The sequence below is a fragment of the Pantoea sp. Sc1 genome (assembly GCF_000255315.1).
Classification (GTDB): Bacteria; Pseudomonadota; Gammaproteobacteria; order Enterobacterales; family Enterobacteriaceae; genus Pantoea; species Pantoea anthophila.
Genome location: NZ_AJFP01000001.1, coordinates 632,032 through 747,374 on the forward strand (window position 1 = coordinate 632,032; position 115,343 = coordinate 747,374).

103 protein-coding genes, 2 tRNA genes, 1 rRNA gene and 2 riboswitches (2 of these 108 only partly in view) are annotated in these 115,343 nt (G+C 57.6%); of the genes, 46 read left to right on the forward strand and 60 right to left on the reverse strand.

Going from position 1 to position 115,343, the window contains the following annotated elements:
• Positions 1–471: the start of an alpha/beta fold hydrolase gene (locus S7A_RS03055; RefSeq protein ID WP_009087848.1), read on the reverse strand. Its footprint begins 552 nt before the window's first position; 471 of the gene's 1,023 nt are visible here — the first part of the coding sequence; the start codon lies at positions 469–471; the stop codon falls past the left edge of the window.
• Between the two features lie 212 nt (positions 472–683).
• Here S7A_RS03055 and S7A_RS03060 point away from each other — a divergent pair, with 212 nt between their 5' ends.
• Positions 684–1,187, forward strand: coding sequence for a helix-turn-helix domain-containing protein (locus tag S7A_RS03060; RefSeq protein ID WP_009087850.1), 504 nt, complete (start codon positions 684–686; stop codon positions 1,185–1,187).
• Here S7A_RS03060 and S7A_RS03065 read toward each other — a convergent pair whose 3' ends face one another.
• A complete protein-coding gene (locus S7A_RS03065; RefSeq protein ID WP_009087852.1) occupies positions 1,188–1,844 on the reverse strand; it encodes an epoxyqueuosine reductase QueH in 657 nt (218 codons plus the stop codon).
• Positions 1,845–2,105: 261 nt separating this feature from the next.
• Here S7A_RS03065 and S7A_RS03070 point away from each other — a divergent pair, with 261 nt between their 5' ends.
• Positions 2,106–3,494 (forward strand): sugar porter family MFS transporter, encoded by a 1,389-nt coding sequence (locus S7A_RS03070; RefSeq protein WP_009087854.1) that lies wholly within the window; start codon positions 2,106–2,108, stop codon positions 3,492–3,494.
• 15 nt (positions 3,495–3,509) lie between these two features.
• On the opposite strand, the gene S7A_RS03075 is transcribed toward S7A_RS03070, so the two are convergent.
• The 3 genes from S7A_RS03075 to S7A_RS03085 all read right to left on the reverse strand — a co-directional run bounded on the left by S7A_RS03075 (position 3,510) and on the right by S7A_RS03085 (position 5,397).
• A complete protein-coding gene (locus S7A_RS03075) occupies positions 3,510–4,187 on the reverse strand; it encodes an SDR family oxidoreductase (protein ID WP_009087856.1) in 678 nt (225 codons plus the stop codon).
• Between the two features lie 183 nt (positions 4,188–4,370).
• Positions 4,371–5,198: a hypothetical protein gene (locus S7A_RS03080; RefSeq protein ID WP_033736088.1), complete on the reverse strand. Its 828-nt coding sequence runs from the start codon at positions 5,196–5,198 to the stop codon at positions 4,371–4,373.
• Between the two features lies 1 nt (position 5,199).
• On the reverse strand, positions 5,200–5,397 hold the full coding sequence (locus tag S7A_RS03085; protein WP_033736089.1) for a hypothetical protein: 198 nt from the start codon (positions 5,395–5,397) through the stop codon (positions 5,200–5,202).
• A gap of 293 nt (positions 5,398–5,690) precedes the next feature.
• On the opposite strand from S7A_RS03085, the gene S7A_RS03090 reads away from it, so the two are divergent.
• Positions 5,691–6,677: an aldo/keto reductase gene (locus S7A_RS03090; protein WP_009087859.1), complete on the forward strand. Its 987-nt coding sequence runs from the start codon at positions 5,691–5,693 to the stop codon at positions 6,675–6,677.
• Positions 6,678–6,684: 7 nt separating this feature from the next.
• On the opposite strand, the gene S7A_RS03095 is transcribed toward S7A_RS03090, so the two are convergent.
• Positions 6,685–7,869 (reverse strand): NAD(P)/FAD-dependent oxidoreductase, encoded by a 1,185-nt coding sequence (locus tag S7A_RS03095; protein ID WP_009087861.1) that lies wholly within the window; start codon positions 7,867–7,869, stop codon positions 6,685–6,687.
• Positions 7,870–8,112: 243 nt separating this feature from the next.
• Here S7A_RS03095 and pitA point away from each other — a divergent pair, with 243 nt between their 5' ends.
• The gene (gene pitA / locus S7A_RS03100; protein WP_009087862.1) at positions 8,113–9,615 is read left to right on the forward strand and encodes an inorganic phosphate transporter PitA; all 1,503 of its coding nucleotides are present in this window, start codon (positions 8,113–8,115) and stop codon (positions 9,613–9,615) included.
• A gap of 49 nt (positions 9,616–9,664) precedes the next feature.
• Here pitA and uspB read toward each other — a convergent pair whose 3' ends face one another.
• Positions 9,665–10,000: a universal stress protein UspB gene (gene uspB, locus S7A_RS03105; RefSeq protein ID WP_009087864.1), complete on the reverse strand. Its 336-nt coding sequence runs from the start codon at positions 9,998–10,000 to the stop codon at positions 9,665–9,667.
• A gap of 413 nt (positions 10,001–10,413) precedes the next feature.
• Between uspB and uspA the strand changes: the two genes are divergently transcribed.
• Together uspA and S7A_RS03115 are read left to right on the forward strand one after the other, a co-directional pair.
• Complete coding sequence (uspA, locus tag S7A_RS03110) at positions 10,414–10,851, forward strand: universal stress protein UspA (protein ID WP_009087866.1); 438 nt, start codon at positions 10,414–10,416, stop codon at positions 10,849–10,851.
• Between the two features lie 304 nt (positions 10,852–11,155).
• Entirely contained in the window at positions 11,156–11,398 is a 243-nt protein-coding gene (locus tag S7A_RS03115) for a hypothetical protein (protein WP_009087867.1), read from the forward strand.
• Between the two features lie 120 nt (positions 11,399–11,518).
• Here the strand turns inward: S7A_RS03115 and rsmJ are convergent, their stop codons facing one another.
• Together rsmJ and prlC are read right to left on the reverse strand one after the other, a co-directional pair.
• The gene (gene rsmJ, locus S7A_RS03120) at positions 11,519–12,271 is read right to left on the reverse strand and encodes a 16S rRNA (guanine(1516)-N(2))-methyltransferase RsmJ (RefSeq protein WP_009087869.1); all 753 of its coding nucleotides are present in this window, start codon (positions 12,269–12,271) and stop codon (positions 11,519–11,521) included.
• Positions 12,272–12,279: 8 nt separating this feature from the next.
• Positions 12,280–14,322 (reverse strand): oligopeptidase A, encoded by a 2,043-nt coding sequence (gene prlC / locus S7A_RS03125; RefSeq protein WP_009087870.1) that lies wholly within the window; start codon positions 14,320–14,322, stop codon positions 12,280–12,282.
• A gap of 306 nt (positions 14,323–14,628) precedes the next feature.
• On the opposite strand from prlC, the gene S7A_RS03135 reads away from it, so the two are divergent.
• A complete protein-coding gene (locus S7A_RS03135) occupies positions 14,629–15,471 on the forward strand; it encodes a 23S rRNA (adenine(2030)-N(6))-methyltransferase RlmJ (protein WP_009087873.1) in 843 nt (280 codons plus the stop codon).
• Between the two features lie 14 nt (positions 15,472–15,485).
• The gene (locus S7A_RS03140) at positions 15,486–16,304 is read left to right on the forward strand and encodes a CPBP family intramembrane glutamic endopeptidase (RefSeq protein WP_009087875.1); all 819 of its coding nucleotides are present in this window, start codon (positions 15,486–15,488) and stop codon (positions 16,302–16,304) included.
• Here S7A_RS03140 and rnz read toward each other — a convergent pair.
• Complete coding sequence (gene rnz, locus S7A_RS03145) at positions 16,301–17,212, reverse strand: ribonuclease Z (RefSeq protein ID WP_009087877.1); 912 nt, start codon at positions 17,210–17,212, stop codon at positions 16,301–16,303. The two genes, S7A_RS03140 and rnz, sit on opposite strands and share 4 nt — an antisense overlap.
• A 127-nt stretch (positions 17,213–17,339) precedes the next feature.
• On the opposite strand from rnz, the gene gorA reads away from it, so the two are divergent.
• Positions 17,340–18,692, forward strand: coding sequence for a glutathione-disulfide reductase (gene gorA, locus S7A_RS03150; RefSeq protein WP_009087879.1), 1,353 nt, complete (start codon positions 17,340–17,342; stop codon positions 18,690–18,692).
• Positions 18,693–18,754: 62 nt separating this feature from the next.
• Here gorA and S7A_RS03155 read toward each other — a convergent pair whose 3' ends face one another.
• Positions 18,755–19,885 carry an ROK family transcriptional regulator gene (locus S7A_RS03155; RefSeq protein ID WP_033736475.1) on the reverse strand — a complete coding sequence of 377 codons (1,131 nt, stop codon included), beginning with the start codon at positions 19,883–19,885 and terminating at the stop codon, positions 18,755–18,757.
• Between the two features lie 299 nt (positions 19,886–20,184).
• On the opposite strand from S7A_RS03155, the gene S7A_RS03160 reads away from it, so the two are divergent.
• From S7A_RS03160 to S7A_RS03190, 7 genes are all read left to right on the forward strand, one after another.
• Entirely contained in the window at positions 20,185–20,958 is a 774-nt protein-coding gene (locus S7A_RS03160) for an inositol monophosphatase family protein (RefSeq protein ID WP_009087884.1), read from the forward strand.
• A gap of 282 nt (positions 20,959–21,240) precedes the next feature.
• Positions 21,241–22,341 (forward strand): ABC transporter ATP-binding protein, encoded by a 1,101-nt coding sequence (locus S7A_RS03165; RefSeq protein WP_009087886.1) that lies wholly within the window; start codon positions 21,241–21,243, stop codon positions 22,339–22,341.
• Positions 22,338–23,204, forward strand: a complete 867-nt coding sequence (locus S7A_RS03170) for an ABC transporter permease (protein WP_009087888.1) — start codon at positions 22,338–22,340, stop codon at positions 23,202–23,204. The genes S7A_RS03165 and S7A_RS03170 overlap by 4 nt, the downstream gene beginning before the upstream one ends.
• Positions 23,204–24,040 carry an ABC transporter permease gene (locus S7A_RS03175; RefSeq protein ID WP_009087891.1) on the forward strand — a complete coding sequence of 279 codons (837 nt, stop codon included), beginning with the start codon at positions 23,204–23,206 and terminating at the stop codon, positions 24,038–24,040. Before S7A_RS03170 ends, S7A_RS03175 begins: the two co-directional genes overlap by 1 nt.
• Positions 24,041–24,071: 31 nt before the next feature.
• Positions 24,072–25,175 (forward strand): extracellular solute-binding protein, encoded by a 1,104-nt coding sequence (locus S7A_RS03180; protein ID WP_033736093.1) that lies wholly within the window; start codon positions 24,072–24,074, stop codon positions 25,173–25,175.
• Positions 25,176–25,212: 37 nt separating this feature from the next.
• Complete coding sequence (locus S7A_RS03185) at positions 25,213–25,959, forward strand: glycerophosphodiester phosphodiesterase family protein (protein ID WP_009087895.1); 747 nt, start codon at positions 25,213–25,215, stop codon at positions 25,957–25,959.
• A 198-nt stretch (positions 25,960–26,157) separates the two neighbouring features.
• Complete coding sequence (locus S7A_RS03190; RefSeq protein WP_009087896.1) at positions 26,158–27,237, forward strand: porin; 1,080 nt, start codon at positions 26,158–26,160, stop codon at positions 27,235–27,237.
• 104 nt (positions 27,238–27,341) lie between these two features.
• Here S7A_RS03190 and S7A_RS03195 read toward each other — a convergent pair whose 3' ends face one another.
• The 4 genes from S7A_RS03195 to S7A_RS03210 form a co-directional block, all read right to left on the reverse strand.
• Positions 27,342–28,259, reverse strand: a complete 918-nt coding sequence (locus tag S7A_RS03195; protein WP_033736095.1) for an alpha/beta hydrolase — start codon at positions 28,257–28,259, stop codon at positions 27,342–27,344.
• A gap of 167 nt (positions 28,260–28,426) precedes the next feature.
• Positions 28,427–28,771, reverse strand: coding sequence for a hypothetical protein (locus tag S7A_RS03200; protein WP_009087900.1), 345 nt, complete (start codon positions 28,769–28,771; stop codon positions 28,427–28,429).
• A gap of 22 nt (positions 28,772–28,793) precedes the next feature.
• Complete coding sequence (locus S7A_RS03205; protein ID WP_009087902.1) at positions 28,794–30,140, reverse strand: sodium:proton antiporter; 1,347 nt, start codon at positions 30,138–30,140, stop codon at positions 28,794–28,796.
• A gap of 62 nt (positions 30,141–30,202) precedes the next feature.
• On the reverse strand, positions 30,203–31,405 hold the full coding sequence (locus S7A_RS03210; RefSeq protein ID WP_009087904.1) for an MFS transporter: 1,203 nt from the start codon (positions 31,403–31,405) through the stop codon (positions 30,203–30,205).
• A 93-nt stretch (positions 31,406–31,498) separates the two neighbouring features.
• Between S7A_RS03210 and S7A_RS03215 the strand changes: the two genes are divergently transcribed.
• Positions 31,499–32,455 carry a LysR family transcriptional regulator gene (locus S7A_RS03215; protein ID WP_009087906.1) on the forward strand — a complete coding sequence of 319 codons (957 nt, stop codon included), beginning with the start codon at positions 31,499–31,501 and terminating at the stop codon, positions 32,453–32,455.
• Between the two features lie 93 nt (positions 32,456–32,548).
• Here the strand turns inward: S7A_RS03215 and S7A_RS03220 are convergent, their stop codons facing one another.
• From S7A_RS03220 to S7A_RS03250, 7 genes are all read right to left on the reverse strand, one after another.
• Entirely contained in the window at positions 32,549–33,046 is a 498-nt protein-coding gene (locus S7A_RS03220; RefSeq protein WP_009087908.1) for a TIGR00645 family protein, read from the reverse strand.
• Between the two features lie 54 nt (positions 33,047–33,100).
• Positions 33,101–35,776, reverse strand: a complete 2,676-nt coding sequence (gene kdpD / locus S7A_RS03225; protein WP_009087910.1) for a two-component system sensor histidine kinase KdpD — start codon at positions 35,774–35,776, stop codon at positions 33,101–33,103.
• A 30-nt stretch (positions 35,777–35,806) separates the two neighbouring features.
• Positions 35,807–36,373 carry a potassium-transporting ATPase subunit KdpC gene (gene kdpC, locus S7A_RS03230; RefSeq protein ID WP_009087913.1) on the reverse strand — a complete coding sequence of 189 codons (567 nt, stop codon included), beginning with the start codon at positions 36,371–36,373 and terminating at the stop codon, positions 35,807–35,809.
• A gap of 10 nt (positions 36,374–36,383) precedes the next feature.
• Positions 36,384–38,432: a potassium-transporting ATPase subunit KdpB gene (gene kdpB, locus S7A_RS03235; protein ID WP_009087915.1), complete on the reverse strand. Its 2,049-nt coding sequence runs from the start codon at positions 38,430–38,432 to the stop codon at positions 36,384–36,386.
• Entirely contained in the window at positions 38,429–40,117 is a 1,689-nt protein-coding gene (gene kdpA / locus S7A_RS03240) for a potassium-transporting ATPase subunit KdpA (RefSeq protein ID WP_009087916.1), read from the reverse strand. The genes kdpB and kdpA overlap by 4 nt, the downstream gene beginning before the upstream one ends.
• Positions 40,117–40,206 carry a K(+)-transporting ATPase subunit F gene (gene kdpF / locus S7A_RS03245; protein ID WP_009087918.1) on the reverse strand — a complete coding sequence of 30 codons (90 nt, stop codon included), beginning with the start codon at positions 40,204–40,206 and terminating at the stop codon, positions 40,117–40,119. Before kdpF ends, kdpA begins: the two co-directional genes overlap by 1 nt.
• 108 nt (positions 40,207–40,314) lie before the next feature.
• Positions 40,315–41,481, reverse strand: coding sequence for an HD-GYP domain-containing protein (locus S7A_RS03250; protein WP_009087920.1), 1,167 nt, complete (start codon positions 41,479–41,481; stop codon positions 40,315–40,317).
• A gap of 221 nt (positions 41,482–41,702) precedes the next feature.
• Here S7A_RS03250 and S7A_RS03255 point away from each other — a divergent pair, with 221 nt between their 5' ends.
• From S7A_RS03255 to S7A_RS03265, 3 genes are all read left to right on the forward strand, one after another.
• Complete coding sequence (locus tag S7A_RS03255; protein WP_009087921.1) at positions 41,703–42,095, forward strand: hypothetical protein; 393 nt, start codon at positions 41,703–41,705, stop codon at positions 42,093–42,095.
• A gap of 93 nt (positions 42,096–42,188) precedes the next feature.
• The gene (locus S7A_RS03260) at positions 42,189–42,575 is read left to right on the forward strand and encodes a hypothetical protein (RefSeq protein WP_237712298.1); all 387 of its coding nucleotides are present in this window, start codon (positions 42,189–42,191) and stop codon (positions 42,573–42,575) included.
• 223 nt (positions 42,576–42,798) lie between these two features.
• On the forward strand, positions 42,799–43,716 hold the full coding sequence (locus S7A_RS03265; RefSeq protein WP_009087923.1) for a sugar ABC transporter substrate-binding protein: 918 nt from the start codon (positions 42,799–42,801) through the stop codon (positions 43,714–43,716).
• 35 nt (positions 43,717–43,751) lie between these two features.
• On the opposite strand, the gene S7A_RS03270 is transcribed toward S7A_RS03265, so the two are convergent.
• Positions 43,752–44,252 (reverse strand): GNAT family N-acetyltransferase, encoded by a 501-nt coding sequence (locus S7A_RS03270; RefSeq protein WP_009087926.1) that lies wholly within the window; start codon positions 44,250–44,252, stop codon positions 43,752–43,754.
• A 72-nt stretch (positions 44,253–44,324) separates the two neighbouring features.
• Between S7A_RS03270 and S7A_RS03275 the strand changes: the two genes are divergently transcribed.
• Positions 44,325–46,157, forward strand: coding sequence for an ABC transporter ATP-binding protein (locus tag S7A_RS03275; protein ID WP_009087928.1), 1,833 nt, complete (start codon positions 44,325–44,327; stop codon positions 46,155–46,157).
• Here S7A_RS03275 and S7A_RS03280 read toward each other — a convergent pair.
• Positions 46,154–47,278 carry a GNAT family N-acetyltransferase gene (locus S7A_RS03280; RefSeq protein ID WP_009087930.1) on the reverse strand — a complete coding sequence of 375 codons (1,125 nt, stop codon included), beginning with the start codon at positions 47,276–47,278 and terminating at the stop codon, positions 46,154–46,156. The two genes, S7A_RS03275 and S7A_RS03280, sit on opposite strands and share 4 nt — an antisense overlap.
• A gap of 140 nt (positions 47,279–47,418) precedes the next feature.
• Between S7A_RS03280 and S7A_RS03285 the strand changes: the two genes are divergently transcribed.
• From S7A_RS03285 to S7A_RS03295, 3 genes are all read left to right on the forward strand, one after another.
• Positions 47,419–48,318: a LysR family transcriptional regulator gene (locus S7A_RS03285; protein ID WP_009087932.1), complete on the forward strand. Its 900-nt coding sequence runs from the start codon at positions 47,419–47,421 to the stop codon at positions 48,316–48,318.
• A 99-nt stretch (positions 48,319–48,417) separates the two neighbouring features.
• Positions 48,418–49,359 (forward strand): glutathione S-transferase family protein, encoded by a 942-nt coding sequence (locus tag S7A_RS03290; RefSeq protein WP_009087934.1) that lies wholly within the window; start codon positions 48,418–48,420, stop codon positions 49,357–49,359.
• Between the two features lie 10 nt (positions 49,360–49,369).
• Positions 49,370–49,975 (forward strand): alpha/beta hydrolase, encoded by a 606-nt coding sequence (locus tag S7A_RS03295; protein WP_009087936.1) that lies wholly within the window; start codon positions 49,370–49,372, stop codon positions 49,973–49,975.
• On the opposite strand, the gene S7A_RS03300 is transcribed toward S7A_RS03295, so the two are convergent.
• Positions 49,972–50,787, reverse strand: a complete 816-nt coding sequence (locus S7A_RS03300) for a sugar phosphate isomerase/epimerase (protein WP_009087938.1) — start codon at positions 50,785–50,787, stop codon at positions 49,972–49,974. The two genes, S7A_RS03295 and S7A_RS03300, sit on opposite strands and share 4 nt — an antisense overlap.
• A 117-nt stretch (positions 50,788–50,904) precedes the next feature.
• On the reverse strand, positions 50,905–51,282 hold the full coding sequence (gene crcB, locus S7A_RS03305; RefSeq protein WP_009087940.1) for a fluoride efflux transporter CrcB: 378 nt from the start codon (positions 51,280–51,282) through the stop codon (positions 50,905–50,907).
• An 87-nt stretch (positions 51,283–51,369) separates the two neighbouring features.
• Positions 51,370–51,445, reverse strand: a riboswitch (Fluoride riboswitch).
• Positions 51,446–51,573: 128 nt separating this feature from the next.
• On the opposite strand from crcB, the gene S7A_RS03310 reads away from it, so the two are divergent.
• Positions 51,574–52,494 carry a nucleoside hydrolase gene (locus S7A_RS03310; RefSeq protein WP_009087941.1) on the forward strand — a complete coding sequence of 307 codons (921 nt, stop codon included), beginning with the start codon at positions 51,574–51,576 and terminating at the stop codon, positions 52,492–52,494.
• A gap of 17 nt (positions 52,495–52,511) precedes the next feature.
• On the opposite strand, the gene S7A_RS03315 is transcribed toward S7A_RS03310, so the two are convergent.
• A complete protein-coding gene (locus tag S7A_RS03315) occupies positions 52,512–53,540 on the reverse strand; it encodes a zinc-binding alcohol dehydrogenase family protein (protein WP_009087943.1) in 1,029 nt (342 codons plus the stop codon).
• A gap of 137 nt (positions 53,541–53,677) precedes the next feature.
• On the opposite strand from S7A_RS03315, the gene S7A_RS03320 reads away from it, so the two are divergent.
• Positions 53,678–54,580 (forward strand): GntR family transcriptional regulator, encoded by a 903-nt coding sequence (locus S7A_RS03320; protein ID WP_009087945.1) that lies wholly within the window; start codon positions 53,678–53,680, stop codon positions 54,578–54,580.
• A 169-nt stretch (positions 54,581–54,749) separates the two neighbouring features.
• Positions 54,750–56,102: an MFS transporter gene (locus tag S7A_RS03325; protein WP_009087947.1), complete on the forward strand. Its 1,353-nt coding sequence runs from the start codon at positions 54,750–54,752 to the stop codon at positions 56,100–56,102.
• 21 nt (positions 56,103–56,123) lie between these two features.
• Here S7A_RS03325 and S7A_RS03330 read toward each other — a convergent pair whose 3' ends face one another.
• The 6 genes from S7A_RS03330 to mntP all read right to left on the reverse strand — a co-directional run bounded on the left by S7A_RS03330 (position 56,124) and on the right by mntP (position 62,317).
• Positions 56,124–57,515, reverse strand: a complete 1,392-nt coding sequence (locus tag S7A_RS03330; RefSeq protein ID WP_009087949.1) for a hypothetical protein — start codon at positions 57,513–57,515, stop codon at positions 56,124–56,126.
• Positions 57,508–58,419, reverse strand: a complete 912-nt coding sequence (locus tag S7A_RS03335) for an alpha/beta fold hydrolase (RefSeq protein ID WP_009087951.1) — start codon at positions 58,417–58,419, stop codon at positions 57,508–57,510. Before S7A_RS03335 ends, S7A_RS03330 begins: the two co-directional genes overlap by 8 nt.
• Before the next feature lie 187 nt (positions 58,420–58,606).
• Positions 58,607–59,962 carry an MFS transporter gene (locus S7A_RS03340; RefSeq protein ID WP_009087953.1) on the reverse strand — a complete coding sequence of 452 codons (1,356 nt, stop codon included), beginning with the start codon at positions 59,960–59,962 and terminating at the stop codon, positions 58,607–58,609.
• 38 nt (positions 59,963–60,000) lie between these two features.
• A complete protein-coding gene (locus S7A_RS03345; protein ID WP_009087954.1) occupies positions 60,001–60,933 on the reverse strand; it encodes an SMP-30/gluconolactonase/LRE family protein in 933 nt (310 codons plus the stop codon).
• A gap of 613 nt (positions 60,934–61,546) precedes the next feature.
• Complete coding sequence (gene azuC, locus S7A_RS21775) at positions 61,547–61,624, reverse strand: stress response protein AzuC (RefSeq protein ID WP_111207900.1); 78 nt, start codon at positions 61,622–61,624, stop codon at positions 61,547–61,549.
• Positions 61,625–61,741: 117 nt separating this feature from the next.
• Positions 61,742–62,317, reverse strand: a complete 576-nt coding sequence (gene mntP / locus S7A_RS03350) for a manganese efflux pump MntP (RefSeq protein WP_009087956.1) — start codon at positions 62,315–62,317, stop codon at positions 61,742–61,744.
• Positions 62,318–62,634: 317 nt separating this feature from the next.
• Between mntP and S7A_RS03355 the strand changes: the two genes are divergently transcribed.
• On the forward strand, positions 62,635–62,877 hold the full coding sequence (locus S7A_RS03355; RefSeq protein ID WP_009087958.1) for a DUF1158 domain-containing protein: 243 nt from the start codon (positions 62,635–62,637) through the stop codon (positions 62,875–62,877).
• Here S7A_RS03355 and S7A_RS03360 read toward each other — a convergent pair.
• Positions 62,867–64,312: a PLP-dependent aminotransferase family protein gene (locus S7A_RS03360; RefSeq protein WP_009087960.1), complete on the reverse strand. Its 1,446-nt coding sequence runs from the start codon at positions 64,310–64,312 to the stop codon at positions 62,867–62,869. The two genes, S7A_RS03355 and S7A_RS03360, sit on opposite strands and share 11 nt — an antisense overlap.
• Positions 64,313–64,369: 57 nt before the next feature.
• On the opposite strand from S7A_RS03360, the gene S7A_RS03365 reads away from it, so the two are divergent.
• The 3 genes from S7A_RS03365 (at position 64,370) to S7A_RS03375 (ending at position 69,460) form a co-directional block, all read left to right on the forward strand.
• Positions 64,370–64,825, forward strand: a complete 456-nt coding sequence (locus tag S7A_RS03365; protein ID WP_009087962.1) for a carboxymuconolactone decarboxylase family protein — start codon at positions 64,370–64,372, stop codon at positions 64,823–64,825.
• A gap of 510 nt (positions 64,826–65,335) precedes the next feature.
• Positions 65,336–66,949 (forward strand): malate dehydrogenase (quinone), encoded by a 1,614-nt coding sequence (gene mqo / locus S7A_RS03370; protein WP_009087963.1) that lies wholly within the window; start codon positions 65,336–65,338, stop codon positions 66,947–66,949.
• Positions 66,950–67,075: 126 nt separating this feature from the next.
• Positions 67,076–69,460, forward strand: a complete 2,385-nt coding sequence (locus S7A_RS03375) for a phosphoketolase (RefSeq protein ID WP_009087965.1) — start codon at positions 67,076–67,078, stop codon at positions 69,458–69,460.
• Here the strand turns inward: S7A_RS03375 and S7A_RS03380 are convergent.
• Positions 69,457–70,044, reverse strand: a complete 588-nt coding sequence (locus tag S7A_RS03380) for a LysE family translocator (protein WP_009087966.1) — start codon at positions 70,042–70,044, stop codon at positions 69,457–69,459. The two genes, S7A_RS03375 and S7A_RS03380, sit on opposite strands and share 4 nt — an antisense overlap.
• A gap of 134 nt (positions 70,045–70,178) precedes the next feature.
• Between S7A_RS03380 and S7A_RS03385 the strand changes: the two genes are divergently transcribed.
• Positions 70,179–71,666: a PLP-dependent aminotransferase family protein gene (locus S7A_RS03385; protein WP_009087968.1), complete on the forward strand. Its 1,488-nt coding sequence runs from the start codon at positions 70,179–70,181 to the stop codon at positions 71,664–71,666.
• Here the strand turns inward: S7A_RS03385 and S7A_RS03390 are convergent.
• Positions 71,633–72,256, reverse strand: coding sequence for a glutathione S-transferase family protein (locus tag S7A_RS03390; RefSeq protein ID WP_009087970.1), 624 nt, complete (start codon positions 72,254–72,256; stop codon positions 71,633–71,635). The genes S7A_RS03385 and S7A_RS03390 overlap by 34 nt on opposite strands.
• 108 nt (positions 72,257–72,364) lie before the next feature.
• On the opposite strand from S7A_RS03390, the gene S7A_RS03395 reads away from it, so the two are divergent.
• Positions 72,365–73,213 (forward strand): PhzF family phenazine biosynthesis protein, encoded by an 849-nt coding sequence (locus S7A_RS03395; protein ID WP_009087971.1) that lies wholly within the window; start codon positions 72,365–72,367, stop codon positions 73,211–73,213.
• A gap of 37 nt (positions 73,214–73,250) precedes the next feature.
• On the opposite strand, the gene S7A_RS03400 is transcribed toward S7A_RS03395, so the two are convergent.
• Positions 73,251–74,009 carry an SDR family NAD(P)-dependent oxidoreductase gene (locus S7A_RS03400; protein ID WP_009087973.1) on the reverse strand — a complete coding sequence of 253 codons (759 nt, stop codon included), beginning with the start codon at positions 74,007–74,009 and terminating at the stop codon, positions 73,251–73,253.
• A 115-nt stretch (positions 74,010–74,124) separates the two neighbouring features.
• On the opposite strand from S7A_RS03400, the gene S7A_RS03405 reads away from it, so the two are divergent.
• The 3 genes from S7A_RS03405 (at position 74,125) to S7A_RS03415 (ending at position 77,693) form a co-directional block, all read left to right on the forward strand.
• Positions 74,125–75,024, forward strand: coding sequence for a LysR family transcriptional regulator (locus S7A_RS03405; protein WP_009087975.1), 900 nt, complete (start codon positions 74,125–74,127; stop codon positions 75,022–75,024).
• A gap of 45 nt (positions 75,025–75,069) precedes the next feature.
• On the forward strand, positions 75,070–76,089 hold the full coding sequence (gene yhjD, locus S7A_RS03410) for an inner membrane protein YhjD (RefSeq protein WP_009087977.1): 1,020 nt from the start codon (positions 75,070–75,072) through the stop codon (positions 76,087–76,089).
• Between the two features lie 272 nt (positions 76,090–76,361).
• Complete coding sequence (locus S7A_RS03415; protein WP_009087978.1) at positions 76,362–77,693, forward strand: MFS transporter; 1,332 nt, start codon at positions 76,362–76,364, stop codon at positions 77,691–77,693.
• Between the two features lie 655 nt (positions 77,694–78,348).
• Here S7A_RS03415 and ilvC read toward each other — a convergent pair.
• Positions 78,349–79,824, reverse strand: coding sequence for a ketol-acid reductoisomerase (gene ilvC / locus S7A_RS03420; protein ID WP_009087980.1), 1,476 nt, complete (start codon positions 79,822–79,824; stop codon positions 78,349–78,351).
• 161 nt (positions 79,825–79,985) lie between these two features.
• Here ilvC and ilvY point away from each other — a divergent pair, with 161 nt between their 5' ends.
• A complete protein-coding gene (gene ilvY, locus S7A_RS03425; protein ID WP_009087982.1) occupies positions 79,986–80,867 on the forward strand; it encodes an HTH-type transcriptional activator IlvY in 882 nt (293 codons plus the stop codon).
• Here the strand turns inward: ilvY and ilvA are convergent, their stop codons facing one another.
• The 6 genes from ilvA to ilvL form a co-directional block, all read right to left on the reverse strand.
• Positions 80,868–82,415: a threonine ammonia-lyase, biosynthetic gene (ilvA, locus tag S7A_RS03430; RefSeq protein WP_009087984.1), complete on the reverse strand. Its 1,548-nt coding sequence runs from the start codon at positions 82,413–82,415 to the stop codon at positions 80,868–80,870.
• A 2-nt stretch (positions 82,416–82,417) separates the two neighbouring features.
• A complete protein-coding gene (gene ilvD, locus S7A_RS03435) occupies positions 82,418–84,268 on the reverse strand; it encodes a dihydroxy-acid dehydratase (protein WP_009087985.1) in 1,851 nt (616 codons plus the stop codon).
• 62 nt (positions 84,269–84,330) lie between these two features.
• Entirely contained in the window at positions 84,331–85,260 is a 930-nt protein-coding gene (locus S7A_RS03440) for a branched-chain amino acid transaminase (protein WP_009087986.1), read from the reverse strand.
• Positions 85,261–85,278: 18 nt separating this feature from the next.
• Entirely contained in the window at positions 85,279–85,536 is a 258-nt protein-coding gene (gene ilvM, locus S7A_RS03445; protein WP_008926359.1) for an acetolactate synthase 2 small subunit, read from the reverse strand.
• Positions 85,533–87,179, reverse strand: a complete 1,647-nt coding sequence (ilvG, locus tag S7A_RS03450; protein WP_009087987.1) for an acetolactate synthase 2 catalytic subunit — start codon at positions 87,177–87,179, stop codon at positions 85,533–85,535. The genes ilvM and ilvG overlap by 4 nt, the downstream gene beginning before the upstream one ends.
• Positions 87,180–87,329: 150 nt before the next feature.
• The gene (gene ilvL / locus S7A_RS21170; RefSeq protein WP_072101316.1) at positions 87,330–87,428 is read right to left on the reverse strand and encodes an ilv operon leader peptide; all 99 of its coding nucleotides are present in this window, start codon (positions 87,426–87,428) and stop codon (positions 87,330–87,332) included.
• 330 nt (positions 87,429–87,758) lie between these two features.
• On the opposite strand from ilvL, the gene S7A_RS03455 reads away from it, so the two are divergent.
• Complete coding sequence (locus tag S7A_RS03455) at positions 87,759–89,279, forward strand: YifB family Mg chelatase-like AAA ATPase (RefSeq protein ID WP_009087988.1); 1,521 nt, start codon at positions 87,759–87,761, stop codon at positions 89,277–89,279.
• Positions 89,280–89,303: 24 nt separating this feature from the next.
• Here S7A_RS03455 and S7A_RS03460 read toward each other — a convergent pair whose 3' ends face one another.
• Positions 89,304–89,642: a DUF413 domain-containing protein gene (locus tag S7A_RS03460; RefSeq protein WP_009087989.1), complete on the reverse strand. Its 339-nt coding sequence runs from the start codon at positions 89,640–89,642 to the stop codon at positions 89,304–89,306.
• Positions 89,643–89,762: 120 nt separating this feature from the next.
• Between S7A_RS03460 and hdfR the strand changes: the two genes are divergently transcribed.
• On the forward strand, positions 89,763–90,596 hold the full coding sequence (gene hdfR / locus S7A_RS03465) for an HTH-type transcriptional regulator HdfR (protein ID WP_009087990.1): 834 nt from the start codon (positions 89,763–89,765) through the stop codon (positions 90,594–90,596).
• Between the two features lie 117 nt (positions 90,597–90,713).
• Here the strand turns inward: hdfR and S7A_RS03470 are convergent.
• The 5 genes from S7A_RS03470 to btuB all read right to left on the reverse strand — a co-directional run bounded on the left by S7A_RS03470 (position 90,714) and on the right by btuB (position 94,038).
• A tRNA-Trp gene (locus S7A_RS03470) sits at positions 90,714–90,789 on the reverse strand.
• A gap of 8 nt (positions 90,790–90,797) precedes the next feature.
• Positions 90,798–90,874, reverse strand: a tRNA-Asp gene (locus tag S7A_RS03475).
• Positions 90,875–90,973: 99 nt separating this feature from the next.
• Positions 90,974–91,089, reverse strand: a 5S ribosomal RNA gene (gene rrf, locus S7A_RS03480).
• Positions 91,090–91,361: 272 nt separating this feature from the next.
• Complete coding sequence (murI, locus tag S7A_RS03485; RefSeq protein ID WP_009087991.1) at positions 91,362–92,213, reverse strand: glutamate racemase; 852 nt, start codon at positions 92,211–92,213, stop codon at positions 91,362–91,364.
• Positions 92,158–94,038: a TonB-dependent vitamin B12 receptor BtuB gene (gene btuB, locus S7A_RS03490; RefSeq protein ID WP_009087992.1), complete on the reverse strand. Its 1,881-nt coding sequence runs from the start codon at positions 94,036–94,038 to the stop codon at positions 92,158–92,160. The genes murI and btuB overlap by 56 nt, the downstream gene beginning before the upstream one ends.
• Positions 94,039–94,107: 69 nt before the next feature.
• Positions 94,108–94,290, reverse strand: a riboswitch (cobalamin riboswitch).
• A 110-nt stretch (positions 94,291–94,400) separates the two neighbouring features.
• Here btuB and trmA point away from each other — a divergent pair.
• On the forward strand, positions 94,401–95,504 hold the full coding sequence (gene trmA, locus S7A_RS03495; protein WP_009087993.1) for a tRNA (uridine(54)-C5)-methyltransferase TrmA: 1,104 nt from the start codon (positions 94,401–94,403) through the stop codon (positions 95,502–95,504).
• A 40-nt stretch (positions 95,505–95,544) separates the two neighbouring features.
• On the opposite strand, the gene S7A_RS03500 is transcribed toward trmA, so the two are convergent.
• Together S7A_RS03500 and fabR are read right to left on the reverse strand one after the other, a co-directional pair.
• A complete protein-coding gene (locus tag S7A_RS03500) occupies positions 95,545–95,898 on the reverse strand; it encodes a YijD family membrane protein (RefSeq protein ID WP_009087994.1) in 354 nt (117 codons plus the stop codon).
• A 17-nt stretch (positions 95,899–95,915) separates the two neighbouring features.
• Positions 95,916–96,560: an HTH-type transcriptional repressor FabR gene (fabR, locus tag S7A_RS03505; RefSeq protein WP_009087996.1), complete on the reverse strand. Its 645-nt coding sequence runs from the start codon at positions 96,558–96,560 to the stop codon at positions 95,916–95,918.
• Between the two features lie 192 nt (positions 96,561–96,752).
• Here fabR and sthA point away from each other — a divergent pair, with 192 nt between their 5' ends.
• Positions 96,753–98,153: a Si-specific NAD(P)(+) transhydrogenase gene (sthA, locus tag S7A_RS03510; protein ID WP_009087998.1), complete on the forward strand. Its 1,401-nt coding sequence runs from the start codon at positions 96,753–96,755 to the stop codon at positions 98,151–98,153.
• Here the strand turns inward: sthA and oxyR are convergent.
• A complete protein-coding gene (oxyR, locus tag S7A_RS03515) occupies positions 98,136–99,053 on the reverse strand; it encodes a DNA-binding transcriptional regulator OxyR (RefSeq protein ID WP_009088000.1) in 918 nt (305 codons plus the stop codon). The genes sthA and oxyR overlap by 18 nt on opposite strands.
• Before the next feature lie 122 nt (positions 99,054–99,175).
• Between oxyR and S7A_RS03520 the strand changes: the two genes are divergently transcribed.
• Positions 99,176–99,910 (forward strand): glutathione peroxidase, encoded by a 735-nt coding sequence (locus S7A_RS03520; protein ID WP_009088002.1) that lies wholly within the window; start codon positions 99,176–99,178, stop codon positions 99,908–99,910.
• 120 nt (positions 99,911–100,030) lie between these two features.
• Here the strand turns inward: S7A_RS03520 and argH are convergent, their stop codons facing one another.
• From argH to argC, 4 genes are all read right to left on the reverse strand, one after another.
• Positions 100,031–101,404 carry an argininosuccinate lyase gene (gene argH, locus S7A_RS03525; RefSeq protein ID WP_009088004.1) on the reverse strand — a complete coding sequence of 458 codons (1,374 nt, stop codon included), beginning with the start codon at positions 101,402–101,404 and terminating at the stop codon, positions 100,031–100,033.
• Positions 101,405–101,495: 91 nt separating this feature from the next.
• On the reverse strand, positions 101,496–102,716 hold the full coding sequence (locus S7A_RS03530; protein ID WP_009088006.1) for an argininosuccinate synthase: 1,221 nt from the start codon (positions 102,714–102,716) through the stop codon (positions 101,496–101,498).
• A 24-nt stretch (positions 102,717–102,740) separates the two neighbouring features.
• Positions 102,741–103,517, reverse strand: coding sequence for an acetylglutamate kinase (argB, locus tag S7A_RS03535; protein WP_009088007.1), 777 nt, complete (start codon positions 103,515–103,517; stop codon positions 102,741–102,743).
• Positions 103,518–103,531: 14 nt separating this feature from the next.
• Positions 103,532–104,536, reverse strand: coding sequence for an N-acetyl-gamma-glutamyl-phosphate reductase (argC, locus tag S7A_RS03540; protein ID WP_009088009.1), 1,005 nt, complete (start codon positions 104,534–104,536; stop codon positions 103,532–103,534).
• Between the two features lie 167 nt (positions 104,537–104,703).
• Here argC and argE point away from each other — a divergent pair, with 167 nt between their 5' ends.
• Positions 104,704–105,852 carry an acetylornithine deacetylase gene (gene argE / locus S7A_RS03545; RefSeq protein WP_009088011.1) on the forward strand — a complete coding sequence of 383 codons (1,149 nt, stop codon included), beginning with the start codon at positions 104,704–104,706 and terminating at the stop codon, positions 105,850–105,852.
• Between the two features lie 353 nt (positions 105,853–106,205).
• Entirely contained in the window at positions 106,206–108,857 is a 2,652-nt protein-coding gene (gene ppc / locus S7A_RS03550; RefSeq protein ID WP_009088012.1) for a phosphoenolpyruvate carboxylase, read from the forward strand.
• Positions 108,858–108,950: 93 nt separating this feature from the next.
• Here ppc and metF read toward each other — a convergent pair whose 3' ends face one another.
• From metF to metB, 3 genes are all read right to left on the reverse strand, one after another.
• On the reverse strand, positions 108,951–109,850 hold the full coding sequence (gene metF, locus S7A_RS03555; protein ID WP_009088014.1) for a methylenetetrahydrofolate reductase: 900 nt from the start codon (positions 109,848–109,850) through the stop codon (positions 108,951–108,953).
• 199 nt (positions 109,851–110,049) lie between these two features.
• Complete coding sequence (locus tag S7A_RS03560; RefSeq protein ID WP_009088015.1) at positions 110,050–112,485, reverse strand: bifunctional aspartate kinase/homoserine dehydrogenase II; 2,436 nt, start codon at positions 112,483–112,485, stop codon at positions 110,050–110,052.
• Between the two features lie 2 nt (positions 112,486–112,487).
• Positions 112,488–113,648, reverse strand: a complete 1,161-nt coding sequence (metB, locus tag S7A_RS03565; protein ID WP_009088017.1) for a cystathionine gamma-synthase — start codon at positions 113,646–113,648, stop codon at positions 112,488–112,490.
• Between the two features lie 273 nt (positions 113,649–113,921).
• Here metB and metJ point away from each other — a divergent pair, with 273 nt between their 5' ends.
• Both metJ and S7A_RS03575 read left to right on the forward strand, forming a co-directional pair.
• Positions 113,922–114,239 (forward strand): met regulon transcriptional regulator MetJ, encoded by a 318-nt coding sequence (metJ, locus tag S7A_RS03570; RefSeq protein ID WP_009088019.1) that lies wholly within the window; start codon positions 113,922–113,924, stop codon positions 114,237–114,239.
• Positions 114,240–114,640: 401 nt separating this feature from the next.
• On the forward strand, positions 114,641–115,343 hold the beginning of the coding sequence (locus tag S7A_RS03575) for a ShlB/FhaC/HecB family hemolysin secretion/activation protein (protein WP_237712300.1). The gene runs 902 nt beyond the window's last position; the window shows 703 of its 1,605 coding nt (coding positions 1–703); its start codon is at positions 114,641–114,643; its stop codon lies off the right edge, out of view.

Genomic DNA, 115,343 nt, shown 5'->3' on the forward strand with positions numbered 1-115,343 from the left:
ATAGCGCGTCGCCAGCATCCCGCCGGTGGAGTGACCCACAATTACCGCCTTCTCCACACCCAGCCGGGCAAGCAGCTGATGCGTATTGTCGGCCAGCTGCTGAAAGCTGTACTGATAGCGGGCGGGTTTGGTGGCGCTGCAGAAGCCAATCTGATCGGGCGCGATAACGCGGTATCCCTGCTGACTGAGGGCGCGGATGGTCTCTTCCCAGGTGGCACCACAGAAGTTTTTACCGTGCATCAGCACCACGGTTTTCCCGTTGGCACGCGCGACGGGTTTCACATCCATATAGCCCATGCTGAGCGACTGCTGCTGCGATAAAAAATCAAAATGGTGCAGAGGATAAGGGTAGTGAAAGCCTTCCAGCTGTTCGCCATAGGTTGTGGCGGCACGAGTGGGGAGAGAGGTCAGCAAGGCCAGCGAGGTCAGCAGCACAGCAAGCGGTTTCTTCAGCAGAAATGTCGGGCCCATCCGGGATTCTCCAGGTTAAAGGTGAGTCGTAAGCCTGGCAGGTCGCGGAAAAAATCAACAGATTAATTACATCTCATCTTATTTATTAATAAGCACCGTTTAAATGAACCTCATGAGAGGTTGCGATTCAAATCCTGAAGAATCTTTACGCAAAGAATAAGCACATTAAGATAAATAATTCAGAATGCCCGCACGTTAAACGGGGGGTGCCTATGAACGACAATAAATATAATGAAAGTGTAATTGTCTCCATCACTGAGTGGATTAATCACAATCTCGATCAGCGTTTAAGTATTGATGATATTTCGGAAAAGGCGGGTTATTCCAAATGGTATCTGCAGAAACTCTTTGCCCGCTATCATAATGAAACGCTGGCGCGCTATATCCGCAGAAAAAAGCTTAACGCCTGTATTCATGATTTAAAAAACAGCCGTACGCCCATTATCAGCCTGGCGCTGAAATACCATTTTGAAAGCCAGCAATCCTTTACCCGCTCATTCAAACAGATGATGGGCTGCACGCCGAGCGCCTGCCGCAGGCGTCCGCTGAGTAATGGGAGCAGCGCAGCGCTGGCAGACGCGCAGAATCCCTGTGCCCTGTGCGGCTACGCGCGGCCCGACGCGGAGATTCAGCCGCGCTGTGCCGTCACGGTGCGCCCTGTTACGCGCCCGGCACGCGGTTATGCGCAGGCCGACACTTTCCGCGATGCCGGTTAATCACTCATCCGGCTGATAATACTGCACACCAATCTGAATCCGCTCACGTCCCTGAGCAACGCGATGACGATTGGTGTCGCGCAGTGAATAGACACAGCCGCAATATTCCTGCTGATAGAAACTTTCGCGCTTGCTGATTTCGATCATGCGCGCCGACCCGCCACCTTTACGCCAGTTAAATTCCCAGTAGAGCAGATCGGGATAAGCAGCCGCTGCACGGACACCGCAGCTGTTAATCTGCTTCATGTCTTTCCAGCGTGAAATCCCCAGACAGCTGGTCATAACGGGAAAGCCGTTTTCATGCGCATAGAGCGCGGTTCGTTCAAAGCGCATATCAAAGCACATGGTGCAGCGTTCACCGCGCTCCGGAGACCACTCCAGACCGCGCGCCCGCTCAAACCAGTTGTCCCGGTCGTAGTCAGCATCCACAAACGGCACGCCAAATTTTTCAGCAAAACGAATATTCTCCTCTTTGCGCAGCTCATACTCTTTGAGCGGATGAATATTCGGGTTGTAGAAATAGATCGTGTAATCAATGCCGGATGCCAGCATCGCTTCCATCACTTCACCCGAACAGGGGGCGCAGCAGGAGTGCAGCAGGACTTTATTATGACCGCCCGGCAGAGGCAGCGGCTGACGCTGGAAAGGTTCAGACATAAACACCTTCAATCAATAGCAGAAAAGCGGCAGTGTAATGCCGCCGGTGACGAGTTGCAAAATCTGCGCGGCTTTGTGTAATCGTGCCCCAGCCCCTGTTTTGCCTCCGTCGCCACCCCATTGATATCTCATGCTTTATTTTGCGTCTCTGTCTGACTGAGCGGTAACAGTGGTCGGAAGTGTGATCGGCAACACACTGGCGTCGACTATGTTTACATAACATTAACAATGTTGACACTGGACTACCGCAAGGAGACTCGCATGGGCGCGGCAAAAAAATCGGGAAGTACGCAGAACCGCTTTACCTGGTTCGTCTGTTTTATGGCTGCGCTGTCCGGCCTGCTGTTTGGCCTGGATATTGGCGTCATCGCCGGTGCCCTGCCGTTTCTGGCGAAGGATTTGCAGATCACCAACCATCAGCAGGAGTGGGTGGTCAGTTCGATGATGTTTGGCGCGGCGCTGGGTGCGCTGGCGGCGGGCTGGATGTCATCAAAGCTGGGACGCAAGAAAAGTATGCTGGCAGGCGCGACGCTGTTTGTGATTGGCTCGCTCTGGTCAGCCTTCTCACCGGATGTGACCTCGCTGGTCTGCGCGCGCGTGATTCTGGGCCTGGCGGTAGGCATCGCCTCCTACACCGCGCCGCTCTATCTGGCCGAGATTGCGCCTGAGCGTATTCGCGGCTCAATGATCTCCATGTATCAGCTGATGCTGACCACCGGCATCGTGGTGGCCTATCTCTCCGACACGGCTTTCAGCTACAGCGGTAACTGGCGCGGCATGCTCGGGGTCATCGCGATTCCGGCGGTGATCCTGTTTATCGGCGTGCTGTTTCTGCCCAACAGCCCGCGCTGGCTGGCGGCGCACGGTCGGTTTAATGAGGCGCAGCGGGTTCTGGACCGGCTGCGTAACAGCAGCGAGCAGGCTCGTGAGGAGCTGGAGGAGATCCGGGAAAGCCTGCAGCTGAAGCAGCGCGGCTGGTCACTGTTCCGCTCGAATGGCAATTTCCGCCGCGCGGTGTGGCTCGGCATGCTGCTGCAGGTGATGCAGCAGTTTACCGGCATGAACGTCGTGATGTATTACGCCCCTAAAATCTTCAACATCGCCGGGTTCTCCAGCACCAGTGAGCAGATGTGGGGCACGGTGATTGTCGGGCTGGTCAACATGCTGGCGACGCTGATTGCCATCTTCTTTGTGGATCGCTGGGGCCGCAAACCCATGCTTACCACCAGCTTTCTGGTGATGGCCGTGGGGATGGGGGTGCTGGGCACGCTGCTGCACATCGGCGTTGAGACGGACTTCCGCAAATATTTTGCGGTGGCGATGCTGCTGATGTTTATCGTGGGCTTTGCGATGGCAGCCGGTCCGGTTGTCTGGCTGCTCTGTTCCGAGATCCAGCCGCTGAAAGGGCGCGACTTCGGGATTACCGCCTCCACAACCACCAACTGGGTCGGCAATATGATTGTAGGGGCAACCTTCCTCACCCTGCTCGATCAGCTGGGGAATGCCAACACCTTCTGGTTCTATGGCGCGCTGAATCTGGTGTTTATCGTGCTGACGATGATGCTGGTGCCGGAGACCAAACATGTGACGCTGGAGCACATCGAACGCAATCTGATGAAGGGCAAAGCGCTGCGTGATATCGGGGCGTAACCGCCCCGACGCGGCTTACCACTGCAATGACTGGCCGGCGTAATCGACGTAGTGATGTCCTCCACGACCGCGCCAGTGGGTCAGCTGCCGGACGATACCTTCTGCGCTCTCTTCTGCCGTCAGGGGCGCGCTTTCGCCACCCATGTCGGTTTTTACCCAGCCGGGATGCAGCGTCAGCAGCGTTCCGCCCTGCGCGTCCACAGCAGCGGTCAGGGTGCGGCTTAACATGTTCAGTGCCGCTTTGCTGGCAGCATAAATCGGCATCTGCGCATCCGGGTTTTCATTCAGGCTGCCGAGCTGGGAGGAGGTCAGCGCCAGCACACCACTCGGCTTCAGCAGTGGCAGTAATATTTCTGCGCTGCGTACCGGCGCGATGGCATTGGTCAGGAAGAGCTGCGCCAGTTCCTGATCGTCACTCTGCGACAGGGTCTGGTGCGACGGCCCGGAAATGCCGGCATTAATCAGAATGGCATCGAACCCCTCACCGGTGAGCTTGCCAGCCAGCTCTTCCACCGCTGACGCCTGGGTTATATCCAGCGCGTGCCAGCGGATTTCGGGCCGGTTGCCCTGCGCCGGGATGCCGCTGCGATGGGTGGCCGTGACCTGCCAGCCCTGCCCGGCGAACGCCTGCGCCACCGCCAGGCCGATACCGCGTGAGGCGCCGATAATCAGTACCTTATTTTGCTGAGCCATATTCACTCCTCGTTAGTGGTCTCATCACAAGCTTAACGGCAAATCGGCGCAGAGCGCGGCCCGCCGTGCTTTTTCGCCGGGCCACCACACGTCAGGTAACTTTTCACTGCTGGCAGAGGGGATGAAGGCAGGTTTCAGGCGCCTGATGAGCGCGCCTGATGAAGGGAAAGGAGCGGGTTTTGATTATCCCTGCGTGTCCCGGCTTTTATCATCCGGACTGTCGCCGTTCTCGTTCCCCTGGCTCTTCTCCACTTCCTGGGGATGGCCCATTGAGAGCGCCGTGGCGCTGGCCGGATCGAACAGTGACAGGCTTTCAATCTGGTCAACCATGATCACCTTACGAAACGACATCGCATCTTTCGGTGTCGAGTCGAGCGTAATGCCATGCTCGGCATACCATTTGCTGTAGTTGTGCTCCACCGCCAGCTTCAGCGTCTTGCTGTCGCGATAGCCGCTCAGCATCGGAATCAGCACAATGTTTTTGGTGCTCTCATATTCGAACGTGGAGGCGTGAACCATGCCGATGTAGATGCGGCGGGACTTCAGCGTGATCCACGCCAGTTCACCCTCTTCCATGCACTGAAACAGCAGTTGCTCCACGCCATTAGAGCGGGAGAGCCGCTGATAGAGATCTTTACGGCCTGAAACGTTCAGCCGTGCGCTGCCCGCCCAGTTAGAGCGGTAGAGACAGAGCAGGATCGCGAAGGCCAGCATAATGACGACCGGAGCCTGGATGCCAAGAAAGCTCCAGTTCATGAACTCCACCTGCCACTTCAGATGGGCGCCCGGTATAACCTGAACAGCATTTGCCAGCGCGGAGATGCCCAGCAGCAGCAGCCAGACAAGGCCGGTGGCAAAGACCCCCTGCAGGACAAAAATACAGCCATACAGCGCGACCAGGAAATAGACGTCCCAGCCTGATGAGCGGCGGATTTTAAAACGGCTGTTGAGATCGCGGCTGGTGTACCAGTAACCACTCACCATCAGGACCATGAATATTGCGGTACCCACCTCAGACTCCCTTTAACGCGTTCACATGGCGGGAAAAATCTTCGTGGACTTCCTCGCTCAGCGTGTTGACCGAGATATTGCCGTTTTCATCAATGATGATGCGTTCACCTTCGGCAATCGAGTCGTTGATATCCTGGCGGGTCATGATCTGCAGAAATTTCTCGGGACTGGCAAAGACCGACTTAATAAACCTGAACATAGCGATCCACTTGTGAGTCAAAAAAAGAAGTATGTGACTGAATCCACACTCTCGCCCAATTAATTTCAGGGGAAATTTCTTAAAATCAGCTAATTAGCGAAGCGGTAAGGCGTTGTTTCCGGCGATTTTTTCCTGAAAACCTCAACGTTACCAGCGGCCTGGCGTCGCAGACGCCTCCTGCTCTGTTGGATTGAGCTGCGGGGACGCGGCGCGCTCTCCCGGCCAGGAAAGACTAAGCTCAAGGGTCATCCGCGTACTCTTACCCTGTCTGAAACGCATCGAGGAAAGTTTGCATGAAACTACGAACACTGGGCCGTACCGGTCAGCGCGTCTCTGAAATTGGCTTTGGCGCCTGGGCTATCGGCGGAACCTGGGGAGAGGTCAGCCTGGAGGATGCCAGAGCCGCACTGCATGCCGCGCTGGATGCGGGGGTCACCTTTATCGATACCGCCGACGTCTATGGCGATGGCCGCTCCGAAAAAATCATTGCCGAGGTGCTGAAACAGCGCGGCGGCGAACGCCCTTTCGTGGCTACCAAACTGGGGCGGCGCCTCTCTCCCCATGTGGCTGAAGGCTACAATGCGAAAAACCTCAACGATTTCATTGACCGCTCGCGGGATAATCTGCAAACCGACACGCTGGATCTGGTCCAGCTGCACTGCCCGCCAACCGAGGTCTATTACAGCCCGGAGGTTTTTGCGGTGATGGATGAGATGGTGGCCGCCGGAAAAATCCGTCACTACGGCGTATCCGTTGAGAAAGTCGAAGAGGGTCTGAAGGCGCTGGAGTTTCCCAACGTCGCCTCCATTCAGCTGATTTACAACATTTTCCGCCAGCGTCCGGCTGAACGGCTTTTGCATGAGGCAAAAAGCCGAGATGTGGCCATCATCGCCCGTGTGCCGCTGGCATCAGGCCTGCTGACCGGCAAAATGCATGCCGACAGCGTATTTGCCGCTGACGATCACCGCACCTTTAACCGTCATGGCGAAGCGTTTGATAAAGGAGAGACCTTTTCCGGCGTGCCTTATGAGGTGGCGCTGAAGGCGGTTGAGGAGATTCGCCGCTTTGTTCCAGGCGACATCACGATGGCCCTGTTCGCGCTGCGCTGGATCCTGATGAACGACGATGTCAGCGTGGTCATTCCCGGTGCGAAAAACCGCGAGCAGGCGGAAGCGAATGCGCGTGCCAGCGGCGTCGACGCGCTCTCTGCGGAAACGATGGCGGCGCTGAAGCAGCTCTATCAGGAGAAGATCGCGCCCCACGTGCATCAGCGCTGGTAAACGGGCGTTATAACGCCTGGGCGCAGGCCCAGGCGGAACTCCAGGCCCACTGGAAGTTATATCCCCCCAGCCAGCCGGTCACGTCCGCCACTTCACCAATAAAGTAGAGTCCCGGCACCGCGCGCGCCTCCATGGTTTTTGAGGAGAGCTGGGTGGTGTCCACGCCGCCCAGCGTCACTTCAGCGGTGCGATACCCCTCGGTACCGTTTGGCTGGATGCGCCAGGCGTGCAGGGTCTGCGCCAGTTCCGTTTGCTGTCGGCTGTTGAGCTGCTTCAGCGTGACATCCGGCACCACGTTCAGCGCCTGCAGCACTTCCACCAGCCGTTTCGGCAGGATTTTAGCCAGACTGTTTTTCAGGCTGAGGTTAGGATGGGCGTCGCGCTGCGCCGTCAGAAACGGTGCCAGCGGGGTGGCGGGCGACAGATCGACCGTCACGAACTCACCCGGCTGCCAGTAGCTGGAGATCTGCAACACCGCCGGGCCGGATAGCCCGCGATGGGTGAAGAGCATCGCCTCTTTAAAGCGAGTACCATCCTCGGCATCGATGGTGGTGTCCAGCGCGACGCCAGAGAGCGTCTGCAACTGCTCCAGCAACGGTTTATGCAGGGTAAAGGGCACCAGTGCGGCCCGCGTCGGGAAGACGCTCAGCCCGAACTGCTCCGCAATTTTGTAGCCAAACGGCGAGGCCCCCAGACCCGGCATCGACAGGCCGCCGCTGGCGATCACCAGCTTTTCAGCCTGCACCGTGCTGCCGTTGAGTTGCAGCGTATAACCGCGCTCATCGCGCGTGACGCTGAGCACTTCACTGCGCAGCCGCAGAGTGACATTGCCCCTGTCACACTCGGCCATCAGCAGATCGACAATCTGCTGCGCAGAGTCGTCGCAGAAGAGCTGGCCCAGGGTTTTCTCGTGCCAGGCGATGCCGTGGCGATTAACCAGATCGATGAAATCCCACTGGGTATATCTGGCCAGCGCCGACTTGCAGAAGTGGGGATTGTGCGACAGATAAGCCGCCGGTTCCGTGTAGAGATTGGTGAAGTTGCAGCGCCCGCCGCCAGACATCAGAATTTTGCGGCCCGGCTTCTTGCCATTATCCAGCAGTAATACGCGGCGTCCCCGCTGTCCGGCCTGGGCGGCACAGAACAGGCCTGCGGCCCCGGCACCAATGATGATAACGTCAAACTGTTCCACTGCAGCTCACTCATATAACAGGAAAGGCGCAGATTGTAGTGATCTGCTCACTGAGACGCCAGCGTCAAAAAATTGCCGTAAATGTGTCATAATGTATCTGCTTAATATCTAACCCTTTTTCGCTGACTTACGCGTCAGGCTTACAACGAAAGGTCAAATTAGGGCTATATTTTCCTTTCCCATACAGCACGTTGTCGCGGATAATGCGCCGCGTTCATGTCCTCCAAAAATGGCGTAACGTTTATGCTACATCTGTTTGCTGGTCTAGACCTCAGTACGAGTCTGTTATTGGTTCTTGCCCTGCTGTTTGTATTGTTTTACGAAGCGATCAACGGTTTCCACGACACGGCCAACGCGGTTGCGACGGTCATCTATACCCGTGCCATGCGTGCCCAGCTTGCTGTGGTCATGGCAGGCGTATTCAACTTCCTTGGCGTGCTGCTCGGTGGATTGAGTGTCGCTTACGCTATTGTTCATATGCTTCCCACCGACCTGCTGTTAAATGTGGGATCGGCACACGGTCTCGCCATGGTGTTTTCTATGCTGCTGGCGGCGATTATCTGGAACCTCGGCACCTGGTATCTCGGTCTGCCGGCCTCCAGCTCCCATACGCTGATCGGCGCCATTATCGGTATCGGTCTGACCAACGCCCTGATGAGCGGCACCTCGGTCGTTGATGCCCTCAACATCCCGAAAGTGCTGAATATCTTCCTCTCTCTGATCCTGTCGCCGATCATCGGCCTGGTGATTGCGGGTGGCTTAATCTTTATTCTGCGCCGCTACTGGAGCAGCACGAAAAAGCGTGCGCGTATTCATATGACGCCTGCTGACCGTGAGAAGATCGACGGCAAGAAGAAGCCGCCGTTCTGGACCCGTATTGCCCTGATTGTATCGGCAATCGGTGTCAGCTACTCGCACGGGGCAAACGACGGCCAGAAAGGCATTGGTCTGATCATGCTGGTCCTGATTGGTGTGGCTCCGGCAGGGTTCGTGGTCAACATGAATGCCTCCGGTTACGACATCACGCGCACCCGCGATGCGGTCAATCACCTGGAGCAATATTATCAGCAGCATAGCGCCTCGCTGACGCATATCATCCAGATGGCACCGCCAAAGCTGCCGACACCGGAAGAAGTGCCGGCCACCAGCCCGCAGGAGTTCCACTGTGACAGCGCCCGCGCGCTGCAGGCGGTTCAGCGTGCTCAGGGACTGCTGAATAACCTGCAGAGCTACGATCAGCTGACGGTTGAACAGCGCGGTCAGATGCGTCGTCTGCTGCTCTGCATCTCCGACACTGCTGACAAGGCGGCGAAACTGCCGGAGACCACGCCCGATGACAAACGCTTCCTCGGTAAGCTGAAAAGCGACCTGCTCGGCACCATCGAGTATGCGCCGATCTGGATCATCATGGCTGTGGCGCTGGCGCTGGGCACCGGCACCATGATTGGCTGGCGTCGTGTCGCCACCACCATTGGTGAAAAAATCGGTAAAAAAGGCATGACCTATGCGCAGGGCATGTCGGCTCAGGTGACGGCCGCGCTGTCGATTGGCGTCGCCAGCTACACCGGTATGCCGGTTTCGACCACGCACATCCTCTCCTCATCCGTTGCCGGTACCATGCTGGTTGACGGTGGCGGATTGCAGAGCCGGACCATCAAGAACATCGCGATGGCGTGGGTCTTCACCCTGCCGGTCTGTATTGTGCTGTCAGGTTCGCTCTACTGGATTGCGCTAAAACTGGTGTAATGCAACTGGTGTAATGCCAGCTAAAAAGGGCGACTCCGGTCGCCCTTTTTTAATGCCAGATCGCCAGCGCCACCAGGCTGATAATGACCAGTCCGCACAGCGCGCTGGTCAGAATAAACTGCCCCCGCACCCGCTCGCAGCGCCGGATAAACTCATCATCATGATGGTCGAGATAGCGCTTAGCCCAGATATAGGTCACCAGCCTCACCTGCTTGCTCGGCTGACCGTGAGAGGTAAAAAAGCCCGCGCCGTCGACATACTGATAGAGCAGTGGATCGCACCCCCGTAATACCGCCAGCAGTGCGCGCAGAGATGAAAAATAGCGCGCCATATTCACGATACATACCACACAAAGCGCCCAGAAAAGCGCAACCGTGCTGATCATATTCTCCCCCTCCCGACTGGCGGCGCAGTCGCTGACCCAGCGATAAATCCCTGAGCAAACCTGCCGTCATCACCAGCCACTGAATCACCGGACTGCGAAAGTTTTCGACCCCCTGAGCGGCTGCGAATCGGACCGCCTTTTTTCAGTGTAGGAGAAATCTTTACGTTTTTTCCAACGATGATTTTTGTTCGGCGCGAGTAAATCCGGCACAGCCTTGATCTTATTCACAAGCCAGACGGCAACCACAGCATTTACGGTGAGAGAAGACTATACTCAGGGCATAACTACATCACCTGCAACGCAGGCAGACACTTTGGTGGCGCTCATCGCCCGCTCGCGCAAGGGATTTCGCTCAGCTGTGACGCGGCAGGAACACCGGATGCCATCCTTAATCTCGCGAAAGGAGTTTTATCATGGCTTATAAACATATCCTGATTGCAGTAGACCTTTCCCCCGAAAGTCAGTTACTGGTGGATAAGGCCGTTTCGCTGGCTCGCCCGTACGATGCCCGCATTTCCCTGATTCACGTCGACGTGAACTACTCCGACCTTTACACCGGTCTGATCGACGTTAACCTGGGGGATATGCAGAAGCGTATCTCGGAAGAGACGCACACTGCCCTGAAAGGGTTATCAGAGGCGGCCGGTTATCCGATCAGTGAAACCCTGAGCGGCAGCGGCGACCTGGGTCAGGTTCTGGTCGATGCCATTAAGAAGTATGACGTCGACCTGGTGGTCTGCGGTCATCATCAGGATTTCTGGAGCAAGCTGATGTCTTCGGCCCGTCAGCTCATCAACACCGTACACATCGATATGCTGATTGTGCCGCTGCGCGATGCCGACGACGAATAAATCCTTTTCTGAAAGCCGGCGTCAGCCGGCTTTTCTCTGCCGTCTCTTTCAGGTCCTGCCCGGCCCCGCATTTATCCGCTTCATTTCGCTTATCTGAACATCATATTAAAACCGGCGTTACATTAATGAATTATTGATTCGCTAATGCGAATCGTTTTATTACATGCAGCGCGCTGTTTATCACAATTTTACTATGGGCAACCTTTTTCCCATTCGCTATCTTTCGCCTGCTCTCTGACCTGTTTACATCAGAGAGAGCAGGAAAAAGATAAGCTGATCTATTTAATCAATAAGGACATTAACAATGAGAGAAATTAACGAGAAAGAAATTGCGGCGGTAAGCGGTGCTGGCCTGCCTGAATTTCTGGGTGACGTGAACAGCGCACTGACGGACGTTTCGGGCTTACTGGATAGCACCCTGACGTCGCTGAAGGAAAGCACCACATTCGGAGAGCGACTGAGTCTGACCTTCAGAGCCCTCAGCCTGAACGTGGCCAAAAGCTTTCTGACCGCCTTTTCCGGCTTCCTGACGACAATATCGGCCTGATTTATTTACCCTGTTTGTACGATTGCGCAAACAGGAGAGGCTGAAGCATGCCTGAAACGTTATCAGGCATGCTCTTTAAGCAAAAACAGAAAACGAAATAGCCACTCGCGCTGACATGCGTTATTCGCTGAGCGGGGGATAAATATCAAAGCGATGACTTTTAGTCACCACGGCGGCCTGCGTAACCACACCCGCCAGCGGCGGCGCATAGTCTGGCCGTTTTACCACAATGCGTTTTCTTGCCAGCCGGCGGGCAGGCTCCAGTAACGCATCCGCATCCTCATCCGGCCCCACCAGCGACTGAAAGACCCGCATCTCCTTTTTCACCAGCGCACTTTTCTGGCGATGGGGATACATCGGATCGAGATAAACGACGTCAGGTGGTGGCGTGATATCACCCAGTGCCTGGGCACTGGCCGCATGAATCAGCGTCAGCCGCTCGCGCAGCCAGGGACCGATTTCCGCATCCTGATAGCCACGCTGCAGACCATCTTCCAGCAGTGCTGCCACCACCGGATGGCGCTCCAGCATCCGTACCCGGCAGCCCAGCGCCGCCAGCACAAACGCATCGCGTCCCAGACCGGCGGTCGCATCGACCACATCCGGCAGATAACTGCCTTTGATGCCGACCGCTTTGGCGACGGCTTCACCGCGTCCTCCGCCGAAACGACGACGATGGGCCATGGCGCCGGTGACGAAATCAACAAAAATACCGCCCAGCTTTGGCTCATCCCGCTTACGCAGTTCAAGGTGGGTCGCAGTCTGCACCAGCGCCAGCGGTGCGGTGTCATCCTGCTCCAGCTGCCAGCGCTGCGCTAAACGTGACAAGGCGCCGTCTCCGGCGCCTGATTCATCGAGCAAACAGATTTTCACGAACCGACTTATCCCTGAATGCCGTAATGTTCCAGCATCGCATCGAGCTGCGGCTCACGGCCACGGAAGCGTTTAAACAGCTCCATCGGCTCTTCCGAACCGCCGCGCGTCAGGATGTTATCCAGGAACGACTGGCCGGTTTCGCGGTTGAAGATACCCTCCTCTTCAAAACGGGAATAGGCATCCGCCGCCAGCACGTCCGCCCACAGATAGCTGTAGTAACCTGCCGCATAGCCGCCCGCAAAGATGTGGCTGAAGGCGTGCGGGAAACGGCCCCATTCCGGCCCCGGCACCACCGCCACGCGGCTTTTCACTTCACGCAGGGTTTCCAGAATCTGCGCGCCTTTTTCCGGGTTGAATTCGGTGTGCAGACGGAAATCGAACAGGCCGAACTCCAGCTGACGCAGGATAAACAGCGCGGCCTGATAGTTCTTCGCCGCCAGCATTTTATCCAGCAGGGCTTTCGGCAGCGGTTCGCCGGTCTCATAGTGTCCGGAGATAAACGCCAGCGCATCCGGCTCCCAGCACCAGTTTTCCATAAACTGGCTTGGCAGTTCGACCGCATCCCATGGCACACCGCTGATACCGGACACGCCAGGCGCTTCGATGCGGGTCAGCATGTGGTGCAGACCGTGACCGAACTCATGGAACAGGGTAATCACTTCGTCATGGGTGAAGAGCGCAGGTTTCCCCTTCACCGGACGGTTAAAGTTACAGGTCAGATAGGCGACCGGCTTCTGCAGGGTGCCATCGGCTTTACGCATCTGACCCACGCAGTCATCCATCCAGGCGCCGCCACGTTTGTGTTCGCGGGCATAGAGGTCGAGATAGAAGCTGCCGCGCAGTTCGCCGGTTTCATCGAACAGATCGTAGAACTTCACGTCAGGATGATAGACCTCAACGTCGTTACGCTGCTTCGCACTGATGCCGTAGATGCGTTTGACCACTTCAAACAGGCCAGCGACCGCACGCGCTTCCGGGAAGTATGGGCGCAGCTGCTCATCACTGATGGTATAGAGATGCTGCTTCTGCTTTTCCCCGTAATAGGTGAGATCCCACGGATTCAGCTCTTCAACGCCATGCTCTTTTTTCGCGAAGGCGCGCAGCTGCTCCAGCTCTTTTTCCCCCTGCGGACGGGCGCGTTCGGCCAGGTCATTCAGGAAGTCGATCACCTGAGACGGGCTCTGGGCCATTTTGGTCGCCAGCGATTTGTCGGCGTAAGAGTCAAAGCCCAGCAGCTGTGCCAGCTCGTGACGCAGCGCCAGCTCTTCCGCCATGATCGGGCCGTTATCCCATTTACCGGCGTTTGGCCCCTGATCGGAGGCGCGTGTCGCATAGGCGCGATACATCTCCTCACGCAGCGCCGCGTTGTCGCAGTAAGTCATCACCGGCAGATAGCTTGGGATATCCAGCGTCAGCAGCCAGCCCTCCTGCTCTTTGGCTTCGGCCTGCGCTTTCGCCGCCGCCAGCGCGCTTTCTGGCATACCGGCCAGCTCATTTTCGTCGGTGATCAGTTTGCTCCAGCCCATGGTGGCATCCAGCACGTTGTTGCTGTACGCCGAGCCCAGCTCGGAGAGGCGCGCGGCGATTTCGCCATAGCGCTGCTGCTTCTCTTTCGGCAGACCGATACCGGAAAGCTCAAAATCGCGCAGGGCGTTATCTACCGCTTTCTTCTGCGCCAGATCCAGGGTCGCGTATTGATCGCCCTCTTTCAGATCGCGATACGCCTGATACAGTCCCTCATGCTGACCCACCCAGGTGCTGTACTCCGACAGCAGCGGCAGCGTCTGCTCATAGGCTTCGCGCAGCTCCGGGCTGTTCTTCACGGCATTGAGATGGCTGACCGGCGAGAAGATACGGCTCAGGCGGTCATCCGTTTCAGCCAGCGGCTGAACCAGGTTATCCCAGGTGTAAGGCGCGCCGTGCGCCACGACCTTCTCAACTTCTGCGCGACACTGACTGAGCACTTCAGTCACGGCAGGCACCACATGTTCAGGCTGGATGGCAGAAAAAGGGGGAAGCGTAAAAGATGTCAGTAGCGGATTGGTCATAGCGCAGTCCTTTATGGATGTATGGGGCGCAGCGGGTCGCGCAACGCAATCTCAATAACATGCGGCTTAGTGTAGCGAAAATCAATGGCAGGCAGGATGAGGTGAGGAAGAAACCGCCGGTTCGCGCGCCCCGATTTGTTGTCACGCTTCTGGCACATCGCCCGCCCATCCCTGATATAATCGCGGATTCTCATGCTTTTCCTGCGTCGGGTGCTGTGCGTCGTTCTGTGGGTAATACGTGAGGTAATAATTGGTACAAATTGATTTCCCATCGATTAAAACCTTATACATTCAACAGGATAAACAATGCTGAGTTATCGCCATAGCTTCCATGCTGGCAACCACGCCGACGTACTGAAGCACACCGTGCTGAGTCTGATCATTACGGCGCTGAAAGAGAAAGAGAAACCGTTCTTCTACCTGGATACTCACGCAGGCGCGGGCCGCTATCAGCTCAGCGGTGAACACGCCGAGCGCACCGGCGAATATCTGGAAGGCATCTCCCGCATCTGGCAGCAGCCCGATGCGCCTGAACTGCTGCAACCCTACTTTGATGCGATTGCTGCGCTGAACCGCAGTGGCACGCTGCGCTACTATCCCGGCTCGCCGCTGATTGCCCGTCACCTGCTGCGTGAAGATGACAAACTGCAGCTTACGGAACTGCACTCCAGCGACTACCCGCTGCTGCGTAACGAGTTCAGCAAAGATAAGCGCGCGCGCGTCGATCGTGCCGACGGCTATCAGCAGCTGAAAGCGAAGCTGCCCCCGCTGTCGCGTCGTGGTCTGGTGCTGATCGACCCGCCGTACGAGATGAAAAGCGATTATCAGGCGGTGGTGAAAGGCATTCAGGAAGGCCATAAGCGTTTCAGCACCGGTGTTTTTGCGCTGTGGTATCCGGTGGTGTTACGTCAGCAGATCAAACACATGCTGCGCGATCTGGAAGCCACCGGTATCCGCAATATCCTGCAGATTGAACTGGCGACCCGTCCCGACAGCGATCAGCGCGGCATGACCGCTTCCGGCATGATCGTGATTAACCCGCCGTGGAAGCTGGCGCAACAGATGGAAACCCTGCTGCCGTGGCTGCATCAGAAGCTGGTGCCCGCCGGAACCGGCCACGCGGTCGTGAACCAGATCGTACCTGAATAAGTGCGTCCGGCCTGATGTGGCTCCTGCTGGCCGGTGCGCTGGCCGCGCTGCAACCCGCCCGACGGCTGGCTCTCCTGCTGTTAGCGTTCGCCGTCGGAGTGGGGTTCTATCAGCATGTTCTGACGTGGCCGGTGCTGCCGCTGCTGGCCGGCACCGGGGTGCTGGTCGCGCTGCGTCTCTGGCATCCGGCCCCTTCCCGGCGGCACCGCCTCAGCGAAGCCCTGCTGGTTGTGATTGCCGTGGGGTTATTTCTCCATCTGTTCCCTGGCTTTGCTAATCCCCGCCAGGTTGATGAGGTGCGTGCTGGCGCGCAGAGCGTGCCTTTCAGTTTTTCCTTTAACTTCGATAAAGCCCTGGTTCCCTTTGTGCTGCTGGCCGCGCTGCCCACCCTCTTCCGCGCCCCTGCCCATCCGCCGCGCTTTCGCTGGCTCAGTGCGCTGGCGTTAATCGCCGCGGTTCCGCTGCTGCTCGGTAGCGCCGTGCTGTCGGGCGGCCTGGCGATTGAGCCTCACTTTCCGCCGTGGCTGGGGGCGTTTGTGCTGGCGAATCTCTTCTTTGTTTCGCTGGCCGAAGAGGCGCTGTTCCGGGGTTATCTGCAACAGCGGCTGAGAGAGGCGCTGGGGGGGATGCCCGCGCTGCTGCTCAGCGCACTGCTGTTCGGACTGGCGCACGCCCCCGGCGGCGTGCTGCTGGTGATTTTTGCCACCCTGGCGGGAGGATTGTACGGCCTGGCGTGGCACTGGAGCGGCCGCTTATGGCTGGCGACCCTCCTGCACTTTGCCCTGAATCTTACCCATCTGCTGCTGTTCACCTATCCGGCGCTGCAACATTAAACGGTGAAGACCGCCAGGTCGCTCGCCAGCTCGGTGCGGGGGAAAATCGTCTGGCACTCGGCCAGCAGGCGGCTCATATCCTTTGCCAGATAGCGGGAGCTGAAGTGAGTGGCGATCAGCCGTTTGGCTCCGGCGCGCTTTGCCACGTCGGCCGCCTGCAGGGTGGTGGAGTGTCCGCGTCCGTTGGCTTTCTCCTCCATCGCCGCCTCCAGCGTGGTTTCATGCACCATCAGGTCAACATCCGCCGCCAGCTGCAACGCGACATCGGTCGGCGCCGTATCGCCAAAGATGGCCAGCTTTTTGCCCGGCGTCGACGGGCCGAGATAATCCGCGCCATTGACCACCCGCCCATCTTCCAGCGTCACGCATTCCCCCTGTTTCAGCTGCTGAAACCATGGCCCGCGCGGAACCCCTTCCGCTTTCAGCCGCGCGGCATCCAGCAGGCCGGGTTTGTCGTGCTGCTCAATGCGATAACCAAAACACGCAACCGGATGGTTCAGCGGCCAGGCACTGATCCGGAACTCGCCATCATCCAGCGTCCAGCCCGCCTCAATCTCAACAATGTTCAGCGGATAGTCGGTGTAGGAGCCGCTGATCGCCAGCGCCGTTTCAACAAAGGTCTTTAAGCCTTTCGGGCCATAGACCGTCATCGGGGTGGTTAACCCGGCCATTGAGCGGCTGGTGAGCAGCCCCGGCAGACCAAAAATATGGTCGCCATGCAGATGGGTGATAAAAATCTTATCCAGCTTGCCCGGTTTCAGGCTGGAGCGCATAAACTGTAACTGCGTGCCCTCGCCGCAGTCGAACAGCCAGGTTTCCCCGCTCAGTGCGCGGGTAAAAGCAATGGAGGTGACGTTGCGTTGCAGGCTGGGCGCACCGCCGCCGGTGCCGAGAAAAGTAAGGTGCATGGTATGCTTCCCTGAAAGCGATGAAAAAACAGAACCCTATTACAATCATAGGCGCAATCTTTGCGTCATTTCGACCGACAGCGTTACACTCAACCCCAAATTTTTATGCAACCGGATGGATACTTCAATGACCCGACATTTCGACTATCTCGCCATTGGCGGCGGCAGCGGCGGCATCGCTTCAATTAACCGTGCGGCCATGTATGGCCAGAAATGTGCCCTGATTGAAGCCAAAGAGCTGGGCGGCACCTGCGTGAACGTAGGTTGTGTGCCGAAGAAAATCATGTGGCACGCCGCGCAAATCGCCGAAGCTATCCATCTGTACGGGCCGGATTATGGCTTCGACACCACCGTGAATCGTTTCGACTGGGCCACGCTGGTCAAAAACCGCAGCGCCTATATCGATCGTATCCACAACTCCTATGACAACGTGCTGGGTAAAAACAAAGTCGAAGTGATCAAAGGCTTTGCCCGGTTTGTCGATGCGCACAGCGTGGAAGTCAACGGCGAGATTATCACAGCCAGCCACATTCTGATCGCCACGGGCGGCCGCCCGGTTCATCCTTCGATTCCGGGTGCGGAGTACGGTATTGATTCTGACGGCTTCTTCGAGCTGGACGCCCTGCCAAAGCGCACCGCGGTGATCGGTGCGGGCTACATCGCGGTGGAGCTGGCCGGTGTGGTGAACGCGCTGGGATCGGAAACCCATCTGTTCGTGCGTAAACACGCGCCGCTGCGCAGCTTTGATCCCCTGCTCAGCGAGACGCTGGTAGAAGTGATGAACAGCGAAGGGCCGATGCTGCATACCGAAGCCGTTCCGAAAGCCGTGATTAAAAACGAAGATGGCAGCCTGACGCTGCAGCTGGAAAACGGCAGCGACTACACCGTGGACTGCCTGGTCTGGGCGATTGGCCGTGAGCCTGAAACAGACAATCTCAATATTCAGGCCGCGGGCGTGGCGCTGGATGAGAAAGGCTACATCCGCGTCGATAAGTTCCAGAATACCAATGTGTCAGGCGTTTACGCCGTGGGCGATAACACCGGTGCGGTTGAACTGACCCCGGTAGCGGTGGCCGCGGGCCGTCGCCTCTCTGAGCGCCTGTTTAACAACAAGCCGGACGAGCATCTCGATTACAGCAATGTCCCGACCGTGGTGTTCAGCCATCCGCCGATTGGCACCGTCGGTCTGACAGAGCCGCAGGCGCGTGAACAGTATGGCGACGATCAGGTGAAGGTCTACAAATCGTCGTTTACGGCGATGTACACCGCCGTGACGCAGCATCGCCAGCCGTGCCGCATGAAGCTGGTCTGTGTGGGTGCCGATGAGAAGATTGTCGGGATTCACGGTATCGGATTCGGCATGGATGAGATGCTGCAGGGCTTCGCCGTGGCGCTGAAAATGGGTGCGACGAAGAAAGACTTCGACAACACCGTGGCGATCCACCCGACCGCAGCGGAAGAGTTTGTGACCATGCGCTAGCAATCTCCCCCTGCGCATGACTGACCGTTACCCGCTGACACGTTGCTCTGCGGGTAACGGCTTCAATTAAAATAGGTTTCCCGCAACGGCGTCAATGCCGCACCCAGTGCCGAGCTGTCCCCCTCAATGGCGCTGAGCAGAATATCGGGATATTCCGCAGAAATTCCCCAGCGTTCACCCGAGCTCGTGCGCGGCATGGCTAAAAACATCTCGCCCAGCTGACGGGGAATTTCACCCCCTAATATGATGGCGCCGGGATCGATCACCGCATTCATGGCATCCATTGCCCGATGCAGATTTGGCGTTACGTCTTTTACCCACTGTTGCGCAATCGGCCAGGCCGGATCGAATTTATCATTGAGATCGCGTATATCTCTGATTTCAATACCGCCATCACGTAACCGATCGATCAGGATCCCCAGGGCCGGGCGTAGCTTGCCCTCTTCCGGCGTAAAAATACGGCTGATCTCCCCCGCATTCCCGAATGCCCCCTGGAACGGTTTACCGTTAATCACGATGCCACCGCCAAAACCATAATTAAAAGAGAGATAGCCAAACGTATCATATTTCAGCCCGGCGCCTAAAAAGGCTTCAGCGTGCGCCGCCGTTGTGGCGTTATTTTCAATCCATACCGGTCGATCAAATAACATGGTAATTTCACGATGCAGATCGATGCCCATCCACGCTTTTAAAGGTTCAGGCGGATTGAAATACTTTCGTGATTCATAAAGAAAGCCCGCCATGCTGTATCCCACCCCACAGACTTTTTCTGGCGAAATACCATATTGTTTTAAGGTATCCAGATAGTGATGTCTGATATTCAGTAAGGTCCGGGCAGGATCGCGCGGGTGCGTATCCAGTACGCAGTATTCTGTAATGCCGCCCCGGAAATTAATCAGGCTGGCGGCCACGCTGTCTGAGTTAATCGAGATGCCGTAACCATAACGCGCGTTCGCATTGAGGGATAACGACGGGCTGGGCTTTCCTCTTCCCTGGGACGGCGATTCACCCAGGCTGAGAAAGCCGTTTTCGGTCAGCGTATCAACAATGCGGTGAACAGATGACTGATTCAGAATGGTTTGCGAAACCAGCGAGGAGCGGGAAATGCCATCGTTGCGGCGGACAAGCTCAAGAATGAGTTTTTCACTGCGATTAAGTTCGACTTCATGACCAGCGGAATATCCATAAACCACAGCGTTCTCCTCACCCTGTTTAATAATGCCTTCTGTTAACAACCTAGCATGCTTTTATGCATAGCGAATAGTTAAAGACCCTGCCCTGGCATTTTCGTTAAATGTGCCGATATTCAGCCTATCCTGCCCTGCCTTACACGATCATAAAAGCGTCATAATAGTGAAACATTACGAGGGGAGACTCCAATATCATGCAATGAGCATGATATTAAAAACGTGCCTTATGTACGGACTGGCACTTTCGCCGTGCACAGGGCTCTGCCTTCATTTACACACTTTTTTTGTGCATCAGGTGAACAATGGAAACGCGCTTAAAGGTTGCTGAACGCATCGCGCAGGAGGCCTCGCTTTTGGCTCTGGACTATTTCAGACGGCTAAGTGAGTCAGAGATCGGCGAAAAAAGGCCGCAGGATCTCTTCAGGGAAGCCAATCGGGAAGTGGAAAATCTGATTCGGCAGCGCCTGGAACATCACTTCCCACAGGATGCCATTATCGGGGAAAAGCATGGTGGTGAGCCCTGCGCCAGCTACTGGTCTGTTGATCCGATTGATGGTACGAGTCACTTCCTGCGCGGCTCATCCCTGTGGGGGATTTCTGTTGGCTATGTGATCGATGGCGAGCCGGTGATGGGCGTGATCGTCCATCCGGCTTTAAACCTCATGCTGAGCGGCGGCAAGGAGACAGGGCTTTATCTGAATGGCGAGCCCTTTCAACGTCCTGTGGACGCCGAAGCGCTGAAAACCGTGGCGATTGGCGACAGTCCATCATGGGATTTCACCCATCAGCTCTGTATTGAAAAGGCGTATCGGGACGACGGCTGGAATGTGGTGCGCTATCGCTGTACTACCGTAGGTTTAAGCTTTAGCGTGCTGGGTTACGTCGACGGTTATCAGGAATGTTTTAGCAGCATGTGGGACGTTTCTGCGGGTTATGCGCTCTGTAAGGCAGCGGGACTGGATGCACATCTTGCCGGTTCAGAGGAAAAGAGCAGAACACATGTTAGTGTTGGGACGGCCGAAATGAATCGCCTCTCCGCCCGGTTTATCCCTTACCCGCGTTTTACGCCCGCCTGACCACGCATTGCCTCCGGCTTACCTCATCACGGCATTTCAGGACAGCCTTTCCCCGCTGTCCTGCCCGCTATGCATGTTCACCCGGCCCTCTGCCCCGAATATTAATTACAACGCATGAAAATGGTTAGCGTGTTAAACGTACGATTCTAAAGTAAACGCCTAAGCAACTATTATATATAGGTTTTAAAAAGTTAATAAATTCTTAACCCGCCTGAAATTGCTTAACTCCGATACGCCAAATTATTATGCGCCTCGCATTAATTAAAAAGTCCCTGGCACTCTATGACGGAGCCGCTCAACGTGAACACGCTAGAAATTCACAATGCCATGCTGACGTTCGACGATTTTGTCGCGCTGAACGGCATTTCACTGCAGGCCAGAAAAGGGCAATTTGTTTCCCTGCTTGGCCCCTCTGGCTGTGGCAAAACCACGCTGCTTAAAGTTATTGCCGGCTTCTACACGCTTGATAGTGGCAACGTCCTGATACACCAGCAGGACATGCAGCATGTCAAACCTGAACATCGCGATACGGCGATGTGCTTCCAGTCCTATGCGCTGTTTCCTCACCTCTCCGTTGCTGAAAATATCGGGTTCGGCCTCAGGCAACGGAAGATGGAAAAAACAGACATTCATGTTCGCGTCGCGCAGACCGCCGCACAGGTTTCGCTGAATGCGCATTTGTCTAAACTGCCAGCGCAGTTATCCGGCGGTCAGCAGCAGCGTGTAGCACTGGCCAGAGCGCTGGCCGTGCGTCCGGAAATCGTGTTGTTTGATGAGCCATTGTCAAATCTGGATGCCAGATTACGCGACAAGGTACGACTGGAGATCAGACAGCTTCAGCGCGTCCATGGGTTTACCGCCATTTATGTTACCCACGACCGTGCAGAAGCCTTGTCGATGTCTGACATTGTGGTGGTCATGAATGCCGGAAAGATTGAGCAAACCGGAACGCCGGATGAGATCTACTATTCCCCGGTAAACCGCTTTGTCGCCGGTTTCGTCGGTCAGGCTAACGTCATGAAAGCCCGCGTACTGGAGAGCGACAGCAGCACCGGTATTTATCGCATTGCGTGCGTACTGGGCGAAATGGAAATCCATAGCCCTGTACCGCCCGTATCGGACGAGGTCTATACCTTCTGGCGCCCTGAGGATGCCGTACTCAGCGAACAGCGTGCCGGGAAAAATACGCGGGCCTTTGAGATCGGCGCGGTGAGTTTTCTGGGCAACCTTTCTGAACTCCAGGTTTATCCGCTGGGCCATGAAGAAACGGAATATCAGTGGTGCATCCAGCTGGTCGGTAAAAGCGCCATCCGCGAAGGGGACAACGTTAATTTCTCTCTTCCGCCAGACAAGATCCGCTTTTTACGGGAAAGCTATTCATGAAAACGCGCACCCGGAACAGGCTCTGCTGGTTGCTGGTCCTGCCTGCGGTCGCGCCGGTCATCATCACTCTGGTGCTGATTGTGATCATGGCACTGGCGCAGTCCGTTGGCCTGTTTAATTTTGGCGCCCCGGCGCGCTTTACGCTTCATTACTGGCAAACCATTCTGAATGACAGCCAGCTGTGGCGCGCGACAGGCTACTCGCTCAGAATCGGGGTGATCAGTGCGGTGCTGTCCGTTGCCCTGGCGCTTCCGCTGGCACTCTGGCTGAGAAAGCCTTTCCCCGGCTCAATGCTGATGAGCGGCTTACTCAAAGCCCCGCTGATGGTACACGGGCTGGTGGCTGCGCTGCTGTTTATCAACCTGATTTCCTGGCAGGGCTTTATTAACCTGGGCCTGGTCCGGCTGGGGATCCTCTCTCACCCCATCAGAATGCAGAATGACCGCTGGGGCATTGGCGTAATTATTTTGCAGGTCTGGAAACAGCTTCCCTATGCGCTGCTGATCATGACCGGCAGCCTGCGCGCGATTGGCGATGAAATTTTCAATGCCGCGCGGGATTTAGGTGCCGGCAAGCGTGCCCGGTTGTTACAGATCATCCTGCCCTTATCTGTCAGGTCCGTTCAGGTATCGCTGGTGCTGATCTTCATCGGCGCCCTGGGTGACTTTTCCTTCCAGGTCGTTGCGGGGCCAACCAGCGTGTTCTCTCTTTCGCAATACATGCTGCGCTTCCCTGAAATCAGCGCACAGGGCTGGAATCTTGCGGCCGTTGTCGCGGTGATTTTAATGCTGGCCGCTTTTGTCGGTGCAGTCGTGCTTGCCGCCCTGGCGAAGTGGCTGCAACAAGCCGGAGAACAGAGATAATGAGAGCCAGAGCGACCTTATCCCCGCTGCGTATCGTCATGATGACCCTTATCACCGCCCTGTTTATGCTGTGGCTGGTTATTCCCTTTATGCTGACCGTGCTGTGGTCACTGGTCGATAAAACCCATCCGTGGGCATGGCCAGATGCCCTGCCGCCGGTTCTCTCACTGGGACGCTGGGTGGAGGTCTGGACCACGACCGCATTACCGCAGGCGCTCAGGAACAGCTATTTACTGGCGACAGCCGTCTCCGTCTGCACGCTGATGTTGTCTCTGCCTGCCGCGTGGGCGTTTGGCAGAATGTCGTTTACGGGCAAAAACCTTTTACAGAATGCGATCTTATTGCCGCTTATCGTTCCGGGCTTTGTCGTCGCGCTGTTTTTTTCCATGTTGCTCAACGTAGTGGGCATTCACAGCCGGTTTGGCGGCATTTTACTGGGGCATATGATTATCCTGATGCCTTATGCCGTGCGCATTCTGACCCTGTCGTTTTCGCAGATACGCCAGGACACGCTCGATGCGGCACGAGATATGGGCGCTTCGGCGATGAACCGGTTTTTAGTGGCCTGCCTGCCCACCCTCAGACCGGGAATATTTGCCGCATTAATTATTGTCTTTACGTTATCCATAGAGGAGTTCGCCATAAGTTTTATTGTGGGCTCACCCGATTTTATTACCGTCCCTGCCATTCTCTATTCTTATCTGGGTTATAACTTTATCCGACCCAATGCGGCGGTCATTTCTTTAATGCTGGTTGTACCGAATGTCATTTTAATGTTGATTGCAGAAAAATTACTGACAAAAAATCCTGTCGCCTCCTTTGCGGGAAAAGGCTGACACTCTTTAATACGCGTTATTGGGGAAACATATGTTCAGACTCGCTGCTGCAATATTATTGCTGGCCGGGGCTTTCTGTAGCCCGGCTCAGGATTTAAACACAATGAACTGGGAACAGATTGTCGGAGAGGCGAAAAAGGAGGGGAAACTGACCTGGTATCAATGGTATTACCAGGATCGGTTAAAAGAGCAGGTCAGCCTGTTTGAAAAACAGTACGGCATTAACGTTACCCTGTCTGAAGGCACACTTCAGGGCAATATTAATAAGCTCATGGCTGACCGCGGACGGGAAACGGGCGATATCGATCTGTTTTCGATTGGCGGGGGCGCATTCGGAACCGTCTCGCCTGAGCAGACGTTTTTTGGCCCGATTAACAGACTGCTGCCGGAAGGCAAAACCCTGAACTACACCATTGAGGGAACGGACAGTAAAGGCTATGGCGTGGCATTCTGGGGCAACCAGACCGGTCTGGCCTACGATTCGCGCCGCCTGAAAGAAAGTGAGTTGCCGCGAACTTTGCCGCAGCTCACGGCCTTCCTGCAGGCTCATCCTCAGGAATTTGGCTTTAACGTTGAAAACGGCGGTTCCGGCCCGGCCTTTATTGAATCGGTGACGCGCACGCAGGTGCCGGGTTTTGATTTCACCAAAGGCGACGCGGATGTAAAAAGCCTGACGGCTCTCCAGCCCGCCTGGAACTGGTTCAGACAGCAGCGTCCTAACTACATCATTACGGCCTCCAACGCCGACAGCGTCACCCGACTGGTCAGCGGTGAATTCCTGCTGGTTCCCGCCTGGGAAGATTACCTGGTGGGATTAGAAAACCACGGTGAAGTCCCGAAAACCATCCGGCTCTATGTCCCCGATTTCGGCATGCCCGGCGGCGGAAATATGGTGGCGATACCACAAAATGCCCCCCATAAAGCGGCAGCGTTGCTGTTTATCCACTGGCTGACGCTGCCCACCACCCAGCGGCTGTTCCAGCAGGTTTATGGCATTACGCCGCAAAACAGAGAAGTGAATCGTGATGCCGGGCTGATCGACAGCAAAGAGCGCGTTCATGGCACCCAGTTCATGCCTAAACCGCTGGGTGATGAAGTCAGAACCGAATTCTCTAACCAGGTTTTGCTCAGGTAGACCTGCGATAAAACCCTAACAGAAGGTAAAGCCAGTAATGTCGACAAAAAAAACCCCTGCACGCGTAGTGAATGCCCGCCTGATTGCCCATCGGGGAGCACCGCTGCTGGCACCGGAAAACACGCTGCCTTCGTTTCAGGCGGCTGTTGAACATGGAGCGACGTGGATAGAGGTGGATGTCAAACTCACCAAAGACAGACACCCGGTCATTATTCATGACGATTCCGTGGACCGGACAACAAATGGCAAAGGCTATGTGGCGAACTTAACCCTGGATGAGATCCGATCGCTGGAGGCGGGCGTGTGTTATGGCCACCTTTTCAGAGGCGTAAAAGTGCCGACGCTGGCTGAAACAGTGGCGTTTGTTCTGGATAAAGGCGTCGGGCTGCAACTGGAGATCAAACCCACCTCCGGACAGGAAGTGGAAACGGCGGAGATTGCTATCGCTCAGCTGAAGTCACTGTGGCCAGCAGGTGAGAAGAAGCTCTTTATCAGCAGCTTCTCGGAGATTTCGCTGCAGGTTGCCGCACAGCTTATGCCTGACGTCCCGCGCGGCCTGGCAGTTTGCGTCCCGCCCAAAGACCCCGAGGCGCTCCTCGCCAGAACGGGTTGCCAGATCCTGCATTTCCTGGGTGACTTCGCGACGGACGAAGACCTGACGCGACTGGCTCGTTCAGGTATTGAATTTGCGATTGCCACAATCAATGACCCGGTTCTTGCCAGGAAATATATTGATGCGGGTGCGCAAACGGTATTAAGCGATATCCCCGACTTAGCATTCTGAATAAAAAATTGTTCAGGACGTTCTCAGCCATAAATCCGTAACACCAGGGAAATTCATTATAAAAATGGCCATAACCTTTATGGCCGCTATAACGCCTTTATTATTTAGCCATTCTGGAAGACGAAAGTCATAGTGAAATAAATGCCGCTCTGCGCGGTTACCTCCTCATGCTTAAGTTAACGGATAAGGGTAGATGATATGCACAATAAAATAAAAGCCGCCGCGCCGTATGCAATCTGTTTTCTGGCCTCATTTTCTGCATACTCCGCTGAGATTTATAATAAAGATGGAAATAAACTCGACCTGTACGGTAAAGTCGATGCGCGTCATGTTTTCTCAGATAATATTGCAGAAGATGGCGACAACTCATACGCACGCCTGGGTTTTAAAGGTGAGACGCAAATTAACGATCGGCTTAGCGGTTATGGTCAATGGGAATATAACTTCCCGCTGAATCACAGTGAAGGCGGTAGCGACGCGCAAACGGGTAATGCCACACGCTTAGGGTTTGCCGGTCTGAAACTGGCCGACTTCGGCTCATTCGATTATGGCCGTAGCTTTGGGGTGCTGTACGTTGCCTCTGCCTATACGGATATGGCACCGGTCTACGGTTCCGGCACCATGACTACCAACGATAACTTCCTGTCAAAACGCTCAACCGGCCTCGCGACCTGGCACTCTCCGGCGTGGGGTGGGTTAAAGCTGACCCTGCAGTATCAGGGAAAAAATGACCGCGCCACCGCTAAAGTGGCTAACGGGGATGGCTACGGTGCTGGTGTGACTTACAGCATTACCGATGGGCTGAGCATTGCGGCGGCAGGGATGAAAGCCAAACGGACGCTGACCCAGCAAGCTGACGGTCAGGGAGACGATGCCACCGCCTGGGTCACCTCTGCAAAATATGATGCCAGCCAGCTCTATCTGGCCGCCATGTATGGCGAAGCCAGTGACGTTACGCCTTATGGACAGCAGGCACAGGTCGCCGACAAAACCCATAACGTTGAGGCGATTGCGCAGTACCAGTTCCTGAACGGTCTGCGCCCTTCTGTCGGTTTTGTCATGCAGCGTGGCGAAAACCTGCAGGGCGCAGGGAATTTTGCCGGAGGCAGCCAGACGATGCAGAAATATATTGCGGTGGGCACCTATTACTATTTCAACAAGAACATGCTGACCTACGTGGACTACCGCATTAACCTGCTGAAGGACAACGACTTTACGCGTGCCACCGGCATTACGACGAAAAACAGTATCGGTATGGGCCTGACCTATCAGTTCTGACCCGGCTGCTCCTTTTTTGTGCAGTATGGCTTCATACCTGACAACGCGCACTTAGCGAGGCTGGCTCATGCCAGCTTTTTTTACGTCAGCCGCAGGGGGAATCATTACAGGGCCGGGGACGCAGCCTGATGAGGGGTTTCCAGCCACTTAACATAGGCCTGATCCCACAACGCCGCCGGCGTTCCCGCTTTGCCCAGACCAAACCCATGCCCGCCTTTGCTGATCTGAATCAGCTCAACCGGCACGCGATTACGCCGACAGGTGTCGCGCATCAGCTCGGTGTTAAACGGGTTGGAGGTGTGATCGTCTTCCGCCTGCGCCAGGAAGGTGGGCGGATAGCGCCGGGTCACAAAGTTCTGCACTGACCAGTTTGCCTCATCCTGTGGGGTGGCATTTTTGCCGACCATCATCAGATGCGTGCTGGTGTGCTGATAGGGCGCTTCCAGGGTAATGACCGGATAGATCAGGCCCACGCTGTCGACGGCGGGCACCACTTCATCCAGCGGGTCGATGGCCGGATAGGATTCAAAGTCCGGGCGCGCCGCCGCCAGCCCCAGCAGATGGCCACCGGCCGAGAAGCCCAGCACATGCACCCTGCGCTCAAACGATCGCACCAGCCGGATAGCACGCTGCGCATCCTGCAGCGGAGCCAGCCGCCCCGCCTGCCACTTTTCATGCGGCAGCCGGTAGCTGAGCACGTAGGCGGTGTAGCCATTGGCATTCAGCCAGCGCGCCACCGGCCAGGCTTCGCGCCCCATGCCGATCCAGCGATAGCCGCCGCCTGCGGCGATCAGCACCGCTTCGCCGTTGGGATTTTCCGGTTTGAAACGCTGGATCGCCGGGCTGACGATATTGGACCACGAACCGCTGCTGTTAATGTGCAGCTGGCCCGACGGGCCACCGCCGCCGGGCGGGTCGTCCGGCCAGAGGGGAATAATGTCATCGCGGGCAAATAATTTGCCGGTGGTCATGGAGAGCCCAAGCGCTCCCGTGCCGAGAATAAAGCGTCGACGCGTAATCATAGTGCCTGTTAAGTGATGCCAGTAAGAGAGCAGCCCGTTGCGGTGTGCTGCAAAAGAATCAACAGATGCAAGTCTGGTGCCAGACGCTGGCGATTATGTACGCAATGCCGGGTGAAAAGCCATAAAAAAACGCGCCCCGCAGGCGCGTTTTATACCGTGCGGCCCGGTTAATCTTCCTGCTGGAACTGCGCCATCACAGCCTGCTCACACTGCTGTTCGTTGACGCGCAGTTTGGCGCGTTCATCGTCACCCAGCTGCAGCCAGGCACTGGCAACTTCCCGCGCCGATTCTTCATCAAATTCGGGCTGATTCATCGCCGATGAGGATTTACTGCGCGCCACGTCAGATTTCATCTGCTCCACATACTGATCCGCGCTGGCGACCTTTTTTTCACTGCTGACGATGTGACATAGCTGACTGGCGTAGACATTCTGTTCGGTGTCAGCGTCGTCCGCCGCCAGCGCGCTGCCGGAGGCGAGCAGGCTCAGCAGGATAATCTGGGTTACTTTCATTCTTCACTCCTGTTTGTTCGGATTAAACTTTGCGCTGAAGGGCTTCGATGCGCTTCTGACGCCAGTTCAGCAGCGGCGACACGGTGGTGCCGTGGACAACCACGCTACAGACCACCAGCGTTAACGCCATATTCGTCATGATTTCCATCTGCGGGCCTTCCATGCCGTGCGTCCAGGCATAGGCAATATAGTTCAGGCTGCCGATTCCGCGGATGCCCAGCCAGCCAATCAGCAGACGCTGACCCAGCGGCAGCCCGGCGCGCAGCGTGACCAGCCAGACGGCCAGCGGACGCACCACCACAAACAGCACCAGGCCCAGCAGCACGCCGTAGATATTCCAGTGCTGTGCCAGCGTCACGCCCAGCACCACCATCATGCCAGCCGCCAGCAGACGTTCAATAGTATCGCCAAAAGAGAGGGCGTCGCCTACTACAAACCCAATCGACTTCACCATATTGTTATTGCCCTGGTGCGCCAGCCGCTTATTGGGATTGACCAGCGCCTCAGAGGGGAGAACACGTTCATCATCAGAGAGATCCTCCGGCTGATGACGGCGAAACACCCCCAGCTCGGCGCGGCGTAGCCCCAGTCCGGCGGCAAAGGCGGCCAGGAAGCCGGAGGCCCCCAGCCACTCCACCAGCGAATAACTCAGCGCGATCAGCGCCAGCGCGAGGAAATCATTGGGGGCCACATCGCCGTTGGCATTGCGCAGCCGGGTCGTCAGCACGCCGATCATCTGCCCCATGACAAAGCCGATAAGCAGCCCGGCGCCAATCGCCCAGATCACCTCGACCGCGCCCCAGTGAGCCAGCATCCCCCCGCTCAGGCTCTCGCCATTGAACAGCAGCAGCGCCAGCACCAGCAGCGGCAGCGCGGAGCCGTCGTTCATGCCCGCTTCGCTGGAGATTGCCACCCGCAGCGAGTCATCATCCTGCGCATCGTTTACCGAGATGAGGCTGGCCAGCACCGGGTCCGTCGGTGCGACAATGGCACCAAACGCCAGCGCAACCGGCCAGTCTAATCCCACCAGGAAATGGGCCAGCAGGGTCATTGCCGCCACGGTCAGCAGCATGGCGGGAAAGGCGAGTTTCAGCCCGGTGTGCCAGCAGTTATTCTGTAACGGCAGACGCAGCTTGAGTCCGGTGATAAACAGCGAGGCGGCCATAGTGATTTCGGTAATGTGGGCCACGGCTTCGGAATGGGTGACGATATCGATGTGGACCACATCAAACGCCCACGGGCCGCACAGTATGCCCGCGATAAGAAACAGACCAAATGAGGTGACTGGCCCCCGGTGAATCCAACCGGAAGCCAGCGACATCAGCAGCAGAAGGCCGCCCGTCGCTGCTGTCCAGGCTAAAAAGTTCATAATGCTCCAGCTTATTTCGGGTTTATCAATAAGCCTGGCACATTTTTTGAAGGGCGAGACGATCAGTTTTTCAGGTGGCGACTGGCGAAGCGCACCGCCAGCGCGGCCGCACCGGCTAAGGTAGAGAGCGCAACCACCCCATTCCAGCCCCAGTGCGCCAGCGCCAGGCTGCCCAGTGCCGCCCCGCTGGCCATACCAATAAACACCACGGTGAACAGCAGCGCATTGAGGCGACTGCGTGCTTCAGGTGCCAGGCCATAGACCAGCGTCTGGTGCGCGACCAGCGTGGCCTGCACGCCCAGATCAAAGCCAATGGTACAGATCACAATCAGCGCCAGCTGCGCCGGGACAGGCAGCACGGGCAGCAGGAACATCAGCGCAAAAGAGAGCGTCACCAGGGCGGCACCGGCCTGGGTGACCCGCGCCGGGCCGATGCGATCGGCAAAACTGCCCGCCAGCGGGGCCGCCATCGCCCCCGCTGCCCCGGCTAAGCCAAAGGCCCCGGCCACGGCGCTGTCCAGATGAAAGCGATCGCTGAGCATTAACGCCAGCGTCGACCAGAAGGCGCTGAAGCCTACCGACAGCAGTCCCTGAGCCAGAGCGGCGCGGCGCAGCGTCTGGTGGTGACGCCACAGATGCACCAGCGACAGCAACAGCCGCGGATAGCTTACGGTGGTGCCCGGCGTAAAGCGTGGCAGCACCCGCCTGAGCGTCAGCGTAATCAGCAGCACCGACAGCGCCGCAATCAGATACATGGTGCGCCAGCCGAAATACTCCGCCACCACGCCACTGACGACCCGCGACAGCAGAATCCCCACCAGCAGGCCGGTCATCACCGTGCCGACGGTTTTACCCCGGCTGCGTTCTGGAGCCAGCGCCGCCGACGCCGGGACAATATCCTGCGCCACGGTGGCGGTCAGGCCGGTCACAAAGCTGGCGATCAGCAGCGCGCTGAGCCCCGCGGAAAAGCCACACAGCAGCAGTGCGGCGACCAGCAGCAGGCCCTTGATAAAGATAATCGTGCGCCGGTCATGGCGGTCGCCCAGCGGGGCCAGCAGCAGGATGCCCAGCGCATAGCCCGCCTGCGTCAGCATCGGCACCATGCCGACCGCGCCGATGCCCGCACTGAACTGTTTACTGATGATATCCAGCATCGGCTGACTGTAGTAAATCGACGCCACGCTGAGCCCGGCCCCGGCGGCCAGGGTGAAGACCAGCGGAGCAGAGAGCGGTTCGTTTCGGGTTGGGTTTTCTATTGCTGACATGGTGTCATCCTCATCATTTCGTGCCGCTATTTAAGCGCATTGCGGTTATACGCGGTAGACTGACGTCAGGCAAAACCGTTATGCGTGGAGCGTATGAATTATTCCAGTGGCAGCGACCGCATCGAACTGATGCAGACTTTTATCCGTATTGTTGAGAGCGGCAGCCTCTCTGCCGCTGCGGCACAGCTCGGCACCACCCAGCCTACCGTCAGCCGGCGGCTGCAAATCCTGGAGCAGCGGCTGGGGCTGAAGCTCATTCTGCGCACGACCCATGCGCTGAAGCTCACCGATGATGGTGAACGCTGCTACGCCCAGGCGCGGCAGCTGCTGGCCACGTGGCATGCGCTGGAAGATGAGCTGACCGGGGCCAGTGACGATCCCATCGGCACGCTGCGGGTTCGCGCCCCGCACGCCTTTGGTCAGGATCAGCTGATCGATCCCCTGGTGGACTATCTGCACCGCTATCCCCGACTCAATATAGAGTGGATGCTGAATGACCGCACACCTGACTTCATCGCGGAAAATGTGGACTGTGCCATTCAGGTCGGCGCGCCCAGCGATCCGTCGGTCGTGGCGGTCCTGCTGGCAGAAGTGCCGCGTTTCGTGGTGGCGGCGCCGCGCCTGCTGGACCAGTTTCCGCCGATTGAGCGGGTGGAACAGCTGGGCGATCTGCCGTGGCTGGCGCTCACCAGCTTCTACCGTAATGAAGTGGCGTTGCAGAAAATAGATGACGGCCAGCCGCTGAACCTGCCGATTATGCCGCGGCTGAGCAGCGACAGCCTTTACGCCGTGCGTAAAGCGGCACTGGCCGGCATGGGGGCGGCGATTGTCTCATCGTGGGCGGTGCAGGACGATCTGGCGGAGGGCAAACTGATTCAGCTGATGCCCGCGTGGCAAGCCCCGCCGCTGCCGGTGTGGCTGACCTATCCGTGGGCGAGTTACTACCCGGCCAGGCTGCAACACTTCTTTGCCATGATCAAAGAGGTGATGCCGCAGCTGACCGGCACCCGTCCGGCCTCACAACCGGCCCGCTCAGACAGGGCGGAGTAACGTCGGAGACAGCTAGCGGATTTGGGCAGGGAGACGCGGGATGAGGAGGCAGAGCAGGCGCCCGCATCAGCGGCGCGCCGGAAAGGGAATGCGTTACTTTTTATCGTAGCGTGACAGCTTATCGAGCCAGCCCATGACAAAGGCGGAGAGCACGAAGGTCAGGTGGATAATCACGTACCACATCAGCTTATCATTATCGACGTTGCGCGCTTCCATAAACACCCGCAGCAGGTGAATTGAAGAGATGGCGACGATAGAGGCGGCCACTTTGTTCTTCAGTGAGCCGGAGTCCATCTTGCCCAGCCAGCTCAGCTTCTCTTTGTCTTCGTCGATATCGAGCTTCGAGATAAAGTTCTCATAGCCTGACAGCATCACCATCACCAGCAGACCGCCAACCAGCGTCATATCGACCAGCGACAGCAGCAGCAGGATCAGATCGTTTTCCGCAATGCTGAAAATGTTGGGCAGCAGGTGGACTATTTCCTGGAAAAATTTAATCGTCAGCGCCAGCAATCCCAGCGAAAGTCCAATGTAAACCGGGGCCAGCAACCAGCGCGATGCATACATCAGGTTTTCGGTAAAACGTTCCATACAATCCCACACGTAATCAGACAGGTCCGGGAGTATAACCGATTCACTGTGAAGTTATTTCAGCTCGTCGTCAGAAATTTCCGGAACCGGCGGCAGGGGGAGTGAGAGACGAAAGGCCGCGCCGCCTTCGGTCCGATTCTCTGCCCAAATCTGGCCGCCGTGGCTCTCAATGATGGTTTTACAGATCGCCAGCCCCAGCCCGACGCCCGGTACGGCAGACTCCTTATCACCGCGCGAAAACTTATCGAATATCCGGCTTAAGTCCCCTTCAGCGATGCCCGGCCCGCCATCCCAGACGGAGATCTCCAGCCGGTTTGCGGCACGCCATGCCCGGATGCCGCGCGGCGCACAGTTACCGGCATACTTCAGGCTGTTTTCAATCAGATTAGTGAAGACCCGCTCCAGCAGTGTGCTGTCGCCTTTGATCAGCACGATATCGTCCGGCAGGTCGAGCTGCACCTCATGCCCTTTCAGCGACGGCGCCATGCTGCTCAGCGCCCCGCCAATCACCTCCTCCAGCGCCAGCCACTCTTCACGCAGATTGAGGCCGCCCGACTGAATGCGCGCCATATCCAGCATATTGCTGACCAGCCGGATGGTACTCAGCGTCTGCTCGCGGATCTGGCTGGCCTGCGGCACATATTTTGAGTTGTCGCTGGCCAGGTCGAGCATCAGCATTTCCGCCTGACCAAACAGCACGGTCAGCGGGGTGCGCAGATCGTGTGACAGGGCGGACAGCAGCGCATTGCGCAGCTGTTCCCGCTCGGCCGAGAGCCGCGATGCCGCCTCGCTGTGCGACAGCGCCATCCGCTCCAGCGCGTTAGCAATCAGCACCGTAAAGGTTTCCACCAGCCGCTGCTGTTCAGGGATCATCAGCTGACGCAGATTCTGCGGCTCCACCACCAGCAGGCCCCGGCAGTGCCCGCCGCTTTTCAGCGGCAGGATCTGATAAGGCACCGCCGGTAACGTATCGGTGCCCGCTCCCGCCGGCTGGCCTTTGCTGTAGCTCCACTTCGCGATAGCGCGGTCCGGTTCGCTGGCCGGTAACGCCTCACCGACCGGCTGCAGTTCGCCCTGCTCATCCGGCAGCAGCAGCAGGCAGCGCGCCTGCAGGGTGGCATCCAGCACCCGCTGGCTGGTCGCCGCGATATCCTGCGGCGTTAAGGCGCTGCCCAGCGATTTCGCCATCTCATAGAGCTGTCGCGCACGCTGTTCACGGTAGCGTGCCACCCGCGCCTGATAGCGGACGCCCGCCGTGAGGTTGCCGACGATGACCCCGACCGCCAGCATCACACCAAAGGTGACCAGATATTGCAGGTCGGAGACCGCCACCGTGCCGGTGGGGGCCACAAAGAAGAGGTCGAAGGCGACGATATTCATCACCGTGGCGATCACCGACGGCCAGCGCCCGTAGCGCAGCGCCACGATCACCACCGCCAGCAGGTAGATCATCACGCAGTTGGCGGGATCGAAGTTGATCAGCACCGACTGCCCGGCGGCGGTAACGGCGATGCAGAGCACCAGCGCCATCATCACGCCACGCAGCTGAATCCGCCATTTATCGCTGGTCGGGCGGCCATCCGGCAGCGGATGCGGCGCATCCTTCAGTGGTTCATCCAGCGCCACCACCAGCAGGTCGAGATCCGGCCCCAGCTGGCCGAGCCGCTCGGCAAAACTGTCACGCCGCCAGCGCCGCAGCGGACGGCGGCCGGTGACGATTTTGCCCAGATTATGTTCGCGCGCGTAGCCCAGCACCGCTTCGGCTTCATCCGGCTCGGAGAGGGTGGCGGTTTCCGCCCCCAGCTCCTGCGCCAGCTGCAGCGTGCGCAGAATCGCCCGCCGCCGTCCTTCCTGCAGCCGGTGAAGACGGGGCGTTTCAACATAGACCGCATGCCATTCACTGCCGAGCCGCGCCGCCAGCCGGGCGGCCGTGCGCACCAGCTTCTCACTGCCGCTGTCGTCGCCGATGCAGAGCAGAATGGCGTCGCGGGTGTGCCAGACGCGATCCCGCCCCTGCTGATCGCGCCAGGCGCGCATCTGGTCATCCACCCGATCGGCGGTGCGGCGCAGGGCCAGCTCACGCAGCGCGAACAGGTTACCTTTGCGGAAAAAGTTTTCGATGGCGCGCTCTGCCCGGTCACCGATGTAGACCTTGCCCTCTTTCAGCCGCTGACGCAGATCGTCGGGCGGCAGATCGACCAGCACCACCTCATCGGCGCTGTCGAAAAAGGGATCGGGCACGGTTTCGCGCACCTGAATGCCGGTGACGCCCCCGACCACATCGTTGAGGCTCTCAAGATGCTGCACGTTGACGGTGGTCAGCACGTCAATGCCCGCTTCAAGCAGCTCTTCGATGTCCTGCCAGCGCTTGGGATGGCGCGAGCCCTGCACGTTGGTGTGCGCCAGCTCATCCATCAGGATCACCGCCGGATGGCGAGCCAGTGCCGCATCGAGATCGAACTCCGCATGACGCGAGCGACCGGTCGCACGACGCGGCAACAGAGGTAATCCCGTCAGCAGCTGCGCGGTTTCCGGCCGTTCATGGGTCTCCACCACGCCGATCAGCACATCCAGACCCTGCGCGCGCAGCCGCTGCGCCTCCTGCAGCATGGCGTAGGTTTTGCCCACACCGGCACAGGCACCAAAGTAGATTTTCAGCTGCCCGCGATGGGTTTCGCGGTTAGCCTGCAGCAGCGCGTCGGGATCGGGACGCTGGGGTTCGTGATTCATAGCTTCCTTAATGGCATAACAGAAACACCCTTACAGATCGTTGAGCGCCATATTGAGCTGCAGCACATTGACCGTCGGCGAGCCGAGGAATGGCATCAGCGGACGGTGCGTCTGCTGGTCGATCAGCGCCTCGACCTGCGCTAACGGCAGCTTACGGCTGGCGGCGATGCGCGGTGCCTGCCACAACGCGGCGTCAGTCGAGATATCCGGGTCCAGCCCGCTGGCTGAGGTGGTGACCAGCTCAACCGGCACCGCGGCGGGCGCCTGCGGATTGGCGGCCCGCAGCGCTGCGACGCGCTCCGCGACGGCTTTGTCCAGCGCCGGGTTACTGGCTGCCAGATTACTGCCCCCTGAGGCCAGCGGATTATCGGGTTTGTCGCTGGTGGCTGAAGGGCGGCCCCAGAAATAACCGGGCTGCGTGAAGTTCTGACCAATCAGCGCGGATCCACGCACCACGCCATCCTCCTCCAGCAGCGATCCATTCGCCTGCGCCGGAAACAGCCACTGCGCCAGGCTGGTCGTGAGGAAAGGATAAACCACGCCGGTGATCAGGGTAAGCAGTAACAACAGTAAAATTGCCGGACGTAACTGACTCATTTTTTGCTCCTCAGGCCATGCCTGATAACACTAACAGCAGATCGATAGCTTTGATGCCGGCAAACGGCACCAGCAGGCCGCCCAGCCCATAAATCAGCAGGTTGCGGCGCAGCAGCGCAGCGGCACTCAGTGGCCGGTAGCTGACGCCTTTCAGGGCCAGCGGGATCAGAAAGACAATCACCAGAGCGTTGAAGATCACCGCTGAGAGGATCGCGCTGGCGGGCGAGTGCAGCTGCATGACGTTGAGCATGTTGAGCTGCGGATAGGTCGCCGCAAACGCCGCCGGGATGATCGCAAAATATTTCGCCACGTCGTTGGCGATACTGAAGGTGGTCAGCGAACCGCGCGTCATCAGCATCTGTTTACCGATGTGCACCACTTCCAGCAGCTTGGTCGGGTTCGAGTCGAGGTCGACCATGTTGCCCGCCTCTTTCGCCGCCTGCGTACCGGAGTTCATCGCCACCGCCACATCGGCCTGTGCCAGCGCAGGCGCATCGTTGGTGCCGTCGCCGGTCATCGCGACCAGACGCCCTTCCGCCTGATACTGGCGGATCAGCGCCAGCTTCGCTTCCGGCGTCGCCTCAGAGAGAAAATCATCCACGCCCGCTTCCGCCGCAATCGCTGCCGCCGTCAGCGGGTTATCGCCGGTGATCATCACGGTTTTGATGCCCATCTTGCGCAGCTCGGCAAAGCGCTCTTTGATGCCGCCTTTTACGATATCCTTCAGCGCCACCACGCCCAGCACGTTTGCGCCCTCGGCGACGACCAGCGGGGTGCCCCCGGTGCGCGCCACCTCTTCGACCTGGGCATTCACCTCGGCCGGGAAACGGCCATGACTGGCTTCGATGTGGCGACGCACCGCATCCACCGCCCCTTTACGGATCAGCCGGTCCTGCACGTTGACGCCGCTCATGCGGGTCTGCGCCGAGAAGGGAATAAAGGTAGCCCCCATGCTGCTGAGATCGCGTTCACGCAGGTTAAACTGCTGTTTAGCCAGCACCACGATGCTGCGGCCCTCCGGCGTCTCATCGGCCAGCGACGCCAGCTGCGCCGCGTCGGCCAGCTGCTCCTCGCTGACGCCCGGCGCGGGCAGGAACTGCGTCGCCTGACGGTTACCCAGGGTGATGGTGCCGGTTTTATCCAGCATCAGCACATCCACATCGCCTGCGGCCTCGACGGCACGGCCGCTGGTGGCGATGACGTTAGCGCCCAGCATCCGGCTCATCCCCGCCACCCCAATCGCTGACAGCAGGCCACCAATCGTGGTCGGGATCAGACAGACCAGCAGCGCCACCAGCACCGTAACGCTGACCGGCGTTCCGCCCCAGGCCGAGAAAGGCCAGAGCGTCACGGTCGCCAGCAGGAAGACGATGGTCAGCGAAACCAGCAGGATGGTCAGGGCAATCTCGTTTGGCGTTTTGCGACGCTTCGCGCCTTCCACCATGGCGATCATCCGGTCGAGGAAGGTTTCACCCGGGTTGGCGCTGCAGGTGATCACCAGCCAGTCAGAGAGAATGCGGGTCCCGCCGGTCACGGAGGCAAAGTCCCCGCCCGACTCGCGGATCACCGGGGCGGACTCGCCGGTAATGGCGCTCTCATCCACCGAGGCCCCGCCCTCCAGCACTTCACCGTCGCAGGGAATGATGTCGCCCGCTTCTACCAGCACCGCGTCGCCTTTGCGCAGCTGATCGGCGGCCACCTGCTGCCACTCTGCGCCATAGCGCGCCGCTGACAGTTTTTTGGCAAAGCTGGTCTTTTTCACCCCTTTCAGGCTGCTCGCCTGGGCTTTACTGCGCCCCTCTGCCAGCGCCTCCGCCAGATTGGCGAACAGCACGGTAAACCAGAGCCAGAGCGCAATCGCTCCGGTAAAACTGGCGCTGCCGTCGATCCGGCCCGCCAGCATCGCCAGCGCCAGCAGCGAGGTCAGGATGCTGCCGAGGTAGACCACAAACATCACCGGGTTACGGAACTGCACCCGGGGATCGAGCTTTTTCACCGCATCCCAGGCTGAGGTGCGCAGTAGCGCTGCGTCAAATAACGCCTGTTGTTGACGACTCATGAGGATTGTCCCTGAACAAGTTGCAGATGCTCAGCCACCGGGCCCAGCGCCAGAGCAGGAATAAAGGTCAGTGCGCCGACCAGCAGCACCGTACCGATCAGCAGTGCGATAAACAGCGGGCCGTGGGTAGGCAGCGTGCCATTGCCCACCGGCTGCACTTTTTTCGCCGCCATCGCCCCGGCAATCGCCATCACCGGAATGATGATGCCGAAGCGGCCCAGCAGCATGCAGACGGCCAGTAACAGGTTCCAGAACGGCGTGTTGGCGCTGAGTCCGGCAAAGGCACTGCCGTTGTTGTTGGCCGCGGATGAGACGGCGTAAAGCACTTCGCTGAAGCCGTGAATGCCCGGGTTTGCCATAGCGCTGCGTCCGGCGTCGGTCATCATCGCCAGAGCGGTGCCGATCAGCACCAGCGCCGGGGTGACCAGAATCGCCAGGGCAGTCATTTTCATCTCCCAGACATCGACTTTTTTACCCAGAAACTCCGGCGTGCGGCCAATCATCAGCCCGGCGATAAACACCGCCAGCAGCACGAACAGCAGCATGCCATAGAGGCCGGCTCCGACACCGCCGAACACCACTTCGCCCAGCTGCATCAGCCACATCGGCACCATCCCGCCCAGCGCGGTAAAGGAGTCGTGCATGGCATTGACCGCACCGCACGAGGCTGCCGTCGTGATCACGGCGAACAGGCTGCTGTTAAGAATGCCAAAGCGCGTCTCTTTGCCTTCCATATTGACGGCGCTGTCAGCCCCCAGCTGGAGAAAGTGCGGGTTGCCCTGCAGTTCGGCCCACATCACCACCGCCACCGCCGCCACAAACATCAGCGTCATCGCCCACAGCAGCATGTGGCCCTGACGACGGTCACGCACGCTTTCGCCAAACGCGAAGCAGAGCGCCGCCGGGATCAGGAAGATGCTCAGCATCTGCACGAAGTTGGTGAGCACATTCGGGTTTTCAAACGGATGGGCGGAGTTGGCGTTAAAGAAGCCGCCACCGTTGGTGCCCAGCATTTTGATCGCCTCCTGCGACGCCACCGGCCCCATCGACAGCGTCTGCTGCGCGCCTTCCAGCGTGGAGAGGCTGTGATAAGGCAGGACGTTCTGAATGCTGCCCTGACTGACAAAGAACAGCGCCATCAGCAGGCTGATGGGCAGTAAGACGTAGAGCGTGATGCGCGTCAGGTCGCGCCAGGCGTTGCCCAGCGTGGCGATGCTGCGATTCGCGAAGCCACGGATCAGGGCAAATGCCACCGCAATGCCGGTCGCGGCAGAGAGGAAGTTCTGCACCGTCAGGCCCACCATCTGACTGAAATAGCTCAGGGTGCTCTCACCGCTGTAGGACTGCCAGTTGGTGTTGGTGACAAAGCTGATGGCGGTGTTGAGCGCCAGATGCCAGCTCAGGCCAGGCAGCTGCTGTGGATTGAGCGGCAGCGCCCCCTGCATCAGCAGAATCGCCAGCAGCACGACAAAACCCAGCGCATTAAACAGCAGAATCGCCAGCAGATAGTGCGGCCAGCGCATGTCAGATTGCTGCGCCCCCAGCAGTCGCCACAGCAGCGCTTCAAGGCGGGCAAACACCGGCTTATCCGCCACTAACGACGCCAGACCCCGGCCGAGCGGCTGCGCCAGCACCATCAGCAGCAGCAGATAAACGGCGATAAGTAAGAAAGCATTGGCCGCCATCAGAAGGCCTCCGCATTTAACAGGGCATAGATCAGATAGCCCAGTAACAACACCACCAGCAGAATGCCGGTTATTACGCCCACGCTCACAGGAACCTCCAGAGGTTTGGATTTAGGGCATAGCTTGCGCGGAGGCGTATAAAGAAGGGGTTAAAATGCAGCGGGCGGGCGTAAAAATAGTGTAAAAATGGCGAAATATCAGGCGACTTCCAGCGCCCAGATACGATTAAGATCGACATTACCCCACAGCGTGCTGTCCTCTGCGCCGACAATGCTGTCAGTGCAGAAACTGTCGCCAAGGTCGAGCTCCTCCGGTTTGACTTCACGCTGGGCGTGCAGCGACCAGAACACATGCACACAGGGACGCATCAGCGATTTCTCACCCGCTCTGACCACCAGTGCCACCCGGCCGGAGGCGAGACGCACCAGCGATCCCACCGGATAGATGCCGATGGTGCGCACAAAGGTGTGCAGCAGGCCGGGGTCAAAATGGCCGCGCCAGCTCAGCATCTGATGCATCGCCTCAGCAGGCGTCCAGCCGTTGCGATAGGCCCGGGTTGAGGTCACGGCATCATAGACGTCACACACCGCCGCCATGCGGGCATAGAGCGAAATCGCCTCCCCTTTCAGGCCGTGCGGGTAGCCGCTGCCATCATATTTCTCATGATGATGCAGGGCGATATCCAGCAGATCGTCATCGGCGTCAGCTTCTATCAGCATCTGCGTGCCAACCACCGGATGCTCGCGCATCACCCTGAACTCTTCGTCAGTCAGCTTGCCGGCTTTGTTGAGGATCGCCAGTGGCACGGCCGCTTTACCGACATCATGCAGTAAACCGCCCATGCCCACCCGCCGCAGCTGCTGGTCGTTCAGACCGAGTGTTTTACCCAGCGCAATCATCAGCCCGCAGACCGCCATGGAGTGCAGGTAGGTATAGTCATCATGATTCTTCAGCCGCGCCACGCTCAGCATGGCGGAAGGTTCACGCGTGATCGATCCGGCGATTTCATCCACCAGATTCATCATATAGTCGAGCTTCAGGCCGTTACCCAGCCGCGCTTCGTTGAACATCGCCAGGACTTTCGGTTTGCCCTGCTGGAAGATCTGCTGGGCCTGATCGAGTTCCTGAAAAAAGGGGGTGCGACCAATGGTTTTTTTCGCGACCACGGTGGCGATCGGGGCCTGCACTGAACGATCGAGATCGATCCAGAGCTGGCGGATCCCTTCACTGCGTAACAGGGCGATTTGTCGTGGATCGGCGATCAGCATCTCATTACGAATGCGCTGGTCTTTGATCCACCAGACTTCCAGCTTGTGGATAAACATCCCCGGGCGCAGTTCATCAATGGTAATCAGCTTTATCACGCTATCACTCCTTAAGCTCAGCGAGGGAGATAAGGTGATATCGGCAGCTGGACAAATTTTCTTCAGGCTGTTTTGTGCGGCGGCGGCGTTCAGGAGAGTGGTCAGAGGAGAGGCAATTGCGCTTACTTACGCAAGCAGCAGGTTTTTTGCCTGGCCCGGCAGAATTATTTATATTTGCTCCGGGACGTTGACTTAACGGTGACATGGAAAGGGTCATAAACATGATGAAAACCGGCATATTACTGGCTGATACAGCGTTATTTTTTGGTGGGCTGGGCTGCTGCCTTCTGGTGCTGTCGCTTATTCTTTTTTTGATCAAAAGACAGGATTATTATGGTCTTGTTTCCTCTTATCGGGAAAAATATACCTTGCCTGGCCCCTGCGCCTTTTATTACACGACGGGCTTTTTCGGCGTGTTTCCGCTTTTACGATTTTTCATAAAATTAAGCCAAAGAAAGAAAATACGATTTATTTCCCCTAACGATCCCGGTTATGCCTTTTTTGATGACAAAAAACATCAGATTCATGCCTGGATGAAACTTTATTCGCTGCTGTGGTTTGCCGCTACGGCATGTTATATCCTGTTCGCTGTTTTTGGTCTGCTTTTACCTTAAAGCCCGTGCTGGCGTCAGCGTAACTCCCTGCGCAGCGCCTGCCGGGGAAGGCACAGCAGACAGAGGCTCCGAAAAGTGGTTAATCATTCTATAATGACAAATAAAATAATAGCGGAAATGGGACTCTTTTTTGCCTTATCAGGCAGTGCAATGATATTGCTTTCTTTAATTATTTATCTCTTAAAAAGAGAAGAATATTATTATCTGATAGCACGGTATAAAGAAAAATATCTTTTTCCTGCTCCGGCCTCGTTTCATCATATGACGGGCTTTTTTGGTGCTGTTATAGTGATACGCTTTTTTATCAGACTATCGCATAAAAAAAGAATCTTATTTATGCGTCATGATGATCCTGCCTGCTCTTTCTTCGATGAACCTGATGTAAACCTCCAGGCCTGGATGATCTTTTTCTATTACCTGTGGGTTACCGCGACGGCGTTTTTTGTTGCTGCCGGAATGTTGAGTCTGCTGCTGCCTTAATTCAGACAGGGCGCTGCACAAAAGCGCAAAAACCCTGTCTCTCTGCCGCAGTGCGCGCAGCAATAACGCCACGCTTTTCCGGCAAAGTGTGGCGGCACCAGCAAGAGTGAAAAGAGGCGGTTGTCAAACCTGACTCTCCTTCATAAGCTGCAAATGATCTTATTTATCCATTCTCATAATAAATGAAAAATCTATTCCATCCGGTTAACCTCGGGAGTCCGCAATGAAAAAATGTGCATGGGCAATTCTCTGTCTGCTCGCTCTTTCCACGTCGGCGCTGGCAGAGAAAATTGGCGTGTCGGTGGCCTATTTCGACCAGAACTTTCTCACCCTTATCCGCCAGGCAATCGACAAGGAGGCAAAAGCGCAAAAGCTGGATGCGCAGTTTGAAGATGCGCGCGGCGATGTGGGCCGTCAGACCGATCAGGTGCAGAGCTTTATCAGCGCCGGAGTGGATGCGATTATCGTCGATCCGGTCGACTCCGCCAGCACCCCTGCCCTGACCCGCCTGGCGCAGCAGGCTCGCATTCCGCTGGTTTACGTTAACCGCACGCCGGGCGATAAAACCCTGCCTCCGGGCGTGGTGTTTGTCGGCTCGGATGAGCGCGAATCGGGCACGCTGCAGATGGAGGCGCTGGCAAAACAGGCCGGCTATCGTGGCCGGGTCGCCATTATGATCGGTAACCTCAGCGATGCGGGTGCATTGCAGCGCACCCGGGATGTGGAGCAGGTGGTCGCAAAGTATCCCGGGATGAAAGTGGTGCTGAAACAGACCGCCAACTATGCGCGCAACGAGGGAATGGATTTAATGCTCAGCTGGCTGTCGAACGGCGAAGATATCGATATTGTCGCTGCCAACAACGATGAAATGGCGATTGGTGCCACTATGGCGATCGCGCAGGCGAAGCCGAAGAAAACCATTCTGGTGGGCGGTATTGATGCCACGCCGGATGGCCTGAAAGCGCTGGCTAGCGGCAAACTGGCGGTCACGGTTTTCCAGGATGCCGTGGGTCAGGGCAGAAAATCGGTTGAGGTGGCGCAGCAGATGATTAAAGGCCAGAAGGTAGCGTCCCATCAGTGGATCCCGTTTGAGCTGGTCACGCAGCAGAATATGCAGCAATACAGCACGAAGAATCCGTGACGCAGACTGGCGCGGCCGCGTGACCGCGCCATTTATTACGCGTCGTTCAGCAGCTTCGCCATCATCACGACATCGCGCAGCTGCCCGTCACGCAGGGCAGCCTGGCGCTTCATTCCTTCCCGTTCAAAGCCCAGCCGCTGGTAGAGCCGCAGCGCCCGTTCGTTGTCGTGAAACACCTCCAGCTCCATCCGGGTGATCCCCAGCCAGTTGCGGGCATAGTTCATCGCGGTGCGGATCAGACGCTCACCGACGCCGCGTCCGGCAAAGTCAGGATGTACCCCCAGCCCAAAGCTGATGCAGTGGCGGGTGCGCGGCTTACTGTCGACGAACAGCGTCAGCTCACCGGCCAGCACGCCGTCGATTTCGGCGACAAACGCAACAAAACCCTCTGCATCCATCCTGGCGAATTTTTTCTCCCAGAGGGCGACGCTGGGAAACGGCAGTTGCAGTGTCCAGGGGTAAACATCGGGGTGACTGTAAAGCCGCTGATAGGCGGCAGCATCCTGCGGTTCCCGTGCCCGTATGACAATTTCCATATTTTCTCCTGTTAGCCGGATGGGGTTCATGCACTAAGCTGTAGCTCTTTACCGGATGAAAAGAGCCTCGCTATGTTGTATCGCCGTTTTGAGCGTTTTATCAATATTTTTCATGACGCGCCGACCGATTCACCGCCCTCCACGGTCTGGCCCTTTTATCTCTACTATCTGCGCCAGGTCTGGCCCAGTTTTGCGGCGCTGCTGCTGGTAGGCCTGGTCTCCGCGCTGATCGAGGTGTCGCTGTTTGGCTATCTGAGCCGCCTCATTGATATGGTCAATCACGCCACGCCCGCCACGCTGTTCCGGGATAACTGGCCGCTGCTGCTCTGGATGGGGGCGGTGGCGCTGATTCTGCGGCCGATCTTTATTGGGCTGCACGACATGCTGGTGCACCAGAGTATCAGCCCGAGCATGACCAGTATGATCCGCTGGCAGCATCACAACTACGTGCTGCGTCAGAGCCTCAACTTCTTTCAGAATGATTTTGCCGGTCGTATCGCCCAGCGCATCATGCAGACCGGCAATTCACTGCGCGACTCGGCGGTACAGCTGGTGGATGCCATCTGGCATGTCCTGATCTACGCCGTGACCTCGCTGATCCTGTTTGCCGATGCCGACTGGCGGCTGATGATCCCGCTGATCCTCTGGATGGTGGCCTACAGCGCCTCACTGCGTTTCTTTGTGCCGCGCGTCAAGGCGCGTTCGGTGGTCTCCTCAGAAGCACGCTCTAAGCTGATGGGCACCATCGTTGACGGCTATACCAATATCGCCACCATCAAGCTGTTCGCCCACAGCGATCTGGAACGTCAGTATGCGCGCGAGGCCATTCAGGAGCAGACCGATAAAACCCAGCACGCCAGCCGCATGGTCACCAGCATGGATCTGACGCTGTCAGCGCTGAACGGCCTGTTGATTGTCTCCACCTCCGGGCTGGCGCTCTGGCTATGGAGCCAGTCGCTGATCAGCGTCGGGGCGATTGCCCTGGCGACCGGTCTGGTGATCCGCCTGGTGAACATGTCCGGCTGGATCATGTGGGTCGTCAACGGCATCTTTGAAAATATCGGCATGGTGCAGGATGGCCTGAACACCATCGCCCAGCCGCTGAGCGTGCAGGATGCGCCGCAGGCGAAGCAGCTGAAGGTGACGCGCGGTCAGATTCGCTATGAAGATGTGCGCTTCGACTATGGTGGCGGTCGTCAGGTCATCAACCACCTTAACCTCACCATTCAGCCCGGCGAGAAGATTGGTCTGATTGGTCCCTCGGGGGCCGGAAAGTCGACGCTGGTTAACCTGCTGCTGCGGCTCTATGACCTGAACGGTGGCCGGATTGTGATCGACGATCAGGATATCGCCAGCGTGACGCAGGAGAGCCTGCGCAGTCAGATTGGCATGATCACCCAGGACACCTCGCTGCTGCACCGTTCAATCCGCGAAAACCTGCTTTATGGCCGTCCCGACGCCAGTGAAGAGGCGCTCCAGCTTGCGATCCGCCGCGCCCGCGCCGACGAGTTTATTCCCCTGCTCTCCGACCCGCAGGGCCGCACCGGACTGGACGCCCACGTGGGCGAACGCGGGGTGAAGCTGTCGGGCGGTCAGCGTCAGCGTGTGGCGATCGCCCGCGTGCTGCTGAAAGATGCCCCGATTCTGATCATGGATGAGGCCACCTCGGCGCTCGACTCAGAAGTGGAAGCCGCGATTCAGGAGAGTCTGGAGTCGCTGATGCAGGGTAAAACCGTCATCGCCATCGCGCACCGCCTGTCGACCATCGCGAAGATGGACCGGCTGGTGGTGCTGGATAAAGGCGGCATCGCCGAGATGGGCAGCCATCAGGAACTGCTGGCGCAAAACGGCCTCTATGCCCGGCTGTGGCAGCATCAGACCGGGGGGTTTGTCGGCGTCGATTAATCGCCGCGCCGATAGGGTAAGGCGTCGCGTGCTTCTTCCGCCCAGCCGCGCACGCCTTCCCGCTCCTGCTGCAGAAAATCGGCGACGGCATCACGCAGGCCGGGATGCAGCAGATAGTGCCAGGAGTGGGTGATCTGCGGCTCAAAGCCGCGCACCAGTTTATGCTCACCCTGCGCACCCGCATCAAACCGCGCCAGCCCTTCATCCAGAGCCAGATCCATCCCCTGATAGAAACAGGTTTCGAAGTGCAGTCGGTCAAACTCCGCCAGACAGCCCCAGTAGCGGCCATAGAGCGTGTTGCTGTCACGCAGATAAAAGGCCATCGCCGCCGGTTGCTGCTGTAAGCGGGCGATCACCACCACAATATTCTGTGGCATCCGCTCTGCCAGCAGGCTGAAGAAATCCCGCGTCAGGTAGGGGCGCTGGCCGCGCACCGCATAGGTGTTGGCGTAACAGGTATAGACAAAATCCCACTGATCTTCCCGCAGCTGATGGCCCGGATAGCGGTCAAATTCGAAGCCGCTCTGCGCCACCTGTTCACGCTCTTTGCGCAGCTGTTTGCGCTTGCGCGACATCAGCGTATCGAGGAAATCCTGAAAATCGCGGTAGCCCCGGTTGTGCCAGTGATACTGACAGCCGAGCCGCGACAGCCAGTCGGGCTGCTCAGCCAGCAGGGTATTGGCCTGCGCGTCGGTAAAGTTGATGTGCGCGCCGCTTAAGCCCTGCTGCAACAGGTGCTCAGGCAGGGCCGCCAGCAGGTGTGCGCCGGCAGAGGGATCACCCAGCAGCCGGGCACCGCTGACGGGGCTGAAGGGAATCGCCCCCAGCCATTTCGGGTAGTAGCGAATCCCGGCGCGCTGGCTGGCATCCGCCCAGGCGTGATCAAAGACATACTCGCCCTGGGAATGGCGTTTGCGGTAGCCCGGCAGCGCGGCGCGGGTCACGCCGTTTTCCTGCCACAGCAGATGATCAGGCTGCCAGCCCGATGCAGGCCGCACGCAGCCGCTCTCTTCTAACGTGAGCAGAAAGGCGTGGCGCAGAAACGGCTGGTCATCCGGCAACAGGGCATCCCACTCAGCGGCGGGAATCGCCGTCAGCGAGTTCAGGTGTATCAGCGACATGAATAACTCCAGACAACGGCGGGCAGAGATGCAGTCAAGCAGGTTTTGCGCGTCAGCGAAAGGGCTAAGGCACGCAAAGTGAAGGCTGCATCCGCTGAGCACAGCCCCTATACTGCGACTTTATCCCACAGGACATCGCCATGGATCGACTCGATTGTGACCGGATGTTTGTCACGGTGCTGGAAACCGGCAGCTTTTCTGCGGCGGCGTTACGTCTCGGCACCAGCAGCAGTCAGGCGTCAAAGCTGGTATCGAAGCTGGAGCAGCAGCTCGGTGTGCAGCTGTTTAAGCGCAGCACCCGCGCCCTGTCGCCGACCGATGTCGGGCGCGCCTATTACGAACGGGTCAAACACCTGCTCGACGCGTTTGAGACGCTGGATGCCAGCGTGCGCGAAAGCGCCATGACGCCGACCGGCCGGCTGAAAATCAGCGCGCCCGGCTCCTTTGGCACGGCGGTGCTCTCTCAGGTACTGGTTGCCTTTGCCCGCCGCTATCCGCTGATTGAGCTGGACGTCAGCTTTTCAGATCGGGCCGTGAACATCGTCGATGAAGGATTTGATATGGCGATCCGTATCGGCAACCTGAGCGACAGCAGCCTGGTGGCGCGCAGGCTGGGCGAGGTTCACGTGCGCTTCGCCGCCTCACCGGCCTATCTTGAACAGTTCGGCACCCCGCAGCACTGGCAGGAGATCGCTCAGCATCAGTGCATTATCGACACCAATTTTCGCGACCCCCGGCACTGGCCGTTTGCCGGTTCCGACGGTGAGGTCGTGACCGTGCCTGTGCAGGGCCGTCTGCGCTTCGCCAACACCGAAGCCTGTCTGCAGGCGGCTATCGCGGGCCTGGGCATCGCGCGCCTGCCCGGATTTATCGCGGCCCCTGCGCTGCAACGCGGTGATATCGTCCGGCTGCTGGAGAACTTCGAGACGCCGCCACTGGGTCTGTTTGCGGTTTATCCGCCCGCCCGCCATCTGCCCCACCGGGCGCGCCTGCTTATCGACTTCCTGGTCACCCATTTCATTCATTTTCCACCCGTCTGATTTATTCCAATATGGAAGAAATCATTGTCTTCAGGGCCGGATTATCAGCCTTTTAGTCATCAGTTATGCTGCTTCTCATCTCAACAGAGGAGTCGCACAATGTTAGTAGAAGGTAAGTGGAGTAGTGACTGGCATCCGGTGCAGGCTACTGACAAACAGGGCGGTTTCGTCCGCCAGACATCCGGTTTCCGGGACTTTATCAGCAGCGATGGCTCAACACCATTCCCGGCAGAGCCCGACCGCTACCATCTCTATGTGGCGCTGATCTGCCCGTGGGCATCACGTGCGCTGATCGCCCGCAGGCTCAAAGGGCTGGAGTCGCTCGTCGGCGTCACGGTGGTGGAGCCGCAGCTCGGTGCTCAGGGCTGGCGCTTCGGTGATTTTCCCGGCGCCCAGCAGGACCCGCTGAATAACGCGCAGTACCTGCATGAGATCTATACCCGCGTGGCACCCGATTACACGGGCCGGGCCACCGTGCCGGTGCTGTGGGACAAGAAAACCGGCACCATTGTCAGCAACGAGTCGGCAGACATCGTGCGCATGTTCAACAGCGGCTTTGGCGATCTGGCCGATAACCGCATCGACCTCTATCCCGCCGCACTGCGCGCTGAGATTGATGCGCTCAATGAGAGCCTCTATCCGCGCCTGAATAACGGGGTTTACCGCGCCGGATTTGCCACTACCGCCATCAGCTATCAGCAGGCGTTTAACGACGTCTTCAGCCAGCTGGATGAGCTGGAGGCGCTGCTAAGCGATGGCCGCACGTTTCTGCTGGGGGAACGGCTGACCGAAACCGACATTCGCCTGTTTGTGACCCTGATCCGCTTTGACGTGGCCTATCACGGCCTGTTCAAATGCAACCTGCGCCGCATACGCGACTATACGCTGCTCAACCGCTATCTTAAGAGCATGCTGTCGGTCTCCGGCGTGCGTGAGACGGTCAACATCGATCACATCAAACAGGGTTACTACTCGATCAAAGCGCTCAACCCGAACGGCATCGTGCCGGCGGGCCCGGATATGAGCGAATACGGTTTTTAAAGGAGCAATGATGGCAAAGGCACTGGTGATTTTTCTGCATGGCGTGGGGAGTAACGGCGATGACCTGGCCCCGCTGGGCCACCACTGGGCGACATTGTTGCCGGATGTGATTTTTGCCGCGCCCAATGCGCCTGAACGTTTTGCCGCAGGGTTTGGCTGGCAGTGGTTCAGCCTGACCGACGTGACGCCAGAAAATCGGCCAGGCCGGGTGCGGGCAGCACGCGCCGCGTTTGACGCAACCCTGAACGCTATCGTTGAGCAGCATGGCTTCGCCGACCGCTGGCAGGATGTGGTGCTGGTCGGCTTTTCACAGGGGTCGATTATGGCGCTGGATGCGCTCGCCTCGGGCCGTTATCCGCTGGCAGGCGTGGTCGCCTTTTCCGGTCGTCTGGCCGTTGAGGGGCAATTAACCCCGCAGGCTCATGTGCCCGCGCTGCTGATCCACGGCCAGGCCGATGAGGTGATCCCGTGGCAGGAGAGCGAATCGGCCGCGACACGACTCAGAGCCGCCGGGGTGCCGGTTGACGCGCGCTTTGAACCGGCCACCGGCCACACCATTTCAGGTCCGGGCGCGATGCACGCCGCCGCCTTTATCGGACAGTGCCTGCAGGATTAATGCCGGTAGCGGTCTAACGCCTGCCAGGCCTGCGCCGCCGCCGCCTCAGGCGGCAGGCGTTTCAGCCGGTCATTGAAGACTTCAATGCCCAGCGGCCCCTGATAGCCTGCGCTTTTGAGCTTATCGACAAAGCGATCCACGTCGATAATGCCGTCGCCAGGCAGCAGACGCTGATGCTTCGCCATTGCCATCAGGCTCTGTTTGTCCTGCGCCGGAACGGCGGCCATATCACACAGCTGCACCTCATAAATGCGGTCGGCCGGAATGCCATCCAGATGGGCGGCGTCGCCCCCGCGCGCGCAGATATGGAACAGGTCGACCACCAGACCGATATTCGGCTGGTCGAGCCGCTGCAACCGCTGCCACGCCAGCGGCAGCGTGTTATCCACACTGCACCAGGCCATCGGCTCATACATAATGCGCATGTTGTAGCGCGCGGCTTCAGAGGCCATCCAGCGCAGGTCATCATCGATCAGTTCGGCACAGCAATCTTCCCGGGTGCTGGCCGGAGCCTGAAGGGTATCGCAGCCCAGCGCCTGGGCGATCTGAATAAACTGACGCAGCTCTTCGCGCTTCTGTGCGCGCAGTGCCATGGGTGCGCCGGTGAAATCGCGCAGCACCTGGAGGTTGGTAAAGCCGGGTCCCTGCCGGGCCGCGATCTCAGCCAGCGCCGCCGCACCGCCCTCGCACGCCTCAACATCCTCGCGCCAGATCTCCACCTGATCGAAACCGGCGTCACGCGCCGCCTGGAGTTTCTGGCCGGGTTCACCGTTTAACAACACCAGGTTGAGGAAGGTGGGGTTGGTTCGCATTGCTCGGCTCCTTAATCGTCCGGAATAATCGGTGATGTCCAGGTCATGCCCCCGGTGAGTGACGGGCGTGACCTGAACCCCTCTGTTTCTCTGGCGCACAGGGGCCGGCTAACCGGCTCAGCCCAGCAGCGTCACCAGCGCAAAACCGGCAAACGCCATCAGCAGGGAACCGATCACATGCACCAGCGCGCTGGCCATCGCCCAGAGATACTTACCTGATTGTAGCAACACCATTAATTCTGCCGTGAAGGAGGAGAAGGTGGTCAGCCCGCCGCACAGGCCGGTGACGATCAGCAGTTTCCAGATCGGGTCGATGTCGGGGTGGCGAACAAACCAGGCCATCGCACCGCCAATCACCAGCCCGCCGATCAGATTCACCAGCAGCGTGCCGGGTGGCAGATTGGGAAAGAGCGCATTAAAGCGCATCGCGAACAGCCAGCGCAGCACACAGCCGGCCGAGCCGCCGATCATCACCGCCAGTAACGGTTTCAACATAACTTGCTCCTGATTGCAGATTAACGCCGGGCTGAGAGGAGAGGCAGAGATAAACTGCGCCTGACGCCTCAGCTCCCGCGAAAGGATTGAGTGTCAGGCGTCATCAGCCGGTGTTAAGCCCACCGGCGGTTGGGAAAGGTGGCACGCCATCACCTTGAGCCGGTGATAATACGACGCCCGTTTCAGGCTGGCAACCTTGCGCCGGGAAACCGGCCCGGCTGGCGTAAATGCTTGACGCCCACGCTGCGGGCGGGGTAATGCTGAGGGATGAGAGTCGGTGACGGAGAGGCGATGCGAACCCTGATTTTTGATACTGATATCGGCGTGGATGATGCTTTTGCGCTGGCTTATGCGGCGCGCACCCAGCATCTGCTGGGCATTACCACCGTTTTCGGCAACGTGGCGGTGGGTCAGGCGGTGAAAAATGCCCGGCTGTTCTGCCAGAAGATGGCGATCGACGCAGAGGTTTATCGCGGCTGCGCGCGGCCGCTGGCCCAGGCCCCATCGGCCCCCGCCACCCTGCACGGTCAGGACGGGCTGGGTGATGCGTTTGAAAACAGCTGTAGCGATCAGGCCCCCGGCGCAGTGCAGTTTATTATCGACAGCGTGCGGGCACAGCCGCATCAGATCACCCTGGTGGCGATCGGTCCGCTGACCAACATCGCCTCGGCCATTAATCAGGCACCCGACATCATTCCGCTGGTGAAAGAGCTGGTGATCATGGGCGGTGCGTTCGGCACCGGGGGACACAGTGGCAACGTGACGCCCTTCAGCGAATTTAATATCTGGAAAGATCCGCATGCTGCCGATCAGGTGCTCACCTCGGCGCTGAACGTGGTGGTGATCCCGCTGGATGTTACCCACAAGGTCCTGATCACCGGCGAAGAGGTTCAGCGGCTGAATCAGCCGGTGCTGAGCGCCATCTGTCGCCCTTACCTGGCTTACAGTCTGGCGAAAGAGGGATTTAACGGCATGGCGCTGCACGACACCCTGGCGGTGGCATGGCTGAGTCTGCCAGAGGCGTTTACCCTGGCCGAAAGCCCGCTGCGGGTGATCACCGAAGGGATCGCCTGCGGTCAGACGGTGCGCAGGCTGAGCGCACTGGCCTCCCGGCAGGACCCGTTTGCCGGTCTGCCCGCCCAGCGCATCGCGCTCGGCGTGGATGCTGACGCGGTGCGGGCGCACTTCTTTAACACCCTCACCGCGCCCTGACGCGCTGGCTGGCCGCGTTAGCGATCGAAATGAATCACGCCTTTGATCAGTTCGCGATTGTTGATGACCTGCGGTTCAAAGGTTTCATCCAGCGTGGAGAACGCCAGAGAGTGATTCAGCATCATGCTGGCGCGCAGCTGACCGCTGGCCATCAGGGAGCAGACCCGATCAAAATCTTCGCGGGTGGCGTTCCGGCTCCCGAGCAGGGTGGCCTCTTTTTTGTGAAACTCACTGTCCGGGATCACCAGATCGCCTTTGTGCAGGCCGACATAGACGACCGTGCCGCCGTGCCGTATCAGGCTGACCGCGTTGTTCATGGCCGCCGGGTTGCCGGTGGCGTCGATCACTTTCAGCGGCAGCCGCCCGCCCGATTGCTCGCGCAGCGCCGCATCGAATGCCGCGTCTGCCGGGTTCAGCGCCACCAGGCCAAGCTGGTCAGCGACATGCTGACGACGAAATGCGCTGGTGTCCGCCACAATCACCTGCGCACCGCTGGCAGCGGAAATGGCAGCCACACCCAGGCCAATCGGCCCTGCACCCACCACCAGCACCTGCTCATCAGCGGTCACGCCAGCCCGACGCACCGCATGCGCGCTGATGGCAAACGGCTCAATCAGCGCAGCCGCCTCCGGTGTCACTTCATCCACCGCCAGCAGCGTGCTGACCGGCACGCTTAAGTAGTCGCTGAATCCCCCATCCTGATGGACGCCAATCACGGAGATCTGCTCACAGCAGTTGGTTTTACCGCTCTGGCAGGCGTCGCAGTGCAGGCAGGCGATGTAGGGCATAAGCGCCACCCGCTGGCCCGGCTGAACACCTTCAGCGCCACGGCCCAGCGCGACCACCTCCGCACAGATTTCATGGCCCAGCACCCGGGGATAGCTGAAAAAGGGCTGATTGCCGGACCAGGCGTGAATATCTGTTCCGCAGATCCCGGCGGTAAGAATTTTGATCAGCGCCTCGCCCGCGGCGGGCGCTGGCCTGTCGCGGGTGGCCCAGACCATTCTGCGTGGTTCAGCGATGACCAGTGCTTTCATTGTTGTCATGGTGAGTCTCCGGTTGTCCTGCAGGCAGTTATGCCGAATCCGGCAGCGGACGCGGGTCTCGCTTGCCGGAAGTGTGAAGCACCACGGTTTTTTTGGGCTCTGAATGGTTTTTAATGCATAAAAAACCGGAGAGTGCGATGAGCCGCAGCCAGAATTTGCGTCAGAACGTGGTTAACCAGATGCTGGAAAGTATTGCTCAGCGCCATATTCGCTCACCGCTGCCGCCACAGGCGGCGCTGGCGGAGATGTTCAATATCAGCCGGACCACGGTGCGCCATACCCTGCACTACCTGCACCAGTGCGGCGTACTGGATAAGGTTGAACAGACCTGGGTTATCGTGCGCGAGCCGCGCGAAGAGGACAGTTTCAGCGCCGTCACGCCGCCGATTGAGCAGCAGGCCAGCCACGTAGAGCAGATGTTTTTTAATCTGATTAACCAGCGGCAGCTGGTGCCGGGTGACACGTTCAGCGAACTGCAGCTGGCGCAGCAGGTGAAGGTCAGTCCGGTCGTGGTGCGTGAATTTCTGCTGCGTTTTATGCGCTATGACCTGCTGGAGCCGGTTAAACGCGGCCAGTGGCGGATGAAGAAATTCACTCAGGACTACGCGGAGAAGCTGTTTGAACTGCGCGAGATGCTGGAAACCCACGCCCTGAGCCGCTTCCTGAATCTGCCCGCCAGTGATGAGCGCTGGGTTCAGGCGCGGGATCTGCTGGATCGCCATCGATCGATGCGCGACACCATCGCCAGCAACTATCGCCACTTTGCCGCGCTGGATCGGCAGATGCATTCCCTGATCTTATCCGCCGCCAGCAATCCGTTCTTTAATCAGTCGCTGGAGATCATCTCGGTGATCTTTCATTCGCACTATCAGTGGGATGAGAGCGATCTTAAGCAGCGCAATATCGTGGCGCTGGAGGAGCATATGGCGATTCTGACCGCGCTGATTGGCCGTCAGGATGTCGACGCGCTCTGCGCCCTGCACAACCATCTGGCCACCGCAAAAACCTCCATGGTGCGATCAATCAGCCAGTACAATTAAAAACCGATTAAAAACCACAAAGCATTAGCTCCCGCACGCTTCAGAAACATCTTTGCAACATCCTTTTCCCTTTGCTCTTAGTCTCGACGGTAACGTCACGGCGGCCTTTTGCCGCTGCGCGCAGACCCTTCTCACCATAACGATAACCAGCCAGTTTCGGGAGAGTGCAATGGAAAAGACCTCAGTATCCGGCCGTGATCGCGCGTCCGGTGAGATGACACCAGACCAGGATTTCGTGCCCATGCGCAGCGACGTGGTGCGCTCACCGCGCATCCGTAAGATTCAGGTCACCGCGATGCTGCTGTTGCTGTTTGCGGCCGTCATCAACTATCTGGATCGCAGCTCGCTGTCGGTGGCCAATATGACTATCCGTGAGGAGATGGGACTGAGCGCCACCGAAATCGGCGTTCTGCTCTCCGCTTTTTCGCTGGCTTATGGTCTGGCGCAGCTGCCGTGCGGTGCGCTGCTGGATCGCAAAGGGCCACGCATCATGCTCGGCATCGGCATGTTCATCTGGTCACTGTTTCAGGCGGCCTCTGGCCTGGTCCACAACTTCACCCAGTTTGTGCTGGTGCGTATCGGCCTCGGCATTGGCGAAGCGCCGATGAACCCGTGCGGCGTCAAAGTGATCAACGACTGGTTCAATATCAAAGATCGCGGCATGCCGATGGGGATGTTTAACGCCGCCTCAATGATTGGGTTGTCGGTTGCACCGCCGATTCTGGCGGCAATGATGCTGGTGATGGGCTGGCGGGGGATGTTTGTCACCATCGGCATCCTCGGCATCTTCCTCGCCATTGGCTGGTACATGGTCTATCGCGACCGCGATAACCGCACCCTGAGCGCCGAAGAGATCCACTATCTGCAGGCGGGCAGCGTGGCGTCACGCAAAGAGCCGATCAGCTTCAGGGAGTGGCGCGGCCTGTTTAAGCAGCGCACCATGTGGGGCATGATGATTGGCTTCAGCGGCATCAACTATACCGCCTGGCTCTATATCGCCTGGCTGCCGGGCTATCTGCAGTCGACTTATCACCTCGATCTCAAAAGCACGGGCCTGCTGGCGGCGATTCCGTTCCTGTTCGGCGCGGCGGGTATGCTGCTGAATGGCTATGTGGTCGATACGCTGGTGCGCCGCGGGTTTAACGCGGTGAAAACCCGCAAAGTCTGCATCGTCAGCGGCATGCTGCTGTCAGCCGGATTTACCGCCGTTGTCACCCGCGCGACCGACACCACCAGCGCCGTGACGCTGATCGGCATGGCGCTGTTCTGTATCCACTTTGCCGGTACGTCGTGCTGGGGGCTGATCCACGCCAACGTTACCGCGCGCATGACCGCCTCGGTCGGCAGCATTCAGAACTTCGCCAGCTTTATCTTTGCCTCGTTTGCGCCGGTCATTACCGGCTGGGTGCTCGACACCACCCAATCGTTCAGCCTGGCGCTGATGATTTGCGCCTGTGTCACGCTCATCGGCGCCCTCGCCTATCTGCTGCTGGTGCGTAAGCCGATCACCGACGGCGAATAACCCCCGCTGACGGCGCGGCGGTCAGCTCAGCGTCGTCAGCGTAACCCCATGTTTCGCCCCGTAACGCTGAATACCGGCGATCACCTTCTCCGTGCTGAGCGGCGGTGGCGGTGGCAGCAGCGGTGCTCTTTCACGCAGCGCCGAGTCGAAGCGGGCAAAGGTAGCAAAATCGCGCGGGAACCGCTCTTCATCCACGCCGATGAAGACCCCCTCATCACGGGCATGCTCCAGCAGCGCCCGCCAGCGATCAATCTCCGCCAGCCCGATGCTGTCGGTGCCGTGAGAAAAGAGCATCATGTCGATATTGCGGAACGGCGGCTGTTTTTCCAGGAAGCGTTGCAGGGCCGCCGCTGACGGCTCGGTGCAGAACACCAGCCAGAACGGGATAGCCTGCTGCCGGATGCTGCTCCACGGGTCCATCAGCAGGAAACTGTCCACCGTCAGACGGGTCGGTAAAATACCGGCAGCCAGATACCAGTCACGATAGATCTCTGCCACCACATAACTCATCGCTTCCGGATCTTCATAGCGAATCTCCATCAGCTTCCAGTTCTGGGCTTCCGCCAGCTTTTTCAGTGGTGAGATGAGATAGCCATCCAGCCCCCACTCCGCTTCCGGCACCCGATCGGTGATGGCGGGCGGTGTCCAGCGCTCGCGGTCAACGCCATAACGTGCCAGATACTCCGCAACCCGCGGACCACCCTGTAAATACTCCTGCTCGGTTGCCCCGCCGAGCGCGCCAAACTGAAAGAAGGAGCGATCGCTGGTGCGCGTGACCGGCCACTGGCGGGTACAGTGATTAATGAACAGGGTGGATCCGGCAGGCAGGCTGCCCATCAGGAACTCGTTAAAGGCCAGTGGCAGGTCGCGCAGTTTCAGCCGAAAATAGCGCATCTGGTCCAGCATAAGCCGATCCTGATTGGGGTCCTGCATATGGTGAACCGCCAGCCGCGGCCAGGCGGAGAGCAGCGCAGCGGCAATCTCTTTACCCTCCTCAAAACCTGCCTGCGCATCATCGGGATCGCTGCTGGTTGCCCGCACCGGGCAGAGAAAGGTTTGTGGCAGCCAGGGTACGCCCATCGCCGCCGCCAGATGCATCAGCGCACCGTTCGACGAGCCGATAAAGGCGGCGGGATAATCCTGCTGGGGATACTCACTGACCATCCATTCGGCGATGCCCTCCACATCCAGCTCCCCCGCCTGGCGCAGGCTGATGCCCTCTGCCATCCCGCCCAGCGCGTAGCCCCACTCCCGCAGTCCGGTCGGCAGCCGGTTCAGCGACGGCAGCAGCCGATCCAGCGTCGGAGACTGGCTGGGACTGGCAAAGGGGCGATCGTGCAGCGCATTCGCCAGCGCCAGCAGCATCGCTGCGGCGGAGTCAAAACGGGCAATACCTTTCGGGGGTTTACTCATGCTGATTCTCCTGCTGAATGCGCGCCAGGAACGGGCGAATGGCGTGACAGAAACTCCACGGATAGACGTAATGCAGGGTGTGCGTGCCGTCGCGCAGTGTAATCAGTTCGCTGTGCGGCATCAGCGCGGCAAGCTCATCCAGCCAGCGTGCCGGACAGACCGGATCGCGCGAGCCGCGCAGCAGCAGCGTGGGCGCATTGATGTAGGTGAGGCGATGCTCAATGTGGTCGCGCATCATCTCACGCATCGTGCCAAAGGCGCGGCGCAGACCCGCTTTAGCGTAATCGATGCGGGCCAGCGGCCCCGGCGGTCGCCGGGTTTCCAGCCGGCCATTGCGCCAGTCGCGCCACAGCTGACGCGGCAGGCTGCGGGCATGGCGGTCCACCGTCGGACCCTGCAGCACCAGCCCCGCCACCGCCTGCGGATGCTTCACCGCCAGCGCGGCCAGAATCTGACAGCCAAACGAGTTACCGACCCAGATTGCGCGCTGAAAGCCGTTGTGCTGCAGCCATAACCAGAGCGCCTCCGCCTGCTGGTCGACTGACATCACCGGCGCAGAAGCGGGCAGCGTACTGGCTCCGAAACCAGGCAGGTCCGGCACCAGCACGTGATAGTCGCGGCTCAGCGCCAGCGCCAGCGGCTCCATCGCCCGGCCTGACATCACCAGTCCGTGGATCAGCACCACCGGCAGTCCCTTATCCTCATTGGGCGTGACCCGGGTGAACATCCGCCAGTCGCCCACCTGCTGAAAGTAACCGGCCATGCCGGCATGGTGGCTGCGCGGTGACACCGGCGGTGTCTGTTTCAGCTGCTGCCAGCGTTTCATGCCCCACAGGGTGGCCGCCACACCTAATCCCACGCCTGCCACCATCGCTGCCTGTTTTCGTCGCTGCTTCTGGCTCATCCACTGCTCCTGTTTCGGGGAGAATAATTCAGTGTAGGCCGGGATCGGATGGGAGGCGGTTTATCGGTGTCATGGCGAGGAAAAGTTCAGCGTGTCTCTTGCGGGGAGGCGGGACGCCGGAAAGCGTGTCTTCAGCCCCGGGATTCGCGGAGAGGGGAAAAGGCGCCAGCGCGCCTTTTCCCTCTTTTTACTGTGCTTTGCGATAGGGATCTTTGATTAATGCCACGGAGAACGCCCCAATCAGTAGCACGGCAGAGACCGCCAGCAGTGCCCAGGTAAATCCCCCGCTGCTCTGGCGGATGTAGCCAATCAGGGAGGGGCCGACAAAGCCGCCCAGATTCCCGACAGAGACGATCATGGCTAATCCGCCTGCGGCTGCGCTGCCGGTAAGAAAGCCCGAAGGGAGAGCCCAGAATGAGGCCTGAAAAGCGAGAATGCCGCTGACGGTAAAGCAGAGTGCCAGCATCTTCAGAACGGGCTCATTCACGATGGCGCTGCAGGCCAGCGCAAAGGCGGCGATAACGAGTGCACCACTGATCCAGCGAATGCGATGTCCGGAAGCATTGGCCCGCCGGGCCCAGAACAGCATGCTGAACGCGGCACAAATGTAGGGTAACGCGGTCAGGAAACCGGTGGTGGTGTGGCTGACGCCAAGCTGGCGGATGATCTGCGGCATCCACAGGCCCACCCCGATCGAACCGACAATCCCGCAGAAGTTAATAAACGCCAGCAGATAAAGCAGCGGATTCCGCAGCGCATCGCGCAGGCTGGAGCCGTGTGCTTTTTCAATCTGCTGCTGCTCGTTCTTCAGTCGTCTGCTCAGCAGGGACTTTTCCGTGTCGCTCAGCCAGTTTGCCTTCTCCGGGCGGTCGTTAAGGAAGAAGAGGCACAGCACGCCGAGGATCACCGCCGGGAACCCTTCCAGCAGCAGCAGCCACTGCCAGTTACGGATATGTTCATGCCCGGTGATTTGCATCAGCATCCCCGATAGGGGAGCGCCGATGATATTGGCCACGGGGATCCCGACTAAAAAGGCGGCCGTAATTTTTGCGCGCCAGCTTCCGGGGAACCAGTATGTGAAGAACAGGTAAATACCGGGCGTGAATCCGGCTTCGGCCACCCCCAGACAAAAACGGGCAAAGGCAAAGCTCAGGGGGCCGGACACGAAGGCGGTCGCCATGGAGATGAGTCCCCATGAGATCATGATGCGGGCAATCCAGATACGGGCGCCCACTTTTTGCATGATCAGGTTGCTGGGCACTTCAAACAGAAAATAGCCGATAAAAAACATCCCGGCGCCGAATCCGAACTGCTCAGCCGTGATGCCCAGATCGGCATTCATGCCCAGCGCCGCGAAGCTGACGTTGGTGCGATCCAGATAACTGACGACATAACAGATGAAAATAAAAGGCAGGATGCGGCGAAACGCTTTACCGGCTGCCTGTTCACTTTGTTCAAAATCCTTTTGATTCATCTCTTCACGATCGCCGGACACGGTTTCCGGCTCCGCAGGTGAGCCGGTGCTTACAGTATGCAGATTCATGAGTGCCTCCGCTGCGTTCAGAGAACGCAGAGTTGTTCTTAGAGAAATGCAGTGGACATAAAGGACAGTGGATGGCCGGGCGTCTTCATTGAACAGGTAAGAATGCTGCCGCTGACCGATTCGGTAATAAACAGCTGCTGTAAATTTTCGCCACCAAAACAGAGGTTGGTGGTGGAGCGTCCGGCGGGACTGGTGAGGATTTCGGCAGGCTCAGCCAGATCGTTTAGCAGCCAGACGCGGCCCAGCCCCGGGTTGGCAATCAGTAGCTCACCCTGCGCGTTGATGGCCAGTCCATCGGGACCGCTGGGGCCGTGCGAGGTAAAATATTGACTCACTTTGCTGACCGAACCATCACGCTGAAGCGGCACGCGCCAGATGGCATTGCCGCGCGTCATCGCGACATAAAGCACTTTTTCATCTGGCGACAGAACCAGCCCGTTTGGGCTTGGACAGTTATCCAGCAGGATATCCAGTCGTCCGTCCTGGCTGAGACGATAAACACGGCCAGTCGGATCGTGAAGTCCCGTCTGACCCTGATCGGTGAAATAGAGGTTTCCCCGGCTGTCGGGCGTTAAATCGTTCACACCGCGAAAGCTCTCACTGTGGCGGCGAGGCAGCCACGGCGTGACGTCCTGCGTTTTAAGCGAGAGCTTCATTAACCCGTGATGATAATCTGTAATCAGAAGGGTATCCGGATCGACGAGTTTCATGCCGTTCGGTTCGCCATCATATTGCACGACGAGATCCCAGTTGCCGGCCATATCGACCCGGAATATCCGGCCATACGGGATATCGGTCAGGTACAGACAACCGGAAGGGTGCCAGACTGGCCCTTCCAGGAAAGAGTCGGTAAGCTGTCCTCCGCGATTGGCGGCAGCCCAGACATTGTTGCTATCAGGGGAACGAAAGTGGTCGGGCAGCCGGGTAAAAATTGATGTCTCCCTGACATCCGCCTGCGTCAGATAAGTCATACAATGGTGTCCTTTTCAGTGAATCCCTTAACCCGGCTGACATAATCCGTGCGCACGTACGCGTCTCTGCGGTGAATCAGCGGTGTCTCATCAGCGAACATAGCCTGCCTCACAGTCTGTTTTACTAAGTAAAACTCAGGTGTACATGATGAAATCACTATATCGACGACAATGGCGCTGATGCCAGTGTTATGAGATTGTTTATTATGTAAACAAGATATCACTCACAAATTATGCCGACATGTACCGGCCAGCTCATGAACTGCAGACGGGCGAAAAGCGAGAAAGGCTGAAGCCGCTTTTTAAAATGATGATGAAAAAGGGTTGAAGTCGTATATAAAAAATAAAATTTTCAATCTTTTATACCCGGAGGAAAATGATCACCTGTCACGTCAAATACGTTATCGATCCCTGTCAGATACGCGAAATTGAAAATTATGCTTCGGAATGGAACCGATTCAGGGTTTAAGAAAGAGAACGGAGAAACGGGGGCGGCAACCTGAACAGACCTCAGGCGCAGAAAAAGGGAATTAAATCAGCGGAAGCAAAACAGAGAGGTGATAATCACCGGTCGATCCCTGACCGCGATTATCGAGGGTTTCCTGCGGGGTGCTCAGGAGATGGCACCCGGCGGTACGTGTTTGAACGTCTCAACGTAAGCACGGAACACGTATTTGAAAATGCGTTTCATGGAGCACCTGATTCAAATTAAGTTGAAGATATACTGAAAAAGTATAACTTCTGTGCGTTTTAACAGCAAATAAATTTGAACCGGATCACAAAACTACGGCTTCCCGCGCCATAAAACCTACGCGGTGTAGCCGAGATGCTGCAGCAGAATAGTGGAACCAACAGCAATTAAGACGAGGCCACCGAGCACTTCCGCCCATTTACCCAGCACCGGACCAATAAAGCGCCCGACCAGGACACCGGTCGTCGCCATTACCGTGGTCGCGGCACCAATCGTCAGCGCGGTGGTGATGATGTTCACCTGTAAAAAGGCCAGGCCAACGCCGACCGCCAGCGCATCAAGGCTGGTGGCTACCGCAGTGGTCGCCAGTACCACAAAGCCGTGACTTTTTGGCGCTTCACAGGGTTCGGCGACCGCAGTCTGACGGAAGCCTTCCATCATCATACGGCCACCCAGGAACGCCAGCAGTGTAAACGCAACCCAGTGGTCCCACGCCATGATGTAACGGCTGGCTGCCAGGCCGAGTGCCCAGCCAATCAGCGGAGTCAGTGCTTCAATAGAGCCGAAAATCAGACCGGTGCGCAGCGCTTCTTTAAAACCAGGACGATGCAGCGTCGCACCTTTGCCCAGCGCAGCAGCAAATGCGTCCATCGACATACCCAGCGCAAGAATTAACGTAGCAATAAAGGTCATGATTTATTCACCTGGGGCGAAAAAGCGGCTATTCACGCTGAATTCACCACACAAAGTGTTCAGTTATGAAAAAGTGCGCGCAGTCTACCATGCAAACCCGCAGATAAAAAGACAGCAAAATCAGGGATTTAAGTATAGCAAAGGCTATAACTCTTATCTTCCGCTATGAATGGACCTAAGTCGATGGTGGCAAAGCGTTTTCTGGCCACTCTGAGTGCCTGAATCCCCGCTCCATTCTCCTTTGCGCCCGACACCGCCATTGAACCGCGCGGCCAATTACCGGAAAATGCCGGGCTGATAATGATGGGATACCGGTAATGAATAACCCTTTTGAAACGTTGATCGTGCCTGGTGGCATTCTGCTGCTGGGTTTTCTCTCGGCGCTGCTGCTGCCCGCCCCCGCCTTCAGCCTGACCGTGGCGCAGCATCTGCTGCAGCTATTCCATCTGCAGGATCTCAATCAGCTTTACACGGTCGTGTTCTGCATCTGGTTTTTACTGCTGGGCGCGCTGGAGTTTTTCGTTATCCGCTTTGTCTGGCGTCGCTGGTTCAGGGCCTGACGGCACAATGTGCGTCCACCAGCGCTTTTAGTTGTCCGGCGCTGCGGGCATAGCCTTCGCGCGGCAGATGTGCCGCGCCCAGCAACAGGCCTGCGTAGCGCTGATCCGCATCCTGATACCAGAGTGACAGCGGCGAGGGTGCCATCCCCCACTCTGCCGCCTGCTGAGCAATAAGCTGGTCCGGGGAACCGGAGGGCAGGCGAACGATCACCGCCAGCCCGGCGCGCTGCAGGTCCGGAAAATGGGGGTGCAGCGCGGCAACCATCTGCTCCAGCCGCTCGTGATACACACGCTTCATCCGCCGCAGATGCCGCATGAAGTGACCTTCCCGCAGAAACTCCGCGACCGCATTGTGCAGCAATCCTGCCGATGCCGGTGCCAGTAACGCGCACACCTCACCGAACCGGGCAGCCAGTGCAGGCGGCACCACTATAAAACCGAGCCGCAGCTGTGGCGTCAGCGTCTTGCTGAACGTGCCGATATGCAGGACCCGTCCCTCGCTGTCGAGGGCGGCCAGCGCTGGCGCGGCGCGATGACCAGGCTGGAGCTCACCCAGATAGTCATCTTCAATAATCCAGCGCTGTTCGCGGCTGGCCCACTCAAGCAGGGCATGGCGGCGCGCCAGGCTCATCGTCATGCCAAGCGGTGCCTGCTGGCCCGGCGTCACCAGCGCGAAAGCGGCGTCCGGCGCACGCGTCATCCCGGCAGCGACCTGCATCCCCTCCTCGTCGACCGGCACCGCAACCGGCCTGACCCGCAACGCTTCCACCGCGCCGCGCGCCAGCCAGAATCCGGGATCTTCCAGCCAGGCGGTTTTACCCTGAAAATCCATCGCCAGGCCAATCAGCCCCATAGCGCCTGCATAGCCACTGGTAATGATGATCTGCTCCGCCTGACAGCGCAGACCGCGCGCCACCGCCAGATAGGCCACCAGTGCCTGACGCAGTGCCAGACTGCCACGCGGATCGGGATAGCTGGCTGGCCGGCTGACCTGCATTCGTGCCTGCCGCTGCAGGATGCGCAGCCAGACTTTGGCCGGGAATGCATCGCTGGCGGGCGTTCCCATCTGGAAGGTCAGCGGCGGCGCGTCAAACGCCTCGATGCCTGCAGAGTGCGGTGGAAGGCACCCGGCATCGGAGCGGGCCGGTTTTAATGGCGGCAGGGTGCTGACGAAGGTGCCCGCCGCGCCCCGGGTCTCCAGAAACTGACCATCGGCCAGCATGTCATAACTGGCACGGACGGTGCCGCGGGCAACACCGAGCTGCGCGGCCAGATCGCGACAGGAAGGCAGACGCGCCCCCGGCTGTAAACGGCCTTCACCAATCGCCTGCTCAATCAGCTGGCGCAGCTGTTCGCTCAGCCCACGCGGCGTACCGCGCTGCAGCGTCAGCGAGAAAAGGGGGGATGGACCAGTCAGACTCTCATTTTTTGGCACTTTATCTGCTCCATTCAAAGGCCGAAAATCGCCTCATCAATCCCAGGAGGCAATAAGATGAGCGAACGTATCGATTTTCACCAGGCAGCACCGGCAGGCATGAAAGCACTGAGCGGCGTATACGGTTATCTGTCACAAACCGATCTGCCGCTCACTTTACTGGAACTGCTGTTCCTGCGCATATCGCAGATTAACGGCTGCGCTTACTGCATTGATATGCATACAAAAGCGCTGAACAAGGCGGGGATCGGCTGGGATAAAATTGTACTGACGTCCGTCTGGCACGAATCCGGTACTCTGTTCAGTGAAAAAGAGAAAGCGGCCCTGCAGTGGGCGGAGTGCCTGACGCTGATTGCACAGCATGGCGCGCCGGAAGCAAGTTATACCGCGCTGAGGGAGCACTTCAGTGACAAAGCAATTGTCGATCTGAATATCGCCATTGGCCTGATGAACACCTACAACCGCATGGCGATAAGTCTGAAAAAGCTGCCTGCCAGTGCGAATGCGTCATAAGTGAAACCGATGCGTGCGCCGCTGCGCGCGCATTTTCAGACTCACAAAAATGTAACATTATTTTTACACAAGAGGCTATCTGGCTGCTTTGTCGACAATTCAAACTATTCCGCATTGCATAATAAATCGCTAAAATTCAGATAATTAAATAATTCCGTACCGTTCATATCGATTCTGCCGTTGCACCATCATGGCGCTTTTCCGCAACATCCTTTCCGGGTTAACCCTCTGACTTAACAATAAAAAATCCCTAATCGCGCAGCCGTGCTGATGATTAATTCTTATGCTGAATCATTTCTGCATTTAAAAAATAAACAAATGTTTAATTCAGGGGTGAGAATGTTATATTCGGATGACAAAGCATAACGTGCAGTTAACCCGTTATCACCGCTTTAACCTATACCTGAGACTTAACCTTTGAGAAATAGCGCAACGCGCTCGCAAGAAGCGTGACTATTTCGCCTGCAAAACTGTTGGGCTTCAGGTCAACAGAAGAGGAGATGTCGCCTCATGTGCAATTCAGCTGTAAACCTTGCGCTCGCGATGAGTGCCATGGCAAAGGACACCACTACCGCGCAGGAGCGCAAAGACGTTGACGTGCTGCTGATTGGCGCAGGTGTGATGAGCGCTACCCTCGGTGCATGGCTGCAGGATTTAGCGCCGGACTGGTCCATCGAAATGGTGGAGCGGCTGGACAGCGTGGCCGAGGAGTCGTCCAACGGCTGGAATAACGCCGGCACCGGTCATGCCGCCCTGGCCGAGCTGAACTATACGCCGCAGCAGGCGGATGGCAGCATCGACATCTCTAAAGCGGTGACGATCAACGAATCGTTCCAGATTTCCCGCCAGTTCTGGGCCTATCAGGTCCAGAAAGGCAACCTGCGCAATCCCAAAAGCTTTATTCACAGCACGCCACACATGAGTTTTGTCTGGGGAGACGACAACGTCGAATTCCTGCGCAAACGCTATCAGGCGTTGCAGAAAAGCACCCTGTTCCGGGGCATGGCCTACTCCGAAGATCCGCAGCAGATTGCGCGCTGGATCCCGCTGGTCATGAATGGCCGCGATCGCCGTCAGAAAGTGGCCGCGACCTGGACGGAGATGGGCACCGATGTGAACTTCGGTGAAGTAACGCGTCAGCTGATCGCCTCCTTAGAGAAGAAGGCGAACTTCCGCCTGCGTCTGCGTCAGGAAGTGCGTGACCTGAAACAGCTCGCCGACGGGCGCTGGCAGGTGACGCTGCAGTGTCTGAACAGCGGCAACCGCCGCACGCTGACAGCGGGCAAAATCTTTATCGGCGCTGGCGGCGCGGCATTGCCGCTGCTGCAGAAGGCCGGTATCCCGGAAGCGAACGGCTACGCCGGATTCCCGGTAGGGGGTTCGTTCCTGGTGACGGAAAATCCGCAGGTGGTGGCGCAGCATATGGCCAAGGTCTACGGCAAAGCCAGCGTCGGCGCACCGCCGATGTCCGTGCCGCACGTTGACACCCGCGTACTGGATGGCAAGCAGGTGCTGCTGTTTGGCCCGTTCGCCACCTTCTCCACTAAGTTCCTGAAGCAGGGTTCGCTGATGGATATGTTCACCTCTCTGAACAGCAGCAACATGCTGCCGATGGTGAAAGTGGGGCTGAAAAGTTTCGATCTGGTGAAATACCTGATGGATCAGGTGCTGCAAAGCGATCGCGACCGTATGGACGCCCTGCGCGCCTATGTGCCGCAGGCGAAGCAGGAGGACTGGCGGTTAGTGACGGCCGGTCAGCGTGTGCAGATCATCAAGAAGGATGAGAAAGAGGGTGCTGTATTGCGCCTCGGCACCGAAGTGGTCGCCTCACAGGATGGGACGATTTCAGCGCTGCTGGGCGCCTCCCCAGGCGCCTCGACAGCGGCACCGATCATGCTGGAACTGCTGCATAAGGTCTGTCCTGAACAGATGGCCACGCCGGAATGGCAGAATAAAATCCGCGCCGTCATCCCTTCCTGGGGTCGTAAGCTGAACGGTGACGTGGCCCTGACAGAGAAAGTGTTGGCCGAAACCAGCCGTATTCTGCAGCTCGACTACTCGCCGGTGACACCGATGGCGGCAAACGATGAAGGACGTGAAACCGCGTTCGTTGTCGGCAAGTAATTCCGCACCGCTGATAAAAAGGCTCCGCACAGCGGGGCCTTTTTTATTGGCCGGTTGCCTGGTCGTCCTGGGGTTTCTCTATTAGGGTTAAGAGATCTTTTAGCTGAACACTCAGGAGGAAAAGGCATGTCTTACTCCCCTGCTTCACCGGAATTCACGCTGCTTGACCGCTACTGGCGGGCGGCGAACTACCTCTCCGTCGGGCAGATCTACCTGATGGATAACCCGCTGTTGCGCGAGCCACTCAGGCCGGAACATATCAAACCGCGCCTGCTGGGCCACTGGGGCACCACGCCAGGGCTGAATTTTATCTATGCCCACCTCAACCGGATTATCCGGCAGCAAAATCTGAACATGATCTACATCTGCGGACCCGGGCACGGCGGCCCCGGCATGGTGGCTAACACCTGGCTGGAGGGCAGCTACAGCGAAATTTATCCGCACATCAGCCAGGATGCGGCGGGCATGCAGCGCCTGTTTAAACAGTTCTCCTTCCCGGGCGGCATTCCCAGCCACGCGGCCCCGGAGACGCCTGGCTCAATTCATGAAGGAGGGGAGCTGGGTTATTCGCTCTCTCATGCATTTGGCGCGGCTTTCGATAATCCCGACCTGGTGGTGCCCTGCGTCATTGGCGACGGCGAAGCGGAAACCGGACCGCTGGCGTCCAGCTGGCACGGCATCAAATTTCTCAATCCGCAACGTGATGGCGCGGTGTTACCTATTCTGCATCTCAACGGCTACAAGATTGCTAACCCGACGCTGCTGGGTCGAAGCAGCGATGAAGATCTGCGTCAGCTGTTCAGCGGTTACGGCTATGAACCGCTGTTTGTCAGCGGGCATGAGCCGGAGAAAATGCATCCGCTGATGGCGGAAGCGCTGGACAATGCTCTGGCAAAAATCACCGCCTTCCAGCGTGAGGCGCGCCAGGGCAGCGCCACGACCGATGTGCCGCGCTGGCCGATGATTATCCTGCGCAGCCCCAAAGGCTGGACCGGCCCCAAAACGGTCGACGGCAAAAAAGTAGAGGATTTCTGGCGGGCGCATCAGGTGCCGGTCGCCGCCTGTCGTGAAGATGAAGGTCATCGTCAGATTCTGGAAACGTGGATGCGAAGCTATCAGCCGGATGATCTGTTCGATGAACAGGGTCGCCTGAAGCCGGAGCTGCAGGCGCTGGCGCCGGAGGGCGACAAGCGCATGGGGGCTTCGCCTTACGCTAATGGCGGCCTGCTGCGCCGTGAGCTGAAGACGCCGGAGCTCGCCGCGTTTGCCTGCGAGGTCGGCGAACCGGGTTCACAGATGGCGCAGGCTACCGAGTATCTGGGACGCTACCTCAGCGTGCTGTTTCAGCGAAACCGCGACAACTTCCGGCTGTTTGGCCCGGATGAAACCGCCTCAAACCGCCTGACGCCGGTCTTCGACGTGACCAGCCGCACCTGGCTGGAAAGAACAGAGCTCTACGACGAGCAGCTGGCGCGCGATGGCCGCGTCATGGAAATTCTCAGTGAGCATCAGTGTCAGGGCTGGCTGGAGGGCTATCTCCTGACCGGCCGTCACGGGCTGTTCAACTGCTATGAAGCCTTTATCCACATTATCGATTCCATGTTTAACCAGCATGCCAAGTGGCTGAAAGTCACGCGTAAGCTGGGCTGGCGTAAGCCCATCTCCTCACTCAACTATCTGCTCTCTTCGCACGTCTGGCGCCAGGACCACAATGGCTACAGCCATCAGGACCCCGGCTTTATCGATCACGTTGCCAATAAGAAAGCGGACATCGTACGTATCTATCTGCCGCCCGATGCCAATACGCTGCTCTGGGTAGGCGACCACTGCCTGCGCACCTGGGACCGCATTAATGTCATTGTGGCGGGCAAACAGCCTGCGCCGCAGTGGCTCGACATGGCCAGTGCCATAACCCACTGCGAAGCGGGCATGGGCGAATGGCGCTGGGCAGGCACCACGCCCGATAATGCACAGCCGGATGTGGTGATGGCCTGTGCCGGTGATGTGCCCACCATGGAAACCCTGGCGGCCGTCGATCTGCTGCGCGAGATGCTGCCTGAACTGCGGATTCGGGTGGTAAACGTGGTCGATTTAATGGCGCTGCAGACGCAGGATCAGCACCCGCATGGCAAATCCGATACGGAATTTGATGCGCTGTTTACGCAGGATAAACCGGTGATTTTTGCCTTCCACGGCTATCCGACGCTGGTGCATCGCCTGACCTATCAGCGCACCAATCATCGCAACTTCCACGTGCGTGGCTTCAATGAAGAGGGCACCACCACCACGCCATTTGATATGACGGTACTTAACGAACTGGACCGTTATCATCTGGCGCAGGAGGCGATTCTGCGCGTGCCCGGGCTGGCGGATGCTCATCCCGCGCTGCTGGAGGATTTGCAGCAGCGTCTGGCCGCGCATCACCAATATGTCCGCGAACATGGCGAGGATCTGCCGGAGGTGCAGAACTGGAAATGGCCATCCGCCACTGCACCAGGCGCGCCTGACTAAGCGGCCTGCAGCGCGTCGGTCACCATCCAGACGGTGGTCGCCACCAGCGACAGCGCCATCAGGCTGTTAAACAGCTGGCGCTTCCAGGCAATCTGCAGATGGCTGCGCAGGCGGTCGCCCAGCGCAGCCCAGATCAGGATGCAGGGCAGATTGAGCAGCATGAAGCAGATCATTACCGTTACAACGCCGCTGCTGGCGCTGTAGAGCAGTGCCACGTTGCTGGCCATCAGCCAGGCTTTGGGGTTAATCGCCTGGAAACAGGCGCCACCCAGCAGCGTCATCGGCTGCGGCCGGGTGCGCGTTTCGGGGGCGTCAGCACGAAATATCTTCCAGGAGAGCCACAACAGATAGGTGCAGCCTGCCAGCGTCAGCGGCAGGCGAATCGCCGACATCCAGTGCAGCAGCACCTCCAGCGCCATTCCGGCAATCACCGTTTGCACCGCACAGCCCAGTAGAATGCCGAACATCATCGGCAGGGTGCGCCGCATGCCAAAATTGACCCCGGAGGTCGCCAGCAACAGATTGTTCGGGCCTGGCGTAATCGACATGACGGTGACGTAACTGAAGAAAGAGGGATCAAGCATAGTGGCGCTCCTGAAAGTGGACAGAGCTCTATGCTACGGCGCGGAAATGAATGGTAACAGTGACACAAAATCACTATTGTGATGGTTACAGTTTACGTTTGCAGCAATTGTACCCATCCAATCCGGAGGCTACTGTGTCCCTTGCTCCCTCTTCCGATCAGCGTCTTTATCAGCAGCTGGCGGACAGCTTCGCTGAGGCTATCCACCAGGGCACGCTGAAACCTGGCAAACGCCTGCCAGCGATCCGGCGTGTCGCTCAGTCCCATCAGGTCAGTGTGAATACGGTGCTGAATGCCTGGCAGCTGCTGGAAGATCGCGGTCTGATTGAGGCCCGGCCGCAGTCGGGCTACTACGTGCGCGGCGTGCTGCCCGCCGTGACCCGTCACGGTGAGCATAAGACCCGGGTACGCGACCCCGGCAGCGGTAAACTCGACCTGATTGATAAGGTGTTTGCCGCACAGAACCATCCCGACTACATCAATATCTCGCTGGCCTGCCCGCAGGACAGTGAACTTTTCCCTGCGACCCGCATCGCCCGGATCACGGCTTCACTGCTGCGCCGTCATCCCAATCTGATCGGGCGCTATGCGCTTCCGCCCGGTAGTGAGCGCTTACGGGAGGAGATTGCGCGCCGGGCGCTGCACGCCGGACAGCGGCTGACCGCCGATGAGATCACCCTGACCCACGGCTGCATGGAAGCCCTGCAGCTGGCATTACGTGCGGTCACGCAGCCCGGCGACTGTGTCGGGCTGGAGTCGCCGACCTACTTCTTCCTGTTTCCACTGTTGGCGTCGCTGGGCCTTAAAGCGCTGGAAATCCCCACCGATCCGCAGCATGGCCTGTCGCTGGATGCGCTGGAGATGCTGCTGCAGGAGCAGCGCATCAAGGCACTGATTGCCATGCCCGGTGTGCAGAACCCGCTGGGCTGCGGCATGTCGCTGACAAACAAGAAGCGGCTGGCAAAGTTAGTGAATACTTACCACGTTCCGCTGATCGAGGATGGACTGTATGACGAGTTGCAGTTCGACTGGCCCCTCTCGCCCGCTGTGAAAGCGTTTGATCGCGATGGCTGGGTGATCTACTGCACCAGCTTCACCAAAACCGTAGCACCCGACTTCCGGATTGGCTGGACCGCTGCCGGCCGTTTTCACGACGCGATTGCCCGGCTCAAAGCGGTTTCGTCGATGGCTGAATCGGCCCTGCTGTCAGAAACACTGGCGGAGTTTCTTGCGTCCGGCGGTTACGATCACCACCTGCGCACCCTGCGCCGTCGCTACGCAGCCAATCTGGATGAGGCGCGGGGACTGATCGCCCGCTACTTCCCGCAGGGCACCCGCGCCACGCTGCCGCGCGGAGGATTCGTCTTCTGGGTCGAGTTACCCGGCAACGTGAAGACCACGGAGATGTTTGACCGGCTGCTGCAGGAGCAGATCTGCGTCACGCCTGGCGCGCTCTATTCTCTGAGCGAGCGTTACAACCATGCGCTGCGTCTCTCCTGCTGTTATCCGTTTGATGCGCGCTATAGCCGGGCAATTCAGCGCGCCGGAGAGATTGCCTGTGAACTGTCAGGACTCCCGGCTGGTGAGGCTCAGGGCGTCCCGTTACGGCCCCAGACGGTGTAACCACGCCGTTCGGTCAGGCGCTCGTAATAGGTGCGAACCGCCGGATAATCGGGATGCTCAAGCGGCGTCTCAAACCAGCGGTTTACCGCCAGACCAATCGGAATGTCGGCCAGGGTGAAATTGCGTCCGGCAACGTAGCGACCGGTTTTTTCCAGTTGCTGATTAAGGATGCTCATGGTGTGCGCCCAGCCTTTGCAGGCCGCTGCCAGCAGGCGCGGATCCTGATGAGCCGGAGAGTTTCTTACCAGCGACATGAAAGCGTAGCGCCAGGAGGTATTCAGTTCTGTGGCCTGCCAGTCCATCCACTGATCGACCGGTGCACGCGCCTGCGGATTAGGCGGATAAAGCCACTCGCCGCCATAGGCATTCGCCAGATAGCGCAGGATGGCGTTAGATTCCCAGATGACCAGGTCATCATCTTTCAGCACCGGCACCATCGCATTCGGATTGAGTGCCATGAACTCCGGCAGATGAGTGGAGCGGAAACCGTCGCCCCACTCTTCGCGCTGGTAATCCAGATCCAGCTCGTCACACAGCCATAATACTTTGCGCACGTTGATTGAGGAGGCGCGTCCCAGGATCGTTAACATGCAGAGTCTCCGGTAGAATCTTTAACTTATTGATAACGCTGTTAGCTGTTATAAGCAATCATCTGGCAGAGAAAAGGCCACCCTGAACACCCTCAGCAAGGAGTCACCATGCAGGTCGCGTTTAAGCAAGTCGATGTGTTTACCTCATCAGCCTTTAACGGCAATCCGCTGGCGGTCATTATGGATGCGCAGGGGTTAAGCGACAGTCAGCTGGCCGCCATCGCCCGCTGGACTAACCTGTCGGAGACCACCTTTGTGCTGCCGCCTGAGCATGCGGAAGCCGACTATCGGGTGCGCATTTTTACCGTTGAAGGTGAGCTGCCGTTTGCCGGTCATCCCACGCTGGGTACGGCGCACGCCCTGCTGGAGGCCGGCTGGCCAACCCGCACACCCGGTGAGATTGTGCAGGAGTGCGGCGTCGGTAACGTTACGGTGAAGATTAATGAGACGGGTGAACTGGCGTTTGCCGCCCCGGCTGCCACGCTGACACCCTGGCAGGATGCGCTGATGGCGAAAGCGTTAAACAGCGAGGCTTTCGATCTGACGCAAAGCCCGACGGTGGTTGATATGGGTATCCGCTGGCTGCTGGTGCCGATGACCAGCGGCGACGCGGTGCTGGCGCTGCAGCCCAGCGTCAGCGAACTCGAGCGTCTGCTTAAACAGGCGGACGTATCGGGGATAATGACATTTGGTCGCCTGCCGCAGGGAGAAGAGGAGCAGTATGAAGTACGCGCCCTGCTGGTCGAGAATGGCAGCCTGACCGAAGACCCGGTGACGGGCAGTGCCAACGCCTGTCTGGCACGTTACTTTGCCATGGCGGGACAGACCACGGGCTATCGTGTGCGTCAGGGCACGGCGCTGCAGCGTGCCGGTCGGGTAAACGTGACCTTCGATAGTGGCACGATCTGGATTGGCGGCCATACCGTCACCGTCATCGACGGCACAATCGCGCTGTAAGGCTGGCGGCATCGGCGGGCCGCGATGCCGCCGGGGGTTAAATGCCCTGCCCGCCTGAGGCTTCGATGCGCTGCGCGGTGATCCAGCCGGTTTCATCACTGAGAATCGCGCTGATGGCATCGCCGATGTCATCCGGTAATCCCACCCGGCCCAGCGCCGTCAGTGCAGCAATCTGATCGTTAATCTCCCGGGTGTCACGCACCCGGCCTCCGCCGAAGTCCGTTTCTATCGCCCCGGGTGCGAGAATATTGACCCGAATCCGGCGCGCCCCCAGCTCCTTCGCCTGATAGCGGGTCAGCACCTCCATCGCCCCTTTCATCGATGCATAGGTCGCAGAGCCCGGATAGACCAGCCGGGTCAGACCGCTGGAGATGTTCAGGATGCGCCCTCCGTCGTTGATCAGCGGCAGCAGCTTCTGGGTCAGAAAGTAGGGCCCCTTGAAATGGACATTCACCAGGGCGTCAAATTCCGCCTCCGTGGTATCGGTAAACGGCTTATAATGACCGTGCCCGGCGTTGTTCACTAAATAGTCAAAGCGATCCCGCTGCCACTGCTGCTGCAGGGCCTCTTTCACCTGCCCGACAAAGCGATCAAACTGACCGGTGTCGCCGACATCCAGCGCCAGCGCCACTGCACGCCGTCCCATCGCCTCAATCTCTTTGACAACCGCCTGCGCCTCCTCGGCATGAGTGCGGTAGGTCAGAATGATATCGGTGCCTCTGGCAGCCAGTTTTAACGCGCCGTTACGGCCTAAACCGCGATTTGCACCGGTAATTAACGCAACTTTCTGATTCATCTCTCACACCTGTTGAAAAGTTGAACACGTGTTAAGGATATTCGCGAATTATTGATCTATAAACAGTGTAAAAAGCGCATCACTGTTTCAATAAAAACAACAATCGGTGAACAACATGGACAAAATTCACGCAATGCAGGTTTTTGTGCGGGTGGCCGAAATGGGCAGTTTTACCCGCGCGGCAGAGAGTTTAGGTGTGCCTAAAGGCAGCGTATCGCGGCAGATACAGGCGCTGGAGAATCAAATGGCAACCCGTTTGCTGCATCGCACCACGCGCCGGGTGCAACTGACTCAGGATGGACTGGTCTATTACGATCGCTGTCTGGACCTGCTGTCGATGATCGACGATATGGACAGTCTGTTCCAGCACGATCCCGCCACGCTCAGCGGCAAGCTGCGGGTCGATATGTCCGTCGCGATGGCGACCGGTTTTATCCTTCCCCGCCTGCCGGAATTTTTGCAGCACTACCCTGGCGTAGAGATTGAACTGAGCAGCAGTGACCGTCAGGTGGATGTGATCCGGGAAGGCTTTGACTGTGTTATCCGGGTCGGCGAGCTGAAGGATTCGGGACTGATCGCGCGAAAAATTGGCACCCACACCTTGATCAACTGCGCCAGCCCTGGCTACCTTTCGCGTTTCGGGATGCCGGTCCGGCTGGAGGAGCTGTCGCAGCATGCGATGGTCCACTACAGCCAGCAGCTGGGCCAGGCCGCACCGGGTTTTGAATATTTTGATGGCAGGCAGTGCCACTATGTTCACACCGGCGGCGCGGTGACCGTGAACAGCACCGAAACCTATCGCGCCGCCTGTCTGGCAGGATTAGGCATTATTCAGGTGCCGGCGGCCGGCATTCAGCCCCTGCTGGAAAATGGCGAGCTGGTCGAGGTGCTGCATCGCTTCCCCGCCAGGCCCATGCCGATCCACCTGCTCTATCCACACCGGCGCAATGTGGCGCGTCGCGTGCGGGTTTTTATGGAGTGGCTGAGTCAGGTGCTGCAGGAGTACGTCACCTGAGCGACTATACTCTGATTTTAATGACAAACAGGACAGTGAAGGTCTATGACAGACAAGCAGGAACATTCGCAGGATACACAGCCAGAGAAACCGCTTATCGACATTAAAACCGGCAATCAGACCGTGGACCAGTCGATTGTCCGCGTGTCGCGTTTTGCCGCCTGGTTTCAGGCCATTCCGGCGGTGGCGCATTTTATCCGTGCCCTTGAGCGCTTTAACGACCGGCTCGGCAGCCAGTTTGGTGCGGCCATTACCTATTTCTCATTTTTATCGCTGATCCCGATTCTGATGGTGTCGTTTGCCGCTGTGGGTTTTGTACTCGCCTCCAATCCGGATCTGCTGACCGATATCATCAATAAAATCGTCAGCAGCATCAGCGACCCGACGCTGGCGACCACGCTGAAGAATACGGTGAATACCGCCATTCAGCAGCGCGCCACGGTGGGGATCTCCGGTTTACTGCTGGCGCTCTATTCCGGTCTGAACTGGATGGGGAATCTGCGGGAAGCCATTCGCGCCCAGTCGCGCGACGTCTGGGAACGCAATCCTGATGACCAGGAGAAGATCTGGAAACGCTACATCCGCGATTTCCTGTCGCTGACCGGCCTGATGCTGGCCCTGATCATTACGCTTTCGCTGACCTCAGTGGCGGGGTCTGCCCAGGCGACCATCGTGAGCGCCCTGGGGCTGGATGGCATCGACTGGCTGCGGCCTGCGATGACCATTATCGCCACCTCGATTTCTGTGCTGGCTAACTACCTGCTGTTTCTCTGGATTTTCTGGATCCTGCCACGACATAAGCCACGCAAGAAGGCGCTGTTCCGCGGGACGCTGCTGGCGGCCATCGGTTTTGAGGTGATCAAGTTTGTCATGACGCTGACCCTGCCAAAGCTGGCAACCTCCCCTTCAGGAGCGGCCTTTGGTTCCGTGCTCGGCCTGATGGCGTTCTTCTACTTCTTCGCCCGTCTGACGCTGTTCTGTGCGGCCTGGATCGCCACAGCTAAATATAAAGACGATCCGCAGATGCCTGAAGCGGGCAGCGCAGCACGACGCAAAACCTCCTGATCTGTTAACAACAGCGGAAAACACCTCCCCTCGGCTATTTTTTATTCAGATAACAGGATGAATAGCTGAGGGGTCACTTTTATTTAGCCCTTTCACAGAGTATCCCGCCAGATATCGTCCGGTTTACCCCGGTATCACCCGGCATTCGCCGCACCACAGAAATTATCCTCTTTTTGCCCGCTGAAGCCAGGCGCGGCGCGGGTTTTCGCCATTGAATGCGGTCAGTCAGGTGCGTAAGATTCTTTGTCTGTATTTACAAATAAGAAACAGTTATGCAAGCCTCCCTCTCAGACACACTCGACAAACAGCAGGACCCCGCACCGGTTAACTCACGCAGTAAAGTGGTGATAGCCTCACTGGTCGGCACGGCCATCGAATTCTTCGACTTTTATATTTATGCCACGGCTGCGGTGATTGTTTTTCCCCATATTTTCTTCCCGCAGGGTGATGCCACCGTCGCCACGCTACAGTCGCTCGCCACCTTCGCTATCGCCTTTATTGCGCGTCCGATTGGCTCTGCCCTGTTTGGTCACTTTGGCGACCGCGTAGGACGTAAGGCCACCCTGGTTGCCTCGCTGCTGACCATGGGGATCTCCACCGTGGTGATTGGCCTGCTGCCGGGCTATGAAACCATTGGTGTGATGGCGCCGCTGCTGCTGGCGCTGGCGCGTTTTGGTCAGGGGCTGGGCCTGGGCGGCGAATGGGGTGGCGCAGCGCTGCTGGCAACGGAAAATGCTCCGGCGAAGAAACGTGCCCTCTATGGCTCCTTCCCGCAACTGGGCGCGCCGATCGGCTTTTTCTTTGCTAACGGCACCTTTCTGCTGCTCTCGTGGCTGCTGACTGACGAGCAGTTTATGCAGTGGGGCTGGCGCGTTCCCTTCATTCTCTCTGCCGTACTGGTGCTGATTGGCCTCTATGTGCGCGTTTCGCTGCATGAAAGTCCGGTGTTTGCCAAAGTGCAGAAAGAGCAGAAGCAGGTTCGGGTACCGATTGCGGCGCTGCTGAGCAGGCACCTGACTGCGACCATTCTCGGCACCTTTATCATGCTGGCGACCTATACGCTGTTCTATATCATGACCGTCTATTCAATGAGTTACGGCACCACGCCAGCGCCAGCGGGTCTGGGCATTCCGCGTAACAGTATGCTGTGGATGCTGATGCTGGCGGTCATTGGCTTTGGCGTGATGGTGCCGATTGCGGGCGTGCTGGCGGATCGCTTTGGTCGTCGCAAGACCATGATTACCATCACGCTGATGATTATCGCGTTTTCGTTCCTGTTCCCGGCGATGCTCGGTTCGGGTTCACAGGCGCTGGTGATGGCGTTCCTGCTGCTGGGTCTGAGCATTATGGGGCTGACGTTTGGCCCGATGGGCGCACTGCTGCCGGAGCTGTTTCCGACCGAAGTGCGTTATACCGGTGCCTCGTTCTCCTACAATCTCTCCTCAATTCTGGGTGCCTCGGTTGCGCCTTACATCGCGACCTGGCTGAATGCCAGTTACGGCTTGCAGGCGGTAGGGTTCTATCTGGCGTCGATGGCGGTGCTGACACTGATTGCGTTGCTCGCCTGTAAAGAGACGCGTCACCAGACGCTGTATGACGTGTAGTCCGGTGGGATGAAGGTCAGTAAAACCCGGCAGATGCCGGGTTTTTTTATGGGTTGGGTTTAGTCAATCTAAGGCAGCTTAGGGAACATACTTTGACCCTGGGGAGTTTAAAAACATCGCCTTATGGTCAGGCTACCGGCTCAGGGAGCATACGCCCTCCGCAAAGACGCAAAAGACGCCATCCCTGGCGGGCTCAGCGCGGGCCATCCCTGGCCCGCTATGCTTTGGCTACAGGCGTATGCTCCCATCGCTTTAAGTTGATTGGCTGTCTGTTTGAAGATCCTGCATCGTGCTAATGGGCGGGGTAATTCTTACAGCAATTAAGAAGTCTGAGGACACTGGCAACACGGTCAGAAGAGGAAAGCGTCCCGCCGCCCGGATAAAAACGCCGGGAGCGTTTTTGAACAACGCAACGCGTTGGCCCGTTTACGGGCGCACCTCAGGAATGAGGTGCGTAATCGCGCGGGCCGAGCGGCCAGGGATTGGCTTAAGCGCCTTTCCGATCTGAGCGTGTTACCTGTGCAGGCTCGGTCTCACAGCGATACAGGCAGTACAGGCCAGTGAAGGCTCCGTCCCACCAGCGACAGGCATTGTCAGCAAACAAAAAACCCCGGCAAGCCGGGGTTTGTTTTGCTGAAAACGGGGGTGCCGCTTATCAGCCTGCGACAGCGATACGCTTCATGTCGGTCATGTAGCCACGCAGTTTGCGGCCCACGATTTCAATCGGATGCTGGCGAACCGCTTCGTTGACGTCACGCAGCTGCGCGTTGTCTACCTGCGTTCCCTCAGTGGCTTCACCCAGGTCGCCTGGCTGCAGCGTGGTCATGAACTCTTTCAGCAGCGGTACAGCGGCGAAGGAGAACAGGTAGTTACCATATTCGGCGGTATCAGAGATAACCACGTTCATTTCGTACAGACGCTTACGGGCAATGGTGTTAGCAATCAGCGGCAGCTCGTGCAGGGATTCATAGTAAGCAGACTCTTCGATGATGCCCGCATCAACCATGGTTTCAAACGCCAGCTCCACGCCCGCTTTGACCATGGCGACCATGACGACACCTTTGTCGTAGTACTCCTGCTCGTCGATCTTACCTTCAAACTGCGGCGCATTTTCGAACGCAGTTTTACCGGTCTCTTCACGCCAGGTGAGCAGGTTTTTGTCGTCGTTCGCCCAGTCGGCCATCATACCGGAAGAGAATTCACCCGAGATGATGTCATCCATGTGCTTCTGGAACAGCGGAGCCATGATGGTTTTCAGCTGCTCAGACAGCGCGTATGCACGGATTTTTGCCGGATTTGAGAGGCGATCCATCATCAGGGTGATGCCGCCGAACTTCAGCGATTCGGTGATGGTTTCCCAGCCGAACTGAATCAGTTTTTCGGTGTAAGCCGCGTCATGACCTTCCGCCACCAGCTTGTCGAAGCAGAGCAGTGAACCCGCCTGCAGCATGCCACACAGAATGGTCTGCTCACCCATCAGGTCAGATTTGACTTCTGCCACGAAAGAGGATTCCAGCACGCCAGCACGATCACCACCGGTTGCGGCTGCCCAGGCTTTAGCAATCGCCATGCCTTCGCCTTTTGGATCATTTTCCGGGTGAACGGCGATCAGGGTCGGAACACCGAAGCCACGCTTATACTCTTCACGCACTTCTGTACCCGGACACTTCGGTGCCACCATGACGACGGTGATATCTTTACGAATGCTCTCGCCCACTTCAACGATGTTGAAGCCGTGTGAGTAGCCCAGCGCAGCGCCATCTTTCATCAGCGGCTGAACAGCCTGAACCACTGCAGAGTGCTGTTTGTCTGGCGTCAGGTTTACCACCAGGTCCGCCTGCGGGATCAGCTCTTCGTAGGTACCCACTTTGAAACCGTTATCGGTCGCTTTGCGCCATGAAGGGCGTTTCTCAGCAATCGCTTCAGCACGCAGTGCATAGGCGACATCCAGACCGGAATCACGCATGTTCAGACCCTGGTTCAGGCCCTGTGCGCCACAGCCAACGATAACGACTTTTTTGCCCTTCAGGAAACTCGCACCATCTGCGAACTCATCGCGCGCCATGAAACGACATTTGCCTAATTGCGCCAGCTGATTGCGCAGATTCAGTGTGTTGAAATAGTTAGCCATGGGTACTCCGGTAAGTTGTGTTTGCTTTTTTTGTTCAGGAACGGCGTGTCATGCAGCGCCGCGAATGACCCCATCATATGACAGGAATTCTGTTGCTTAAATTGATATATTAACAACGTCACATTGCAATAAATGCAACACCACCCAGAGGCGACGCGCATATGGATTTACGGGATCTGAAACTGTTTCTTCATCTGGCAGAAAGCTGCCACTTCGGGCGCAGCGCGCGTGCTATGCACGTCAGCCCTTCCACGCTGTCACGCCAGATCCAGCGGCTTGAAGAGGATGTCGGCCATGCGCTGTTTCTGCGTGATAACCGTACCGTCACACTGACGGAGGCGGGTGAGCGCCTGCGTCAGTTTGCCCAGCAGACGCTGCTGCAGTATCAGCAACTGCGTCATGTCATGGATCTTAATGGTCCGTCACTCAGCGGCGAGCTGCGGCTGTTCTGCTCGGTAACGGCGGCCTACAGCCATCTGCCGCCCATCCTCGACCGCTTTCGCGCCGAACATCCGCAGGTGGAAATTAAACTGAATACCGGCGATGCCGCGGATGCGCTGGAAAAAGTTCACTCCGGTGATGCCGATCTGGCGATTGCCGGACGCCCTGAAACGCTGCCAGCCAGCATTGATTTTATGCCACTGGGGCTGATCCCGCTGGTCCTGATTGCGCCCGCCTTACCCTGTGCCGTTCGCACTCAGGCTACACAGCCTCAGCCAGACTGGGCACAGATTCCGTTTATTCTGCCGGACCAGGGCCCGGCACGGCGGCGTATCGATCTCTGGTTCCGCCGCCATCGCATTCCTAACCCGCTGATTTACGCCACGGTGTCGGGGCATGAAGCGATTGTCTCGATGGTGGCACTGGGATGTGGCATTGCGTTGCTGCCGCATGTGGTGCTGGAAAACAGCCCGGAACCGGTGCGTAACCGCGTGATGATGCTGGAAAATGTTGAATCGGTCGCGCCGTTTGAACTCGGCATCTGCGTACAAAAAAAGCGGCTCGGTGAGCCGCTGATCAGTGCCTTCTGGAGCCAGCTGTAATCAGTTGCCTGACAGGAAGAAGCGGAACGCCGGGTTCTGGCTTTCATCATGAAAGTCATAGCCCAGATCGGTGAGATGCTCTTCGAAACGCGGCTCATCGCTGCCCAGTTCAAAGGCCGCCAGCACGCGGCCATAATCAGTGCCGTGGCTGCGGTAGTGAAACAGCGAGATATTCCAGTGCGTGCCAAGCGTCTGCAGAAACTTCAGCAACGCGCCGGGTGCCTCCGGGAATTCAAAGCTGAAAAGCCGTTCACGCAGCGGTTTGGAAGGTCGTCCGCCCACCATGTAACGCACGTGCAGCTTTGCCATCTCATCATCAGAGAGATCGACCACCTGATAGCCGCCGTGGGTCAGTTCGCTGATAATCTCGCTGCGCTCCTCGACGCCACGGGTCAGCCTGACACCAACAAAGATGCAGGCTTTATCTGCGTCAGCATAGCGGTAGTTGAACTCCGTGATGGCACGCCCGCCCAGCGTCTGGCAGAAGCGTAAAAAGCTCCCCTGCTGTTCCGGGATGGTCACAGCCAGCAGCGCCTCTCGCTGTTCGCCCAGCTCGCAGCGCTCAGAGACATATCGCAGGCCGTGAAAATTGACGTTGGCCCCGGATAAGACATGCGCCAGCCGTTCGCCTTTGATCTCATGCTGCTGGATATACTTTTTCATGCCCGCCAGCGCCAGCGCCCCGGAAGGCTCCGCCACGGCACGGACATCTTCGAACAGGTCCTTCATTGCTGCGCAGATGGCATCGCTGTCGACGGTGATGATGTCGTCAAGATACGCTTTGCACAGGCGGAAGGTCTCGCTGCCGATACGCTTCACCGCCACGCCTTCGGCAAACAGCCCGACGCGGGGCAGATCGACCGGATGACCTGCCTCAAGCGCCGCCTTCAGACAGGCTGAATCTTCTGACTCCACCGCAATCACTTTGATTTGCGGCATCAGCTGTTTAATCAGCACTGCCACACCGGCTGCCAGACCGCCCCCGCCAACCGGGACAAAGACCCGATCCAGATGCGCATCCTGTTGCAGCAACTCCATCGCCAGCGTGCCCTGTCCGGCAATCACTGCCGGATGGTCAAACGGTGGCACGAAGGTGTAGCCGCGCTGTTCCGACAGTTCGATCGCTTTGGCTTTCGCCTCATCAAAGTTGGCACCAAACAGGTAAGCCTCACCGCCAAACGCGCGCACCGCATCCACCTTGATATCGGCTGTCGCCAGCGGCATCACGATCAATGACTTAATGCCCAGCTTGCTGGCGGAGAGCGCCACGCCCTGTGCATGGTTACCGGCGGAGGCCGTTACCACGCCGCGCGCTTTCTGCTCTTCGTTCAGGCCGGCAATCATCGCGTAAGCACCGCGCAGCTTGAAGCTGTGCACCGGCTGGCGATCTTCCCGCTTCACCAGAATGGTGTTGCCAAGACGCGATGAGATTTTTTCCATCTTCTGCAGCGGCGTTACCTGTGCGACTTCGTACACCGGTGAACGCAACACCGCGCGCAAATACTCGGCGCCGCAGGGTGCGTCGGGTAGCGGTTGAGACTCGGCCATGGTCAGCCTCCCAGCTTGCTCTTATCGCGGACAGCGCCTTTATCAGCACTGGTCGCAAGTGAGGCGTAAGCACGCAGCGCGAACGAGACTTCACGCTGACGATTGATCGGCGTATAGGCCGCATCGCCACGTGCCTGCTGCTCTTCACGGCGGGCGTGCAGTTCATTATCCGGCACGGCAAGTCTGATGCCGCGGTTCGGGATGTCGATCTCAATGGTGTCGCCATCTTTCACCAGCGCAATGGTGCCGCCGTTTGCCGCTTCAGGTGAGGCGTGACCGATAGAGAGACCAGAGGTGCCACCAGAGAAACGACCGTCGGTGATCAGGGCGCAGCTTTTGCCCAGTCCCATCGATTTCAGATAGGTGGTCGGATAGAGCATCTCCTGCATACCCGGCCCGCCTTTTGGCCCTTCGTAGCGGATCACGACCACGTCGCCGGCCACCACTTTGCCGCCCAGGATCGCTTCAACAGCATCATCCTGACTTTCGTAGACTTTAGCCGGGCCGGTGAAGGTCAGGATCTCTTTGTCTACGCCTGCGGTTTTAACGATACAGCCATCTTCTGCGATGTTGCCGTAGAGTACGGCCAGACCACCATCCTGCGAATAGGCGTTTTCGCGGGTACGGATACAGCCTTCAGCACGGTCATCATCCAGCGTGTCCCAGCGGCAGCTCTGCGAGAATGCCTGGGTGGTACGGATGCCTGCCGGACCGGCACGGAACATCTCTTTTACCGCCTGATCGCTGGTCAGCATGATGTCGTACTGATCCAGCGTTTCACGCATCGTCTGCTGCAGGATATTTCGGGCGCTGCTGTCGAACAGACCTGCGCGATCCAGCTCGCCGAGAATCGCGTAGACACCACCCGCGCGATGCACATCTTCCATGTGGTATTTCGGGGTACTTGGCGCGACTTTACAGAGCTGAGGGACTTTGCGTGACAGGCGATCGATGTCAGAGATATTGAAGTCGATATCGCCTTCCTGCGCGGCTGCCAGCAGGTGCAGTACGGTGTTAGTGGAACCGCCCATGGCGATATCCAGCGTCATGGCGTTTTCGAAAGCGGCCTTGTTGGCGATGCTCCGCGGCAGCACGTTGACGTCATCCTGTTCATAGTAACGTTTGGTCAGGCTGACGATGCGCTTACCGGCGTTGATGAACAGCTCTTTACGATCGGCGTGAGTGGCCAGCAGGGAGCCGTTGCCTGGCTGCGACAGGCCGAGTGCTTCGGTCAGGCAGTTCATTGAGTTCGCGGTAAACATGCCTGAGCAGGAGCCGCAGGTCGGACAGGCAGAGCGTTCGATCTGCTCACTGTCGGCGTCGCTGACGTTCGGGTTGGCACCCTGAATCATCGCATCCACCAGATCCAGTTTGATGATCTGGTCAGAAAGCTTGGTTTTACCGGCTTCCATCGGTCCGCCTGAAACGAAGATCACCGGGATATTGAGGCGCAGTGACGCCATCAGCATCCCCGGCGTGATTTTGTCGCAGTTGGAGATACAGACCATGGCGTCGGCGCAGTGTGCGTTCACCATGTACTCGACCGAGTCAGCAATCAGTTCACGCGAAGGCAGTGAATACAGCATGCCGCCATGACCCATGGCAATACCGTCATCCACCGCGATCGTGTTGAACTCTTTAGCCACACCGCCTGATGCTTCGATCTGTTCGGCGACCAGTTTACCAAGGTCACGCAGGTGAACGTGGCCCGGGACAAATTGGGTGAATGAGTTAACCACAGCGATAATCGGCTTACCGAAATCGTCATCGGTCATTCCTGTCGCGCGCCATAAGGCACGGGCACCCGCCATATTACGGCCGTGGGTGGTGGTGGCGGAACGGTACTTAGGCATGCTCTATTTACTCCAGTAAGAAAAAGCTCGCGGACGTCAGATGACGCCCGCGCTGTATCTGATTATGGATTAACCGGATCTAACCAGCCCCATTTGTCTTCGGTTTCGCCGGTAAACAGACCAAAGAAGGCCTGCTGGATGCGTTTGGTCACCGGGCCACATTTGCCTTCGCCCACCTGAATACGGTCAACGCTGCGCACCGGGGTAATTTCTGCAGCGGTACCAGACATAAACACTTCATCAGCCAGATAGAGGGATTCACGCGACAGGGTCTGCTCGCGCACTTCAATGCCCATATCACGCGCCAGGGTGATGATGGCATCGCGGGTGATGCCCGGCAGAGCGGAAGAGGTGAATGGCGGGGTAAAGAGCACGCCATCTTTCACTTCAAACAGGTTTTCGCCCGCACCTTCTGAGATCAGGCCATTGGTATCCAGCGCGATACCTTCCTGATAGCCATGACGACGGGCTTCGCTGCCCACCAGCAGTGAGGAGAGGTAGTTACCGCCCGCTTTTGCGGCAGTTGGCAGGGTATTCGGCGCCACACGGCTCCAGGAGGAGACCATAGCATCAATGCCGTTTTCCAGAGCTTCCGCACCCAGGTACGCGCCCCACGGGAAGGCTGCAATGATCACGTCGGTGGTAAAGCCATCTGGCGGGTTCACGCCCAGGCCCACATCGCCCACGAAGGCCAGCGGACGGATATAAGCACTTTTCAGTTTGTTCACGCGGATGACTTCGCGGCAAGCTTCCATCAGCTCATCAACGCTGCTTTTAATCGGGAAACGGTAGATTTTGGCGGAGTCGTGCAGACGTTGCATGTGTTCACGGTGGCGGAACACAACCGGTCCTTTGTGAGAGTCGTAGCAGCGGACGCCTTCAAACACCGACGTGCCATAGTGCAACGCGTGGGACATGACGCTGACCTTCGCCTCTTCCCACTTAACCATCTCGCCATTGAACCAAATAAAGTCTGCTTTCTTCGTGCTCATTGTTATTCCCTCTCGCGGCTAGGCGCGGATTTGTTGTGTTGTCTGTTGTTGAATCTGAACGCATGCAACGTCAATCAATTTACTTAACTGCGAAGACAGTAAATCGACGGAGCGCTGGCTGGCAACGGTCATTTCAATATTAATGTTTTCCGCGTTGGCGACTGAGGCCATGTTCATAGAACAGACCTGAAAACCGCGGTGGCGCACGACGCGTAAAATGCGCTCCAATATTTCAGGGCGGAAGCGGGCTTCGATAGACAATTGATGCTGGTTCATACGGTTTTCTCCATCATGTTTGCATTGCTGGCACCCGGCGGTACCAGTGGCCAGACGTTTTCATGCTCATCAATTGCAACATGCAGGAAGTAAGGACCTTCGCTGTTCAGCAGAGCATCAAGTGCGGCGTCGACCTGATCTTTACGGGTAATGCGCTGGCCGGGAATATTGAAAGCGCTGGCCAGCGTGAGGAAGTCGGGATTGTCAGAGAGATTGGTTTCGCTGTAGCGACCGTCGAAGAAGAGCTGCTGCCACTGACGTACCATGCCCAGACGCTGGTTATCCAGCAGCACGATTTTGACCGGCAGCTTTCCGCGCTTAATGGTGCCCAGCTCCTGAATATTCATCATGATTGAGCCGTCGCCCGAGACGCAGATCACCGTATCTTCCGGACGGGCGACCTGTGCACCGATGGCGGCAGGCAAACCAAAGCCCATCGTGCCTAAGCCGCTGGAGGTGATGAAGTTCTCCGGCGCGCTGAAGGCCATATGCTGGGCCGTCCACATCTGGTGCTGTCCGACATCGGTGGTGACCACCGCGCTGTCCGGTTTGCGCTCGGAGAGCTGCTTCAGCAGCAGCGGTGCATAGATTGCCTCGCCTGGATGATCGTAGCGCCAGGCATGACTGGCCTTGAGTGCCTTCACCTCGTCGCGCCAGGCGTCGATGTGCAAAGGCTGACTCAGCGCGGGCAGCAGCGCGTTGAGATCGCCCTGCAGTGAGACGTGCGCGCGACGTAACTTATTTAACTCTGCGGGGTCGATGTCGAGATGAATCACGCTGGCGTGCGGCGCGAAGGTATCCAGCTTGCCGGTCACCCGATCGTCAAAACGGGCACCGACCGCAATCAGCAGGTCACACGCCTGAACAGCATAGTTAGCGGCTTTGGTGCCGTGCATCCCCAGCATGCCCAGATAAACCTCGCTCTGCGCATCGACGCTGCCCAGACCTTTCAGGGTCGCAACGGCAGGGATGCCGGTTTCTGCTGCGAATGCACGCAGTGCCGGAACCGCCTGCGCCATGCCCACGCCTCCGCCAACATAGAGCATCGGTTTTCTGGCCTGGGTCATTATTGCCCGCGCCTCGCGGATAGCATGATGCGGCAGCGACTCTTCCTCCTCAACCGAAACCAGATGCGGTGCGGGTTCACCCTGCGCAATCTGAATATCTTTGGGAATATCAACCAGTACCGGACCCGGACGCCCTGACTGCGCCATGGCAAAAGCCTCAGCCATGATAGCGGGCAGCTCATCCAGCGACTCAACCAGGAAGCTATGTTTGGTGCAGGCCAGGGACAGCCCCAGCACGTCGATCTCCTGGAAAGCGTCAGTACCGATAAACGCAGACGAGACCTGACCGGTTACCGCAACGATCGGCACGGAGTCCATCATGGCATCAGCCAGACCGGTGATCAGGTTGGTAGCGCCAGGGCCGGAGGTGGCAATACAGACACCGGTTTTGCCGGTGGAGCGCGCATAGCCAATCGCGGCCATAACCGCCCCCTGCTCATGACGGCACAGTAGGTGTTCTACGCCGCCATCGTATAGCGCGTCGTATACCGGCATGATGGCGCCGCCCGGGTAACCAAATACGGTATCAACACCCTGCGCGCGTAAAGCCTGAACTACCCACTGAGCACCTGTCATCGCTATTCTCCTGTGTCCTGACGGGAACAACAGAATTTTATGCTACTGTTCATTGTTTGTTCCTTGCAGATTTACTGATATTTCCCCGGGTCGAAAAAAAACCCCCGGACCTTTCGGTGCGGGGGTTTTTTCGGATTCGAGGCTTGATTTTTAAGCCTTTCTTTCTCCAAGCGTTGCCCCGCACGGTAGGTTAATAACCACCACCACGCTAATCACGACCAGGCTAATCACTTGTAGAAGGGCTTTCATGTGTTGTTCAATTCTTTTACGTGTTCGAAGTAATGCCTACAGAGTTATCATAGTCAGGGGCCATAACACAACTTTTTTTGCAGGTTTTTTTTAGCGCGGGAGATTAAATCCCGTCCTATCGATTTGTAATACAAGTAATAATTACAAGATGATAAATATTCATCACTTTACTGACGTAATGATGTTCTGCTGAATTTACGTGCAGTTTCGCAGCACGATGAGAGTCAGTGAAAGTGACTTCAATTTCTTGTGCAGTGCGTCGGAATCGTCAGAAGGCGTACTCGCTTTCCTTTTGGGTGCTGATCAGACTGATGGCAACAAGGAGTGAGTATGTCATTGTCTAAAGTTCTGACCCGCGCAGCATTAGGCGTGGAAGCGCCGCTGGTGACCATTGAGGCTCACATCAGTAATGGCCTGCCTGCACTGACGCTGGTGGGTCTGCCTGAAACCACGGTCAAAGAGGCGCGTGAGCGGGTTCGCAGCGCCATTATTAACAGCGGTTTTACCTTCCCGGCCAGACGGGTCACCATCAATCTGGCACCAGCGGATTTACCCAAAGAGGGCGGGCGCTATGACCTGCCCATGGCAATTGCCATTCTGGTCGCCTCAGAGCAGCTTCCTGCGGATAAGCTGATGCACTTTGAGTTTCTGGGTGAACTGGCGCTGGATGGCGCGCTATGTGCCGTTCAGGGGGCAATTCCTGCGGCCATGATGGCCCTTCAGGCTGGACGACAGCTGGTTCTCTCCGCTGAAAATCAGCGTGACGCCGGGCTGATTCGTGAGGGAGCGTCACTGGTCGCCGCTCACCTCAGTGAGGTCTGCGCTTTTCTCCGTAATGCGCTGACATTATCACCGGCTCCCTACCCTGAGCATCAGCATGCCACGCCTGGTGACGATCTCGCGGATATCATCGGTCAGCAGCAGGGGCGCAGAGCACTGGAGATCACCGCGGCGGGCGGGCATAACCTGTTACTGATTGGGCCGCCTGGCACCGGCAAAACGATGCTCGCAACCCGTCTGCCTGGCATCATGCCCGCCTTAAGCGACCAGGAAGCGCTGGAGTGTGCGGCGATAGCCAGCCTGGTAAACAGCACTGCCCTGCACCGACAGTGGCGCAGCCGGCCTTTCAGGTCGCCTCATCACAGCGCGTCTCTCTATGCTCTGATTGGCGGAGGGTCACTGCCGCGGCCCGGAGAGATCTCCCTGGCGCATAATGGCGTGCTGTTTCTGGATGAATTACCGGAATTTGACCGCAGGGTGCTGGATTCACTGCGTGAGCCACTGGAGTCAGGCATCATCGCCATTTCGCGAGCCCGGGCAAAGGTCACGTTCCCGGCACGGTTTCAGCTGATTGCTGCCATGAATCCCGGGCCAACCGGGCATTATCAGGGACAGCACAATCGCTGCTCGCCTCAGCAGATCCTGCGTTATCTCAGTAAGTTATCAGGGCCGTTTCTGGATCGCTTTGATCTTTCACTGGAGGTGCCGCTGTTGCCCGGTGGCATGCTCAGTGGCCAGCGACCGGCCGCAGAAAGCTCTGAGCAGGTTCGTCAGCGGGTCGTTGCGGCGCGAGCGATCCAGCTCGCGCGCGCAGGTAAAATTAACGCGCATCTGAATAATGCGGAAATCCTGCGCTGGTGCCAGCCTGAAAAAGAGGATGCCGAATGGCTGGAGTCTGTGCTGGAGAAACTGGGGTTATCTGTGCGAGCCTGGCAGCGAATTTTAAAAGTGGCGCGCACCGTGGCCGATCTGGCCGGAGAGAAAGAGATTACCCGCCTCCATCTGCAGGAGGCGGTCAGCTATCGCGCGATTGATCGATTAATGATCCATCTGCATAACAGCCTGCAATAAAAAAGGGGCTCTCGCCCCTTTCTGTTAATCGTCGCTGTCGCTGTAGTCTTCAACGGTGTCCATCTGCGGCTTACCGCCAGACAGCGTGTGAAAACGCTTAGGACGCTTGATGCGGGTCATATACTTTGACCATACACGCTCAGCTTCCGTCTGCGGCTCACGCACGCCACGACACACTTCGATAAACAAACGTTCTTCTTCTGTTGCAGGCTCACGCTTCGATAAATCCAGCTCATTAAAGGCGAAACCGTGGCGTTCCAGAAGCTGGGCTTCTTTAATAGTAAAGTCACCGTGGCGTGAGAAACCACGCGGGTAATGTTTGTTATCAAAGAAACGATTCTCTGTTAAGAAGCTTTCCGCCATGTTACACGCTCCTGATTCTCTAATGCCGTGCTGTTAATGGCGCGGAGTATTAGATAGGCTTGACAGAGTGTAAAACAAAACATTTAAATCTATACGACAAACAATTTTTGGGAGCGCGTTGTGGATACGGAATTACTGAAAACTTTCCTTGAAGTGAGCAGAACACGTCATTTCGGGCGTGCTGCTGAAGCCCTTTACCTTACGCAATCTGCTGTCAGTTTTCGCATCCGTCAGTTGGAGAATCAGCTCGGCGTTAACCTTTTTACCCGGCATCGCAACAACATACGTCTGACTGCCGCCGGGGAGCGACTGCTTCCTTATGCGGAAAGCCTGATGAGCACCTGGATAATGGCGAAGAAGGAGGTTTCTCATACTGAGCAGCACCATGAGCTCTCGATAGGTGCCAGCGCATCGCTCTGGGAGGCCTATCTGACGCCCTGGCTTCAGACGCTGTATGAGAATCGTGAGAGCCTGCATTTAGAAGCACGCGTGGCGCAGCGGCATTTGCTGGTTAAGCAGCTTCATGAGCGTCAGCTGGATCTGTTGATTACCACTGAAGCGCCTAAGATGGATGAATTAACCAGCCAGCAGATTGGCCATATTTCGCTGGCACTGTTCTGTGCCCGCCAGAGTGAAAAGCGCGAAAAGTATGATTACATCAAGCTGGAGTGGGGAGCCGATTTCCATCAGCATCAGAGTTACCTTTCTGGCGCTGATGATGTACCGGTGCTGACCACGACATCGGCACATGTCACCCGTGAACTGCTCTGCACTACGGGTGCATGCGCGTTTCTGCCAGACTTCTGGCAAAGCGTATACAGTGAACTGATGGTGATGCCGGACGCACCGGTCGCCGTTCGTCCGCTTTATGCGGTCTGGTTGCAGAACAGCGATCAGCAGGCGCATATCCGTCAGCTGCTTAAATTCCCGATTCTGGTCAGGCAAAACAGCTGAAATAGCAGGCAGGCGTGCAGAAAGAAGAGAGCAGAGACCAGTTAGATTTAGCTGGTTTTTCTTTTTTGCTTTTTATAAGCAAAAAAAAATCCTTTGCCGAAGCAAAGGATCGTTTTCTGGCAGGGGCGGAGGGACTCGAACCCCCAACACCCGGTTTTGGAGACCGGTGCTCTACCAATTGAACTACGCCCCTAAATAGGGTGGCGGAACGGACGGGGCTCGAACCCGCGACCCCCTGCGTGACAGGCAGGTATTCTAACCAACTGAACTACCGCTCCACCGATTCTGTACTGAGGTCCGCTTGCGCTGACTTCAGGTATTTCGCCCGCTCCGCGTCACCGGAGTGGTCACGACCAGCGTACTGGTCTTAAATTGATGCCTGGCAGTTCCCTACTCTCGCATGGGGAGGCCCCACACTACCATCGGCGCTACGGCGTTTCACTTCTGAGTTCGGCATGGGGTCAGGTGGGACCACCGCGCTAAAGCCGCCAGGCAAATCTTGGTGCACGAAACGAAAAATTCTTCGCTTCTGCTTACGCCGCGTTTTCCTGCGGCGCGGGCTGCGTATATTACGCTTTCCGCATTGTCAGTCAAGCATTTATTTTCGCTTAACTCACTGGTTCGTATGATTTCGAACCACTTAACGCGACGCTTCGTAAGCCGTTGTGCCGTGTCAGTGGAGGCGCATTATAGGGAGTTCTCGGAGGCTGACAAGTGCTAATTTCAAATAAAATTCCGAGTGCTGTTTTTTTCAGCTAAAAGCCCCTAAAGCGCCAGTTTTTCCAGCAACGGGAAGCCATAACGGTGTAAAACGGGTGATAATTGTACCGCTTCGCCATCCAGCTCCGTACAGAACGCGACGTTCTGCTGTGAGGAACGCACCTCAGGTGCTTCATGCTCCAGCAGCCAGACCGTACGTCGGGCGATTGCCGCACCGGAATCAATCAGGCGCGTTCCTTCCGGCAGGACCTGTTGCAGCTCTTCACGCAGTAAAGGAAAGTGAGTGCAGCCTAAAACCACCGTGTCAGGCGGTTCCGCCATCCGCAGCCATGGCTGAACAATACGCCTTACTTCATCCAGTGCCACTTCCCCGCCATGCAGCTTGGCTTCTGCCAGCTCCACCAGCTCCGCCGATCCCAGCATCTCAATTTTGCAGGAGCCAGCAAACTGTGCCACCAGCTCATGGGTATAAGGACGGCGAACGGTTGCTCTTGTCGCCAGCAAGCCCACGACACCATTACGCGTCAGGCGCGCAGCCGGTTTAATGGCCGGAACGACGCCTACAACAGGAAACGAAAAGTGTTCACGCAATGCAGGCAGCGAAACCGTGCTGGCGGTATTGCAGGCGATGATGACTAATGAGAGAGGCGTGCGGCGGGTAATGGCCTCAACGATGGCGACCACCCGCTCCACGATAAAGGATTCGCTTTTCTCACCATAAGGGAAGCCGGCGTTATCGAAGGCGTAGAGATAATGAAGATCCGGCAGTAGCTGACGGACCTCATCATAGACAGAAAGCCCACCGACGCCGGAGTCAAATACCAGCACGGTGGGTCGCAAATCAGAAGCTGTAGCTGCCGCTGAGGTAATACTCTCGTCCTGGAGTCTGATAGCCATACGCTGTCTCGTAATCTTTATCGAACAGGTTGGCAATTCTACCACGAACTGTGAGTTGTGAAGTGACAGGATATGAGACGGCGAGATCCCACAGACTGACCCCACCTTCCCTGACGCGGCGGCTGGGCGTGCTGTTGAAATCCGTATCGTAGCGGTCGCCCAGATAGTGATAGGTCACGGACCAGTCCGCGTCATACAGCGTCCAGTCGAGCTGATACTTCAGCTGCTGTTTTGCCCGGCGAACCAGCGGCTGATTGGTGCTGCCATCCCGCGCATCGACATAATCATAAGAGAGCTGATGCGTCAGTGGCCCGGTATCAAAGCCTGCCGTCGCTTCCACGCCTTTAATACGCGCCTGCTTAATGTTGTAGTACCGGAAGGTCGCCGGATCGCCATCAATCAGGTTATCGATGTCATTGCGGTAGCCCGACACGCGCCAGTTGACCGGCCCGGTCAGGCCTTCAAAGCCGCCTTCCCACTGTTTACTTTTTTCCGGGTCGAGGTCCCGATTGCCATAAACCGGGCTGTAAACCTGTGACAGATTCGGCGCTTTAAAGGCGGTGCCATAAGAGGCGAATGCACGGTAGCCCGAGATAAACTCCCAGGAAGCTGCCGTCTGCCAGGTGTTATGCCAGCCGAACTGATTGTTATCGTCACCGCGTACCGCCCCTTCCAGCGTAACCGTGCCGAACTGCTGCTGGCCGGTCAGGTAGAGGCCGGTGTTACGCTGCTCATACCCCTCTGACAGAAAATTGGTGCCTGGCTCAGTGGTCTCTTTCTGCCAGTCGACACCCCCACTCACTGCGCCCCGCCCCATCTGGACGGTGTTGCCCCACTGCAGATTGTACTGGGTGACATCATCAAACGTGGAAGCCGCGCCGTAGCGGCCATTGCGCGGGTCGTAGTTGATATCTTTGGTATGGCCATAGCTGGCGATGAGCTGAGTCGAGTAGAAATCACGGTTAAAGCGTAAACCGGTGTCCCAGGTCTGACTGTAGAGCTGGCGGGTGTCCGGCAGACCGATGATGTTGGTATAACTCTCATCGTAGCTGTATGCCCCGTCATAGGCGGTGCGGTTATCAAATCCGTAGCCGCGCACAAACCCACTCAGCTCATCGCTGAACTGATGCTCAAGATTGCCATAGAGGGTTTTGCTCATGAATCCGTCGCGGTCGTGCTGTGCCGGGCCATAATTACTGGGATAGCCCGCCACCACATCATATCCTCTGGTGTAGGTATAGTTGCCTGCCAGGGTCAGCGTGGTGGCGTCGCTCAGCCTCTGCTGGGTAGAGCCATCATAAGATTGATAGCCATTGGAGCCCATGCCCGCCGTCAGCGTGGTTCCCGGCTGCGACCGGCCGGTGATGATATTAATTACGCCGCCAATGGCATCAGAACCGTAGACGGCAGAACGCGCACCGCGGATATATTCGATACGCTGCACCAGGGTCAGCGGAATCTGGCTGAGATCGGACGAACCACTGATTCCGGCCTGATTCAGCCGGATGCCATCAATCAGGATCAGGACATGGCGGGACTCGGTGCCGCGAATAAACAGGGAGCTCTGCTGACCTAATCCGCCGTTTTGCGCCACATCGACACCCGGCAGACGGCGCATCACATCCGCCAGGCTTTTAGCCTGCCAGCGCTCAATCTCATCGCGCGTCACGACGGTGGTGGGTGCCAGTACGCCAGAGACAGGTTCAGCAAAACGGTTAGCGGTCACGATTTGCGTCTCATCATTTGCCTGAGCAAACCCGTTTTGCGCCCAGAGAGAAGCCGCCGTTGCGCTCAGAGCGAACAGCGATACACTTTTTTTTATCATTTTAAATCGCATCCATAAGACGAAGCAGGATGCCGCAGGCCGACAATCGATAGCACGCGATGATTGTACGAGTAGCGACGTTACACCGGCAGGTCTTCGGGCTGGGAACCATAAATGATGATGACTTCCCATCCCGCAGGACAGTGTCTGCTATTGCACTCATCACGACATTCCTTACCGCTGCGCGTCAGCTCCAGATTTACACTGGATTCCCTATTAACTCAGGCTGAGGCCGGCGTCTGCAGTCTACGGAGTGGCGATTCGGAAGTCCAGATAGCCGGGAATCATCTCTCTACGGGACTGGACATCAGCAAGTGAATGCCTACAATCGCCCGCTGGTAAGCTATTAATCAGGATTGCTCATGACACCCGAACATCTCCCCATTGAAGAGTATGACGCACAGCTGGCGGAAAAAGTCAGTCGTTTAGAGACGATGATGACGCCGTTTGCTGCGCCTGACGTGGAGGTGTTCCGTTCACCGGTCAGCCACTATCGGATGCGCGCAGAGTTCCGGCTGTGGCACGACGGTGATGACATCTATCACATCATCTTCGATCAGCAGACGCGCGAACGGATCCGTGTCGATCAGTTCCCTGCGGCCAGCCAGCTGATCAATCAGCTGATGCCAAAGATGATCGCCGCGATCCGCGATAACCGTACTCTGCGCCACAAGCTGTTCCAGATCGACTATCTCTCAACCCTGAGCAATCAGATTGTCATTTCGCTGCTCTACCACCGCAAGCTGGACGACGAGTGGCAGCAGGCTGCCGCTGCGCTGCGCGATCGGCTGCGTGCCGAAGGGCTGGATGTGCAGCTGATTGGCCGCGCGACCAAAACCAAAATCTGTCTCGATCGCGACTACGTTGACGAACGTCTGCCGGTGGCGGGCCGCGAGCTTATCTATCGCCAGGTCGAAAACAGTTTTACCCAGCCTAACGCGGCAATGAATATTCAGATGCTGGAGTGGGCGCTGGATGTCACCCGGGATTCACAGGGGGATTTGCTGGAACTCTACTGCGGCAACGGTAACTTCTCGCTGGCGCTGGCACGCAATTTCCGCCGTGTACTGGCCACGGAAATCGCCAAACCTTCCGTGGCATCGGCGCAATATAATATCGCCGCTAACCAGATCGATAATGTGCAGATCATTCGCATGGCGGCGGAAGAATTTACCCAGGCGATGAACGGTGTCCGCAGCTTTAATCGTCTGGAAGGCATTGATCTGACCAGCTACGACTGCGAGACGATTTTTGTCGATCCGCCGCGCAGCGGACTGGATGATGAGACGGTGAAGATGGTGCAGGCTTATCCGCGCATCCTCTATATCTCCTGCAATCCTCAGACCCTGAGCGACAACCTGCAGACGCTGGCGCAAACGCACGACGTCGCGCGCCTGGCGCTGTTTGACCAGTTCCCTTACACCCATCATATGGAATGCGGTGTTCTGCTGACGCGTAAAGCCTGAAGCGGAAACAAAAACGGGAACCCTGCGGTTCCCGTTTTCTTTACTGATTACGTTTGCGCTTAAATCGCGTTGCAATCCAGAACACCAGCGCCACCATCAGAACGGTGGGAATGAAGTTGGAGCCCATGTCCGGGTATTCTGCCCGCACCAGCGCGCTGTAAACCAGAATTCCCAGCAGGAAAAAGGCGGCTGCCAGGCCCGGCATCCCCTCCGGCATGTTGGTGTTGAGGTAACGCTGATGCAGACACCAGGCCGCCAGGCCCAGTGCAATCAGCGGAAAAATGGAAAAGGGAACAAAGGCGCTGAACAGCACAGAAAACGAGCCGTTAATCGCTAAGCCGGTAATAAAAGCCAGTGCCAGTGTGCCTTTATCGCGGGAAGCCGGGTGGGTCATGGACGGATCCTTACTCATTACTCTTCGGGTTTTTCCAGGGTAACCGCGAGACGCTCCTGCTCCCGGCGGTACCAGTAATAGGCGCCTTTGGCGATCATACGCAGCTGTAACACCAGCCGATCCTCAAGCTTACGACGCTGCTCAGCATCAACATCCAGTGCTTCTGCACCGGCGCTGAAGACAATGGTCACCATCGCCTCAGCCTGCGCTTCGGTAAAACTGCGCGGCATGCGATTTTCGACCTCAAGATAGTCAGCCAGTTCAGCGATAAAGTGCTGAATTTCACGCGCCACGGCGGCACGGAAAGCGGCGGAGGTGCCGGAACGTTCACGCAGTAACAGGCGGAAAGCGTTGGGGTTGTTGCCGATGAACTCCATAAAGGTCGACACCGACGTTTTAATGATGCTGCCGCCTTTGGCGATACGCTGGCGCGCCTGGCGCATCAGCTGTCGCAGCATGAGCCCGCTTTCATCCACCATCGTCAGGCCCAGCTCATCGACATCCTTGAAATGACGATAAAAGGAGGTGGGTGCGATACCTGCCTCACGGGCAACTTCCCGCAGACTCAGGCTGGCAAAACTGCGTTCGGCGCTGAGCTGACTGAACGCTGCTTCAATCAGTGTACGTCGTGTACGTTCTTTTTGTTGCGCTCTGACGCCCATTCTCTCTGCCTTTAGCGGTGTTAGGCAGGCACTATATCAAAAATTTCAGCGTACAGATTGGCAATCTTTGTCACCGCCTGTGAACCTCACTCTTTGTCAAACTGTGATGAAAATCGCTGATAGAATTCAGAAGTGCGCGACGAGATGTTAGAATCTCGTTGTAAAAATGTATAAATAATAGGACGTATCGGTATGCAAAAGTCTTACGATTACGATGCCATTGTGATTGGCTCAGGGCCCGGCGGTGAAGGGGCGGCGATGGGGCTGGTAAAACAGGGAGCGCGCATCGCCGTGATCGAACGCTACCATAACATCGGCGGCGGCTGTACCCACTGGGGCACCATCCCCTCTAAAGCCCTCCGTCACGCCGTCAGTCGCATTATCGAATTTAATCAGAACCCGCTTTACAGCGATCACACCCGACTCCTTCGCTCCTCTTTTGCCGACATTCTCAATCACACGGAAAACGTGATCAGCCAGCAGACGGCCATGCGTCAGGGCTTCTACGAGCGTAACCGCTGCGAACTGTACCAGGGCGATGCGCATTTTGTTGATGCCAACACCATTGAGATTGAACAACCTGATGGGACGCGTGAGCGGCTGACGGCAGAGAAATTTGTCATCGCCTGTGGTTCACGTCCTTACCATCCTGACGATGTCGACTTTACCCATCCCCGCGTCTATGACTCAGATTCCATTCTCAACCTGCATCACGAACCGGGACACGTCATCATTTATGGCGCCGGCGTGATTGGCTGTGAATACGCCTCGATTTTTCGCGGCCTGAACGTCAAGGTTGACCTGATCAATACCCGCGATCGTCTGCTGGCGTTCCTCGATCAGGAGATGTCTGATTCGCTCTCCTACCACTTCTGGAACAGCGGCGTGGTGATTCGTCACAACGAAGAGTTTGAGAAGATTGAGGGCGTGGAAGATGGCGTCATCATCCACCTGAAATCCGGCAAGAAAGTGAAAGCGGACTGCCTGCTTTATGCGAACGGCCGAACCGGCAACACCGATTCCCTGTCGCTGGAAAATGTCGGTCTGGAAGCGGATGGCCGTGGCCTGCTGAAAGTCAACAGCATGTATCAGACTGCGCAGCCGCACATCTATGCGGTCGGTGACGTGATTGGCTATCCGAGTCTGGCCTCTGCCGCCTACGATCAGGGCCGCATTGCCGCGCAGGCGATTATTAAAGGAGAAGCGTCAGCGCACCTGATTGAAGATATCCCGACCGGTATCTACACCATTCCGGAAATCAGCTCCGTGGGCAAAACCGAGCAGCAGCTGACCGCCATGAAAGTGCCCTATGAAGTGGGACGCGCGCAATTCAAACATCTGGCGCGGGCGCAGATTGTGGGGATGAACGTCGGCAGCCTGAAGATTCTGTTCCACCGGGAAACCAAAGAGATTCTGGGGATCCACTGCTTTGGTGAGCGTGCCGCCGAGATTATTCACATCGGTCAGGCGATCATGGAGCAGAAAAATGGTGGCAACACGATTGAGTACTTCGTGAATACCACCTTTAACTATCCGACGATGGCGGAAGCCTATCGCGTGGCGGCGTTAAACGGCCTAAACCGCCTGTTTTAACGTCGTGTCGAGATAGTGCTGCATGTGGGTTTTGATTGCTTCTGCCAGCTGTTCATAACGGCTGCGCAGAGGCGAACCCGGCCGATAGACCAGCGCAATCGTGCGTTGTGGTACCGGCTTATAGCACGGAAGATAGCAGACCCCATCGCGGATACGTTCCGGCGGAACCGCCAGCGCTGGTAACAGCGTAATGCCGCTGCCTGCTGCCACCATATTGCGCAGCGTTTCCAGACTGGTTGCCCTGAAATGGGTATCTTCGTCGGCACCCGCCTCAAAACAGAATCCCATCGCCTGGTCACGCAGACAGTGCCCATCTTCCAGCATCAGTAATTTCTCGCCCGCCAGATCGGACATCGGTACCCGATCGCGGTCGCGCCACGGATGATCTTCGTAGATCGCCAGCTTCATCGGTTCATCAAACAGCGGAACCTCGATAAAGGCCTGGCTCTCTTTGACCAGCGCCACAATCGCGCAGTCCAGTTTGCCGCTGTCGAGCTGTGCCAGCAGCTGCTGCGTCTGCGCTTCATGCAGATACATTTCCAGTTTCGGGAACGTCTGGTGCAGCATCGGGATAATCTGTGGCAGCAGGTAGGGGCCGGTGGTCGGGATAAGGCCGATATGCAGCGGACCTGACATCGCTTCCCCTTGCTGACTGGCCATCTCTTTCAGCACTTTTACTTCACGCAAAACCGTGCGCGCCTGATCCACCAGCAGCAAACCGGCCTGGGTGAACAGCACTTTACGGCTGGTACGCTCCAGCAGCATCACACCCAGCTCATCTTCCAGCTTGCGGATCTGCCCGCTTAACGTTGGCTGACTGACATGACACGCATCTGCCGCACGGCGGAAATGGCGATATTCAGCAAGTGAGACCAGATATTCAAGATCACGAATATTCATTATTACCCTCCAAACCACGATAGCCCGTGGCGATAGATAGAATAGCAATGAACGATTGGCCCTATCAAGGGCGGTTCGGAATAATGCGCGCATCAAATGGAAAGGGGTTATCAGGAGAAAAAATGTTTGCAAGTCAGGAAGGTAAAGCCATTCCGTCCGTCACGTTTCATACGCGCCAGGACGATCGCTGGGTCGATGTCACCACAGAATCGCTGTTCAAAGACAAAACGGTGATTGTTTTTTCCCTGCCGGGTGCCTTTACCCCTACCTGCTCATCCAGTCATCTGCCGCGTTACAACGAACTAGCGGGCCTGTTTGCCCAACATGGCGTGGACACGATTCTCTGCGTCTCGGTCAATGACACCTTCGTGATGAACGCCTGGAAAGCAGAACAGCGGGCAGACAATATTACCTTCATTCCTGATGGCAACGGCGAGTTCACCCGAGGTATGGAGATGCTGGTTGAGAAAGCCGATCTCGGTTTTGGCCCGCGCTCATGGCGCTACTCCATGCTGGTACGCAACGGCGTGGTGGAGAAAATGTTTGTTGAGCCGAACAAGCCTGGCGACCCCTTTGAGGTCTCCGATGCCGATACCATGCTGCGCTATCTGGCTCCGGAGTGCAAAGCACAGGAGTCAGTCTCCATCTTTACAAAACCTGGCTGCATCTTCTGCGCCCAGGCAAAACAGATGCTGCTGGATCATGGCATCCAGTATGAAGAAATTGTGCTGGGTCAGGATGCCACAACCGTGAGCCTGCGAGCTGTATCAGGCCGGGCGACGGTGCCGCAGATTTTCATGGGCGGTCGTCATATTGGCGGCAGTGAGGATCTGCAGCAGTTCCTGCTGTCAGCGTAAGAGAATCTTAGCGTCGGCCGGGAGAGCGGGCGCTCTGATGATGTGCCTATAATAAAGTAGTAATTCTGAAGCTAGAGGTTAGCGGGCATCTGTTGTGCCCGCCTTTTTTTTGCCTGCGGATTATGCCAGCCGCTGCTTCGCGTCACCGATGGCGCGGGCAACCTGCTGTGGCGAGACGCCCCCCTGCGCATTACGTTTATCCAGACAGGATTGCAGTGCCAGAATCGGATAGACATCGTCGTCAATCACCGCACTGAACTGCTGTAACTGTGCCAGCGACAGGGCTTCCAGCGCCACACCCTGCCCGATGGCCGCTACCACGACCTCGCCGACGATATGATGAGCTTCACGGAACGGCACACCTTTGGCGACCAGATAGTCGGCCAGTTCAGTGGAGTTTGCGTAGCCCTGCTCTGCGGCTTCCTGGCAGCGCGGACGTTTCACCTGCAGGCCATCCAGCACCAGCACGGACATGTGCAGACAGTCGAGCCAGGTGTCCAGCGCGTCAAACAGCCCCTCTTTGTCTTCCTGCATATCTTTGTTGTACGCCAGCGGCAGACCTTTCAGCGTCATCATCATGCCGGTCAGTGCGCCCTGCACCCGACCGCATTTGCCACGAATCAGCTCCAGCGCATCCGGGTTTTTCTTCTGCGGCATCAGCGATGAGCCGGAAGTGACTTTGTCTGACAGCTCGATAAAGCCCGCTTCACCGGTGTTGAAGAAGATCATATCTTCGGCGAAGCGCGACAGATGAACCATGCCGATCGCCGCATCAGAGAGCAGCTCCAGCACATGATCGCGATCGGAGACGGTGTCGAGACTGTTGCGCGTGGCGGATGCAAAACCCAGCCAGCCTGCCAGCTGCTGACGATCGATTTCGTAGGCCGTTCCGGCCAGTGCGCCGCAGCCCAGCGGGCTGACATCGAGACGCTTCAGGGTATCCTGCAGACGGCTCTCATCACGCGCCAGCATTTCCACATAGGCCAGACACCAGTGCGCGAAGGTCACCGGCTGCGCACGCTGCAGATGGGTGTAGCCCGGCATCACTGCATCCTGATTCGCTTCCGCAGTGACGACCAGCGCCTGCTGCAGATCGCGTGTCGCGCCCAGCAATGCCTCAACCTGCATCTTGCACCAGAGTTTCAGATCGGTCGCGACCTGATCGTTACGGCTGCGGCCGGTATGCAGTTTTTTACCCAGCGCGCCCACTTTGTCGATCAGCTGTCCTTCAACCCAGCTGTGAATATCTTCGGCGTCGCTTTGCAGAATCTGCTCAGGATTCTCGCGCACTTCACCCAGCAACGTATTCAGGGCCGCTTCCAGCTGCTGCTGCTCATCCTGAGTCAGCACGTTTACCGTCACCAGCGCTTTGGACCAGGCAACAGAGCCAATAATGTCCTGCTCTGCCAGGCGGTAATCGAAGCGCAGCGAGTCGTTGAACTGTTTAAAACGTTGATCCGCTGCCTGAGTAAACCGTCCACCCCAAAGTGCCATGTGAAAACTCCTCTGAATCGTTAAACAAGGGGCGGCATAAATGCCGCCCCTGGATTGAATCTGTGAGGCGAGGCGCACCTCGCCTGAAATATTACTTCTTCTTCTGCTCGTTCAGCGCACGGATACGTGAAGAGAGCGAGAACAGACGGATAAAGCCGCCTGCATGACGGTGGTCGTAAACCTCATCTTCGCCAAAGGTGGCGAACTCTTCCGAGTAGAGGCTGTTAGCCGAGCGTTTCTGAGTGGCTGTCGCGTGGCCTTTGTAGAGCTGCACCACAACTTCACCATTTACCTCTTCCGCCAGCGATTCGGCAGCAGCCTGAATCGACTTACGCAGCGGGGCAAACCAGCGACCGTCATAGACCACATAGGACATCTCGTGGCCGAGCTGCTCGCGCCATTTGAAGCTGTCGCGATCCAGTACCAGCTGTTCAACGGCACGCAGCGCGCTGACCATGATGGTGCCGCCCGGGGTTTCGTAGCAGCCACGGGACTTAATCCCGACCAGACGGTTTTCCACGATGTCGATACGGCCGACACCATGTTTTGCGCCCAGCTCGTTGAGTTTTTCCAGACACTGGAACGGGCTCAGTTTTTCGCCGTTAACGGCCACAACACGACCCTTCTCGACGGTCACGGTCACCTCTTCAGGCTGATCGGGCGCCTCCAGCGGATCGACGGTCCAGACCCAGCAATCTTTATTCGGCGCATTGGCCGGGCTCTCCAGCACGCCGCCTTCGGTAGAGATGTGCCAGGCGTTTTCATCACGGCTGTAGATCTTTTCCAGTGAGGCGGTGGTCGGGATGTTGCGCTCTTTCAGGTAGTCCAGCAGCGCTTCACGCGAACGCAGGTTCCATTCACGCCATGGGGCAACCACTTTCAGCTGCGGTGCCAGGGCGGTATAGGTGGTTTCGAAACGCACCTGGTCATTCCCTTTACCGGTTGCACCGTGGCACAGCGCATCCGCGCCTACTTTCAGTGCCAGCTCAACCTGCGCTTTCGCGATGATAGGACGGGCCATTGAGGTGCCGAGCAGATAGGTGCCTTCATAGAGCGCACCGGTCTGCAGCACCGGGTAAACGTAGTCGCTGATAAACTCTTCACGCAGATCGACAACGTGGCATTCCGAGGCGCCAGACTGCAGCGCTTTCTTCTCAACACCTTCCAGATCGCCACGCTCCTGACCGATATCCGCCACAAAAGCGACCACTTCACAGCCACCGTAGTTCTCTTTCAGCCATGGAATGATTGCCGAGGTATCAAGACCACCGGAGTAAGCCAGAACGATTTTTTTGATGTTTTGCGTTTGCATTTCGTAATCCTTGAATCAGAGTCGTTAAGCGAGAATCCGGGTGCCAATCGACACGCCGTTAAACAGGTCAGGCAGCCGCTCAGCGTGACGCCAGCTGGCGATATCGACCGGGCGGCCCAGCGTACGCGCGGCATCCAGCGCCGCGTGCACTTTCACAATCATGCCATCGGTAATAATGCCCTGGGTGATCAGCTGCTCCGCTTTGTCAGCGGTCATCTCTTCGATGCGCTGACCTTTGCCGTCGAGAATACCACTCACGTCGGAGAGCAGAACTAAATCCGCGCCCAGCGTTGAAGCCAGTGCCGTCGCCGCCTGATCGGCGTTGACGTTCATCAGTTCGCCGCCCTCAGTGATGCCAATAGAGCTCACCACCGGCATGTAACCCGCCGCCAGCAGCGTATTCAGCAGTGCCGGGTCGCCTGGCATGGCGTGGCCCACATGGCCAAGTTCAGGATCGAAGGCGGTGACATTCACGATGCCCGCATCACCCAGGCAGAGGCCAACCGCGTTGATGCCCGATTTTTTCGCCCAGGCCAGCAGCGTTTTATTGGCGGTTCCCGCCAGCGCACCGGTAATGATGTCGATCTGATCGGCTGGGGTGACGCGCAGGCCATTTTTCTTCATCACCGGCAGCGCCAGCTTTTTCATCAGCTCGTCCACCAGGCAACCGCCGCCGTGGACAATGATCAGTGGACGCTGATGGGTGCTGCGATATTTCAGCAGCGCTTCAAACAAGCGGGCCAGCGCTTCTTCGCTGTCCAGCAGCACACCGCCCAGTTTGATAATCAATGGATTGGTCATGGTTTATTTGTCCGTTAAATCAGTGACTGCGTTTCTGGGAAGCCGAACCGGATGTTCAGGCACTGCACCGCCTGCGATGCCGCACCCTTCAGCAGATTGTCTTCGGCTGCCACGACAATCAGATGCTCGCCCTGAGTCTCAAATCCGATGTCGCAGTAAGGCAGGCCCACGACGGCTTTCAGCGCCGGCACACCCTGGTCATAGAAACGCACCAGCGGCTTATTGTCATAGGCGCGATGGAAAACGGCGGCAATATCTTCGCGGCTGACACCCGCTTTCAGACGGCAGGTAATGGTCGCCAGGATACCGCGCGGGAAGCTGCCCAGATGTGGGGTGAAGATCACCGGGGTGCCAAGGTGGGCCACAATCTCCGGATGATGACGATGATTGAACAGGCCGTAAGGCTGCAGGCTCACTTCGCAGAAGCTGGTGCCGACATTGGCTTTACGGCCGGCACCGCTCACGCCACTGGTGGCATTGATGACCGGCCACTGCGCGTCGTTTAGCAGTCTGGCATCCACCAGCGGTTTCAGCGCCAGCTGCGCGGCGGTCGGATAGCAACCCGGCACGGCCACCAGCTGCGCCTGCTGAATGTTTTCATGCTGATATTCCGCCAGGCCGTAAACGGCTTTGTCCAGCCAGTCGCCATGCTGATGGGTGAAGCCATAGAAGCGGGTGTAGAACTCAGCGTCATTGACCCGGAAAGCGCCTGACAGGTCGAACACCACACAACCCGCCTTAAGAAATTCCGGAGCCAGATCGTGGCTGACTTCATGCGCCGTCGCCAGAAAGACCACATCCACTTTGTCTGCCCACTCCGCCGCGCTGCTCAGTGGCTGCAGCGGAAGATCCACCACGCCTTTCAGCTGCGGATGAAGATCGGACAAGCGCTTACCTGCATCAGGGCTTTGCGCCGAAACCGCTAAAGCGGTTATGTTGATATGTGGATGACGATTCAGGAAGGTGGCAAGCTCTACTCCAGCATAACCACTGGCACCAACGATCAGCGTATTCAACATCAGGCTGTAACCCCTTTTACAGTCGCACGTCCCGGGCCGCGGCCTTGCCCCGTAACCCACTCAGTCTTCTGCAGTGATTTAAGGTTTCCTTGCAGAGGACGTTAATGTATTTTTATTCACTATTAATGCATGAATATGGATACATCCTAACCCAAGGACCGTCAACAGTGAAGACAAAATTACCGCCTTTTATTGAACTCTACCGCCAGTTAATCGCCACACCGTCGATCAGTGCAACCGATGCGGCTCTGGATCAGAGTAATGAAACTTTAATCAATTTGCTGGCAGGCTGGTTTCGTGACCTCGGCTTCAGCGTGGAAGTGCAGCCTGTACCCGGCACCCGCAATAAATTTAATATGCTGGCGCGGACCGGAACCGGTGCGGGCGGCCTGCTGTTAGCCGGGCATACCGATACCGTTCCCTTTGATGATGGCCGCTGGACACGCGATCCCTTTACCCTGACTGAGCACGACAACAAGCTCTATGGCCTGGGTACGGCAGACATGAAAGGTTTCTTCGCCTTTATTCTCGATACGCTGCGGGATGTGGATGTCAGCACCCTCAGCAAGCCGCTCTATATTCTTGCCACGGCCGATGAAGAGACCACGATGGCCGGCGCGAAATATTTCTCTGAATCGACGCAGCTGCGTCCCGACTGTGCCATCATCGGTGAACCCACCTCACTCAAGCCGGTGCGGGCACACAAAGGACACCTGTCGAATGTGATCCGCATTGAAGGGAAATCGGGCCATTCCAGCGATCCGGCTCGCGGCGTGAACGCCATTGAACTGATGCATGAGTCGATTACCCATCTGATGCAACTGCGCACGACCCTGCAGGAGCGTTATCACCATGATGGCTTTGCCATCCCTTATCCCACCATGAACTTCGGCCATATTCATGGCGGTGATGCCGCTAACCGTATCTGCGCCTGCTGTGAACTGCATATGGATATTCGTCCGCTGCCGGGCCTGTCGCTCAGCGATCTGGATGGGCTGCTTAACGAGGCGCTGGCTCCGGTCAGCGCACGCTGGCCAGGCCGTGTCACGGTGGCCGAACTGCATCCGCCGATTCCCGGCTATGAGTGTCCGGCGAATCATGAGCTGGTGAGTGTGGTGGAAAAACTGCTGGGCACGCCGACCGAAATCGTCAACTACTGTACCGAAGCCCCGTTTATTCAGCAGCTCTGTCCGACGCTGGTGCTGGGGCCAGGGTCCATTAATCAGGCCCATCAGCCAGATGAATTTATTGATACTGCATTTATTAAGCCGACACGGGCGCTTATCAGTCAGGTTGTGCAGCATTTCTGTCACTGATTGACAGTAAATGGGGCATTTCACTGTATTAACAGTAAAATGCCCCCTCATTCTGCGGGATTTACCAATAAGAATAACTTATCCCGCTTTGTTCCCGATAAATTCTTCGAATTTCCGTTATTTAGCGACCTGTTCAGCCCACTTTAACGCATTTGACGAACGCAACATTACGTGGCTAGATAAAAGACGTTGTTATGCCCACCGGGTGACTATCCAGAACGTTTCAGAATGCTGACAGGCGGCAACGGAGCCGGTTCCCTGCAGATTAGCGGGAGCAGAACGTTGCCGATTTTTCTGCTGCCTGAAAGGTCGGGTGTAGAAGTTTTTCAAGACGATAAGGGTGTCAGGGTCCAATGAACGAACAATATTCCGCAATGCGAAGTAATGTCAGTATGCTCGGCAAACTGCTCGGGGATACGATTAAGGAAGCTCTGGGCGAGAACATCCTCGACCAGGTTGAAGCCATCCGTAAGCTCTCCAAGTCATCCCGTGCAGGCAATGACACACATCGTAAAGAACTGCTCAATACGCTGCAGAATCTCTCCAACGAAGAGCTTCTGCCGGTTGCACGCGCCTTCAGCCAGTTTCTTAACCTAACCAACGTGGCCGAGCAGTATCAGACCATTTCCCAGAGTGGCGAAGGGGCGAATCACCCGGAACTGCTGAAAAAGACCTTTGAGACCCTGAAACAGCAGAAAGATATCCGTGAAAGCGACATTCTGGCGGCCATTGAGTCGCTGTCGCTGGAGCTGGTGCTGACCGCGCATCCGACCGAAATCACCCGCCGTACCCTGATTCACAAGCTGGTCGAAGTTAACAGCTGCCTGAAACAGCTCGACCACAGCGATGTCTCTGACTACGAACGTAACCAGATTATGCGCCGCCTGCGCCAGCTGGTCGCGCAGGCATGGCACACCGATGAAATCCGCAAATACCGTCCGACCCCTATTGATGAAGCCAAATGGGGCTTTGCCGTAGTGGAAAACAGCCTGTGGGAAGGCGTTCCTGCCTTTCTGCGTGAGCTGAACGAACAGGTAGAAGAGGCGTTTGGCATTAAGCTGCCGGTGGATTTCGTGCCGGTCCGGTTCACCTCCTGGATGGGCGGCGACCGCGACGGCAACCCGAATGTGACGGCGTCGATCACCCGTCATGCTATGCTGCTGAGCCGCTGGAAAGCTACTGACCTGTTCCTGCGCGATATCGGCGTGTTGATCTCCGAGCTGTCGATGTCGGAGTGCAGCGATGAGATCCGTGAACTCAGCGGCGATCCGGAAGCGATCGAACCTTATCGTGTGATCCTGAAGCGTCTGCGCAGCCAGCTCATGAGCACCCAGTCATTCCTGGAACATCGCCTGAAAGGCGAGCGTCTGCCGCGTCCGGCCGACCTGCTGGTCTCCAACGATCAGCTGTGGGACCCGCTATTTGCCATCTACCAGTCGCTGCAGCAGTGCGGCATGGGCATTATCGCCAACGGTCAGCTGCTTGATACGCTGCGCCGCGTGAAATGTTTTGGCGTGCCGCTGGTGCGTATCGATCTGCGCCAGGAGAGCACCCGTCACACCGAAGCGATTGCCGAAGTCACCCGCTATCTGGGACTGGGCGACTATGAAAGCTGGTCTGAAGCGGACAAGCAGGCCTTCCTGATCCGTGAGCTGAACTCTAAGCGTCCTCTGCTGCCGCGCAGCTGGGAACCCAGCGACGAGACGCGTGAAGTGCTGGAAACCTGCCGCGTCGCGGCTGAAGCGCCACAGGGCTCCATCGCCGCCTACGTGATCTCAATGGCGAAAACCCCGTCTGACGTGCTGGCCGTGCATCTGCTGCTGAAAGAAGCGGGCATCAGCTATGCGATGCCGGTTGCACCGCTGTTTGAAACTCTGGATGACCTGAACAACGCCAATGATGTGATGAGCCAGCTGCTGAGCATCGACTGGTATCGCGGCTTTATTCAGGGCAAACAGATGGTGATGATTGGTTACTCTGACTCGGCGAAAGATGCTGGTGTGATGGCCGCCAGCTGGGCGCAATATCAGGCGCAGGATGCACTGATCAAAACCTGCGAGAAAGCGGGCATCTCCCTGACCCTGTTCCACGGACGCGGCGGCAGCATTGGCCGTGGCGGCGCACCGGCTCATGCCGCGCTGCTGTCGCAGCCGCCAGGAAGTCTGCGCGGCGGTCTGCGCGTCACCGAACAGGGCGAGATGATTCGCTTCAAATATGGTTTACCGGCCGTCACCATCGCCAGTCTGTCGCTCTATACCGGCGCAATTCTGGAAGCGAACCTGATGCCACCGCCGGAGCCAAAACGCGAATGGCGTGACATCATGAATCAGCTCTCCGCTGACTCCTGTGCGATGTATCGGGGTTATGTGCGTGAAAATGCCGACTTCGTTCCCTACTTCCGTTCAGCCACGCCGGAGCAGGAGCTGGGTAAATTACCGCTCGGCTCACGCCCGGCTAAACGTCGCCCGACCGGCGGCGTGGAGTCGCTGCGTGCTATCCCATGGATTTTCGCCTGGACGCAGAACCGCCTGATGCTGCCTGCCTGGCTGGGTGCCGGTGCAGCCCTGCAGCAGGCGATGGCGGCAGGTCATCAGGATCAGCTGGAGGCGATGTGTCGTGACTGGCCTTTCTTCTCTACCCGCCTGGGGATGCTGGAGATGGTGTTCGCAAAAGCGGACCTGTGGCTGGCAGAGTATTACGATCAGCGTCTGGTCGACAAATCCCTCTGGCCGCTGGGCAAGCAGTTGCGCGATCAGCTTGATGCCGATATCAAAGCGGTGCTGACTATCGCCAACGACTCGCACCTGATGGCCGACCAGCCGTGGATTGCCGAGTCAATTGCGTTGCGTAACGTCTACACCGACCCACTTAACGTCCTTCAGGCGGAACTGCTGCATCGTTCACGCGCACAGGAAGCACGCGGCGATGAGCCGGATCCGCGCGTTGAGCAGGCCCTGATGGTGACCATTGCCGGTGTGGCAGCAGGCATGCGTAACACCGGTTAGCGCGCAGGCGCGGCGTAGCCTCCGCGCCCTCTGAACGTCGCCATAAAAAAAGTCGGGACTGTCCCGACTTTTTTATTGCCTGAAGGAGAGCGGTTAAGCCGCCACCGCAACCGGACGCACGCCCAGCGTGTGGCAGATGGCGTAACTCATTTCAGCGCGGTTCAGCGTGTAGAAATGAAAATCTTTCACCCCTTCGCGTGACAGGATTTTCACCATGTCCATCGCGATGTTTGCCCCGACCATTTTCCGTGTTTCCGGATCCTCATCCAGTCCGGCAAACATCGCGTTCATCCACCCCGGCACGCGCACATTGGTCAGCGTGGCAAAGCGTTGCAGCTGTTTAAAGTTAGAAACCGGCAGAATGCCCGGCACAATTTCAACGTCGATGCCGGTCGCGACACAGCGATCGCGGAAGCGTAAATAGCTTTCCACGTCGAAGAAAAACTGGGTAATGGCGCGGCTTGCGCCTGCATCGATTTTTCGCTTCAGGTTAATCAGATCGGCCTGGGCGCTTTTCGCTTCGGGATGGACTTCCGGATAGGCCGCGACAGAGATATCAAAATCGCCGACCTCTTTCAGCAGCGCCACCAGATCGCTGCCGTACATCTCCGGCCTGCCGCCTCCCTCTGGCAGATCGCCCCGTAGCGCCACAATGTGACGGATGCCGTTATGCCAGTAATCCTGGGCGATAGCGCGCAGTTCATCGCGGGTGGCATCAACACAGGTGAGATGAGGGGCCGCCTCCAGACCGGTGCGATCTTTAATGCCTTTGATAATGCTGTGCGTGCGATCGCGCTCGCCTGAGTTGGCACCGTAGGTGACAGAAACAAACTTCGGTTTCAGGCTGCTCAGACGGTCGATGGAACGCCACAGGGTCTCTTCCATTTCACCAGACCGCGGTGGGAAGAACTCAAATGAGACGTTAATGCGCCCGTTCAGCTCAGCCAGGCTCTGGTTTAGCGCTTCGCGCTGATTGGCATGAAAGAAACTCATCCTGCATCCTCATCGGTTAAAAACTGGACCGCAAACATCTGAACGTTTAGACGTCCAGATGTTCAAAATGGCCCAATCCGATCGTGCCGTCAACGAATAAATCGTGTACAGCTATGATCAATTTTCAACCAGCACGAAAGAGATTCAACAGGCAGCGGTAACGCATTGAAAACAGGCGCCGAAGCGCCTGAGGGGAGGACTAGAGCAGTTGTGCGAGGCGATTGATATCTGACTGGATAGCACCGGCGGTGACATCCCGGCCTGCGCCCGGCCCGCGAATTACCAGCGGGTTGTCGCGATACCAGCGGCTCTCAATGGCGAAGACATTGTCGCAGGGCAGCAGCGAGGCCAGCGGATGTTCCGGACGAACCGCTTCAACCCCGACGCGCGCCTTGCCGTTGGCATCAAAACGGGCAACATAACGCAGCACAAGATCCATTTCCCGCGCCGCTTCCAGTCGCTGCAGCATCTGCTCATTCAGCTCATCGCCATTTTCGAAGAAATGGTCAACCGAGCCCTGCTGGCAGTTGTCTGGCACCAGCGATTCGACCCGCACCTGATCCGGCTCGATGTTATAGCCCGCCTCACGCGCCAGGATCACCAGTTTGCGCATCACATCCTGCCCTGAGAGATCGGCCCGCGGATCGGGTTCGGTCAGGCCCTGCTGCCACGCCTGATCCACCAGCTCGGTGAAGGGCACCGTGCCGTCAAACTGCAGGAACAGCCATGACAGCGTGCCGGAGAAGATCCCGCTGATCGCCAGGATGGTATCACCGCTGTCACGCAGATCGCGCACCGTATAGTTGATCGGCAGACCTGCACCGACAGTGGCGTTATAGAGCCAGTGACGCCCGGTTTTGGTAAAAGCATCACGGATTTGCCGCCAGGTCTGGCTGTCGGATGCACCGGCCACTTTATTGGCGCTGATGACATGGAAACCGTGGCTGGCAAAATCGAGATACTGCTGCGCCAGCGGCGTACTGGCGGTGACATCCAGCACCACTAAATCATCAAACGGATGGGCGCGCATCCACAGGAACAGCGACTCTTCGTCACGCTCCACCGCTTCATCGTCAAAGAAGGCCAGCGCACGGCTGGCATCCAGTCCGTCATAACTCAGCAGGCTGCGACGGCTGTCCACCACACCCGCCAGCACAAATTCAAAGCCGGTGCGCGCTGAGAGCGTTTCCTGGTCGCGGGCAAACAGCTCCAGCCAGCGTGAGCCGATATTGCCTTTGCCAAACAGCATCAGGCCGATACGCTTTTCTGCACGGAACAGTGACTGATGCAATCCCTGAATCAGATGCTGAGTGGGACCGACACGCAGCACCGCGACCACGCTGATGTGCTCTTCAGACTGCCAGATAAATTCAACGGGTTGATCTTTTAACTGCTGCCAGAAGCGATGGGTATGCAGCGGATTGCGGGTCACGCCTGCGCCTACCAGCGCCACCAGCGCCAGGCCGTCACGCAGCTGCAGATGGCCCGGCAGTCCGGCATCCTGCAGCAGCGTAAAGGCGCTGTTGACCACTTCAGAGGTGTAACAGAGCTGCAGCAGCTGGCGGTCAGGATGGACGCCAAACGCCAGCGGACGCAGCTGCGCCCGCTTCAGCAGCAGGTCGATCTCTTTGTGCAGGATGGCGAAGTCATGCTGCTCCGGCAGCTGGATTTCAATCAGACAGACATCATCATGACTGGTCACGATGCGTGCGCCGGTTCCGGAGGCCAGCACCCGCTCGATGCGGGTGGAACCCTGCTCCGGCTGATAACTGCAGCGCAGTTGCAGGTCGATATCGCTGCCGGAAACCGGCTGCAGGGTGCGGGTATGCAGCACCGGGGCCGCCAGACGCGCCAGCTCACTGGCTTCGTCCAGCCTTAACAGCGGCAGCAGACAGGCATCAGAAACTTTGCGTGGATCGGCGCTGTAGACGCCCGCCACATCGCTCCAGATCGTGACCCGTCCCACACCTGCCAGCGCACCAATCTGCGTGGCGGAGTAGTCGGAACCGTTGCGGCCAAGCAGGACGGTTTCACCCGCATCATTGCGGCTGATAAAGCCGGTCACCACGATGCGCTGATGCGGATGCTGTGCCAGCAGGGTCTGCAGCAGCGGCCAGGATTTGCCTTCATCGACCTGCGGCTGGGCCGCACGTTCAGCACGCAGAAACTCACGCGCATCCAGCCAGCAGGCCTGCATGTCACGCTGACTCAGTACCGCTGCCATCAGGCGCGCCGACCAGAGTTCACCGTGGCCGACCACTTCGGCGTAGACCGCATCGGTTATCGGTCCATCCAGCAGCGCGGCCAGCTTTTCCAAGTCGCGAATAAATGCCGCGGTTAAGGGTTCCGCCATCTCAGCAGGCAGCAGCGCACCGATCAGTTCGCTCTGGTAACGCCGTAAAGCCTGTTGCACCTGGTGCGCGGAGAGCCGGTCGCTCTGGCTCAGCTTCAGCCAGCTAATCAGCTGGTTGGTGGTCGAGCCAGCCGCAGAGACCACCATCATGTCGCCCGGCTGACTGTAATCCGCCATGATGCTGGCCACACGCTGATAGCAGCGTGCGTCGGCCAGGCTACTGCCGCCAAATTTATGCAACTGCCTGATAGTCGGCGTTCCCGTGCCTGCTGAAATCATCATGCTTAACCCTCGGCTGCGACCCGGAATGCATTATCCAGATCGGCAATTAAATCTTCGTGATCTTCAATACCAACAGAAACCCGCAGTAGCGTATCGGAAATGCCCGCTGCAGCGCGTGCCTCTGCCGACATCCCCGCGTGCGTCATGGTGGCGGTGTGGGAGATCAGACTCTCAACGCCACCCAGCGATTCCGCCAGCGTAAACAGCCGCAGCGCTTTCAGGAAGCGGCGCAGCAGCGCCTCGTCACCGTCAACCTCGAAACTCAGCATGGCACCAAAGCCGCGCTGCTGACGAACGGCATGTTCGTGTCCGGCGTTCTCCGGCAGCGAAGGATGATACAACTTTTTCACCCGTTTCTGCTGCTTCAGATACTCCACAATCGCCAGCGCATTGCGCTGCGCCGCTGCGATGCGTGGTGAAAGTGTGCGAATCCCGCGCAGCAGCAGGTAGCTGTCAAAGGCCGCGCCCGTGACGCCAATGTTGTTTGCCCACCAGGCCAGGTCCGTCGCCAGCTGCGGATCTTTAGCAATCACCGCGCCTGCCACCACGTCGGAATGACCGTTGAGATATTTCGTACAGGAGTGGATCACCAGGTCTGCCCCCAGCGCCAGCGGATTCTGCAGGGCCGGACTCATAAAGGTGTTATCCACCACGCTGATGGCACCCGCCGCCCGGGCAGCGGTGCAAATCGCGCTGATATCCACCACGCGCAGCAGCGGATTGCTGGGGCTTTCGATCAGCACCAGTTTAGGTTTCTCATCCAGTGCCGCCTGCAGTGCCACCGGATCGCCCTGATCAACAAATTTCACCCGATATGCGCCACGCTTATTCATGCTGTCAAACAGCCGATAGCTGCCGCCATAGCAGTCATGTGGCGCAACCAGCAGATCGCCAGGCTTCAGGAACACCGTCGTCACCAGATGAATCGCCGACATCCCGGTATTGGTTAATACCGCGCCCGCACCGCCTTCCAGTTCGGCCAGCGTACGCTGCACGACATCACGCGTGGGGTTACCCCGACGGGAATAGTCATGCGCACGCGGCTCATTAAAATCCAGGAAGTTATAGGTTGTGGAAAGATGGATAGGCGGGACAACGCAGCCATACTGTTCGTCATCATTCAAACCGCTACGCACTGCGATGGTTGCCGGTTTACGCGTCATGAGCGAATTGTTCCTGAAAAGTGAATAAAATGTGGCTCACAGAATATCACCCTCTAATTAGACGTCAATACATCTGGACATCTAAATGTCTTTGCGTATAGATTGAGCAGAAACGCAATACCCGCTAAAATTATGCGTCATCGCCTGGCGTTCCTCTCTGAAATACAGAGGCAGTGAACGAAGAAAACCCGCCATATCAGGGGTCAGGCAGGAAAAAATCAGGCATAATCCGCTGATTTCCTCACATTTAACGTTTATTAATTAAGGTAACCCATGGCTGAATGGAACGGCGAATATATCAGCCCGTACGCTGAGCACGGTAAGAAGAGCGAGCAGGTCAAGAAGATTACAGTGTCTATCCCCTTGAGCGTGCTGAAGATTTTAACGGATGAGCGTACCCGTCGTCAGGTGAATAACCTGCGTCACGCCACCAACAGCGAGCTGCTTTGCGAAGCCTTTTTACATGCCTTTACGGGTCAACCGCTGCCGGATGACGTCGACCTGCGCAAAGAGCGCAGCGATGAGATCCCGGAAGAAGCGAAAGCAATTATGCGCCAGATGGGTGTTGATCCGGACACATGGGAATATTGATCCCCGGCGCCGTTGTCGCCTGACCTCGCTGCAAAGAAGCAGGCTCCGCTCAGGGAGCCGCTTTTCTGATCCGTTCTGCCCCCTGTGACGTTCCTCTCTTCCGGCCTGACGCCATCGCCTGCATATTGCCTGCCAGACGTATCAGAAAAATCTACCCTCTTTTCCTTATTATTGCGTTATTTCCATTGCAATAAGAATATTGTTTTATCCGGACAATAGAATTATTACTATTGTTCACTATTATGCGCATCCGTAAGATTTTGTCAGAGCGACAATTTCACGGAAAGCCAATGAGCATCAAATATAAAATAAAATTCTTCGCACCCACTTTTTTTATTCTTTTCATCACCGGCACAACCAGTTATTTCACTTCTGCATCCAGCGTGGCACCGGCTATAACGGTGCAAAATGAGAATATTAATGCCCGGCAACAGGATCGGGAGCGCAAAGCGCAATTAACGCCTGACCTGCCGCCTGGCATGTCTGAAAAAGAGGACTTCAGACCGGAAGCGATTCCGTTTCCGCATGAGGAAAATTGCTATCCGATCGATAATATTTCGCTGAATCAGGACAGTAAAAAACTGCACCTCAGAAAATTACGCTATTTTACCGCACAGGCAGAAGGGAAGTGCCTGGGCATTAACGGAATAAAACTTCTCGCTAAAACGCTGCAGAATGAAATTATCCGGATGGGTTATATTACAACGCGTGTTAATTTGCCCGAACAGAATCTGTCGGGCCGTACGTTAACGTTTGATATTCATGCCGGTCACGTCGGAAAAATCGTGCTAAATAAGGCGAGTGGCGACGACATTAATCTGACCAGTACCCTGCCGTTCAGCGCGGGTGATCTGCTCGAACTCAGCGATCTGGAACAGGGCAGCCTTAATCTTCAGCGCGTCCCGGGATCGCGGGTTAACGTTCAGTTATTGCCAGGCAGCAGCAAAGGTGAAAGCGATATCGTTATCCAGCGCGAACAGGATAAATACTGGCAGATGAGCGCCTGGCTGAATGATGCCGGCTCGGCGGCGACGGGGCGTTATCAGGGGGGAACCGCACTCTATTTAAACAACATTGCGTCATTAAGTGACATATTTTACGTCT

Excerpts from the sequence above, each read along its gene's own strand:
- S7A_RS03060 (WP_009087850.1), top strand. The coding sequence starts at position 684 with ATGAACGACAATAAATATAATGAAAGTGTAATTGTCTCCATCACTGAG.
- S7A_RS03065 (WP_009087852.1), bottom strand. The coding sequence starts at position 1,844 with ATGTCTGAACCTTTCCAGCGTCAGCCGCTGCCTCTGCCGGGCGGTCAT.
- S7A_RS03070 (WP_009087854.1), top strand. The coding sequence starts at position 2,106 with ATGGGCGCGGCAAAAAAATCGGGAAGTACGCAGAACCGCTTTACCTGG.
- S7A_RS03075 (WP_009087856.1), bottom strand. The coding sequence starts at position 4,187 with ATGGCTCAGCAAAATAAGGTACTGATTATCGGCGCCTCACGCGGTATC.
- S7A_RS03085 (WP_033736089.1), bottom strand. The coding sequence starts at position 5,397 with ATGTTCAGGTTTATTAAGTCGGTCTTTGCCAGTCCCGAGAAATTTCTG.
- S7A_RS03090 (WP_009087859.1), top strand. The coding sequence starts at position 5,691 with ATGAAACTACGAACACTGGGCCGTACCGGTCAGCGCGTCTCTGAAATT.
- pitA (WP_009087862.1), top strand. The coding sequence starts at position 8,113 with ATGCTACATCTGTTTGCTGGTCTAGACCTCAGTACGAGTCTGTTATTG.
- uspB (WP_009087864.1), bottom strand. The coding sequence starts at position 10,000 with ATGATCAGCACGGTTGCGCTTTTCTGGGCGCTTTGTGTGGTATGTATC.
- uspA (WP_009087866.1), top strand. The coding sequence starts at position 10,414 with ATGGCTTATAAACATATCCTGATTGCAGTAGACCTTTCCCCCGAAAGT.
- S7A_RS03115 (WP_009087867.1), top strand. The coding sequence starts at position 11,156 with ATGAGAGAAATTAACGAGAAAGAAATTGCGGCGGTAAGCGGTGCTGGC.
- prlC (WP_009087870.1), bottom strand. The coding sequence starts at position 14,322 with ATGACCAATCCGCTACTGACATCTTTTACGCTTCCCCCTTTTTCTGCC.
- S7A_RS03135 (WP_009087873.1), top strand. The coding sequence starts at position 14,629 with ATGCTGAGTTATCGCCATAGCTTCCATGCTGGCAACCACGCCGACGTA.
- S7A_RS03140 (WP_009087875.1), top strand. The coding sequence starts at position 15,486 with ATGTGGCTCCTGCTGGCCGGTGCGCTGGCCGCGCTGCAACCCGCCCGA.
- rnz (WP_009087877.1), bottom strand. The coding sequence starts at position 17,212 with ATGCACCTTACTTTTCTCGGCACCGGCGGCGGTGCGCCCAGCCTGCAA.
- gorA (WP_009087879.1), top strand. The coding sequence starts at position 17,340 with ATGACCCGACATTTCGACTATCTCGCCATTGGCGGCGGCAGCGGCGGC.
- S7A_RS03160 (WP_009087884.1), top strand. The coding sequence starts at position 20,185 with ATGGAAACGCGCTTAAAGGTTGCTGAACGCATCGCGCAGGAGGCCTCG.
- S7A_RS03165 (WP_009087886.1), top strand. The coding sequence starts at position 21,241 with ATGACGGAGCCGCTCAACGTGAACACGCTAGAAATTCACAATGCCATG.
- S7A_RS03170 (WP_009087888.1), top strand. The coding sequence starts at position 22,338 with ATGAAAACGCGCACCCGGAACAGGCTCTGCTGGTTGCTGGTCCTGCCT.
- S7A_RS03175 (WP_009087891.1), top strand. The coding sequence starts at position 23,204 with ATGAGAGCCAGAGCGACCTTATCCCCGCTGCGTATCGTCATGATGACC.
- S7A_RS03180 (WP_033736093.1), top strand. The coding sequence starts at position 24,072 with ATGTTCAGACTCGCTGCTGCAATATTATTGCTGGCCGGGGCTTTCTGT.
- S7A_RS03185 (WP_009087895.1), top strand. The coding sequence starts at position 25,213 with ATGTCGACAAAAAAAACCCCTGCACGCGTAGTGAATGCCCGCCTGATT.
- S7A_RS03190 (WP_009087896.1), top strand. The coding sequence starts at position 26,158 with ATGCACAATAAAATAAAAGCCGCCGCGCCGTATGCAATCTGTTTTCTG.
- S7A_RS03195 (WP_033736095.1), bottom strand. The coding sequence starts at position 28,259 with ATGATTACGCGTCGACGCTTTATTCTCGGCACGGGAGCGCTTGGGCTC.
- S7A_RS03200 (WP_009087900.1), bottom strand. The coding sequence starts at position 28,771 with ATGAAAGTAACCCAGATTATCCTGCTGAGCCTGCTCGCCTCCGGCAGC.
- S7A_RS03205 (WP_009087902.1), bottom strand. The coding sequence starts at position 30,140 with ATGAACTTTTTAGCCTGGACAGCAGCGACGGGCGGCCTTCTGCTGCTG.
- S7A_RS03210 (WP_009087904.1), bottom strand. The coding sequence starts at position 31,405 with ATGTCAGCAATAGAAAACCCAACCCGAAACGAACCGCTCTCTGCTCCG.
- S7A_RS03215 (WP_009087906.1), top strand. The coding sequence starts at position 31,499 with ATGAATTATTCCAGTGGCAGCGACCGCATCGAACTGATGCAGACTTTT.
- S7A_RS03220 (WP_009087908.1), bottom strand. The coding sequence starts at position 33,046 with ATGGAACGTTTTACCGAAAACCTGATGTATGCATCGCGCTGGTTGCTG.
- kdpD (WP_009087910.1), bottom strand. The coding sequence starts at position 35,776 with ATGAATCACGAACCCCAGCGTCCCGATCCCGACGCGCTGCTGCAGGCT.
- kdpC (WP_009087913.1), bottom strand. The coding sequence starts at position 36,373 with ATGAGTCAGTTACGTCCGGCAATTTTACTGTTGTTACTGCTTACCCTG.
- kdpB (WP_009087915.1), bottom strand. The coding sequence starts at position 38,432 with ATGAGTCGTCAACAACAGGCGTTATTTGACGCAGCGCTACTGCGCACC.
- kdpA (WP_009087916.1), bottom strand. The coding sequence starts at position 40,117 with ATGGCGGCCAATGCTTTCTTACTTATCGCCGTTTATCTGCTGCTGCTG.
- S7A_RS03255 (WP_009087921.1), top strand. The coding sequence starts at position 41,703 with ATGATGAAAACCGGCATATTACTGGCTGATACAGCGTTATTTTTTGGT.
- S7A_RS03260 (WP_237712298.1), top strand. The coding sequence starts at position 42,189 with ATGACAAATAAAATAATAGCGGAAATGGGACTCTTTTTTGCCTTATCA.
- S7A_RS03265 (WP_009087923.1), top strand. The coding sequence starts at position 42,799 with ATGAAAAAATGTGCATGGGCAATTCTCTGTCTGCTCGCTCTTTCCACG.
- S7A_RS03270 (WP_009087926.1), bottom strand. The coding sequence starts at position 44,252 with ATGGAAATTGTCATACGGGCACGGGAACCGCAGGATGCTGCCGCCTAT.
- S7A_RS03275 (WP_009087928.1), top strand. The coding sequence starts at position 44,325 with ATGTTGTATCGCCGTTTTGAGCGTTTTATCAATATTTTTCATGACGCG.
- S7A_RS03280 (WP_009087930.1), bottom strand. The coding sequence starts at position 47,278 with ATGTCGCTGATACACCTGAACTCGCTGACGGCGATTCCCGCCGCTGAG.
- S7A_RS03285 (WP_009087932.1), top strand. The coding sequence starts at position 47,419 with ATGGATCGACTCGATTGTGACCGGATGTTTGTCACGGTGCTGGAAACC.
- S7A_RS03290 (WP_009087934.1), top strand. The coding sequence starts at position 48,418 with ATGTTAGTAGAAGGTAAGTGGAGTAGTGACTGGCATCCGGTGCAGGCT.
- S7A_RS03295 (WP_009087936.1), top strand. The coding sequence starts at position 49,370 with ATGGCAAAGGCACTGGTGATTTTTCTGCATGGCGTGGGGAGTAACGGC.
- S7A_RS03300 (WP_009087938.1), bottom strand. The coding sequence starts at position 50,787 with ATGCGAACCAACCCCACCTTCCTCAACCTGGTGTTGTTAAACGGTGAA.
- crcB (WP_009087940.1), bottom strand. The coding sequence starts at position 51,282 with ATGTTGAAACCGTTACTGGCGGTGATGATCGGCGGCTCGGCCGGCTGT.
- S7A_RS03310 (WP_009087941.1), top strand. The coding sequence starts at position 51,574 with ATGCGAACCCTGATTTTTGATACTGATATCGGCGTGGATGATGCTTTT.
- S7A_RS03315 (WP_009087943.1), bottom strand. The coding sequence starts at position 53,540 with ATGACAACAATGAAAGCACTGGTCATCGCTGAACCACGCAGAATGGTC.
- S7A_RS03320 (WP_009087945.1), top strand. The coding sequence starts at position 53,678 with ATGAGCCGCAGCCAGAATTTGCGTCAGAACGTGGTTAACCAGATGCTG.
- S7A_RS03325 (WP_009087947.1), top strand. The coding sequence starts at position 54,750 with ATGGAAAAGACCTCAGTATCCGGCCGTGATCGCGCGTCCGGTGAGATG.
- S7A_RS03330 (WP_009087949.1), bottom strand. The coding sequence starts at position 57,515 with ATGAGTAAACCCCCGAAAGGTATTGCCCGTTTTGACTCCGCCGCAGCG.
- S7A_RS03335 (WP_009087951.1), bottom strand. The coding sequence starts at position 58,419 with ATGAGCCAGAAGCAGCGACGAAAACAGGCAGCGATGGTGGCAGGCGTG.
- S7A_RS03340 (WP_009087953.1), bottom strand. The coding sequence starts at position 59,962 with ATGAATCTGCATACTGTAAGCACCGGCTCACCTGCGGAGCCGGAAACC.
- S7A_RS03345 (WP_009087954.1), bottom strand. The coding sequence starts at position 60,933 with ATGACTTATCTGACGCAGGCGGATGTCAGGGAGACATCAATTTTTACC.
- azuC (WP_111207900.1), bottom strand. The coding sequence starts at position 61,624 with ATGAAACGCATTTTCAAATACGTGTTCCGTGCTTACGTTGAGACGTTC.
- mntP (WP_009087956.1), bottom strand. The coding sequence starts at position 62,317 with ATGACCTTTATTGCTACGTTAATTCTTGCGCTGGGTATGTCGATGGAC.
- S7A_RS03355 (WP_009087958.1), top strand. The coding sequence starts at position 62,635 with ATGAATAACCCTTTTGAAACGTTGATCGTGCCTGGTGGCATTCTGCTG.
- S7A_RS03365 (WP_009087962.1), top strand. The coding sequence starts at position 64,370 with ATGAGCGAACGTATCGATTTTCACCAGGCAGCACCGGCAGGCATGAAA.
- mqo (WP_009087963.1), top strand. The coding sequence starts at position 65,336 with ATGTGCAATTCAGCTGTAAACCTTGCGCTCGCGATGAGTGCCATGGCA.
- S7A_RS03375 (WP_009087965.1), top strand. The coding sequence starts at position 67,076 with ATGTCTTACTCCCCTGCTTCACCGGAATTCACGCTGCTTGACCGCTAC.
- S7A_RS03380 (WP_009087966.1), bottom strand. The coding sequence starts at position 70,044 with ATGCTTGATCCCTCTTTCTTCAGTTACGTCACCGTCATGTCGATTACG.
- S7A_RS03390 (WP_009087970.1), bottom strand. The coding sequence starts at position 72,256 with ATGTTAACGATCCTGGGACGCGCCTCCTCAATCAACGTGCGCAAAGTA.
- S7A_RS03395 (WP_009087971.1), top strand. The coding sequence starts at position 72,365 with ATGCAGGTCGCGTTTAAGCAAGTCGATGTGTTTACCTCATCAGCCTTT.
- S7A_RS03400 (WP_009087973.1), bottom strand. The coding sequence starts at position 74,009 with ATGAATCAGAAAGTTGCGTTAATTACCGGTGCAAATCGCGGTTTAGGC.
- S7A_RS03405 (WP_009087975.1), top strand. The coding sequence starts at position 74,125 with ATGGACAAAATTCACGCAATGCAGGTTTTTGTGCGGGTGGCCGAAATG.
- yhjD (WP_009087977.1), top strand. The coding sequence starts at position 75,070 with ATGACAGACAAGCAGGAACATTCGCAGGATACACAGCCAGAGAAACCG.
- S7A_RS03415 (WP_009087978.1), top strand. The coding sequence starts at position 76,362 with ATGCAAGCCTCCCTCTCAGACACACTCGACAAACAGCAGGACCCCGCA.
- ilvC (WP_009087980.1), bottom strand. The coding sequence starts at position 79,824 with ATGGCTAACTATTTCAACACACTGAATCTGCGCAATCAGCTGGCGCAA.
- ilvY (WP_009087982.1), top strand. The coding sequence starts at position 79,986 with ATGGATTTACGGGATCTGAAACTGTTTCTTCATCTGGCAGAAAGCTGC.
- ilvA (WP_009087984.1), bottom strand. The coding sequence starts at position 82,415 with ATGGCCGAGTCTCAACCGCTACCCGACGCACCCTGCGGCGCCGAGTAT.
- ilvD (WP_009087985.1), bottom strand. The coding sequence starts at position 84,268 with ATGCCTAAGTACCGTTCCGCCACCACCACCCACGGCCGTAATATGGCG.
- S7A_RS03440 (WP_009087986.1), bottom strand. The coding sequence starts at position 85,260 with ATGAGCACGAAGAAAGCAGACTTTATTTGGTTCAATGGCGAGATGGTT.
- ilvM (WP_008926359.1), bottom strand. The coding sequence starts at position 85,536 with ATGAACCAGCATCAATTGTCTATCGAAGCCCGCTTCCGCCCTGAAATA.
- ilvG (WP_009087987.1), bottom strand. The coding sequence starts at position 87,179 with ATGACAGGTGCTCAGTGGGTAGTTCAGGCTTTACGCGCGCAGGGTGTT.
- ilvL (WP_072101316.1), bottom strand. The coding sequence starts at position 87,428 with ATGAAAGCCCTTCTACAAGTGATTAGCCTGGTCGTGATTAGCGTGGTG.
- S7A_RS03455 (WP_009087988.1), top strand. The coding sequence starts at position 87,759 with ATGTCATTGTCTAAAGTTCTGACCCGCGCAGCATTAGGCGTGGAAGCG.
- S7A_RS03460 (WP_009087989.1), bottom strand. The coding sequence starts at position 89,642 with ATGGCGGAAAGCTTCTTAACAGAGAATCGTTTCTTTGATAACAAACAT.
- murI (WP_009087991.1), bottom strand. The coding sequence starts at position 92,213 with ATGGCTATCAGACTCCAGGACGAGAGTATTACCTCAGCGGCAGCTACA.
- btuB (WP_009087992.1), bottom strand. The coding sequence starts at position 94,038 with ATGATAAAAAAAAGTGTATCGCTGTTCGCTCTGAGCGCAACGGCGGCT.
- trmA (WP_009087993.1), top strand. The coding sequence starts at position 94,401 with ATGACACCCGAACATCTCCCCATTGAAGAGTATGACGCACAGCTGGCG.
- S7A_RS03500 (WP_009087994.1), bottom strand. The coding sequence starts at position 95,898 with ATGACCCACCCGGCTTCCCGCGATAAAGGCACACTGGCACTGGCTTTT.
- fabR (WP_009087996.1), bottom strand. The coding sequence starts at position 96,560 with ATGGGCGTCAGAGCGCAACAAAAAGAACGTACACGACGTACACTGATT.
- sthA (WP_009087998.1), top strand. The coding sequence starts at position 96,753 with ATGCAAAAGTCTTACGATTACGATGCCATTGTGATTGGCTCAGGGCCC.
- oxyR (WP_009088000.1), bottom strand. The coding sequence starts at position 99,053 with ATGAATATTCGTGATCTTGAATATCTGGTCTCACTTGCTGAATATCGC.
- S7A_RS03520 (WP_009088002.1), top strand. The coding sequence starts at position 99,176 with ATGTTTGCAAGTCAGGAAGGTAAAGCCATTCCGTCCGTCACGTTTCAT.
- argH (WP_009088004.1), bottom strand. The coding sequence starts at position 101,404 with ATGGCACTTTGGGGTGGACGGTTTACTCAGGCAGCGGATCAACGTTTT.
- S7A_RS03530 (WP_009088006.1), bottom strand. The coding sequence starts at position 102,716 with ATGCAAACGCAAAACATCAAAAAAATCGTTCTGGCTTACTCCGGTGGT.
- argB (WP_009088007.1), bottom strand. The coding sequence starts at position 103,517 with ATGACCAATCCATTGATTATCAAACTGGGCGGTGTGCTGCTGGACAGC.
- argC (WP_009088009.1), bottom strand. The coding sequence starts at position 104,536 with ATGTTGAATACGCTGATCGTTGGTGCCAGTGGTTATGCTGGAGTAGAG.
- ppc (WP_009088012.1), top strand. The coding sequence starts at position 106,206 with ATGAACGAACAATATTCCGCAATGCGAAGTAATGTCAGTATGCTCGGC.
- metF (WP_009088014.1), bottom strand. The coding sequence starts at position 109,850 with ATGAGTTTCTTTCATGCCAATCAGCGCGAAGCGCTAAACCAGAGCCTG.
- S7A_RS03560 (WP_009088015.1), bottom strand. The coding sequence starts at position 112,485 with ATGATGATTTCAGCAGGCACGGGAACGCCGACTATCAGGCAGTTGCAT.
- metB (WP_009088017.1), bottom strand. The coding sequence starts at position 113,648 with ATGACGCGTAAACCGGCAACCATCGCAGTGCGTAGCGGTTTGAATGAT.
- metJ (WP_009088019.1), top strand. The coding sequence starts at position 113,922 with ATGGCTGAATGGAACGGCGAATATATCAGCCCGTACGCTGAGCACGGT.